The sequence below is a fragment of the Yeosuana aromativorans genome (assembly GCF_014646655.1).
GTDB lineage: Bacteria > Bacteroidota > Bacteroidia > Flavobacteriales > Flavobacteriaceae > Yeosuana > Yeosuana aromativorans.
On record NZ_BMNR01000002.1, the window covers coordinates 213,942 to 329,284 of the forward strand.

89 protein-coding genes and 1 CRISPR repeat array are annotated in these 115,343 nt (G+C 35.3%); of the genes, 41 read left to right on the forward strand and 48 right to left on the reverse strand.

The annotated features are described in order from the left end of the window. Positions 1-105: 105 nt before the first annotated feature. From mbpA to IEW94_RS04325, 3 genes are read left to right on the forward strand one after another with little or no spacing between them, the layout of a single operon-like run. Positions 106-621, forward strand: a complete 516-nt coding sequence (gene mbpA / locus IEW94_RS16885) for a mobilization protein MbpA (protein WP_229669445.1) — start codon at positions 106-108, stop codon at positions 619-621. 38 nt (positions 622-659) lie between these two features. Further along, positions 660-1,481: a relaxase/mobilization nuclease domain-containing protein gene (locus IEW94_RS04320; RefSeq protein ID WP_308423685.1), complete on the forward strand. Its 822-nt coding sequence runs from the start codon at positions 660-662 to the stop codon at positions 1,479-1,481. 16 nt (positions 1,482-1,497) lie between these two features. Beyond that, a complete protein-coding gene (locus IEW94_RS04325) occupies positions 1,498-1,821 on the forward strand; it encodes a DUF6730 family protein (protein WP_188650385.1) in 324 nt (107 codons plus the stop codon). Positions 1,822-1,851: 30 nt separating this feature from the next. On the opposite strand, the gene IEW94_RS04330 is transcribed toward IEW94_RS04325, so the two are convergent. Next, positions 1,852-2,796 carry a TerC family protein gene (locus tag IEW94_RS04330; protein ID WP_188650387.1) on the reverse strand — a complete coding sequence of 315 codons (945 nt, stop codon included), beginning with the start codon at positions 2,794-2,796 and terminating at the stop codon, positions 1,852-1,854. 780 nt (positions 2,797-3,576) lie between these two features. Here IEW94_RS04330 and IEW94_RS04335 point away from each other — a divergent pair. Beyond that, positions 3,577-4,065 (forward strand): hypothetical protein, encoded by a 489-nt coding sequence (locus IEW94_RS04335; protein ID WP_188650389.1) that lies wholly within the window; start codon positions 3,577-3,579, stop codon positions 4,063-4,065. Positions 4,066-4,154: 89 nt separating this feature from the next. Here IEW94_RS04335 and IEW94_RS04340 read toward each other — a convergent pair whose 3' ends face one another. From IEW94_RS04340 to IEW94_RS04370, 7 genes are all read right to left on the reverse strand, one after another. Next, a complete protein-coding gene (locus IEW94_RS04340; RefSeq protein WP_188650390.1) occupies positions 4,155-6,032 on the reverse strand; it encodes a potassium transporter Kup in 1,878 nt (625 codons plus the stop codon). Positions 6,033-6,082: 50 nt separating this feature from the next. Next, positions 6,083-6,439, reverse strand: a complete 357-nt coding sequence (locus tag IEW94_RS04345) for a hypothetical protein (protein ID WP_188650392.1) — start codon at positions 6,437-6,439, stop codon at positions 6,083-6,085. A 563-nt stretch (positions 6,440-7,002) separates the two neighbouring features. Next, positions 7,003-7,680, reverse strand: coding sequence for a response regulator (locus tag IEW94_RS04350; protein WP_188650394.1), 678 nt, complete (start codon positions 7,678-7,680; stop codon positions 7,003-7,005). Continuing rightward, on the reverse strand, positions 7,673-8,755 hold the full coding sequence (locus IEW94_RS04355) for a sensor histidine kinase (protein WP_229669446.1): 1,083 nt from the start codon (positions 8,753-8,755) through the stop codon (positions 7,673-7,675). Before IEW94_RS04355 ends, IEW94_RS04350 begins: the two co-directional genes overlap by 8 nt. Before the next feature lie 118 nt (positions 8,756-8,873). Then, on the reverse strand, positions 8,874-9,191 hold the full coding sequence (locus IEW94_RS04360) for a hypothetical protein (RefSeq protein ID WP_188650396.1): 318 nt from the start codon (positions 9,189-9,191) through the stop codon (positions 8,874-8,876). A gap of 19 nt (positions 9,192-9,210) precedes the next feature. Beyond that, entirely contained in the window at positions 9,211-9,561 is a 351-nt protein-coding gene (locus IEW94_RS04365) for a hypothetical protein (RefSeq protein WP_188650398.1), read from the reverse strand. After that, on the reverse strand, positions 9,545-10,726 hold the full coding sequence (locus IEW94_RS04370) for a HEPN domain-containing protein (RefSeq protein WP_188650400.1): 1,182 nt from the start codon (positions 10,724-10,726) through the stop codon (positions 9,545-9,547). Before IEW94_RS04370 ends, IEW94_RS04365 begins: the two co-directional genes overlap by 17 nt. A 161-nt stretch (positions 10,727-10,887) precedes the next feature. On the opposite strand from IEW94_RS04370, the gene IEW94_RS04375 reads away from it, so the two are divergent. The 5 genes from IEW94_RS04375 (at position 10,888) to cas2 (ending at position 18,275) form a co-directional block, all read left to right on the forward strand. Then, positions 10,888-11,106, forward strand: coding sequence for a helix-turn-helix domain-containing protein (locus IEW94_RS04375; protein ID WP_188650401.1), 219 nt, complete (start codon positions 10,888-10,890; stop codon positions 11,104-11,106). 91 nt (positions 11,107-11,197) lie between these two features. Further along, complete coding sequence (locus IEW94_RS04380; protein ID WP_188650404.1) at positions 11,198-12,307, forward strand: Fic family protein; 1,110 nt, start codon at positions 11,198-11,200, stop codon at positions 12,305-12,307. A gap of 342 nt (positions 12,308-12,649) precedes the next feature. Next, the gene (gene cas9 / locus IEW94_RS04385; RefSeq protein WP_188650406.1) at positions 12,650-16,996 is read left to right on the forward strand and encodes a type II CRISPR RNA-guided endonuclease Cas9; all 4,347 of its coding nucleotides are present in this window, start codon (positions 12,650-12,652) and stop codon (positions 16,994-16,996) included. Between the two features lie 12 nt (positions 16,997-17,008). Then, complete coding sequence (gene cas1, locus IEW94_RS04390) at positions 17,009-17,914, forward strand: type II CRISPR-associated endonuclease Cas1 (protein ID WP_188650408.1); 906 nt, start codon at positions 17,009-17,011, stop codon at positions 17,912-17,914. Positions 17,915-17,927: 13 nt separating this feature from the next. After that, entirely contained in the window at positions 17,928-18,275 is a 348-nt protein-coding gene (gene cas2 / locus IEW94_RS04395; RefSeq protein ID WP_188651343.1) for a CRISPR-associated endonuclease Cas2, read from the forward strand. Between the two features lie 153 nt (positions 18,276-18,428). Next, positions 18,429-21,806: a CRISPR direct-repeat array (repeat unit 46 nt; unit sequence CCTGTGAATTCTCCATAAATTTAAAGAACTGAAAGCAATTCACAAC). A gap of 23 nt (positions 21,807-21,829) precedes the next feature. Here the strand turns inward: cas2 and IEW94_RS04400 are convergent. The 5 genes from IEW94_RS04400 to IEW94_RS16890 all read right to left on the reverse strand — a co-directional run bounded on the left by IEW94_RS04400 (position 21,830) and on the right by IEW94_RS16890 (position 26,828). Then, positions 21,830-23,041: a site-specific integrase gene (locus tag IEW94_RS04400; RefSeq protein WP_188650409.1), complete on the reverse strand. Its 1,212-nt coding sequence runs from the start codon at positions 23,039-23,041 to the stop codon at positions 21,830-21,832. A 334-nt stretch (positions 23,042-23,375) separates the two neighbouring features. Then, the gene (locus IEW94_RS04405; RefSeq protein WP_188650411.1) at positions 23,376-24,095 is read right to left on the reverse strand and encodes a hypothetical protein; all 720 of its coding nucleotides are present in this window, start codon (positions 24,093-24,095) and stop codon (positions 23,376-23,378) included. A gap of 200 nt (positions 24,096-24,295) precedes the next feature. Further along, complete coding sequence (locus IEW94_RS04410) at positions 24,296-24,961, reverse strand: response regulator transcription factor (protein WP_188650413.1); 666 nt, start codon at positions 24,959-24,961, stop codon at positions 24,296-24,298. A 2-nt stretch (positions 24,962-24,963) separates the two neighbouring features. Next, positions 24,964-26,619, reverse strand: coding sequence for a tetratricopeptide repeat-containing sensor histidine kinase (locus IEW94_RS04415; RefSeq protein ID WP_188650415.1), 1,656 nt, complete (start codon positions 26,617-26,619; stop codon positions 24,964-24,966). A 41-nt stretch (positions 26,620-26,660) separates the two neighbouring features. Next, a complete protein-coding gene (locus tag IEW94_RS16890; protein ID WP_229669447.1) occupies positions 26,661-26,828 on the reverse strand; it encodes a hypothetical protein in 168 nt (55 codons plus the stop codon). Between the two features lie 369 nt (positions 26,829-27,197). Between IEW94_RS16890 and IEW94_RS04420 the strand changes: the two genes are divergently transcribed. Then, positions 27,198-27,497 (forward strand): hypothetical protein, encoded by a 300-nt coding sequence (locus IEW94_RS04420; RefSeq protein ID WP_188650417.1) that lies wholly within the window; start codon positions 27,198-27,200, stop codon positions 27,495-27,497. 669 nt (positions 27,498-28,166) lie between these two features. Next, entirely contained in the window at positions 28,167-29,213 is a 1,047-nt protein-coding gene (locus IEW94_RS04425; RefSeq protein WP_188650419.1) for a sugar-transfer associated ATP-grasp domain-containing protein, read from the forward strand. 53 nt (positions 29,214-29,266) lie between these two features. On the opposite strand, the gene IEW94_RS04430 is transcribed toward IEW94_RS04425, so the two are convergent. Then, positions 29,267-29,506 carry a hypothetical protein gene (locus tag IEW94_RS04430; protein WP_188650420.1) on the reverse strand — a complete coding sequence of 80 codons (240 nt, stop codon included), beginning with the start codon at positions 29,504-29,506 and terminating at the stop codon, positions 29,267-29,269. Between the two features lie 305 nt (positions 29,507-29,811). On the opposite strand from IEW94_RS04430, the gene IEW94_RS04435 reads away from it, so the two are divergent. From IEW94_RS04435 to IEW94_RS04445, 3 genes are all read left to right on the forward strand, one after another. Beyond that, on the forward strand, positions 29,812-33,006 hold the full coding sequence (locus IEW94_RS04435) for a M14 family zinc carboxypeptidase (RefSeq protein ID WP_188650422.1): 3,195 nt from the start codon (positions 29,812-29,814) through the stop codon (positions 33,004-33,006). Between the two features lie 174 nt (positions 33,007-33,180). Beyond that, complete coding sequence (locus IEW94_RS04440) at positions 33,181-39,297, forward strand: RemA C-terminal-like gliding motility protein (protein WP_188650425.1); 6,117 nt, start codon at positions 33,181-33,183, stop codon at positions 39,295-39,297. A 164-nt stretch (positions 39,298-39,461) separates the two neighbouring features. Then, on the forward strand, positions 39,462-44,885 hold the full coding sequence (locus tag IEW94_RS04445) for a DUF8693 domain-containing protein (protein WP_188650427.1): 5,424 nt from the start codon (positions 39,462-39,464) through the stop codon (positions 44,883-44,885). Positions 44,886-44,933: 48 nt separating this feature from the next. On the opposite strand, the gene hisS is transcribed toward IEW94_RS04445, so the two are convergent. Next, positions 44,934-46,601, reverse strand: coding sequence for a histidine--tRNA ligase (hisS, locus tag IEW94_RS04450; protein WP_188650429.1), 1,668 nt, complete (start codon positions 46,599-46,601; stop codon positions 44,934-44,936). A 127-nt stretch (positions 46,602-46,728) separates the two neighbouring features. On the opposite strand from hisS, the gene IEW94_RS04455 reads away from it, so the two are divergent. Next, positions 46,729-47,970: an ABC transporter permease gene (locus IEW94_RS04455; RefSeq protein ID WP_188650431.1), complete on the forward strand. Its 1,242-nt coding sequence runs from the start codon at positions 46,729-46,731 to the stop codon at positions 47,968-47,970. A gap of 3 nt (positions 47,971-47,973) precedes the next feature. Here the strand turns inward: IEW94_RS04455 and IEW94_RS04460 are convergent, their stop codons facing one another. The 4 genes from IEW94_RS04460 to rpsF form a co-directional block, all read right to left on the reverse strand. Continuing rightward, positions 47,974-48,441 (reverse strand): DUF6495 family protein, encoded by a 468-nt coding sequence (locus IEW94_RS04460; protein ID WP_188650433.1) that lies wholly within the window; start codon positions 48,439-48,441, stop codon positions 47,974-47,976. Positions 48,442-48,543: 102 nt separating this feature from the next. Continuing rightward, positions 48,544-49,005, reverse strand: a complete 462-nt coding sequence (gene rplI, locus IEW94_RS04465) for a 50S ribosomal protein L9 (protein WP_188650435.1) — start codon at positions 49,003-49,005, stop codon at positions 48,544-48,546. 13 nt (positions 49,006-49,018) lie between these two features. Continuing rightward, positions 49,019-49,315 (reverse strand): 30S ribosomal protein S18, encoded by a 297-nt coding sequence (gene rpsR, locus IEW94_RS04470; protein WP_188650437.1) that lies wholly within the window; start codon positions 49,313-49,315, stop codon positions 49,019-49,021. A gap of 2 nt (positions 49,316-49,317) precedes the next feature. Next, positions 49,318-49,656: a 30S ribosomal protein S6 gene (gene rpsF / locus IEW94_RS04475; protein WP_188650439.1), complete on the reverse strand. Its 339-nt coding sequence runs from the start codon at positions 49,654-49,656 to the stop codon at positions 49,318-49,320. Between the two features lie 195 nt (positions 49,657-49,851). On the opposite strand from rpsF, the gene IEW94_RS04480 reads away from it, so the two are divergent. Then, complete coding sequence (locus IEW94_RS04480; protein ID WP_188650441.1) at positions 49,852-50,547, forward strand: LytR/AlgR family response regulator transcription factor; 696 nt, start codon at positions 49,852-49,854, stop codon at positions 50,545-50,547. Positions 50,548-50,556: 9 nt separating this feature from the next. Here the strand turns inward: IEW94_RS04480 and priA are convergent, their stop codons facing one another. The 3 genes from priA to nadC all read right to left on the reverse strand — a co-directional run bounded on the left by priA (position 50,557) and on the right by nadC (position 54,910). After that, positions 50,557-53,010: a replication restart helicase PriA gene (priA, locus tag IEW94_RS04485; protein ID WP_188650443.1), complete on the reverse strand. Its 2,454-nt coding sequence runs from the start codon at positions 53,008-53,010 to the stop codon at positions 50,557-50,559. Positions 53,011-53,013: 3 nt separating this feature from the next. Next, positions 53,014-53,955 carry a YihY/virulence factor BrkB family protein gene (locus tag IEW94_RS04490; RefSeq protein WP_188650445.1) on the reverse strand — a complete coding sequence of 314 codons (942 nt, stop codon included), beginning with the start codon at positions 53,953-53,955 and terminating at the stop codon, positions 53,014-53,016. Between the two features lie 94 nt (positions 53,956-54,049). After that, positions 54,050-54,910 carry a carboxylating nicotinate-nucleotide diphosphorylase gene (nadC, locus tag IEW94_RS04495; RefSeq protein ID WP_188650447.1) on the reverse strand — a complete coding sequence of 287 codons (861 nt, stop codon included), beginning with the start codon at positions 54,908-54,910 and terminating at the stop codon, positions 54,050-54,052. Positions 54,911-55,035: 125 nt separating this feature from the next. On the opposite strand from nadC, the gene rlmH reads away from it, so the two are divergent. Continuing rightward, positions 55,036-55,509 carry a 23S rRNA (pseudouridine(1915)-N(3))-methyltransferase RlmH gene (gene rlmH, locus IEW94_RS04500; RefSeq protein WP_188650449.1) on the forward strand — a complete coding sequence of 158 codons (474 nt, stop codon included), beginning with the start codon at positions 55,036-55,038 and terminating at the stop codon, positions 55,507-55,509. Here rlmH and IEW94_RS04505 read toward each other — a convergent pair whose 3' ends face one another. The 4 genes from IEW94_RS04505 to IEW94_RS04520 form a co-directional block, all read right to left on the reverse strand. Beyond that, the gene (locus IEW94_RS04505) at positions 55,510-57,579 is read right to left on the reverse strand and encodes a M3 family metallopeptidase (RefSeq protein ID WP_188650451.1); all 2,070 of its coding nucleotides are present in this window, start codon (positions 57,577-57,579) and stop codon (positions 55,510-55,512) included. 47 nt (positions 57,580-57,626) lie between these two features. Beyond that, on the reverse strand, positions 57,627-58,181 hold the full coding sequence (locus IEW94_RS04510; protein WP_188650453.1) for a GDSL-type esterase/lipase family protein: 555 nt from the start codon (positions 58,179-58,181) through the stop codon (positions 57,627-57,629). A gap of 27 nt (positions 58,182-58,208) precedes the next feature. After that, positions 58,209-59,819 carry an AMP-binding protein gene (locus IEW94_RS04515; protein WP_188650455.1) on the reverse strand — a complete coding sequence of 537 codons (1,611 nt, stop codon included), beginning with the start codon at positions 59,817-59,819 and terminating at the stop codon, positions 58,209-58,211. Between the two features lie 86 nt (positions 59,820-59,905). Beyond that, positions 59,906-62,122, reverse strand: a complete 2,217-nt coding sequence (locus IEW94_RS04520) for a M1 family metallopeptidase (protein WP_188650457.1) — start codon at positions 62,120-62,122, stop codon at positions 59,906-59,908. 112 nt (positions 62,123-62,234) lie between these two features. Here IEW94_RS04520 and IEW94_RS04525 point away from each other — a divergent pair, with 112 nt between their 5' ends. From IEW94_RS04525 to IEW94_RS04580, 12 genes are all read left to right on the forward strand, one after another. Continuing rightward, on the forward strand, positions 62,235-62,807 hold the full coding sequence (locus tag IEW94_RS04525) for a non-canonical purine NTP diphosphatase (RefSeq protein ID WP_188650459.1): 573 nt from the start codon (positions 62,235-62,237) through the stop codon (positions 62,805-62,807). 69 nt (positions 62,808-62,876) lie between these two features. After that, on the forward strand, positions 62,877-65,096 hold the full coding sequence (locus tag IEW94_RS04530; protein ID WP_188650461.1) for a RelA/SpoT family protein: 2,220 nt from the start codon (positions 62,877-62,879) through the stop codon (positions 65,094-65,096). Between the two features lie 24 nt (positions 65,097-65,120). Next, positions 65,121-65,573, forward strand: coding sequence for a Fur family transcriptional regulator (locus IEW94_RS04535; protein WP_188650462.1), 453 nt, complete (start codon positions 65,121-65,123; stop codon positions 65,571-65,573). Positions 65,574-65,586: 13 nt separating this feature from the next. Then, the gene (locus IEW94_RS04540) at positions 65,587-66,864 is read left to right on the forward strand and encodes an adenylosuccinate synthase (RefSeq protein WP_188650465.1); all 1,278 of its coding nucleotides are present in this window, start codon (positions 65,587-65,589) and stop codon (positions 66,862-66,864) included. A 174-nt stretch (positions 66,865-67,038) separates the two neighbouring features. Next, positions 67,039-69,120: an OstA-like protein gene (locus IEW94_RS04545; RefSeq protein WP_188650467.1), complete on the forward strand. Its 2,082-nt coding sequence runs from the start codon at positions 67,039-67,041 to the stop codon at positions 69,118-69,120. Between the two features lie 10 nt (positions 69,121-69,130). Beyond that, positions 69,131-70,315 (forward strand): aspartate aminotransferase family protein, encoded by a 1,185-nt coding sequence (locus IEW94_RS04550; RefSeq protein WP_188650470.1) that lies wholly within the window; start codon positions 69,131-69,133, stop codon positions 70,313-70,315. 156 nt (positions 70,316-70,471) lie between these two features. Next, complete coding sequence (locus IEW94_RS04555; RefSeq protein WP_188650472.1) at positions 70,472-71,860, forward strand: tetratricopeptide repeat protein; 1,389 nt, start codon at positions 70,472-70,474, stop codon at positions 71,858-71,860. Positions 71,861-71,915: 55 nt separating this feature from the next. Beyond that, the gene (locus IEW94_RS04560; protein ID WP_188650474.1) at positions 71,916-72,836 is read left to right on the forward strand and encodes a polyprenyl-phosphate transporter; all 921 of its coding nucleotides are present in this window, start codon (positions 71,916-71,918) and stop codon (positions 72,834-72,836) included. Beyond that, entirely contained in the window at positions 72,836-73,855 is a 1,020-nt protein-coding gene (locus tag IEW94_RS04565) for a DUF368 domain-containing protein (protein ID WP_188650476.1), read from the forward strand. Before IEW94_RS04560 ends, IEW94_RS04565 begins: the two co-directional genes overlap by 1 nt. Then, positions 73,848-74,588: a shikimate dehydrogenase family protein gene (locus IEW94_RS04570; protein ID WP_188650478.1), complete on the forward strand. Its 741-nt coding sequence runs from the start codon at positions 73,848-73,850 to the stop codon at positions 74,586-74,588. The genes IEW94_RS04565 and IEW94_RS04570 overlap by 8 nt, the downstream gene beginning before the upstream one ends. A 104-nt stretch (positions 74,589-74,692) precedes the next feature. Further along, on the forward strand, positions 74,693-76,798 hold the full coding sequence (locus tag IEW94_RS04575; RefSeq protein WP_188650482.1) for a DUF349 domain-containing protein: 2,106 nt from the start codon (positions 74,693-74,695) through the stop codon (positions 76,796-76,798). 296 nt (positions 76,799-77,094) lie between these two features. Further along, on the forward strand, positions 77,095-77,898 hold the full coding sequence (locus IEW94_RS04580) for a Cof-type HAD-IIB family hydrolase (protein ID WP_188650484.1): 804 nt from the start codon (positions 77,095-77,097) through the stop codon (positions 77,896-77,898). On the opposite strand, the gene IEW94_RS04585 is transcribed toward IEW94_RS04580, so the two are convergent. The 7 genes from IEW94_RS04585 to IEW94_RS04615 form a co-directional block, all read right to left on the reverse strand. Further along, positions 77,899-81,210: an FIDD domain-containing protein gene (locus IEW94_RS04585; protein ID WP_188650487.1), complete on the reverse strand. Its 3,312-nt coding sequence runs from the start codon at positions 81,208-81,210 to the stop codon at positions 77,899-77,901. Positions 81,211-81,367: 157 nt separating this feature from the next. Beyond that, positions 81,368-82,141, reverse strand: a complete 774-nt coding sequence (mazG, locus tag IEW94_RS04590; protein ID WP_188650488.1) for a nucleoside triphosphate pyrophosphohydrolase — start codon at positions 82,139-82,141, stop codon at positions 81,368-81,370. Positions 82,142-82,246: 105 nt separating this feature from the next. Then, on the reverse strand, positions 82,247-84,511 hold the full coding sequence (locus tag IEW94_RS04595; protein WP_188650490.1) for an aconitate hydratase: 2,265 nt from the start codon (positions 84,509-84,511) through the stop codon (positions 82,247-82,249). Positions 84,512-84,710: 199 nt separating this feature from the next. Then, complete coding sequence (locus IEW94_RS04600) at positions 84,711-85,664, reverse strand: AAA family ATPase (RefSeq protein ID WP_188650492.1); 954 nt, start codon at positions 85,662-85,664, stop codon at positions 84,711-84,713. A gap of 3 nt (positions 85,665-85,667) precedes the next feature. Beyond that, the gene (locus tag IEW94_RS04605) at positions 85,668-87,155 is read right to left on the reverse strand and encodes a peptidylprolyl isomerase (protein WP_188650494.1); all 1,488 of its coding nucleotides are present in this window, start codon (positions 87,153-87,155) and stop codon (positions 85,668-85,670) included. Then, the gene (locus IEW94_RS04610; protein ID WP_229669448.1) at positions 87,118-87,972 is read right to left on the reverse strand and encodes a peptidyl-prolyl cis-trans isomerase; all 855 of its coding nucleotides are present in this window, start codon (positions 87,970-87,972) and stop codon (positions 87,118-87,120) included. The genes IEW94_RS04605 and IEW94_RS04610 overlap by 38 nt, the downstream gene beginning before the upstream one ends. Beyond that, complete coding sequence (locus IEW94_RS04615; RefSeq protein WP_188650496.1) at positions 87,973-89,931, reverse strand: peptidylprolyl isomerase; 1,959 nt, start codon at positions 89,929-89,931, stop codon at positions 87,973-87,975. A 127-nt stretch (positions 89,932-90,058) separates the two neighbouring features. Here IEW94_RS04615 and IEW94_RS04620 point away from each other — a divergent pair, with 127 nt between their 5' ends. The 5 genes from IEW94_RS04620 to IEW94_RS04640 all read left to right on the forward strand — a co-directional run bounded on the left by IEW94_RS04620 (position 90,059) and on the right by IEW94_RS04640 (position 94,772). Continuing rightward, positions 90,059-90,301 carry a hypothetical protein gene (locus IEW94_RS04620; protein WP_188650498.1) on the forward strand — a complete coding sequence of 81 codons (243 nt, stop codon included), beginning with the start codon at positions 90,059-90,061 and terminating at the stop codon, positions 90,299-90,301. A gap of 61 nt (positions 90,302-90,362) precedes the next feature. Next, positions 90,363-92,141: a glycoside hydrolase family 9 protein gene (locus IEW94_RS04625; protein WP_188650500.1), complete on the forward strand. Its 1,779-nt coding sequence runs from the start codon at positions 90,363-90,365 to the stop codon at positions 92,139-92,141. Next, positions 92,134-92,856 (forward strand): polysaccharide deacetylase family protein, encoded by a 723-nt coding sequence (locus IEW94_RS04630; RefSeq protein WP_188650502.1) that lies wholly within the window; start codon positions 92,134-92,136, stop codon positions 92,854-92,856. The genes IEW94_RS04625 and IEW94_RS04630 overlap by 8 nt, the downstream gene beginning before the upstream one ends. Before the next feature lie 334 nt (positions 92,857-93,190). After that, the gene (locus IEW94_RS04635; RefSeq protein WP_229669449.1) at positions 93,191-93,847 is read left to right on the forward strand and encodes a 3-keto-disaccharide hydrolase; all 657 of its coding nucleotides are present in this window, start codon (positions 93,191-93,193) and stop codon (positions 93,845-93,847) included. A 55-nt stretch (positions 93,848-93,902) separates the two neighbouring features. After that, on the forward strand, positions 93,903-94,772 hold the full coding sequence (locus tag IEW94_RS04640; protein WP_188650504.1) for a cation diffusion facilitator family transporter: 870 nt from the start codon (positions 93,903-93,905) through the stop codon (positions 94,770-94,772). Between the two features lie 62 nt (positions 94,773-94,834). Here the strand turns inward: IEW94_RS04640 and guaB are convergent, their stop codons facing one another. The 6 genes from guaB to IEW94_RS04670 form a co-directional block, all read right to left on the reverse strand. Further along, entirely contained in the window at positions 94,835-96,307 is a 1,473-nt protein-coding gene (guaB, locus tag IEW94_RS04645; protein ID WP_188650506.1) for an IMP dehydrogenase, read from the reverse strand. Between the two features lie 67 nt (positions 96,308-96,374). After that, positions 96,375-97,085, reverse strand: coding sequence for an Insecticidal toxin complex protein (locus tag IEW94_RS04650; protein ID WP_188650508.1), 711 nt, complete (start codon positions 97,083-97,085; stop codon positions 96,375-96,377). A gap of 25 nt (positions 97,086-97,110) precedes the next feature. Further along, complete coding sequence (locus IEW94_RS04655) at positions 97,111-97,605, reverse strand: Aq_1264-related membrane protein (protein ID WP_188650510.1); 495 nt, start codon at positions 97,603-97,605, stop codon at positions 97,111-97,113. Further along, positions 97,606-98,133 carry an FMN-binding protein gene (locus IEW94_RS04660; RefSeq protein ID WP_188650512.1) on the reverse strand — a complete coding sequence of 176 codons (528 nt, stop codon included), beginning with the start codon at positions 98,131-98,133 and terminating at the stop codon, positions 97,606-97,608. 128 nt (positions 98,134-98,261) lie between these two features. Further along, positions 98,262-99,440 (reverse strand): putative porin, encoded by a 1,179-nt coding sequence (locus tag IEW94_RS04665; protein WP_188650514.1) that lies wholly within the window; start codon positions 99,438-99,440, stop codon positions 98,262-98,264. Positions 99,441-99,548: 108 nt separating this feature from the next. Further along, on the reverse strand, positions 99,549-100,412 hold the full coding sequence (locus IEW94_RS04670) for a hydroxymethylglutaryl-CoA lyase (protein ID WP_188650516.1): 864 nt from the start codon (positions 100,410-100,412) through the stop codon (positions 99,549-99,551). A 186-nt stretch (positions 100,413-100,598) separates the two neighbouring features. On the opposite strand from IEW94_RS04670, the gene IEW94_RS04675 reads away from it, so the two are divergent. Continuing rightward, positions 100,599-101,771 carry a zinc-dependent metalloprotease gene (locus IEW94_RS04675; RefSeq protein ID WP_188650518.1) on the forward strand — a complete coding sequence of 391 codons (1,173 nt, stop codon included), beginning with the start codon at positions 100,599-100,601 and terminating at the stop codon, positions 101,769-101,771. Positions 101,772-101,774: 3 nt separating this feature from the next. On the opposite strand, the gene IEW94_RS04680 is transcribed toward IEW94_RS04675, so the two are convergent. Then, a complete protein-coding gene (locus IEW94_RS04680) occupies positions 101,775-102,809 on the reverse strand; it encodes a quinone-dependent dihydroorotate dehydrogenase (RefSeq protein WP_188650520.1) in 1,035 nt (344 codons plus the stop codon). Between the two features lie 137 nt (positions 102,810-102,946). Here IEW94_RS04680 and pepT point away from each other — a divergent pair, with 137 nt between their 5' ends. The 3 genes from pepT (at position 102,947) to IEW94_RS04695 (ending at position 105,510) form a co-directional block, all read left to right on the forward strand. Then, a complete protein-coding gene (pepT, locus tag IEW94_RS04685; protein WP_188650522.1) occupies positions 102,947-104,185 on the forward strand; it encodes a peptidase T in 1,239 nt (412 codons plus the stop codon). Positions 104,186-104,294: 109 nt separating this feature from the next. Beyond that, positions 104,295-104,762, forward strand: a complete 468-nt coding sequence (locus IEW94_RS04690; protein ID WP_188650523.1) for a hypothetical protein — start codon at positions 104,295-104,297, stop codon at positions 104,760-104,762. A gap of 154 nt (positions 104,763-104,916) precedes the next feature. After that, the gene (locus tag IEW94_RS04695; protein WP_188650525.1) at positions 104,917-105,510 is read left to right on the forward strand and encodes a YdeI/OmpD-associated family protein; all 594 of its coding nucleotides are present in this window, start codon (positions 104,917-104,919) and stop codon (positions 105,508-105,510) included. Positions 105,511-105,564: 54 nt separating this feature from the next. Here the strand turns inward: IEW94_RS04695 and yajC are convergent, their stop codons facing one another. The 3 genes from yajC to nusB all read right to left on the reverse strand — a co-directional run bounded on the left by yajC (position 105,565) and on the right by nusB (position 107,365). After that, positions 105,565-105,855, reverse strand: coding sequence for a preprotein translocase subunit YajC (gene yajC / locus IEW94_RS04700; protein ID WP_188650527.1), 291 nt, complete (start codon positions 105,853-105,855; stop codon positions 105,565-105,567). A gap of 9 nt (positions 105,856-105,864) precedes the next feature. Further along, a complete protein-coding gene (locus IEW94_RS04705; RefSeq protein WP_188650529.1) occupies positions 105,865-106,338 on the reverse strand; it encodes a DUF1573 domain-containing protein in 474 nt (157 codons plus the stop codon). Between the two features lie 82 nt (positions 106,339-106,420). After that, a complete protein-coding gene (gene nusB, locus IEW94_RS04710) occupies positions 106,421-107,365 on the reverse strand; it encodes a transcription antitermination factor NusB (RefSeq protein ID WP_229669450.1) in 945 nt (314 codons plus the stop codon). Positions 107,366-107,603: 238 nt separating this feature from the next. On the opposite strand from nusB, the gene IEW94_RS04715 reads away from it, so the two are divergent. Beyond that, entirely contained in the window at positions 107,604-109,370 is a 1,767-nt protein-coding gene (locus IEW94_RS04715; protein ID WP_188650531.1) for an ABC transporter ATP-binding protein, read from the forward strand. Between the two features lie 161 nt (positions 109,371-109,531). Further along, positions 109,532-109,915: a PUR family DNA/RNA-binding protein gene (locus IEW94_RS04720; protein WP_188650533.1), complete on the forward strand. Its 384-nt coding sequence runs from the start codon at positions 109,532-109,534 to the stop codon at positions 109,913-109,915. Positions 109,916-109,964: 49 nt separating this feature from the next. On the opposite strand, the gene IEW94_RS04725 is transcribed toward IEW94_RS04720, so the two are convergent. After that, entirely contained in the window at positions 109,965-110,300 is a 336-nt protein-coding gene (locus IEW94_RS04725; protein ID WP_188650535.1) for a tRNA-binding protein, read from the reverse strand. A 47-nt stretch (positions 110,301-110,347) separates the two neighbouring features. Here IEW94_RS04725 and IEW94_RS04730 point away from each other — a divergent pair, with 47 nt between their 5' ends. Next, positions 110,348-110,905 carry a thioredoxin family protein gene (locus tag IEW94_RS04730; protein ID WP_188650537.1) on the forward strand — a complete coding sequence of 186 codons (558 nt, stop codon included), beginning with the start codon at positions 110,348-110,350 and terminating at the stop codon, positions 110,903-110,905. On the opposite strand, the gene IEW94_RS04735 is transcribed toward IEW94_RS04730, so the two are convergent. From IEW94_RS04735 to IEW94_RS04750, 4 genes are all read right to left on the reverse strand, one after another. Then, a complete protein-coding gene (locus IEW94_RS04735) occupies positions 110,906-111,388 on the reverse strand; it encodes a GNAT family N-acetyltransferase (RefSeq protein WP_188650539.1) in 483 nt (160 codons plus the stop codon). Position 111,389: 1 nt separating this feature from the next. After that, the gene (locus IEW94_RS04740; RefSeq protein ID WP_188650541.1) at positions 111,390-111,935 is read right to left on the reverse strand and encodes a YfiT family bacillithiol transferase; all 546 of its coding nucleotides are present in this window, start codon (positions 111,933-111,935) and stop codon (positions 111,390-111,392) included. A 60-nt stretch (positions 111,936-111,995) separates the two neighbouring features. Beyond that, positions 111,996-112,928, reverse strand: a complete 933-nt coding sequence (locus IEW94_RS04745) for a peptidylprolyl isomerase (RefSeq protein ID WP_188650543.1) — start codon at positions 112,926-112,928, stop codon at positions 111,996-111,998. A 75-nt stretch (positions 112,929-113,003) separates the two neighbouring features. Then, positions 113,004-115,208 (reverse strand): ATP-dependent DNA helicase RecQ, encoded by a 2,205-nt coding sequence (locus tag IEW94_RS04750; protein WP_188650545.1) that lies wholly within the window; start codon positions 115,206-115,208, stop codon positions 113,004-113,006. Between the last annotated feature and the right edge of the window lie 135 nt (positions 115,209-115,343).

Below are 115,343 nucleotides of genomic sequence, written 5' to 3' on the forward strand. Positions count from 1 at the left end.
AGGCTGGACAACAAGCAACAAAGTATCTGATGGATAATTACAATCATGTAAAAGATCGAAGCAGCAGCTATAAAAACCATAAAGACATAAACGATATGATCTGTCATGAACAAAGAAAGCAAATATGATTTTGAAACCCTCAATGAACGGAACCAGGTACTAAAGATTCCTGCCGATGCGCTTAAGCATTCGGACGCCATGGACCTGGATCTGGAAATGAATTCTTCGGAAAAGAGCATGGTCCTGGGCAGGAATTCGAGATGTGTGGCTGTGGCCACAATCTCGTCTGCTCCCGAAGGTCGCAGAGAAAAAAGAGTGTTTAAGGGGAGAGGGGATCTCGTTAAGTTTAGATGTTCCATCTATGAAAAGAAGCTCCTTAAGGTAAAGGCCAAACGGAGCGGTCTCACCCTGAGCGAATACATTCGGCGCAGTCTTTTTGAACAGGAGATCACGGAACGTTTCACGGATGAACATATTCAGCTTTATAAAATGCTCATCAAGTACCATAACAATTTCAAGTCCATTGGGAACATGTTCAAAAAACGGAACCCCAAGCTCATGCAAACAGTCCATGACTTGGCAGATGAAATAAAAGCACATCTAAAGAGATTCCAACAATGATCGGCAAGGGGAAAAGCATATCGCATACCAGAGCTTCCATGTCCTATGGATGGAACCAGGAAAAGGATTCGGAAATCGTTCTCAAGGAATTTCTGCATGGCGACTCACCTGCAGAGATCACCAAAGAGTTCAAGATGCTCCAGGACCAAAACCATAACTGTACAAAAAACACCCTGTCATTTGTGATAAGCCCAACCATAGAAGATGGCAGGCATTTGGATAAAGATGAACTGCATGCCATTACCAAACGCTTTATGCATGAAATGAAACTTGGGGAACGGCAGGCCATAGCCTTTGTGCACCGGGACAAAGAGCATAAGCACATCCATTTGTATGCCAACCGGATCGATTTTAGGGGCGTGGCCTATAAAGACAGTTTTATAGGCAAGCGCAGCCAGCTGGCAGCGGAGAGAACGGCGGAGCATATGGGACTTACCACCGTCAAGCAGATCCAATTTGAAAAGGAATTCAACCTAAGGGAAATCCGGACTGAGATCAAGCGAAGGCATGACCTGACCATGGGACAGTTCAAGCCCAAATCCTTTGGCGCCTATGTAAAGGCGATGGAGGCCAATGGGGTCAAGGTCATTCCAACGATCAACAAACAGAACAAACTGCAGGGCTTTCGGTTTGGGTTCGATGGCCATAACCTGAAAGGGAGCGAGGTGCATCGGAACATGTCCATGGGCAACATCGGAAAGGAGATGTCCATGATCCATGGGAGAAGTATTTTAAGGGACAACAATGTAAGTATCAAACTGGCAGGAAAAACGGTTGACCTAACGCCAAACCTGGCCCTAAAGATCACCAAGTTCATCATTAAAAGGGCCGTCGATAGAGGAATGGGAATAGGATATTAAATTAAACATAACAATCATGACAAAACTTGAGGAACTGACAGCTCTTTTGGTCAATGAGATCAATGACTTTAAGAATGGGGTCGAGAAACTGGACAACATCAATGACCGATTAAAGGACACCAAGATCAAGATGGATGTATCGGTGTATAAATCCATTATCGAGGAACACCAGAAACAAATGGCATCTCACATAAAAGCTATTGAGGGCTTTGAAAGTCGATTTAATAATAAAATTAACAAAGCTAAGATCTATCCTAATTGGGCAATCGTGTTTTTTGTGATTTCTCTGGTGGTAACTATATTGATTGCCACTTTTTTGATATTTAATTTTTTACTTTGATTGAATAAATCGTAGTAATCTAATCAAATATTAATTTTCTTTTAAAACCGTTTTTTTCAAAGAAATAATAATTCCAATTGCTAAAGACAAAGCTATGAAACCCAAAGATACCCACTCAGGAAACTTATAATGGTGCACCAAAATCAATTTAATGCCAACAAAGCATAAAATGGCAACCAGGCTATATTTTAAAAAGCTAAAACGACCCAGCATGTTTGCCAGAAAAAAATACATAGAGCGTAAGCCCAAAATAGCAAAAATATTGGAGCTGAAAACTAAAAAGGGGTCAGAGGTTATGGCCAATATAGCCGGTACACTATCGAGTGCAAATAGGATATCCGTAAACTCAATAACGATTAAAGCAATAAGCAATGGGGTAGCGGCGGTAATATGCCGTAATCGCACAAAGAACTTTTGCCCCTCAATGTGACTTGTTATGGGTATAACTTTTCTTAAATTCCTATAAACAAAAGATTTTTTTGGATTGAATTTTTCTTCCTTTGAAAACAGCATTTTAAAGGCAGTAAATAGTAGGAAAGCGCCAAATATATAGGTGGTGAAACTAAATTTTTTAATCAATACCACACCAAAAAATATCATTAATGCCCTAAAAACAATAGCGCCCAAAATTCCCCAAAACAAAATCCGATGTTGATATTTCTGTGGAATGTTGAACGAACTGAAAATAACCGCAATCACAAAAATATTGTCGATACTTAAAGACAATTCGATCAAATACCCTGTAATATACTTAACTGAGGCATCCGTGGGGGTCAAGACGTCTACATTATCAATGTTTCCACTTCTGTAAAGCCAAAAAACAACACCCGAGAACAAAAAAGACAAAAAGACCCAAACACTTGTCCAGATAGAAGCTTCTTTAACGCTGATTATATGGGGGTTCTTGTTAAAAATCCCTAAATCCAAAGCTAAAAAAACAAGTATTCCCAATAAAAATAATCCCCAAACCAACATAAGAAAAGTACTTTTTAAGAAAACGAAAAGTAAGCAAACAGATTTACATAAAAAAAATGAATGTTCTAATAATAAAGGTATTTAATAAACCACCACTTCTTTAGAAATTTGTAAAATCAAGTTTTTTAAAATCCTATCCTTCCATTAATAATTATTACTCCAAATAGTTCCTGAATTTACGATTTAGGTGTTCTAATCATTCTGTTCAACATGTCCCATGACGCTTTTAAAACGATGTGCAAAACAATCAAATGAACACATATATAATAATTGAAAATAAGGTTATATTTGATTTGTGAAAAATAAAATCAAGATTTTAGGTAGAATTATTTTGACGACCATGTATTGCTTAATCGCAAGCGGTTTTGTCATTGATTTACCAATAAATTATGATTTTAAAGATGATCAGACCTCTGAACAAAACAGATGTTTTTCCTCTGCCTCAACCATTCTTTTTTGCAATATTCCGCAGCAGGAAAGTTTGATCAAAACTCCAGATAGCCTTCCAACTTTAAGCTTTAAAGATTCGTTTTATCCCCCCTTTGGGTTGAACAGGAGGCCCGAACAGTTCTTTAAGTTGGAAATTAAACGGTATGCTTACTTTTCATTACATTTTCCAATACAATACGGGAACACTGATATCATTTTCCCTTTCCATTATTTCTGGTAATTTTTTTTTCATGATGTGTCTTCAATCGAAGTACAATTGATTTGAATCTACCGGCTTTGTATCGTATAGAGCCTTAATTACTTGTTTATAAACTTTAGAAAAAATTTGAAATGGATATAGGAACCACAATTATAGGGGTTGTTCTTGCAGCAATTTGTTTGCTGCCTTTTTTTCTGATATCAAGAGGCAGAAAAAAAAGAGAAGAAAAGACAATAAAATCGCTAATGGATATTGCCAAACAGCAAGATTGTCAAATTAACCAATATGAACTTTGTAACAACTTGATAATAGGAATGGACAAAAACAAAAATGTCTTATTATTTAAGAAAGACTACGATGATATTCCGAGGGAACAGTTAATCTACTTATCAGAAATACAGAGTTGTAAAGTAGTTGAAATTAGTAGAACCATTAAAAACAAGAGTGCTACAATTAAATTAATCGATAGATTGGAACTAATGTTAATTCCTAACAACAAAAGTAAACCGGAAATTAAATTAGAGTTTTTCAATGTCGAAAAAGACTTTCAATTAAATGGGCAGCTTCAATTAATTAATAAATGGTCAAAAGAGATAAAAGATCAGTTGAAAAGTAATTGAATATTAAAAAAACCTGTTGTCCTTAACAGGTTTTTTTATTCTTAATGTATTACCGAAATAATTCTTTAAAATCTCATATGGATATGTAACTATATTTCGATATTGGTGCCTACTTCAAAAACTTTTTCTGCTGGTAATTTAAAATAACGAGTGGCACGTTGTGCATTTCTTGAAAGAATGGCGAAAATAGTTTCCCTCCATACTGGCATTCCCATCTTGCCGTTAACGATAAGTGTCTCCCTTCCCAAAAAGTATGACAACTGTGACGTTTCGATCTTAACGCCCTTATTCTTAATAAGGTCTATAGCTTGGGGTATATTGGTCCTGTCCATAAATCCATAATTTATTTGTGCAGAATAAAAGCCTGCACCAAGATTTGATAAAGTGAGCCTTTTTTCCATTGGGATGCGTGGGGTAGATTTAAATTGTACGGACAGTACAATAATCTGCTCATGAATGACCTTATTATGTTTTAAATTATGTATCAAGGCGGTTGGTACCCTGTCAAAAGTTCTGGTAAAATAAATAGCGGTTCCAGAAACTCTTTGGATGTCTTCTTCATTTATTTTTTTTATAAAGCTGTCAATTGGTTCCATAATTTTGGTAAGCTGGACATTTAAAATCCTTCTTCCTTTGTACCAAGTGGTCATAATGAGGTAAATGGAACCAGCGATGACCAATGGGAACCACCCACCATCCGGTATTTTGTCAATATTTGCAAAAAAGAAGGAAAAATCAATGACCAACAATATTAATGTTATGGCTATGGCTATTGAAAATCTCCAATGCCAGAGTTTCCTCATGGCAATGAATGCCAAAAGGGTTGTAATGACCATGGTAGTTGTAACTGCTACCCCATAGGCTGCTGCCAAATTACCAGAGGATTTGAACAAAAGGACTAAGCTGATGGTCCCTATAAAAAGAATCCAGTTAACCTGTGGCATATATATTTGCCCTTCTTCATTTTCTGATGTATGCGTAACCGTAAGCCTAGGCAAAAAGCCCAGTTGAAGTGCTTGCAGAGTAAGACTGTACGCCCCTGTTATAACCGCTTGGGAGGCTATTACGGATGCTATTGTGGCTATTATGACCAAAGGTATCAGTCCCCAAGAAGGAGCCAAATGGTAGAAAGGGTTCAGTGCCAGTTCAGGACTTCTCAACATTAAAGCCCCTTGGCCAAAATAGTTCATTACCAGACAGGGTAATACAACAGAGAACCACCCCAAACGGATCGGTTTCTTGCCAAAATGGCCTATGTCAGCATACAAAGCCTCTCCTCCCGTGACCACCAAGAAAACCGCTCCTAGAATAAAGATGCCATGAAAATGGTGCAGCTTGAAAAACTCAAAGGCGTAATAAGGATTTATTGCCCAAAGTATTCCAGGAGTCTTTAAAATTGAGTTTACTCCCAATAGGGCTATTGTTATGAACCATAACAGTATCAATGGGCCAAAAACGATCCCTACACCTTTGGTGCCTCTTTTTTGAAATAGAAATAGACCTAACAAAATGACGAGGGTTATCATTATGACATATGGCTCAAAAAGAGGTGTGACAATTTTGAGCCCTTCAACCGCACTTAAAACCGATATGGCCGGGGTTATCATACCGTCACCATAAAGCAAAGCGGCACCAAATAGTCCCATGGCAAGGATAACAAATCGTCTTTTGTTCTTTTTTTTATGGATAACCAACTCCATCAATGCCAAGATACCGCCCTCACCATCATTGTCCGCTCGTAAGATTATAATCAGGTATTTTATGCTTATGACCAAAATCAGTGCCCAAAAGATCAAGGAAAGCGCTCCCATGATGTTTAGTTCGGTTGGATCTACTCCAAACTCTCCAAAAAAGCATTCCCTGACAGCATAAAGTGGGCTGGTGCCAATATCACCAAACACTACTCCTATAGCGGTTAGACTCAATATAAACAATCGTTTTGAAGACCTGTTTTTTTTCTGTTCCATAATTGATTGGTTCTGGTTTATCTTTTAAATAATTTGATAATTATTTGGTTTTAATTTTTTTGGATGTCTTTCTTTAGATTCCATAATTTTGATTCGAGCCTGTAAAGCACAGATATTATATTGGATTTGTCCTTTATGTCGATTTGTACAGCCTTATAAAACGCAATAAGGCCTTCAACGTGAATTACTGCATTGTCCACATTTCTAATTAGCTCTTTGTTGCTAGTCGAACTTAAAATTTTGTCTATTGACTCATCAATATCTTCATCAGGGCAAATCACTTTTTTAATATTCTCATTTTGAAGAGTTGTTTTTTGATGCTTAAAGTCGTTGGCATCAAAACAAATCCGTATGATAGCGTTAACAATGTCATTATTTACCATTAAAGTTTTTTTTGAGTCTTTCATAAACAATTTTATTTAATTCAATCACTATTATTGATGAATTTGACATCAAGCTGAAGAATAAAAAAACTGGGCATGGGTCAAACAATAATAAAGCTCATATTGACACTGTTAAGGTTTTTGTTACAGTAAACAAACATCCGATAATATTCAATCTGCAAAGTTAAAGCCAATGGGGTGTTTAGAATATAAAGGTTATGTTTCGACCTATAAAGATTTTATAAAGAAAGTGAAGTGTGATTTTAATTGCAAAGATGCATTGCTTAACTTGAATGGGAATCTGTATGATTATGCTTGTTTAATATAATTTATGGGAGAATCGATTTTACATCAACCAGGATTACAGTAAATAAATGCATACAATCACTTGGGACCATTGTTTTTTCTGCTCAACACATCTTTAATTGAGGCATAGACCAGAAGTATGATTATCCCTGTAAGAATTATGATGCCAAAAAGATGCATAGTATAACAGTTGTGTTATTGGGTTTTTCATGTTAAAGTTAAGTCAATTACCATAAACATAAGATAAAAGAAATATGATGAACGTAAAAATTAAATAAAGATTATTGAAATCTGTAACCAACGCCGCTTTCTGTAATAATATAATTGGGATTGTTTGGATTGTCTTCAATCTTTTTTCTTAATGTTCCTACAAAAACCCTTAAATATTGGGTTTCTGTTTGATACCCATAGCCCCATATTTCTTTTAAGATGTATTGATGCGTTAACACTTTACCCTCATTTTTAGCAAATAATGCCAATAAATTATATTCTGTTGAAGTGAGCTTAATAACTTGATTAAGTTTTTTTACGGTCCTGGCGACCAAATCTATTTCAAGATCGTCACAGACAATTACAGCATTAGATTCAATATTCTGACTTCTTCTTATAGCTGAACGCAGTCGTGCCAGCAATTCTCCCGTTCTAAACGGTTTGGTCAAATAATCTGTTGCCCCATTATCAAGAGCTTTTATAATGTCAGCTTCATTATCCTGCACAGACAATATGATAATTGGCTTATTGTACCATTCACGTAATCCCTTTAGAACGTCATGACCATTTCTATCGGGAAGGCCAATATCCAACAATATGGCATCTGGCAAATAGCTTGCCGACAAGGCAACCCCTTCTTTTGCGTTGGAAGCCTGTACGACTCTATAATCATTACTTTCCAGGTTGATCTGTAGCAATTTTCTAATTTGGGGCTCGTCATCTATGATCAGTATCTGCGCTTTATTCATTGTCAGTGGCTTTTATGGAAGATGTCTCAACAGGGATTGTTATCCTGAATTGTGCTCCCTTGGGTTTTAGGTTCTTTAATTCAATAGAACCATTCAATACCTCAGTGAACCCTTTCACAATCGATAGGCCTAGTCCAGTGCCTCCCGTTGTGGCATTGTTCAGTTTGTAGAATTTGTAGAATAAACGCTCTTTTTCTTTTTCAGGAAACCCAAGACCTGTATCGGATACCTTTAAGACCAAATGGTTGGACGCTGTAGTTGCCACAATAGTTATGACTGTTGCTGGCGGTGTATGCTGTATGGCATTGTGCAAGAGGTTATGGAGCATGGTCTCTATTAGGCCTCCGTCCGTTTTCATTAATGGCAGTTCTTCGTCCGGGGAGAAGCTTATGATATGTCCCGTTGGGTTCTTTACATACTCTTTAATACAGTTGAAGACAAGTTCGTTGATGTCAAACCAATCATAGGTTATCTTGATTGTACCTGCCTCTAAACGGCTCATGCTCAATAGATTTTCAACTTGACGGTTCAAACGGTTTGATGCTACCTCTATTTCCTTATAAAGCTCTGACTTGTTTTCTTTTGATAGTTTGGTTTCATTATCTGTAATGGTATCTATGGCACCAATAATTGCGGCTATGGGTGTTCTCAATTCGTGGGACAATGAATTTAAAATAGTATTGTAAAGCTGTATGGTTTTATTGCTTTCCAATTCATTTTGTTTTTTGCGTTCATACTGCCTTATCTTAAAAGTTAGAACGGCATTGATAATGGCTACCACAAAATACATGCTAAACATAAGAACATCCTCTGCCGTGTCTATATGAAGTGTGAATGTAGGTGGGATAAAAAAGAAATTTAATATGATGGCACTTAAAAGTGCAGCTATTAGTACAGGCAGAATATCAAATAATATAGCTGATATAGATACGACCAAAAGCAACACCAATGCCACCACTCGATATCCAATGAACTCTTTGAAAGAGTATGATATCAATGATGCCAAAACAATCAATAAAACACTTATAAGGTATTGCTTGGCAATGCTAATGCTTCTTCTTGTTAAAACTCCCAATTTGATTTTTTTGTAAAATTAATGAAAGCTTTATAAAGATTTTATATAAAACATATGGTATAAGGAAATGTGTTACGGAGGACAATAAACGAATAAAAGATAATGATATATCACTTTCTTAATACATCTGCTTCAATATAGCATTTACATCATCCAAAAACTCACCTTCATCAAACGGCAATAGTTTATTTGCCAATTCCAACGTTTTTCTAATATCAATACCATTATCATCTGTTACGTTAGAGGAATCAATATGACTTGCCATGATACAAACGTTTATCAAGGATTCAATGGTTATAAATAAATCCAGGTAACCATCGAACTGTAAAAATGAGGCTCTAAATTTATCCTTCTGTACATTTGAGGGGTTCAAGGTTACTAATCGACACTTTGCTGATTTTATTAATTTATTGAGCTCTTTCTTTTTTGCACTCATAGCCAATGAAGTTTTAGTGTTAACTTTTTTTATCTTCTCCTTCGGAAATAATTTCGGTGATCTTGTCCAAGCAGAACATTTGGTCATGTGGCAAGAGGTCGATGACCATTTCCAATACCTTGGTCACACTGTTTATCGGGGTTTTATTGCTATGCTTGGGATAAACGAAAGTGCCATTCCCATCAAGTGCAAAATAACACACTTCCAAGAGTGCGGAAATACTGCTGGTGATGTCTTCATTATCAAAAACCTCGAACCCGATGGTCTTTCTGGTCCTGTTACCATAGGGTTCCATGCTTACTCCAGGGAAGTTTTTAATGTGTCTTTTTATTGTCTTTAATCTGTTTTTATGTTTATTTTTTTCTTTCATCAGCTATTGTTTCTGGTTCTAAAGCTAAATCCCTAATGACATCCAATAGCTCCATTTCGTTATGGGGTATCATATCCAAGATGTATCCCAAAACTTCCCTAATATTATGTTCCGGTTCAGGGATAGAGCGGGTTGGAAAGTATTCTACTTCCATGGCAAGTATACAGACCTTCAACAGATTTGAAATCATAAATGAAAGATCCAAATAGCCTTCGGCAACTAATCCAATCGTATAATATCCTTCTTTATAGGGATATGGTTTTAAAGCCGAAAAATCCTTTTTTGATAGCGATTTAATGAATTTAAATATCTCTTTGTCATTTGTGGAATTAGATTCAGTATTAGAGGTACTTATTTCCCTTGGTTGAACTGATGGCATTTTGCAAGCCTCTATTTTAGCTTTAGATAAAGCGGTAATAATAGATGCAATCTCATTAGCCTTCTCTAATATTTTATGGATTTGTTCCAAATTAATATGGTAGTTGTTATCATAGCGGGTAGTTATATACGCATCATCCAAAATTTTTAAAAGACTTTGCTCCTCCTCTACTTCACTGCTAAAAAGATTACTAAGTACTGGTGAAAATGCTGTTATATACATTTGAAGCTCCTTTATGCTATGGCTTTTGCGTTCCTTGCCCATAATAAGAAGAGCTGCATACCGAAACCACAGTTCAATATATTGGTGCAACATGTACGCCGCATGGGACAGATTGTTTTTTTCGATAAAAAATGTAGCGCCGTCTAAAAATGCCTCAATTTTATCATGTTCCTTTTCAAAAGCGGATTGTATGTTGGCAATTGTTTTTTCGGATATCTGGTATTCATAAAAACTGTCCAATTCTACATCTTGATTATGGTAAATGACGTTATCCCAGGTACAACCATTTACAAAAAACAAATTGCCTGTATTTAATTGTTGCTGTGCATATTCACAGGAAAATATCCGATATAGAAAATCAGTTTCGTTCTGAAATATTTTAGCGACCATTGACGATAACTCTTTGGTTAATGAAGTACAATTATCTTCTAAAATAACAATCAAAAGGGATTTGCTGTAATCTTCAAATTCAATGTTTGACTTGTAAATGTACTTTACCTCAAGAAGAGCCAGGAGCCTATTTATGACCTGTTCCCCATTTGTACTAGCCTTTTGAATCATCATTTTGATAGTTTAAGGTTATAAAAGTTTATATAATCAGATATTTATTTCTTATAATAAGAACTAATGTACATATATTATGATAAAATAACAAATTTAAGTTTAGAATATCGGAATAATTTATCTTAAAGATTAAATTTATGTACACAAAACAGGACAAAAACATGACTGAATTAGGACTTTATTTTGCTAAAAAATCTATTAATAGATCAGATGTTTCTCGAAAAACAGGTATTAGTAAAACACGATTAAGTGAACTTTCAAATAATTCTAAAACACAATTAAAAGTAAATGAACTTTACTTGATTGCTCTTGCTGTTGATGAAGACCCGGGTGAATTGTTAAAGGAAGTGTGTAAGAAACTTGAACTGCCGAAAGAGTAATAACCAAAATAAATGATTTTGAGCTAAATAAAATCACTATATAGCTCATAAAAATGTTATATTTGAGCTATAAAACTCTAAAATATAGCTCATGGAACGTAAGATTTGGAATTGGCAATCCAAAGAATGGCCAAACTTCTCCTATAATGAAAATGAATTAAAAGCACTGGAAATACAATTCTCTAAAAACAGTGGCACGGTTTCGGGCGCTTTTAAGCATGTTGGTGATAATGAAAAAGAGCATCTTATTATTGAGATGCTTTCTAGTGAAGCTTTAAAAACATCAGAAATAGAGGGAGAGTATTTAGATAGAGATAGCATCCAGTCTTCCATTAAAAAAAATCTGGGATTACATGTTGATAACAGAAAGATAGCTCCGGCAGAGTATGGCATTTCTGAAATGATGGTCGATTTATATCGCAATTATCAAAAACCCTTAACGCATGAACAATTGTTTGATTGGCACAAGATGCTAACCAATGGTAGACGTGACTTAACTGATGTTGGTAAATATCGAACACATGAAGACGCCATGCAGGTAGTTTCTGGACGGTTAGATAAACCTTCCGTTCATTTTGAAGCACCTCCATCTCGTGCCATGCAAAATGAAATGGAACAATTTATAACTTGGTTTAATAGTTGTCATTTACAAGAGACTACATTATTGCCCATGGCAAAAGCAGGTATCACGCATCTTTATTTTGTAAGCATACATCCCTTTGAAGATGGCAATGGACGGATTTCTCGTGCATTGGCTGAAAAGTCCATATCGCTTAGTATTGGTCAAGCTGCCTTAATTTCTTTATCTAAAACCATTGAAGCCAATAAAAAGTCCTATTACGATGCTTTGGAGAAAAATAATAAAACCTGTGATATTACTGACTGGTTGAGCTATTTTGGAAGAACCATTTTAAATGCACAAGAAGAAACCATTTCGCTAATTGATTTTATAATAGAGAAAGCAAAGTTTTTAGATCGTTACGCAAACCAAATAAATGAGCGACAATTAAAAGTTGTAAATAGATTATTCGCAGCGGGACCCCAAGGTTTTGTAGGAGGTTTAAGTGCTGAAAACTACATAAGAATTGCAAAGACATCAGCATCAACAGCCACCCGTGACTTAAAGGATTTGGTAGATAAGAAAGCGCTAATGAAAACAGGTGCATTGAAAGGAACTCGATATTGGTTGAATATTGGTTGACAAAATGTCTCTTTTGGGTAAAAAACAATTGTGCCTGAACGTCTATCTGTCAAATATTTTTGGAAGATTTTTCTTATTTAAAAATAAAAGAATATATTTAAAATCAATTGATTTTAATGAAAGTATAGGTTTCAAATTGATTCATATGGAAGTACACATAAAAAAGCCCCGAAGATAGTCGAGGCGCTAAATGTTTTCACAACGGAATAATCCTTATTGTGAATTGCTTTCAGTGATACAAATATAATAAAATAACTTAAAGTTGAAATACGGGTTTCCGTAAATATCTTTTGGCAGTTGTTTGTAATTTTTGATTTTTAAATTATTTAATAAATAAAGGAAATGAAACGAATTTTAGGACTGGATTTGGGAACAACCAGTATTGGTTTTGCATATATTAAAGAGGGTGAAAATGAAAAAGAACTCTCATCTATTGAAAAGATTGGTGTTCGGGTTAATCCATTAACTACAGATGAACAGACCAATTTTGAAAAAGGGAAACCATTAACCACCAATGCAGATAGAACATTAAAACGCGGAGCAAGACGCAATCTTGACCGTTACAAACAGCGCAGAGAAAACTTGATTGAGGTTTTAAAAAAATCTAATTTAATTTCTGATGATATTATTTTAACGGAAAATGGAAAAAACACAACTTTTGAAACATGGCATTTGCGAACAAAAGCTGTGAACGAAAAAATAGAAAAACACGAATTGACTCGTGTACTTTTGGCGATTAATAAAAAACGAGGTTACAAGAGCAGCCGAAAAACAAAAAACGAGGAAGATGGACAAGCTGTTGATGGAATGGGAATTGCAAAGCGTTTGTATGAAGAAAACATAACGCCCGGTCAATTGGCTTTTCAGTTTTTGCAAAAAGGAAAAACAATGCTTCCTGATTTTTACCGTTCCGATTTACAAGCTGAATTTGATACGGTTTGGAACTTTCAAAAGCAATTTTATTCTGAAATTTTTACTGATGAATTTTACAAAGAATTGCAAGGCAAAGGACAGCGGGCAACTTCTGCCTTGTTTTGGATAACGTGCAAATTCAATGTTGCCGAAATAAAAGATTTGGAAGATAGCCTAAAAACTGAAAAAACAATTAAATTCAACAAAAGGCAGCAAAAGAAATTACAAGCTTATAAATGGAGAAGTGATGCTATTTCTAAGCAACTGCCAAAGGAAGAAGTCGCTTTTGTATTAACTGAAATCAACAACGATTTAAATAAATCAAGTGGTTATCTCGGAGCTATTTCCGACAGAAGCAAGGAACTCTATTTCAACAAAGAAACCGTTGGGCAATATCTATACAAGCAATTACAACAAAATTCACATACACGCTTAAAAAACCAAGTGTTTTACCGTCAGGATTATTTGGACGAGTTTGAAGCGATATGGGAAACGCAAGCCAGATTTCATTCTGAATTGACGGAAGAACTGAAAGAAGAAATCCGGGATATTGTTATTTTCTACCAACGAAAACTAAAGTCACAAAAAGGACTCATCAGTTTTTGCGAGTTTGAAAGCGAAGAAAAACTTATTGACGGCAAAAAGAAAACCATAGGTCGTAGAGTTGCGCCAAAATCTTCGCCTTTGTTTCAGGAGTTTAAGATTTGGCAGAACCTGAACAATGTTTTGGTACGAAAAAAAGGAAGCCGAAAACGAATCGTTAAAAACAATAGCCAAACCACACTTTTTGAAGGCGAAGAAGAGATTTTTGAATTTGACCTTGAAACCAAAGAACTCCTTTTTGAAGAACTCAATCTAAAAGGCAAACTAAAGGCCAATGACATCATAAAACTGCTCGGTCATAAACCCACAGAATGGGAAATCAACTATTCGCAGTTGGAAGGCAACCATACCAATAAAGCCTTATATGAAGCCTATTTTAAAATTTTGGAAATAGAAGGCTATGATGTAAAAGACTTGCTGAAAGCAAAATCCACTAAAGATGAAGTAGAATTGGACGACTTGAACGTTCCCGCTTCAGAAATCAAAGAGATGGTAAAACAGATTTTCGAGACTTTGGAAATCAATATCGAAATATTGGATTTTGATGCGGATTTGGATGGAAAAGCCTTTGAAAAACAAGCCGCTTATCAACTGTGGCATTTGTTGTATTCTGTTGAAGACGACAGCAAAAAATTCAATGAAGATGATATCTTAATCTATGGAAACGACAACATTGGTCTAAAAAAACAGTTGTGTACCAAATTTGGTTTCAAGCCCGAACACTCTAAGGTTTTGGTAAATGTTGCTTTTCAAGATGACTACGGAAATCTTTCCACTAAAGCAATACGCAAAATTTACCCGTTCATTAAAGAACATAAATATTCTGATGCCAGCGAATTGGCGGGTTATCGTCATTCCAAACATTCACTTTCCAAAGATGAACTCAAATACCGGGATTTAAAACCCCACTTGGCATTGCTCAAAAAGAACAGTTTGCGCAATCCGGTGGTGGAGAAAATCCTGAACCAAATGGTGAATGTGGTAAACACGCTCATTGATACCGAAAGAACAAAAGACCCGAACTTCAAATTTGATGAAATCCGCATTGAACTTGCTCGTGAGTTAAAGAAAAATGCCAAAGAACGTGCTGAAATGACCACCAATATCAACACAGCCAAAACACGGCACGAGAAAATCGTAAAACTCTTGCAAAACGAATATGGCGTTGCCAATCCAACCAGAAACGACATTATTCGCTATAAACTTTACGAAGAACTGAAAAACAACGGTTACAAAGATTTATATACGAACAAGTATATCCCGAGAGGAAAATTGTTTACCAAAGAAATTGATATTGAGCATATCATTCCGCAATCCAAAGCCTTTGATGACAGTTTTTCCAATAAAACAATTTGTTACAGAGAGGAAAATTTAAAAAAGGGCAATAGAACTGCCATAGATTATATTGAAAGCGAATATGGAAGCGAAAAACTTGAAGAATACTTAAACAGAATTACTGTGCTGAACAAAAGTTGGGGTAAAGACAAACAAGAAGAAGGTATCAGCAAAGCCAAATTCCAAAAGTTGCAAAAACGGGAAAGCGAAATAGGTGAAGGTTTTGCCGAAAGAGATTTGCGGGATAGTCAGTACATTGCCAAAAAAGCAAAAAGTATGTTGTTTGAAATTACACCTTCGGTTGTTTCCACTTCTGGAAGTATTACGGACCGTTTGCGTGAAGATTGGGATTTAATCAACGTTATGAAAGAACTCAATTTGCCTAAATACAGGATGTTGGGGCTTACAGAAATACAAGAACGTAAGTTTGGCAAGCAAGTAGAAGTAATTACCGATTGGACTAAACGAAACGACCATCGTCACCACGCTATGGATGCGCTTACGGTCGCTTTTACCAAACATAATCACATTCAATACCTAAACTATTTGAATGCCAGAAAGGACGAAAACCACAAACTGCACGGAAACATAATTGCCATTGAAAAAAAAGAAACCGAATTGGTGGAAAATAGTAATGGCAGTAAAAAAAGATTGTTTAAAAAACCATTGCCAAATTTCCGCCAAATAGCCAAAGAGCATTTGGAAAACGTATTTGTTTCGCATAAAGCGAAAAATAAAGTAGTTACCAAAAACAAGAACAAAACCAAATGGGGAAAAGGGGAAAAGGTTAAAGTTGAACTCACGCCAAGGGGACAGCTGCACAAAGAAACCGTTTACGGAAAGTATCACTATTACACCAGTAAAGAAGAAAAAGTGGGGACAAAATTCGATAAGGAAATCATTCAAAAAGTAGCCAATCCGCTTTATAAGAAATTGTTGTTACAACGATTGGAAGAAAACAACAATGACCCGAAAAAAGCTTTTGGAGGGAAAAATATCTTGACTAAAAACCCTATATATCTGAATGAAAGTAAAACAGAAGTTTTGCCTGAAAAAGTAAAATTGGTTTGGTTGGAAGAGGATTTTTCCATCCGAAAGGATGTTACACCCGAAAATTTCAAAGATTTAAAAACAATTGAAAAAATATTGGACGAGGGCGTAAAAAGGATTTTGAAAAAACGTTTAAAAGACTTTGGTAACGACCCTAAAAAAGCCTTCTCCGATTTAGATAAAAACCCCATTTGGCTCAACGAAGAAAATGGAATTTCCATTAAGCGAGTTACCATTTCGGGAGTGAAAAATGCCGAACCTTTGCATTACAAAAAAGACCATCTCGGTAATTTTATTTTTGATAATGAAAGACACAAAATCCCTGTGGATTATGTAAGTACAGGGAATAACCACCACGTAGCAATTTATAGAGATGAAAAAGGAAACCTACAAGAAAATGTAGTTTCATTCTATGAAGCAGTAGAACGCATAAATCAAGAATTGCCAATTATAGACAAAACTTTTAATAAACATTTAGGGTGGGAATTTTTGTTTTCCATGAAGCAAAACGAATATTTCATATTCCCAAATGAGGAGGTAGGATTTGATATTAAGGATATTGATTTACTTGATCCGAAAAATAAAAAGCAAATAAGCCCAAATTTGTTTCGGGTGCAAAAGTTCACAATTAAGGATTATTTCTTTCGACATCATTTAGAAACTGATGTCGAAAATAATTCGAATACAAAAAATGTTGCTTGGAAGCGTGAAGGTTTGTCTGGGATTAATGGAATTTTAAAAGTTCGCCTTAACCACCTTGGTGATATTGTAAGTGTTGGGGAATATTAAAAAGAGGACAATATGATAAAACGCACTCTTTTCTTTGGTAGTCCAGCCTATTTAAGTACTCGAAATGAGCAACTCGTAGTTAATTTTCCGGAGGAAGATAAAGGAGAAAAAACCATTGCTATTGAAGATTTGGGTTATGTGGTGTTGGAAGACCCCCAGATTACCATTACCAATGGCTTGTTGATGAAACTGGTGCAAAACAAAACAGCGGTGATTACCTGCGATAGACAACATTTGCCCAACGGGTTTTTGCAACCACTGGTAGGGCATAGCGAACAGAGTGAACGCATACGCCATCAACTTAATGCCAGTGTGCCTTTAAAAAAGCAATTGTGGCAACAAACAGTAACGGCCAAAATAGACAATCAGGCCACCCATTTTTTACAAAGAGGTAAAAATGCCTTGCGTTTAAAACGATATGCCAAAGACGTGAAAAGTGGCGATTTTAATAATGAAGAAGCTTTGGCAGCAGCGTATTATTTCCAGCATTTATTTAAAGAACAAGTACCAGAATTCAGTCGTAACCAAAAAGGTATACCACCTAACAACTTGTTAAATTACGGCTATGCCATTTTGCGTGCTGTTGCAGCCAGGGCATTGGTAAGCAGTGGGCTGTTGCCATCTGTTGGGATTTTCCATAGCAATAAATACAATGCCTTTTGTTTGGCCGATGATGTGATGGAACCTTACAGGCCTTTTGTAGATGCCGTAGTGTATGATATGGTAGAAGATAACTTGGGATCTGTCGAAGAAATGACCACCAACCTAAAGTCTGTATTGTTGACCATTCCGGCAATGGATGTATTATTGGATGATAAGCTAAGTCCGCTCATGAACGCAATGAGCCGCACAACAGCCAGTTTATATGACTGTTTTGAAGGAAGCAGGCGTAAAATTTTATACCCAGGCTTTCCATAAATGGGAAGAAGATATGAACGAAAATCGTTTTTCTCGCTTAAACCAATACAGAAGTATGTGGATACTTGTGTTTTTTGATTTGCCAACTGAAACCGCTACCGAAAGAAAAGTAGCTACAAAGTTTCGTAAAAACTTACTGGACGATGGCTTTGCCATGTTTCAGTTTAGTATCTATATGCGGTTTTGCGCCAGTAGGGAAAACACCGATGTGCATGTAAAGCGTACAAAAAGAACTTTGCCCAAAAAAGGGAAAATAGGTATTTTGCAGATTACAGATAGGCAATTTGGAATGATTGAACTTTTTCATGGACAAAAAGAGATAGATCCCGAAACACCAAGCCAACAATTGGAGCTTTTTTAGAATTTCGTGATGCTGAATTTATTTCAGCATCACATAAAGCAATTGCATTTAAAAAATCAAGGTAAGTAAATTAGAAAATCCAAAGGTTAATGGATTTAGTGCATTCTAACAGATTTTTTAAAAAACAGGATACCAGTCTTTTACAACAAGTATCCTGTGAATTCTCCATAAATTTAAAGAACTGAAAGCAATTCACAACCGTCAAGCCCTACCATTGTTTTAATAGCCGCCTGTGAATTCTCCATAAATTTAAAGAACTGAAAGCAATTCACAACTTGAACTCAACGTCCGCGTCTACGGTTACTCCTGTGAATTCTCCATAAATTTAAAGAACTGAAAGCAATTCACAACAACAAATGCAGAAGGTGTTTCCCATGCTGACCTGTGAATTCTCCATAAATTTAAAGAACTGAAAGCAATTCACAACTACAGTGGAAAGAGCAACATAAAAATGAAGCCTGTGAATTCTCCATAAATTTAAAGAACTGAAAGCAATTCACAACTTTTGCCGAATATGGCACACTTCAACCAAACCTGTGAATTCTCCATAAATTTAAAGAACTGAAAGCAATTCACAACATGATATCATATAGTTTAAAAATTCTATATCCTGTGAATTCTCCATAAATTTAAAGAACTGAAAGCAATTCACAACTGCATAATCTTTCTACTTTACTACTTATTGCCTGTGAATTCTCCATAAATTTAAAGAACTGAAAGCAATTCACAACTTATGCCTAAAAGTGCTTATCAACAAGGTGCCTGTGAATTCTCCATAAATTTAAAGAACTGAAAGCAATTCACAACAAAATAGCATCCTTTAAAAAGTGTAGTTCCCCTGTGAATTCTCCATAAATTTAAAGAACTGAAAGCAATTCACAACAACAGGGCTATCATCTACATCACCAACAGACCTGTGAATTCTCCATAAATTTAAAGAACTGAAAGCAATTCACAACTATAGACCATGTAGGCCTTGGTCTGCTTTTCCTGTGAATTCTCCATAAATTTAAAGAACTGAAAGCAATTCACAACTAGTGATAGACGTTTGGTATTATGCCCACGCCTGTGAATTCTCCATAAATTTAAAGAACTGAAAGCAATTCACAACTATAGATGAGTTTTTAGAGAACTTGCCTTCCCTGTGAATTCTCCATAAATTTAAAGAACTGAAAGCAATTCACAACACCTTAGATGTGCTTAAACAGTCAAGGACTCCTGTGAATTCTCCATAAATTTAAAGAACTGAAAGCAATTCACAACAATTAAAATATTGACACCTTTTGAAACACCCTGTGAATTCTCCATAAATTTAAAGAACTGAAAGCAATTCACAACAGTATTAAGTTCAGGCAATACATCACCATCCCTGTGAATTCTCCATAAATTTAAAGAACTGAAAGCAATTCACAACTTGTGCCTTAACGATCTCCTCTACTTTTTTCCTGTGAATTCTCCATAAATTTAAAGAACTGAAAGCAATTCACAACAACTTGGTATCAACTATGTCTGATACTTCTCCTGTGAATTCTCCATAAATTTAAAGAACTGAAAGCAATTCACAACTGATAAAATACAGAGCCTTACGGCTGATGACCTGTGAATTCTCCATAAATTTAAAGAACTGAAAGCAATTCACAACAATCGTTTCCATATATAGATACCAGCACTTCCTGTGAATTCTCCATAAATTTAAAGAACTGAAAGCAATTCACAACTGTTCCTCAAAAATCAAGGCTTCTAGCAAACCTGTGAATTCTCCATAAATTTAAAGAACTGAAAGCAATTCACAACCTGCTGATGGACTTGTAAAGTCAGCCGCAGCCTGTGAATTCTCCATAAATTTAAAGAACTGAAAGCAATTCACAACCTGTGGCATTGTGCCTTTCTTGTGATTTCGCCTGTGAATTCTCCATAAATTTAAAGAACTGAAAGCAATTCACAACAGGCTTGGCAATTTGCCTTTTTTACAATCTCCTGTGAATTCTCCATAAATTTAAAGAACTGAAAGCAATTCACAACATGAATTTAAAGCATTGACCACTTCTTTCACTTGTGAATTCTCCATAAATTTAAAGAACTGAAAGCAATTCACAACCTAGCTTACTTTTTTCTGATTCAAGCATATCCTGTGAATTCTCCATAAATTTAAAGAACTGAAAGCAATTCACAACATGTGCAACTTTCCAAACGTGGTAAATCAACCTGTGAATTCTCCATAAATTTAAAGAACTGAAAGCAATTCACAACTAGGGTTTTATTATCAAAAATACCTTTACCCTGTGAATTCTCCATAAATTTAAAGAACTGAAAGCAATTCACAACAAATTGAGGTACCCTATAGCATTGGACGGATACCTGTGAATTCTCCATAAATTTAAAGAACTGAAAGCAATTCACAACTAAGTATAAAAATATCAAAACTACCATTAACCTGTGAATTCTCCATAAATTTAAAGAACTGAAAGCAATTCACAACTAAACATGACCAAATCACCATCTTTATTTACCTGTGAATTCTCCATAAATTTAAAGAACTGAAAGCAATTCACAACTGATTTGTTACGATTTGATTCCTGTGAATTCTCCATAAATTTAAAGAACTGAAAGCAATTCACAACATTCCATTCGTCACTCAAAAAAGGGTCATACCTGTGAATTCTCCATAAATTTAAAGAACTGAAAGCAATTCACAACAATGGACTGGAGTGTCTTACCAAGGCCTTGCCTGTGAATTCTCCATAAATTTAAAGAACTGAAAGCAATTCACAACGGGGTCTGGTCATTTTGGTACATGGGCAAACCTGTGAATTCTCCATAAATTTAAAGAACTGAAAGCAATTCACAACTTATTTGATCAATTAAGGATCTTGATTTTCCCTGTGAATTCTCCATAAATTTAAAGAACTGAAAGCAATTCACAACTACAGCCACAAAGCTTAAAAGCAACGCCTCCTGTGAATTCTCCATAAATTTAAAGAACTGAAAGCAATTCACAACCTGGTGTAATCGTCATTAAAAACATGTGGCCCTGTGAATTCTCCATAAATTTAAAGAACTGAAAGCAATTCACAACTATCTTAATTATTTAATGTAAACTTCAAGACCTGTGAATTCTCCATAAATTTAAAGAACTGAAAGCAATTCACAACACCAATAAATTTGTAACAGCCACTGATGTCCTGTGAATTCTCCATAAATTTAAAGAACTGAAAGCAATTCACAACGCGTTTGGTCTTTAATATTGGTTTATATTCCCTGTGAATTCTCCATAAATTTAAAGAACTGAAAGCAATTCACAACTAAGCCCTCTACGTCTATCTTCACCGTTAACCTGTGAATTCTCCATAAATTTAAAGAACTGAAAGCAATTCACAACAAAAAAGCCGTTCAAGAGTTCATTGATTTACCTGTGAATTCTCCATAAATTTAAAGAACTGAAAGCAATTCACAACATACTGTTAATACTTTGTATGTACATTTGTCCTGTGAATTCTCCATAAATTTAAAGAACTGAAAGTATAAAAAAGTAAATTTCAACCTTCACCGCCTTATTAAAAGTTAATTACCCTATCTAAAGCATCATCCGTATCTTTTTTCATAAAACTAGACTGATAGGCAATCGTAGTTGTAATAGATGAATGGCGATATAACTTTTGCAACATTTGAATTGGAATTTTATCTCCAGAAATATTTCCAAAACTATGTCGCGCTATGTGCATACTTAACTTCTTATCAATTTTCAATTTTTTAGCCACCAATTCTAACCTTCTATTAAGAGTTCTTGTTACTGTCTTTATCCTAGTTAATAACTCCTTAGAATCATTGAAGTTCGTTCCTCTTAAATATGAAAAAATTAAGTCATTATTGGCAAGACTAGGCCCATCATTATAAAGTTTTAGTAAAGTCTCGGCCTTTTCGGGCACTTTTAAAGAGACTACTTTTTGATTTTTATTCATCCTATACAATAGCCTACCGTCATTAAAGTCAGACTTTTTTAATTGTAAAACATCACTTACCCTTATCCCTGCAAAATAAAAACTAATCAGCCAAACATTAACGGCATTCTGCTGTGCAACAGTTAAATCTTTAGCGTTTTCTAGCATTTTTACCTCTTCTATGGATAAACCTACTTTGTCTGATTCTGGAATTCGAATTTGAATCTTTCCTTTTCCAAATGGATAATTATTATGCTCTGCCAAACCTTCAGAAATAGCAAGATTATAGATTTTACGAATTAATATCATGTAGTTTACAGCTGTCCTTGGTTTTCTTTTCTCTTGATTAAGAATATAACCTTCAAAATTTTTTAATAGGAAAATTGTTATTTCCTTAAAGTGTAGCTTATCCTTACCAACAAAATTTTTAAACTTAGCAATCCTCCCCTTCTGCGTTAGGTACTGCGAGTGTTTTTCAGCACTCTTTAAATTTTCAAGATGTAAATCTGCTAAACTAAAAAAATCAATTTTATTCTTTCCTTTAACACTTTCACTTACCTGAGATGCTGAAATAAAATCTTCACTGATTTCTGCATCCAATAACTTATCATTTGCCTCAGCAAGTTTTTTCAATATCAAACGATTTATTCTTGAAGCATTAGGATGAGACTTCTTAACCTTCTTATTTTGGTCATCCCAAAATTTTTGAGCAATATATTGACCCGTAGAAATAAATGAAGTTTTTCTGTCCTTAGTTATCCGAATTGTAATGGGGTATAAATTTTGAGAATTCCCTTTTTTCCTTAAAACTGTCTGAACTGTTGCCATACTTTTTGTATTATTTCTAAATATACAAAAAAGTGGGTACAACATAGGTACAACATTTATTGATTTTAATCGATATTAATTGATTTTAATCGATATTTAAAAACTCATAACTAATTCATTTTCAATTGTTTTGTGTTGTTTTGATGTTCAATTGTAGATTTTCATAACCCGGAGGTCGCGGGATCGTGCCCCGCTCTCGCTACAAAACATAAAGTATTTAAAAACAGCGGTTTGGTTTTCTCTAAACCGTTTTTTATAAATCAAAGCCAAAATCAAGCCTCTTTCGGCTTGATATAATTTTCATTTTATTATAAATCTTAATAAAGCAACATTTTTATTTTCTCATTTCTTTTACAAGTTTAATAGTAGCACTTTTAATAAAATCTTCAAGAACATCTTTTTCAACACCTTCATAAGGTTTTGTGCCATTCTTTTTGAAGAGTTTTAATTCTTTCTTAATGTCCTTGTAAGATTTAGAAATCACACAACCATCTACACATGGGGTATAATTAAACCTATAAACCCCTGCAAATTCATTTGAATTAATTAAAACTAATTTAAACTCTACAGATGCCCCGTATTTCTTTCTGTTACCATATTTCTCAACCTTTTCATTATTATTTTTATCATAATATTTATTAGTTTGATATAATACCTGAGAATCTAATTTTGTTAACTCAATAATCAGATCTGTATCAGATTTTTCTTTTAATTTTTGATAATTAATATTATTTCCATCATTAGCGATTATTTGATTAAAAAGTTGTCTATCTTTAACAATAAATCCACTTGCAAGCAATTGGTTTTCTATAGCATTATATAAATAATCAAAGTTTTCAGATTGAAGGTCTTTTTTATCAGTTTCTGTTACTGAGTAACTTGTTTGGGGTATTCTTAAAACAACTTTTGGGCTTTTATTGTTATTTAAAAATTGTTTTAAAGATTCTGTTTTTACTATATCATCTGGTTTTTGATAAAATTTTAGTGTTTTAGTTGATGAACAACTGAAATTAAAAGCAGCAAAAATGTATGGTATAAAAATTGATCGTTTCATGGGTCTTAAATTTAAATTACAAACAAACATACTTTTAAATTAAAAAGTACCCTTACGGCTTATCGTAAAGCAAAAAACTCTGCACCAGAACGATGCAGAGTTCAGAATAAATCTCCCTAAGATTTAACTAATTAATAGCTTAACAAGATTACAAGAAGTTTGTGAAAAATTTTTACTGTTTTCCGTAAAGTGGACAAACTTTAAATAAGCCCTAAATCTTTAGCTGTTGCAACCAAATGAATAGCATTATTGGCCTTAAAATCTATACGTAGTTTATTTAGCCTCTTTTCAATGGAGCTCAAACTACTGGGCTTAATATTGTTTTTTGAAAAATACAGGCTAATATCGTCCTGGGAAAGTCCTTTTGACAGTTGTTCAAGCAATAGAATATCATAATCATTGATTTCTAAATCATTTGTTGGATTTAGTGCATGAGAAACTTCTGGAGATAAATACGGTATGTTTTCAAACACACTGGAAATAGCATTGGTCAGTTCAACAAGACCTCTTCTGGTCTTGCACACATATCCGTTTATTCCATAACTTGTAATTAATGATCGAACCTTTTGTATCCTGTCCTCAATGGAATAAGCTATTATCTTCATTTCAGGGAATTCATTTCTAATGGTTCTAATGAGCTCCTCGCCTGATCTAATCTTTTGTTCTCTCCAATCTCTCTTAAAGGAAAGATCAGTTATCAACAATTCATATGGCACTCCATCCAACTCTGCTTTTTTAATTTTAAGGTAAGCATCATCACAATATTGCACCTGATGGATTTCTTTAATACCCAATTCACAAAGAGCGGCATGGATACCTTTGTTGATATCCTGCATATCTTCAGCTATTAAGGTTTTTGTAAACATGATTAAACAATTATATGGGCACTAAAGCCTTCATTTGCCTTAGAATCAAAAGTAATGGTTCCTTTTACAGATTCCATACGGTTTTCCGTATTATGGAGCCCATTGTTCTTGACCAAGTTGCAACCAATACCATTATCCTTGTAGGAAACTGAAATTTTGCGATTTTCTTGATTAAACTTGAGAACAACTAGTGTTGCTTTACTGTGTTTCCGCATATTGGTCATAAGTTCTTGCAAGACCCTGTATAAAGCAAACTTCTTTGTTTCATGAAGTTGATTCCAATTTATTTTATCAATATCCCTGGTTATGATGTTTACCTTATCAGATTTGTAACTCAGCAGTAAATCTTTTAAATGGTTTCCATAGTCTTCGTGAATATCAATAATATTGTTCTCCTTGGAAATATCTCTTGTCTTGTTGTAAATCCCCTCTAAATCGTCCAAAACATCGTTAGCCACTTTTTTATTTTGTTCCAACTTGGTCATGATATTGTAGACATCATTAGCCACTTCGTCATGTACTTTTTTTGATATGCGAACCTCTGTGTTGTAGACTTGCTGGATTTTGTCTTTTTTGTGCTTGGATTTTAGAAATATCATTGTGAAAATAAAAGCCAATGTTATTAGACCTCCTAGAGACAAATAAAATAATTTTAAATTTTTCTGTTTCTCTCTTTCCAGTTCAGCAATTTGCAATTTATGTTCCTTTTCGGTATAATCATATTTGATCTTGGCATATTTATTCTCTTGTACTTGTCTTGCCTTAAAAATACTGTCAGTTATTTTTTTATATTCCAAGAAATGAGTGCTATCCCCAATATCCACTAAACGAGAAAGAGCATCTTGTAAAAATGAAGCACTATTTATTGACTTAGCAATATTATACGATTTATCACCATAATACTTTGAAGATTTAAAATCATCCCTGTCCTTATAATATTCCATTAAGTGTTTGTAACTAGCGTACATACCTTCATAATCATTATTAGTTTTCCTTATTTGCAAGGCAAGAAGCATATTCTCCAATGCTTTTGGCCTATTCAATTTAGATTCTATAAACCCTAAGTTATCAATGGCTCTGGAAGTTTGCCTTATATCATTCTTGTTAAAACTATTTCTATAAACTTTTAAAAATTCCTCTTCAGCCAATTCATATTTGTTTTGAGAAATGTAAATTAATGCCTTATTATTATTAATTATATTTATTTCGCTTTCATTGTCGGTAAATGACAAAGCTGTATCAAAATTCTTGATCGCAGTTTCATAATCTGATAGTTCCATATAAATACGGCCCAACTGATTATATAAACCTACCTTATGTTCATTAATACTGGGGGATTCTTTATCTTTTGACAAATATTTAAGTGTTTCGACAACCGAAACCTCACTTCCATGATAATCACCAAGTTTATACTGTATGATCGCTATTTGTCTTAAAAAGTAAATTATTGATAAGGTATCATTAGCCTTTAAACTCTCTTTTTTCTTTAAATTAAAAAATCTAAACGCATCCGATAAGTTGGAACTGTTCTTAGGATTATTGGCCACTTGATAATAATATGACAAACTATCTTTTACCTGATAACTTCTGTTAATGTTTGCGTAGCAAAAATCAGTTTTAACAATAAAAAAGAGGAATGAAATTAAGGCTATTTTCATTCCTCTAAAATACTAACTATTTTTATTTCTTAGAGATATTATTATCCACCAGTTGTAGGAGGATGTGGAGGTGGTATATCTCCTCCATCACCGCAACAGTTACCATCATCTGTGGCCACCGGTATATTAACTGAAATTCCTTGAGGCGTACATGAATGTAAAGCGATATTAAGGAAAACAGTAATTATAATTAAAACTATTTTTTTCATTTTGTTTATTATTTTAAATTGGACAATAGTGTTGCAGGCCGAGTTTATTCGGATACTTTTGGTGCATTGCAACACCTGCTTAAATCTGTAGAGACGTCTCTCTTTTTGTGAAGTATGGAGGACAGCTGTAGAGAAGTTTAATTACTTCCCAGAGACTAGACAACTCTACATTGCCACTCCTGTTTAGAATCAATAATCATAAATCATATTACAGATAATATGGTTGTTAATTCTGAAACAAATGAACTAAGAATTCAATGGCCAACAAGGAAATGTAATGGAAGAGTTCTGGAAAGTTTTTGGAAAAATTATTCCTTAAATAAACCAGAGAAAATGACTAAATTAAAGCAGTAATCAAACAAGATTTTAATGCATAAAAGACTAATAATAGAAGCCTTTAAAAAAGGAGAGTCAATTCGAAAAAAACTGGGGGAAAAGAAGCTTTCCTTAGTGAGCATTGCTGAAGATTTATCTAATTACATCCTTACAGAAGAAGGGTTTTTATTAGGAGAGCGTAGTTTTCGTGATTACAAAAATGAAGCTGAAAAACTAATGGATGATGAAGTTGATATCAATATTAAACAATATAAAGTTATCGTTGGACTGTGTCGATATTTAGGATATGACAGTTTTAAGGATTTTAATTCACTAAATGATTTAGAAAAATGATATAGAAATCAATGTATCTAACAAGAAATCCAAGTTTCGTAATTTTCTCAAGGAGCATAAAATCACTTTAATTGTTTGTGGTTTCTTGCTCATTGGATTTGTAGTTTTTCAGTCGATAAACAGGCAGCGTTGGATGGTTTGGCAAGATGATCATTATTTAGAAGTAAGCTTTGATGCAAAAAAATACAATTTGAGACAACTCAAACTATATAATAGCGATTGCATAAAAAACTTTAAAAAAATCACACCAAACTGTGATACGAAATTTTTTAATGAAGGTGGAACTGAAAATTTATGGTATGGAAAAAACAACAATTGAGAATTAGAATATTTAAGTGCGTTGGACAAACATCCAGAAACAGGTAAAACATTAAAACCCATTACATATTACATGATAAGGACACATATTTGCGATTCTTATTAGTTTCCTTTTTGATTTAACATTTCCTTGATAACTCCAACTGGGTTAATATACCTGGAGCTTCTAAGGCAAGTTAATGAGCAATTGGGAGGGTGTCATTTTTGACTGTTGATATTTACAGAACGATTTTATAGTTGGTTATTATTTAATTTTTATTCTGATGTTAAATTTTTACGGAAATCCATAAAACAATTAAAAAAATTATTCTGAAATTATGTGCTGAACTAATCAACTAACAAAACTTAAAAATGGGAAAGTTAAAAGATACTTTAAGGAACACTATAAACTCTTTGAATGACTTTAGGTACCATGACATACATAGAAAAACAGCAATGGGACTTCTTGAAAAGATTGAAAAAGAGCGAGGTAAAACCAATACCAAGTATATTAAATCAGCAAAAGATTATGCAAAGGAGGTTTTGGGCAGCAAAAAATATGCTCCTTGGTTATACGTCTACAGTGCGATTGCAGGTAAGTTTAAAGAAGGTTGGATTCCTGATAATTACTATGGAAAGATTGTGATTCCCAAAATGACAGGGGATTATAACCTAAGTGAAAGGAATAAAATAACCGATTTGCTCTTGAATCCCTCCAAATCAATTGATTTAGCCTATTATATCAATAACTTGTTTTGGGACACCAATAACAAATCTATTGATGAAAAACATATCATTGAACAGTTATTCAAAAAAAATCAAACTATTGTATACAAAATTGAAAACTCTCTACAAGGAGGTGGTGTGTTTTTTTTCGATCGAGAAAATTTCAAGATCGATAAAATAAAAGCCTTGGGCAATGGTGTATTCCAAAGTTTCATTAAACAACATAACTTTTTCTCTGAATTTTCTGAGCGTTCTGTGGCCACCTTACGCCTAACTTCCATTTGTAACAACTCTGGTAACATTGAAGTCAAAGCTTCATTTCTGAGATTGGGCAGAAACAATGATACACATGTAAAATCAATTTCAGCCATAAAAATACCAGTTGACATTAAAAATGGAGAACTTTCCAAATATGGCTATTATACTGATTGGACCACTACAGAACTCCATCCTGACAGCAAAATCACTTTTGCCAATAAAAAAATACCCTTTTTTGAACAATGTCTTTCAGAAGTAACCAGAATGCACAATCGCATCCCCTATGTAAGAAGTATTGGCTGGGATGTGATTGTGGATGAAACCAACAATTTTCAACTAATTGAATGGAACGCAGGACACAACGACATCAAGTTCACCGAAGCCACCCAAGGACCTTGTTTCAAAGACTTACATTGGGAAAAGTTGAGATTTTAAATTATGCTCAAAAAGGAAGAAAGCAATCAAAATCATTGGATTGTTGTGAGCATTTAAAATATATCCGTTATTTCACATTCAGTAAATTGAATGTAAATATCGTATTTATGTCCTGAATTAATACCTGTCAACTCTAAGACCAGTAAGATATTAGCGGAAAATTTTAATTGTGTATAAGCTTTTTTCTTGAACTTTTTAAATAGTAGCATTTTTCGATAAATAAAGGCTGTTTTTTTCATGTTCTCATAATACGTTTCTTCATCCAACAAGTCATTTAACCTATTGTAATCCATATGTTGGAGTGCCTCTAATTAATGCAATAAAATGATTTTTCCTTTTTTGTTCTCGAAGTCTTTTGAACTAATTCTTGGGCTACCATAAATTCTAAATTTTATATATCATAAATTAAAACAAAACCATGCCATAAAGTGAGAAAAAAACACACCCATTTATTCATTTTTTTAAAGTCATAAATATTCTTCTGAAAAGAATTTTAAGATAAAAATTACAACAAAGTATGCATTTCGTCGATTTTTTTTGCATTTAATAGATTTTTTGTATTATATTCGGCACCTTAATTGCTTATAAATCCACTCTCATGAAAAAAATTACCTATTTAAGTTTAGTTGTTATTTTAATTACTCAATTTGCTTTTTCACAAAACACGGAAAAAGAAAAAGCAGAAAAATACATTGCAACTAAAGGAGAATTAACATTTACTTTTAAAGTAAACAATCCTTCAGAACTAGAAAATTATTCCAAAAACTTGTCAATCATAAATTATGACCCAAAAACAAAAACAGTTATTGCTTGGGCCAATGAACAAGAATTCAGAATCTTTGAGTCCTTAAACATTACTTACAAAGTTCCTAAAGGCGAAAATGAAGTTGATGAATCTTTCATTTATGATAATAAAACATCCTTATCAAAAACAAATCAAATTGGTAAGACTTCAGCTAATACACTATCATTTCCTGTTGCCAATTATCCAACATATGCTCAATATGCGCAACAAATGCAAGATTTTGAAAACAATTACCCTTCTTTAGTAAAAAAAATAAGTCTCGGGACAACCACAGAAAATGATGGAAAAGAGTTGTTGTTTGTAAAAATTTCAGATAATGTAAATACTGATGAACAAGAGCCAAAACTCTTGCTGACCTCATCAATGCATGGCGATGAAATTGCTGGTTACCCAATGATGCTGAGTCTAATTAATTATATTTTAACCGTTTACTCAAATCCTTCAGACCCTGATTATGCCAGAATTAAAAACTTGGTAGAGAATGCTGAGATTTGGATTAACCCAAGTGCTAACCCAGATGGAACGTATTATGGAAGTGCAACTAATACATCCGTCGCAGGTTCCAGAAGAGCGAATTTTAATAGTATTGACTTAAACAGAAACTATCCAGACAATGTAGCTGGAGCTCATTACGATGGAAATGCTTACCAAAAAGAAACCCTAGCATTCATGAATCTTGCCGATACATATCACTTTGTAATTGCTGCCAACTTTCATGGAGGAACTGAAGTATTCAATTATCCTTTTGATAATGCTTATTATAACGAAGCCCTGCATCCTGATAATAATTGGTTTGAATATGTTGGTATTGAATATACAACGCATGCTCAAAATGATAGTGATCCATTTGGTGACACAACCTATATGACGGTTGATTATGACAGTTCTTTATACCCAAGTCCTGGAGTAACAAGAGGTGCAGAGTGGTATAAGGTTTTTGGTGGCAGACAAGATTACATGAATTTTTACAAACAATGTAAAGAAGTGACCATTGAACTTTCTGATACCAAAATATTACCCGAAAGCCAATTAGCCAATTATTGGTACTATAACAAGAACGCTTTATTAGATTTTCTTACCGAAGGAACCTATGGTTTTAGAGGTGTTGTTAAAGACGCCACAACAGGATATCCTATTGATGCAACTGTAAAAATTGTTGGCCATGATAATTATGGTTCCCATACATTTACAGATATTACTCATGGAGATTATTACAGACCAATCAAGTCTGGTACTTATGATATCATTTATGAATCCGATTGCTACCAATCCTATACGCTAACCAACCAAACCATAGCAGATCATGAAACCAAAGTGTTACCAGATTTGTTGTTAACCCCAGTAGCTTCTGCTGTTCCAACAAGCTTGACAGCCTCAAGTATTACAACAAATTCCGCATCACTATCATGGAACTCTTCATCAGGAAACACCTTTGATTTACGATATAGACAAGTTGGCAGTTCAACTTGGACCGATGTTCCAGGACTTACAACCTCTCCCTATGCATTGACCGGATTGAGCGTTTCAACCAATTATGAATTTCAAGTAAGGAGTGTATGTTCCAGTTCAACATCTTCGTATTCTAGCTCCAAAAACTTCACCACCACAGCAGTAAGCTATTGTTCAGCAAATGGAAACAGTACTGCCGATGAATACATTGGAAAAGTAACTTTTGGAAGCATTAGCAATACTACTGGCGCTGGATCAGGTGGTTATTCAGACTTTACCTCTATATCAACAGATGTAGTATTGAATTCTACTTATCCAATTTCAATAACCAAAACTTGGACAGGAACACAATATAGTGAAGCCATCCGTGTTTGGATAGATTATAACCAAGATGGAGATTTTCTTGATAGTGGAGAACAAGTAGTAAATAGTACTGCTTCTACAACAACTCCTATAACAGCAAACATAACTATCCCTAATGGAGCTTCATTAGGAACAACTAGAATGCGAGTTGCTCTCAGATACAATACCTCACCTTCATCCTGTGGATCATTCAACTATGGCGAAGTTGAAGATTACACCATCAACATAACCAGTAATTTAAGCACATGGTATGCAGACACCGATAATGATACTTATGGAGATCCTAATGTCAGTCAACAAGCTGCAACACAACCTAGCGGTTATGTGAGCGATAATACGGATTGCGACGATACCGATGCCAACATCAACCCAGGTACCGTATGGTACGCAGGCGTGGACAACGATAACGATGGTTTCTTCGGTAGCACCACTTCCGTGACGCAATGTGCCTCACCAGGTGCCGGATATTCAACAACACCGCAGGCCACTGACGACTGTGACGACAACGATGCCAACATCAACCCAGGTACCGTTTGGTACGCCGGTGTGGACAACGATAGCGATGGTTTCTTCGGTAGCACAACCTCTGTGACGCAATGTGCCTCACCAGGTGCCGGATATTCAACAACACCGCAGGCCACTGACGACTGTGACGACAACGATGCCAACATCAACCCAGGTACCGTTTGGTACGCCGGTGTGGACAACGATAGCGATGGTTTCTTCGGTAGCACAACCTCTGTGACGCAATGTGCCTCACCAGGTGCCGGATATTCAACAACACCGCAGGCCACTGACGACTGTGACGACAACGATGCCAACATCAACCCAGGAGCTGTTGAGATTATTGGTAATTCAATAGACGAAGATTGTGATGGAATTGCACAAATGCCTTTGGATAATAGTGATTTTAACTTTAAAAATGTAAGTATAACTCCTAACCCTTTTAATAGTCATATTACTATAACAGTTCCTTTGAGTTTTAATTCTAAATTATTGAATATTGTAATATATGATATAAATGGAAGATATATTTTAAATCAAAATATGTCTGTGAACAGTAGTAAAATAAATATCAACCATGGATTAAACAGATTAAATGAAGGTGCGTATTTTATTAAAATTACTGATTTGGAGTCTAAAAACACATTGATTAAACAATTAATTAAATATTAGTTGAACTTTAATTTATAGAAAAACAGCGAGATTTTAATAAATCTCGCTGTTTTTACATAACTCTGAAAATTAATTATTTAAAATCAAATTATACACTTTATCGATTTTATTTGCATTTCATGGATTTTATATATAGTTTTGAAACTGTTTAATTGCTATTAAAATAATGCCCTTATGAATCTCTCTCAAACCTACACAAGGTACACCAACTTTGTTATCTTATTAATATTTGTAATATTATCAAAAGTTACATATTCACAAACCTGTAGCACAACTATAAGTTCATTTCCTTACTCTCAAAGTTTCGAGACAGGAACAAGTGGTTGGACACAGCCAAATACTGATAATTTTGATTGGACTAGAGATAGTGCAGGAACACCATCAAGTGGTACTGGCCCATCTACTGGACATAGTAGTACATACTATATGTATACAGAGGCTTCCAGCCCAAGAACAGCTGGAGACACAGCAAACCTTGAAAGCCCATGTTTTGATTTAACAATTGCAACAGCAGCAACATTTTCATTTTGGTATCATATGTATGGAAGCGGGATGGGAAATTTATATGTAGAACTTAGCACAGACAATGGGGCTAGCTATCCAAATTTATTATGGTCCCATTCTGGTCAAGTACAAACATCAAATGGTCAGGCATACGGTAATGTAAGCATAAATTTATCAGCTTATGTTGGCCAAACTGTGAAAATAAGATTTAGAGGGGTAATTGGATCATCTTACCAAAGTGATATGGCTATTGATGATGTGGCTTTGACAGCCACCATAGCATCTGTACCCGAAATAAATATCAAAGGAAATGGAACTTCTATTGTTGATGGTGACACCACTCCAACTGTTACAGATGATACCGACTTTGGTTCTGTTGATGTGTCATCTGGCACAACAGTACACACATTTACCATTCAAAACGTAGGAACCACCTCATTGTCTGTTGGGGCAATTTCAATAACAGGTGCTAATGCAGGGGACTTTTCCGTAACTGCTTTACCTTCATCTTCAGTTTCTGGTTCAGGAAGCACTACCTTTAATATCACTTTTAATCCAAGTGCCACTGGGTTGAGAACAGCATCGGTAAGTATAGTTAACGGGGATTCTGACGAAAATCCTTATAATTTTGATATTAAAGGAACAGGTATCATCCCAACTTATTCAGAAGTTATTGTGAGTGTTAACTGGCCAAACTGGTCATCAGAAAATAGAGTAAATGTTTATGATCCATCAGGAACACTCTTAACAACTATTGAAAATGGTTATACAGGTTGCTGTAATGACTCCTACTCTACTACATTAAACTTAGGCTGTTTATTAGATGCTTCAAACTATTATATAGTTATGTATGACAGATACGGTGATGGATGGAATGGGTCAGGATCAAATGTGACCGTCACTTCTGGAGGCAGTAGTGTTTTATCCAATTCTGGTGCTGGCACAAGTTCAGTTGGCACCACTGTATACTTTAATGTTTCTGGTGGTGGTGCATGCGCTTCCTCTCCAGAAATAGATATTCAAGGAAATAGTAATTCTATTAATTCTGGAGATACATCCCCTTCTCTAACCGATGATACTGATTTTGGAAATACAAATGTTACCTTAGGAACCGTAGTAAATACATTCACCATTGAAAATACCGGATCTTCAGCTTTAACAATTGGTGCCATTACATTTTCTGGATTAAATGCTTCAGATTTTACAATAACCAGTAGCCCAGCTGCTTCTGTTGCTGCTGGAAGCACAACAACTTTCAATGTGACCTTTAACCCAAGCGCATCTGGTATAAGAACCGCTACCATCAGTATTGTAAATAATGACAGTGATGAAAATCCATATACGTTTGATATAAAAGGAACTGGAACTACTACCTTGCAAGAGATTGAGATTACGGGTTTAGGAAATACAATCTTAAACGGAGATGTAACACCTTCCGTCACAGATGATACAGATTTTGGAAATGTACTCGCCTCTAGCGGAACAAATGTTAATACTTTTACCATTCAAAATTTAGGGACACTTTCAAGCTTAAACTTAACTGGTGCATCACCTTACGTTGTAATCTCTGGGGCTAATGCATCAGATTTTATGGTTACAACAATACCTTCTTCAACAATTTCAGCAAGCAGTAGCACTACCTTTGCAATTACTTTTGACCCTAGTGCTCTAGGATTAAGAACCGCTACAGTATCAATTGCAAATAATGATAGTGATGAAAATCCATACACTTTTAACATACAAGGTACTGGAACAGATGTTAAAGCCCCAGGAGGCGTTATTACAGATTTGCAATTATGGTTAAAAAGTACAGAAGGATTAAGTTACACAGATGGTCAATTGGTTAGCCTCTGGCAAGACCAGGGTAATGGTGCAGATGCAACTGTTCCTGCTCCTGGGTTGGAGCCAACCTACAGAGATGACCCTGCCTATAATGTTAATTTTAATCCTGTTATTGATTTTGACAATGATTATAACACAGCATCGGAAGATTATGGATATACAGATACCAATAGAACAACTCTTGTTGGACCATCAGGATTTTATACTCAAGATATATTTTTAGTTACCATCCCTGATGTCACTGTTAACTCTACTTTATCAAGTATGGATGTTTTTTGTGGAGACAAAGATCCATTAACAGATGAAAGAGATGGAACCGGTATAGGCTTTGGGGCCTATTCAGTTAGATTTGACAATGAAATATTATCTTATGCCGTAGGAACCAGTCCAACAGGTGGAAGTACACCTGTTGATTCAAGGGGTTATGGTATAGCCCATACTGGAACCACTGATAGTTACTCAAATGCGGGTATTATAAATTCAAAAAACAATGATGCAACTACACCAACTGCAAACATCCTTTTTTACAATGGAAATGACGTTGGTAATACAGAAGTAGGTCTACCCCAATTTTCAAATGTCAGCAATTCAAGATATTTTTTAGGTAGAAGTGAAGCTTATAAAGGAAGTTTTGATGGAAGAATTTGTGAGGTTATTACGTATTCTTCTAAAAAATCTGATGCCGACCTGACACAGGAACGAAATAGAATACAATCATATTTAGCAATAAAATACGGAATCACATTAGGAACCAACGGAACTTCTCAAGATTATGTGGATAGTTCTGGAAATGTTATTTGGGATCAATCTGCCAATAATGGTTATAATTATGATATTGCCGGCATAGGTCGTGATGACGCCTCAGATTTAAATCAAAAACAATCCAGTAGCATTAATAATGCCACAGATGGAACTGGACCTATTGAAGGTATTCTAACCATAGGTTTATCAGATATATATAATACTAATAATTTAAATAAATCCAGTAACCCAACGTCATTCAACGATAAAGAATTTTTAGTTTGGGGAAACAATGGAGCCGATTTAAACTTGGCAGCCTCTACCATCACTGTAAACATGAGTGCGGGAATAAGTCCAGCCTTAAACACTGATGTAACTTTTACAAGCATGCAACGGGTATGGAAAGTAGTTGAAAACGGTGGTGATATTCCAGCCTGCAAAGTTAGGATACCACAAAACGCCATTAGAAACATTTCGCCTCCGGGAAGCTATTTGATGTTCATTTCTGATACAGGTGTGTTTGACCCAACCGCCGATTACAGGGTTTTAACACCAGACGGTAACGGAAACCTTGAAACAACCTATGATTTTGACGGCACTAAATACATCACATTTGGGTATGCTCCACAAGTCATTGCACAACGTTCTATATATTTTGACGGAGCAGTTGATTATGTTGACATGGAAGATAATTTAGACCTAAATCCTACTGCTTTTACAATCTCAGCCTGGATCAAAAGAGATACCGGATCTGTTAATGCATCTATCTTGTCTAAAAGGGATGCGGTGTATACTGAAGGATATGATTTTAGAATCAACGGCTCAGGGCAATTTGAATTTGCACTAAATGGTGGCGCAGCAACCTTAACATCATCTGTGTCCATCCCTGAAAACGAATGGCACCAACTAGCTGTTATTTATGACAATGGAAATGCAACACTTTATATAGACGGAGTGGCAGACACAAGCGCATCTTCATTACCTGCCCCTGTAGCAACTTCGCAATCATTTTATATAGCAGCAGCTGGAAAAAACTCTCCTACAGACTTTTTTGCCGGTAATATTGATGAAGTAAGAATTTGGAATTCTGCTCTTTCTGAAGCTCAGTTGCATTATATCATGAACCAAGAAATAGAAAATACGTCTTCTTCAGTTGATGGAAAATCCATACCAACAAGTATCACTAAAAATGAGGTTCAACCTATTCCTTGGTCAGATTTAGCAGGTTATTACCCAATGTCAATTTACACTTATACAAATACCAATGATGAATCAGGAAACAACCATCAAGGGGCTCTAAGAAATTTAGATACTGTTGACAGACAAACGGCACCACTTCCATATCAATCGCAAGCAGATGGAGATTGGATGACAGATGCCACTTGGTTGAATAATGCAGTACAAACATTACCTAATGATGTATCTATCATTGATGGAACAACGCCTATAAATTGGAATATTGTTGAAACAAATCACAATATAAACATTGATACCTACTCAAATATGGGTCGTGTGCGTCAACTAGAAGCCCTAAAAGTAAATAGTGGAACTTTACGTGTAAATGGAAATATCGCTTCTAAAACAGGTAACGGATTGATAATCACGCACTATTTAAAACTTGATGGCACCATTGATTTAGAAGGTGAATCACAATTGATACAAACCTCTGGTAGTGATCTTGACAAAACCAGTTCTGGTACTTTGCAAAGAGATCAGCAAGGAACCGCTGATACCTATACATATAATTATTGGTCATCTCCTGTGGGACTTTCCAACAATACAACAAATAATAATTCCTATAAATTGCCAGATGTCATGACAGGAGTTAACTTTATAACATCCGGTTATAATGGAACTGCTTCGCCTCTTGGAATTGCAGATTACTGGATTTGGAAATTTGACAACAAACTCAGTGATGATTATTCTTCATGGCAGCATGTAAGAAGTACAGGAACATTATTAGTAGGTGAAGGATTTACTATGAAAGGACCAGGTACCGGTTCAATTTCAACAGACCAAAATTATGTGTTTCAAGGAAAACCCAATAATGGTGATGTTAATTTAACAATTAGTTCTGGCAATGACTATTTAGTTGGTAACCCTTACCCTTCTGCACTGGATGCAAACCAATTTATACTAGATAATGGTTCTACAATAGCTGGTCCCGGTTCAACCACTGGTACACTATATTTCTGGGAGCATTGGGGAGGTGGATCACACGTACTAGCAGAATATCAAGGCGGATATGCCACCTATTCATTGGCAGGTGGTGTACCAGCCGCATCATTAGGAACCAATGATCCTGATGTGGCCACTGGAGGCACTCCAACTAAAATACCAGGCCGCTATATTCCTGTGGCTCAAGGATTTTTTGTTACTGCTGAAACTGGAGGAACCGTAAAATTCAATAATGGACAACGTATATTCGCACCAGAAGATGGCACAAATAGTATCTTTACTAAATCGTCTGGAGGAAAAAACACAAATACATCTTATAACTATCCTGCAAAGATTGACTCAAGATTAAAACTTAGACTAGGTTTTAACTCTTCAAACAAATTACACAGACAACTTTTGCTAACTGTAGATCCCAATACAAGCAAAGGTTATGATTGGGGATATGATGCGCCTTTCAATGATGATCAAAAAGATGATATGTATTGGATGATAGAAAACGGACGATATGTTATTCAAGGAATAGATGCTATTGATAATCAAACTATTATACCTCTGGGGGTTAAAGCAAAAAATAGTGGCTTAAACACTATCACAATTGACAAAATAGAAAATGCACCAAATGATATCAAAATATATCTTCATGACACAGAATTAGGTTTATACCATGACCTAAATGAAAGTGACTATGGAGTATATTTAACTCCAGGTGAATATTTAGACAGATTTGAAATAGTCTTTAATAATAACCAATCAAAAGCATTAAGTACATCTGATATTGAAGACAATATGCTAAACGTTTATTATTCAAATGAAAAAAACAGCGTCATTTTAATGAATTCAAGTTTAAAAGAAATTGATTCAGCAGAATTGTTTAACATCCTTGGACAATCTGTTTATAAATTTGATAAAGAAATTGAAACAAAAAGTTATCAAGAGTTAAAGACAAATAAACTTAATTCAGGAACGTACATCTTAAAACTTAATGCACCTGAAGGTATAATTTCCAAAAAAGTTCTAATTGAGTAACGTTGAAACATTAATCCCTAAACATTAATTAATGTAATTAAAAACCTGAACTAATCATTCAGGTTTTTATTTTTATGTATTTTATCGATTTTTTTTGCATTTCATAGATTTTTTATATATGTTTGTTTATTAGTTTAAATAGCCCCAAACTATCTTAACTACTTATGAAACATTATATTAATAATTTTAAGTTATATTGTTTTATTGCGTGTGTTTTTATTTCATATAAATCTATCTCACAAACATGCACAACAACAGTAAGTACATTTCCTTATTCTGAAGGATTTGAATCTGGTATTGGGGGCTGGATACAAGATTCAGGTGATAATTTTGATTGGATTAGAGACAGTGGAGGAACACCATCGAGTAATACTGGGCCTAGCACAGGACATAGCAGTACTTGGTACATGTATACTGAGGCTTCATCAAACAACAATAACACTGGAAACCTCATAAGTCCTTGTTTTGATTTAACTAGTGCAAGTGCAGCCACATTTTCTTTTTGGTATCATATGTATGGATCAGACATGGGTACTTTAAATGTTGAATTAAGTACAGACAATGGATCCACATATCCATTTAACCTTTGGTCTCAAACGGGACAAGTTCAAACATCAAATGGTCAAGCCTATAACCAAGTGAGCTTGGATTTATCTTCATATGTAGGGCAAATTATAAAAATACGTTTTAGAGGTGTTACCGGTAACAATTATAGAAGTGATATGGCCATAGATGATGTAGCTGTAACCGCTACAATTATTCCAATGCCAGAAATCAATATTACTGGTTCAGGGAATTCTATTGTAAGTGGAGATATAACACCTTCTGCAAGTGATGATACTGATTTTGGAAATGTTGATATTACTATCGGAACCAACGCCAATACCTTTACCATTCAAAATACAGGCACAGCAACACTTAATTTAACAGGTAGTTCGCCTTACGTAGCTATTTCTGGCACGAATGCCGCAGATTTCACAGTTACGGGCATCCCTTCTACATCCATAGCAACAGGCAGTAGTACAACTTTCACCATAACATTCAACCCAAGTGCTATTGGATTAAGATCAGCTACCGTAACCATTGCAAATAATGATGGCAATGAAAACCCATATACATTCACTGTTCAAGGAAATGGTACGAGTGCTGTTCAGGAAATTAACGTTTTAGGCAATTCCAATTCAATTGTCAATGGCGATTCATCTCCAACCACTTTAGATGATACTGATTTTGGAAATACTGATATTACGGTTGGAAGTGTAGTGCACACCTTCACAATTGAAAATTTAGGAACGGTCACAAATTTAAATTTAACCAGTGGCTCTCCTTATGTTGTAGTCTCAGGTGTTGACGCCTCAGATTTTACTGTTACAACAATACCTACAACACCTATAACTGCAAGCAGTAGCACAACTTTTAACATTACTTTTAACCCTTCATCAACTGGCTTAAAATCAGCAACATTAACTATAGCCAATGATGATTTAGATGAAAGTATTTATAGTTTTGACATTCAAGGAACAGGTGTTATCATTAAAGCCCCTGGAGGTGTAGATACTAACTTAGAATTATGGTTAAAAGGTAATGCAGGTTTAGGTTATACAAATGGACAACCTGTAACCACATGGCAAGACCAAACAAGCAACGCATATAATGCCACTGCACCCGTAGCGGGAGTTGAACCAACCTATAGGGACGACCCTGCTTATAATATTAATTTTAATCCAGTTGTTGATTTTGATAATAGCTATTCTACATTTACTCTTGATACTGATTTTTCATTTGATAATACTTCTACTGAATTTTTGCAAGGTTCAGGCGGTTTTTATTCAGAAGACATATTTGTTGTCTTGATTCCTGATACAACAATAAACTCCTCTTTTGGTAGTATGGACGTGTTTTGTGGTGATGAAAACATTGCTGCTAACGAAACAGATGCAACGGGCATTGGTTTAGGTGCATATTCCGTGCGTTTTTCTGGTGAGATAATTTCTTATGCCCATGGTACAACAAGTGGTGGCCTTGGCTATGGAGTTGCTGAAACTGGAACAGGAAGCACTTACAGTAATGCCGGTATAATCAATGTTAGAAATAATACCGCAGTCACACAACAGGAATTATATTACAATGCAAAAAACATTGAAACCATTCAAAATGATGTGCCCGATTTTGCCAATGTAAACAATACGCGGTACTGGATTGGACGTAGCGAAGGCTGGGAAGCAACTACAGATGCTCGGATTGCAGAAATAATCACCTACTCTTCTCGAAAAAACGATACCGATTTAACACAGGAACGAAATAGAATACAATCATATTTAGCAATAAAATACGGAATCACATTAGGAACCAACGGAACTTCCCAGGACTATGTTGATAGTTCAGGAAATGTTATTTGGGATCAATCTGCCAATAGTGGATTTAACTATGATATTGCTGGCATTGGTCGTGATGATATATCAGAATTAAATCAAAAACAATCCAGTAGTATTAATAATGCCACAGATGGAACTGGTCCAATACAGGGAATATTAACCATTGGATTAACAGATATTTACAATACAAATAATGAAAACATAAGCACAAATCCAACAACCCTTAATAATAAAGAGTTTTTGGTTTGGGGTGATAATGGAGCCGATTTAAATTTAGCTGCCATGGGAGTATCTGTAAACATGAGTGCTGGTATTACTCCTGCTTTGAGTACGCCAGTTTCTTTTGTTGCCATGCAACGCATTTGGAAAGTAGTTGAAAACGGAGGAGACATTCCTTCCTGTAAAGTCAGAATTCCACAAAATGCAGTGAGAAATATTAGTCCTCCTGGTAGTTACTTAATGTTCATATCTGATACTGGAATTTTTGATCCAACTTCAGATTATAGAGTCATGACATCTGATGGGAATGGAAATTTAGAAGCAAATTACGATTTTGATGGCACTAAATATATCACTTTTGGTTATGCTCCACAGGTTGTAGCGGAACGCTCTATTAATTTTGATGGTGTGGCGGATTATATTGATATGGAAAATAATTTAGACCTAAATCCTAGTGCTTTTACCATTTCAGCTTGGGTCAAAAGAGATACAGGAACTGTTAATGCATCTATTTTGTCTAAAAGAGATGCTACATATACTGAAGGTTATGACTTTAAGATCAATGGTTCAGGGCAATTTGAATTTGATTTAAATGGCGGTGCGGCAACATTAACATCGTCTGTTGCAATTCCAGAAAACGAATGGCACCAACTGTCAGTAATTTATAATGCGGGAACAGCAACCCTTTACATTGACGGTGTAGCAGATACAAGCGCATCTTCATTACCTGCCCCTATAGCAACATCACAATCATTTTATATAGCAGCTGCGGGAAAAAACACACCAACAGACTTCTTTGCTGGTAACATTGATGAAGTAAGAGTTTGGGATACTGCATTAACAGAAGCCCAACTAAGATATATCATGAACCAGGAAATCATTGATAATTCCTTGGCTCTGGTTTATGGTAATGTTCTTCCCACTAGCATTACTAAAAATGAAATAAGCTCAATTCCTTGGTCAGATTTAGCCGGCTATTACCCAATGTCCGTTTACACCTACACAAACACCAATGACATGTCTGGCAATGGACATCAAGGCGCTTTAAGAAATTTAGATACCGTTGACAGACAAACGGCGCCACTACCATATCAAACCCAAGCATCTGGCCCTTGGGATACTGATGCAACATGGTTAAACAACTCTGTTCAGTCGTTACCAAATGATGTATCAATTATTGATGGCACAACACCTATAGATTGGAATATTGTTGAAATTAACCATGATGTTAGCATAAAAACCAAAAGTTCTCTGGGACGCGAACGAAGTGTTCAAGGTTTAATAATCAACAGTGGAAATTTATTGGTTGATGGTGACACAGCTTGTGGTTGCGGTAATGGTTTAACCATAACCCATTATTTAAAATTAAATGGCACCATTGATTTAGAAGGTGAATCACAATTGATACAAACCACGGGAAGTGATTTAGACCCAACTAGTTCAGGTACATTACAAAGAGACCAACAAGGCACAAAGGATTTATACACTTACAATTATTGGTCGTCACCCGTTGGAATTAGCAATACTACAACCAACAACAATAGTTATAAACTTCCAGATGTATTAAAAGATGGATCTGTACCAACTAATCCACTGCCAATTACCTTTTTAACTTCTGGCTATGATGGTAGCCCGGGAACTCCGGGAGTGACACCAATAAGCATTGCTGATTATTGGATATGGAAATATGCCAACAAAACCAGTGACAGCTATCCGTTGTGGCAACATGTTAGAAGTACCGGAACCATATTAGCTGGCGAAGGATTCACTATGAAAGGTGTTCAAAATACAGGTGGTGCCATTTCTTTAGAACAAAATTATGTCTTCAAAGGCAAACCAAACAATGGTGATATTTCCTTAACATTATCGCCAGGAAATGATTACTTAATTGGGAACCCTTATGCTTCTGCCTTAGATGCTGATGAGTTCATTTTAGATAACATTAACAGTTCAGGTGGTAGAGCAACCTCTGATATTTTTGATGGAGCTTTATATTTTTGGGAACATTTTGCATCATCAACTCATATTTTAAGAGAATACCAAGGTGGATATGGAACATATAACTTAATGGGAGCAACCAAAGCTATTTCCAATGACGCAAGAATAAATGCTACTGGAACAACTGGTACCAAAACACCTCAAAGATACATTCCCGTAAGTCAAGGCTTTTTTGTTACAGCTGATACTGGTGGCACTTTAACTTTTAAAAACAGCCAACGTATATTTAAAACCGAAGCCAGTGACCCTTCCCTTTTTATTAAACCAATTGGAAACATAAAAGGCAGTCAACCAAATTCAAAAAAAGGAGACACAAGAGAAAAAATCAAGCTTTTATTTGATTCTCCAAAAGGTTATCACAGACAATTGCTCACCGGTATAGATAACCATGCAAGCAACGGCATAGATGTTGGTTATGATGCGCCATTAATTGAGGACAATGTTGAGGACATTTACTGGACCGTTAATGATAAAAAATTTATCATTCAAGCTGTCAACAATTTTAACGATGATCAAATTTTGCCACTAGGTATGAAAATCAATAAAAAAGGATTGGCTACCATAAAAATTGATACGCTTGAAAACATTCCTGCTAACCTCAGTATTTTTATTAAAGATAAAGAGTTGAACCTTATTCACGATTTAAAGGAAAGCAACTACCAAGTTTATTTAAATCCAGGTGTAATAACCGATAGATTTGAAATTGTTTTTAACACTAAACAAGATACTACTTTAAGTACTGATGAAAAGGCCAAAGACTTATTGAATGTCTTTTATTCCAATGAAGAATCAAGTTTGATTTTGCAAAATCCAAATTTAAAACAAATACAATCTGCTGAATTATTGAATATCTTGGGACAATCAATAATTAAATTCAAAACTATTGAGCAAGTGAGTTATCAGAAACTAAAAACAAAACACCTTGTTACTGGAACATATATCATAGAACTTAAAACCATTGATGGTTCCATCACTAAAAAAGTTATAATACAGTAGAAAAAAGACAATCAAAATAAAAGCACCATAAGTTGAATTATGGTGCTTTTATTTTTTAAGATTTTTTAATTCGTCTAATGACACGGTTTTCTGCTCACCAGAAACCATGTTTTTCAGCGTGTAGGTATTTGAATTCATCTCCTGCTCGCCAACCAAAACCACAAACGGGATGTTTCGCCTATTGGCATGGGTCATTTGTTTTTTCATTTTGGCAGCTTCAGGATATAATTCCGCATTAATACCATTTGCGCGCAATGCCTTAATGGCTTTTAAACTGAACAAAGCTTCTTTATCACCAAAATTGATAAACAGCACATCAATGGATTTTGTAACGGTTTCAGGAAACAAGCCTAATTCTTCCAAGACCAAGTAAATCCTATCCAATCCAAAGCTAATGCCTACACCACTCATATCATCAAGCCCAAAAATACCGGTTAAATCATCGTATCGGCCTCCACCACCAATGGAACCCATTTGCACGCTTTTTGGCGCAGCAACTTCAAAAATGGCGCCCGTATAATAGTTCAATCCGCGAGCCAAGGTCACGTCAAGTTGCAAAGTTGCCGTTGATAGGCCTAATTCAGTAATAGCTGCATGTACAAACTCCAATTCCTGGATACCTTTTGTGCCTTCTTTAGAAGTTGATAATATTGCTTTTAAGGATTCTATTTGAGATCCAAACGAACCGGACAAGTTAAATAAGGGCTGTAGTTTTGAAATGCCTGCTTCTGAAATACCTTTTGAAAGCATTTCTTCCTTCACCTTCTCCTCACCTATTTTATCCAGCTTATCCAAAGCCACCGTGAAATCAATTAATTTATCTGAAGCTCCAATGATTTCAGCAATACCGGACAATATCTTACGGTTGTTTATTTTGATGGTAACACCTTCCAGTTTTAGTTTTGAAAATACCGCGTCATACAATTGCACAAACTCCACTTCCTGCCACAGGGAGTTACTTCCCACTACATCGGCATCACATTGGTAAAATTCCCTAAACCGGCCTTTTTGGGGTCTATCGGCACGCCAAACGGGTTGCATTTGGTAACGTTTAAACGGAAACTCAATCTCGTTTTGGTGTTGTACCACATAACGTGCGAACGGGACTGTTAAATCATAACGGAGGGCTTTTTCAGTTATATAATCACTAACATGAACCGAGGAAAAGTTAAAATAGAAACTACCAAAAACTCTTGTTGCAAAATCATCTATTCTACTATCACCTTCATCAATGAACTGATTTAATTTTTCCTGTGTTTTTAAAAAACCATCATAGATAATAAACCATAAGGTTTCTGCTAATTGATTATAATTTAATTTTTCCTCTGTTAATTGAATATTCTTATTAGACTTAATATGATTAGGAATAAAATTTAAATAAACTTCCTTATAAGTCAACCAGTTAATGTTTTCTGAACCTGTCTTTTTAATAAATATTAAAATATTATGTAAAGAGTCTTTTATCACTTCAACCAAAGATTTATTCAGCTTATCAAAATAATCTCCAGAATTCAAAATCTTAAAAATCAGTCTATCCCCTTCATCACCATATTTTCCCATTAAGGTCTCAGAATTCTCAAAACTAGGTGTTTCAATGGGTTGAAATCCAAATGTTTCAAACACACTTTGTATGGTTTGAAAAATATAATTGCGTTTTGCTACCTGTTCTGGGTTAAAATCTCGTGTGCCTTTAGGAATACTTGGTTTTTGCGCCATAATTATCTATTAAAGCACAAATATCTTAATTTTTAATGTGACTTAATACCTTTTTTAAAATTTATAGTAACTTTATTCTCCTTAACGAGTCTAACATAAAAAGTCTCATAACCATTAATACCACTCTATGTTTTCACTAGTGCGCGAAAATATCAGGATTGCCTTTGATTCCATAAAAAGTCAATTGCTGCGAACCGTTTTGACAATCTTGATCATAGCTATTGGTATAACCGCTCTTGTGGGCATTTTAAGTTCTATTTCTGCCCTTGAAAACACCATTTCGGGTAATTTCTCGTCCATGGGCTCTAACACCTTTAACATTCAGCGTGAAGAGTTTGCCATAGAGCGTCATGGCGGTGGCCAAAGACAAAAGCAAAACCCCATTATCACCTATGCTGAGGCCAAAGACTTTATGGACACCTACAAGTACCCATTGACCAAAATATCATTGATGTTCAATGGCACTAGTTCTGCTGAAATTAAATATGAAAACAAAAAAACAGATCCTGACGTTTTGGTTGTTGGAGCAAACGAGAACTTTATTCAAAACTCTGGGCTTAAAATTGCTAAAGGACGTGAGTTTAATGTGTTTGATGTTGATAACAATAACAATGTTTGTGTGATAGGAAGCGATTTGGAGAAAGAATTTTTCAGTACGCTTAACCCCATCAATCAAACCATAAGTATAAGAGGCCATAAATTTAAGGTTATTGGCACATTGGAATCCCAAAAAACAGGTTTTAACAGTAAGGAAAATTACCGTGTTATCATTCCTATAAAATTAGCGCGTTCTATATTTACCAATGCCAACATCAATTATGGCTTGAGCGTTATGGTAGAAAAAAAGGAATTACTGGACAATGCCAAGGATGAAGCGGTTTATACCTTTAGGAACATTAGAAAACTAAAACCTATTGAAGACAACGATTTTGCTGTTGAAAGCAGTGAGGATTTGATTAACAAAGTTGCTTCCATAACAGAATATCTTTATATGGCTGCCTGGGTGATTAGCATCATTACTATTTTTGGTTCGTCAATAGCCTTGATGAACATCATGTTTGTTAGTGTTACGGAACGCACACGTGAAATTGGTGTTAGAAAGGCACTGGGCGCCAAACGTAAAACCATTGCCTCTCAATTTTTTATTGAGACCATTATAGTAAGCCAATTAGGTGGTATTTTGGGAATTATTTTAGGCCTTCTTGTCGGTTTAGGATTATCCGCCGCTGCGGGGTTTAACTTCACAACGCCTTGGTTGGCCATGATTAGTGCCTTTTCAATTGCGTTTGTTGTAGCCTTGATTTCTGGTTCTTTGCCAGCTATTAAGGCCTCAAAACTAGACCCTATTGAATCGCTGCGTTATGAATAAGGATTAGTTAATCAGCTTATCAAAAAATTTAAACAAATCCCCTTTTGTGATAACGGCCCCTTGCTCAATCAATTTGAATTTATCCAGATTTTTATCATCTGAATAGTCCTTTTTAGCCTGCAAAAATTCCACATGATCATCCATGAGGTTTTCACGCAACCAATTATAACCCTCTGTGGTTGTCAAGTCTTGGTCGTTTTTAAGCGTTACGGCTATAACGTGCATGTTATCATCATTCAAACTGAACAGATGCATTTGTTTTGGTGAAATGTGTTCTAAATACTTGGCCGCACTCAAGGCGCCTTCCCAAATTAAATCACTGAATACATCCAACTCTATTTCAGCAAGTTCTGGTTTGTTTTCTTTTAAGTTCTTCCACTCGTCTGCCGTAATGGATTGGGTTGCCAAAAAATTAATGAACTCTTTTTCCAGTTCTTCAAATTGCTCTTTGGTAAGTCTTGAATATTTCATAAGCCCTCTTAATCTCCCCAAAGGAGAAACATTAATTAGTAAAAAACCAAAAGCCTCATTCCAATAAAGGATTGAGGCTTTTATAAAATTCTATCTTGAAAATTATGCTTGTGCTATAACTTCAAAAGGAACATCAAAAACCACTTCTCTGTGCAAACGTACTACGGCATTGTACTGTCCTAAGCGTTTGATGTTTCCACCGGTTATTGTAATATATTTTTTATCAACAGAGATACCTTCTTTTTCAAAAATCTCAACTAAATCTGCTTTGGTCACAGAACCAAATAATTTATCTCCAGCTGAAGCACCTTCTGTAGCTTTAGCGGTAATTTTAATATCCAATGCTTTGATAGCTTCTGCTAATTTATTGGCATCTTCAATTAATTTTTTATCCTTAAAAGCTCTTTGTTTTAATGTTTCTGCCAATACTTTTTTAGCTGAAATAGTAGCTAAAATAGCCTGTCCTTGAGGAATCAAAAAATTTCTACCATAACCGTTCTTAACTGTTACAATATCGTCTTTAAATCCTAAATTTTCAACGTCTTGTTTTAATATAAGTTCCATAGTTATGCTATTATTATTTTAACAAATCAGCCACGTATGGCATTAATGCTAAGTGACGGGCTCTTTTTACGGCCACTGATACTTTTCTTTGATACTTTAATGAAGTTCCTGTTAAACGTCTTGGTAAGATTTTACCTTGTTCGTTCACAAATTTCAATAAGAAATCTGGGTCTTTGTAATCAATATATTTAATTCCAGACTTTTTGAAACGACAATACTTTTTGGTTTTGTTTGTTTCGATGTTCAACGGGGTTAAATACCTGATTTCCCCGTCTTTTTTTCCTTTGGATTGTTGTTCTATACTTGACATAATTACGCTTTAGCTTTAAGTTTTTCTCTTCTTCTTTCTGCCCAAGCAACAGCGTGCTTGTCTAGTTTTACAGTTAAGTAACGCATAAAACGCTCGTCACGTCTAAATTCCAATTCTAATGCACCAATGGCTTCGCCATCTACAGTGTATTCAAATAAGTGATAAAAACCACTTTTCTTGTTTTGGATTGGGTAAGCTAATTTCTTTAGGCCCCAGTCTTCTTTTGATATCATCTTAGCTCCTCTAGAAACAAGAAAATCTTCGTATTTCTTTACTGTTTCCTTTATCTGGTCTTCAGATAAAACGGGATTTAAGATGAAAACAGTTTCATAATGATTCATAAAAATCTATTTTATTGTTAAAAATGGGTGCAAAAATAACGTATTTATTTATATATTGCAAGCATAATCCTTCCATATTTATGACATTTTACAAATGTTAAATTTTTGTTAAAATAAACAGTTTACCGATGTTTTTTGGTTTTTAACCGAATTTTTTGTAATATTGTCGATATCTTAACCGAAATAATAAATGTTATGACTTTAAACTGTGTAGTAGTAGACGATTCAGCGATACAGCGTCTCTCTATTGTAAAGCTTGTAGAGAATCACCCCGCTCTCAACTTAATTGCAGAGTACAGTAGTGCTTTAGAAACCAAAAATGGTTTAAACAACAATCAAGTTGACCTTATCTTTCTAGATATAGAAATGCCTGTTTTAAACGGGTTTGAACTATTGGATGTTTTAAACAACAAACCTCAAATTATCTTTGTAACCGGTAAAACAGAATATGCTTTTAAAGCATTTAACTATGACGCCACCGATTACTTACACAAACCAATTACCAGAGAACGTTTTAATGTGTCAGTTGAAAAAGCACTTGAGCAGCATAAACTGACTATGGACTTTAATGAAGAAGAGGGTGAACACATCTTTGTAAAGAGCAATCTTAAAAAACGTAAAGTTTACATCAAGGATATAAAATGGATTGAAGCACTTGGTGACTATGTAAAACTAGTAACCGAAGAAAATAGCTTAGTGGTTTTATCTACCATGAAATCATTTGAAAAAGAATTACCTGAGAACAAGTTCTTAAGAATTCACAAATCTTATATTGTTAATCTGGATAAAATAGACAGGTTTAACAGTAAAAACGTTGAAGTTGGTGCGTATGAAATTCCTTTGAGCAGGAACAAAAAAACCCAACTTGTTGATGCTTTAAATAATATTTAATTTAAAACACTAAAAGTTATCGACGTTTAATATTACCTTAACTGACCTAAATTCCTTTATACTCAAGAAGCTGTTATTAACTTTAATAACGGCTTCTTTCGTTTTTGATAACGATTGTTTTTTCGGGATTTTAATCAATATGTTTTTATGGAACTGATTTCTAATCCTGCCAATTGGGGGCGACTCTGGCCCTAAAATAGCATCACCAAAAATCTGCCGTAATGATTTAGCGTACCAAATAGAACCCATATCTACTTTATTATAATCCTTATGTTTTAAGGTGATTTTTATTTGTTTGTAAATAGGTGGGTATTTATAATTATACCTTTCATTCATTTGCTCTTTGTACATACCCATATAGTCATTGGTGGAGACTTGCTGTAAAATAGTGTGATATGGATTGTAGGTTTGAATCAACACTTTGCCCCTATCATCTGTTCTACCCGCTCGACCCGATACTTGCAGCAATAGTTGGAAACTTCGCTCATGAGCCCTAAAGTCAGGAAAATTAAGCATGTTATCAGCATTCAAAACACCTACTAATTTTACATTCCTAAAATCCAACCCTTTAGTCAGCATTTGGGTACCGACCAAAATATCAACTTCTTGTTGCTCAAAAGCCGTGATTATTTTTTCATACCCATATTTTCCCCGTGTGGTATCCAAATCCATACGAGCCACCTTATAATCTGGAAATAGAATTTTGACTTCCTCCTCAATCTGTTCGGTACCAAACCCTTTGCTATCCAGTTCTACACTGCCACAAGCAGAGCAGTTTTTTAGCATGACCGTGTGATAACCACAATAATGACAACGCAACTGGTCTCTGTATTGATGATAGGTCAAACTCACATCACAATTGGGACACTGTGGTGAATGCCCACAGGTGTTGCACTCCACAATGGGTGAAAATCCTCGTCTGTTTTGAAACAATATAATTTGTTGGCCTTCACTTAAAGCCTCTGTCATATCGTCGATAAGTCTATCGCTAAAATGGCCTTTCATAAGCTTTCGCTTATGCTTGTCCTTGATATCAACCAATTCAATGTCTGGCATCAACACATTGTTATAGCGCATATTGATTTCAACCAAACCATATTTGTTTTGTTGTGCATTAAAATAGCTTTCCAAACTTGGTGTTGCCGATCCTAAAAGCGTTTTGGAATGGTGTATGTTTGCAAGCACAATAGCCGTATCACGCGCATGATATCTTGGTGCGGGATCAAATTGCTTAAAGGATTGTTCATGTTCCTCATCCACAATAATTAGCCCTAAATTATCAAATGGTAAAAAAATAGATGAACGGGCCCCTAATACTATTTGCGCTTTGGAGTTGTTTTCAAGAACATGGTTCCAGACCTCAACCCGCTCTTGCGATGAATATTTTGAATGGTATATGGCAACCTGTTCTCCAAAATAATTTTGCAATCGGGTTACTAATTGTGTTGTCAATGCTATTTCAGGTAATAAATACAGCACTTGTTTTCCTAACGCCAAGGTGTCTTCTATTAATTTCACATACACCTCTGTCTTGCCTGACGATGTGACACCATGAAGCAAGGCTATATTTTGGTTTTTAAATGATTCCTTGATTTCTTGTAAAGCTATTGTCTGAAACTCATTCAAGACTTTTGAGACCTCATTATCGTCTCCAGAATACTGTACCCTATCGGTTTGAATGTAATATTCTTCAAGAATACTTTTGTCTATGAGCGTTTTTACAATGGCATGGGATGCGTCACTTTCGTCAATTAAATCTGAAACCTTGACCGGCTTTTTGGTTTTGGCCGAAACCGAAAACAAGGTCAAAACCACTTGGCTTTGTTTAGGTGCTCTTTTTAAATCATTCAATAAAGTTTGAAGTGCTTTTTCTGAAGCAAACCGACTGTGAAGCTTGACGTATCTGACCAGTTTTGGTTTATACTTTTCATATATCTCCTCTTCAACAAAAACAGCATCTTTATCCAACAATCGTTTAATGACCGGTAAGACGTTTTTTTTATCAAGAATATTGGCAATATCATGAATTTTTAAAGACGATTGATGGTGTAGTGCTTCATAAACCAAAAAGTCATCATCCTTTAGTTCAGAGTCATTCAGTGTTTTATTGGTATTTAAAATAATAACCGTTTCGCTTTCCAAAATAAATGCATTGGGCAAAGCTGCTCGCATAACATCACCCATGGTGCACAGGTAATAACTGGCAATCCATTCCCAAAGTTGTATTTGCTTTGCGTTGACTATGGGCTGTTCATCCAAAATTTGATGAATGTCCTTAGCCTCATAAACTTGAGGCGCATTGGTATGTATTCTATAAACAATCCCTGTGTAAATTTTTGACTTCCCAAAGGGAACCGAAACCCGTGAGCCCACTTTCAAAAAATCAGCTTCTGATGCTGTTATGCTATATGTGAATAATTTTTCAAGAGGAATAGGAAGTATGATATCTATAAAATAGTTCATGATCTAAACCCGTTTTCTAAGTTTGTTCAGAGAGGCATTCAATTCATATCCCAATAGCAAAATATTGGAATTAAGCCATAGGTAAAACAATAAGATCAAGAGCGCCCCTATGGAGCCGTATAGTTTATTGTATTGGGCAAAATTTTCAATGTAAATTCCAAACAAATACGATGTTAAAATAATAAGCAAGGTGGTAAACAAGGCCCCTACCGAAAAGAATTTGGAATACCTACCCTCCTTGGTTCCAAAATAATACAAAGTGGCCGTTGCCAAATAAACCATAATCACAAAGAAGAAATATTTAGCAACATCAAACCAAAACACACTTTGCGATTGTACTTCATAGCCTTTATCGGCAAGTGTGTCCAATAATTTTTGGATGAAGAAGATTTGAAAATATCCCAAAACAACAATTGTAAAAATCAAAAGAAAGGCTAAAATCAATGCCACGCCCAAAGCATATAAATACTGCCTGAACACATTGCGCGACAATTGCTGGTGATAGGAGTTTTCAAATCCTGAAAACACGGCATTGACACCATTTCCCATTAAAAAAATAGATAACAAAAAAACGGTTGAAACCAAACCGCCTCGTTGGGATTGATCGATGTTCTCAAAAATGTTTTGAATGAAAAAATCTGAGGTATTTGGTGGCAAAAATGAATTCAAGAACTGTAAAAACTCTATTTTGAAATCGTCAATGGGCACATAAGGAATAACAATAAGTACAAATAATAAAAAAGGAAATAATGCCATAAAAAAACTAAAAGCAATAGCACTGGCACGTGTAGTTAAAGCACCTTTGACTATTCCAATAACATAAAGCTCCATTAAATCATAAAAAGAGAGCCCTTCAAGACCAGGGAGTTTTATTTTTTTTAAAAATCTGACTAGAAAATTGACAATGGGTATGGTATCTAGCTTGTCTTCAATGGGCTTTGTCATTAATAATTGTATCTGTTATTTTAGGTAAAGTTATTAAATTAAAAAATTAATTTACTTACTACCTTAACAAATTCAAAAACTGATAATGTATCTTCTATTTAATGGCCTTCAAGCTCAAGTCCATATTGTGGACAGAGTGTGTTAACGCACCACATGAAATGTAGTTAACACCACACTCAGCATAATGCCTAATAGTTGCTTCATTGATATTACCCGATGATTCAATCAAACATTTATTGCCAATTAACTTTACGGCCTTTTTGGTGTCTTCGTAGTCAAAATTATCCAACAGGATTCTGTAAACACCATCACTTCTTAAAATCTCATTGACTTCAGCCAGGTCCCTAGCTTCAACCATGATGTCCAAATCTCTATCGGTGTCCTTTAGATATTGCTTGGCCATTTCTATAGCTTTGGTAATGCCTCCAGCAAAATCAATATGATTATCCTTGAGCATAATCATATCATATAAGGCAAACCTGTGGTTTTCACCACCACCAATCTTAACGGCCCATTTTTCAAGCGCCCTAATGCCTGGCGTTGTTTTTCGGGTGTCCAATATTTTGGTTCTGGTGCCCCGCAATAAATCCACAAACATTTTGGTCTTGGTTGCTATGGCACTCATACGCTGCATGGCATTCAAAACAGTACGCTCAGCTTTTAAAATTGACTGCGGCGAGCCATCAATATACATCACAACATCACCAAAAGAGACTTCTGCACCATCTTCTATGAGTGTTTCTACACGTAACGTTTTATCAACATAAGCAAATACTTTTTTGGCAAAAGAAACACCAGCAATAATACCTTTATCCTTTACTAAAAGTTTGGCTCTACCCCTTGCTCCATCAGGAATACAAGCTAGTGAACTATGATCACCATCACCAACATCTTCTCGAATAGCATTTGCTATGATGAGCTCGATCTCTTTATCAAATTGTTCTTTAGTTATCATTAGTTAGAGAATTTAACGCTAAAATAATAAATTGATTTGCTTTATTTGATTTTAGAATTATGAATTTTATAAAATTTAGGTATATAAATCCATTATTGATAATTTTCAAATTGTAATTTTGTGGTATGACCATAAAACTCCTAGCCATTGGCAAAACAGACAATGCGTCGCTTATAGCTTTAATTGATGATTACCAAAAGCGCTTAAACTTCTATATTAAGTTTAATTTGGAAATTATTCCTGATATCAAAAAAGCCAAAAACCTAAGCGAAGCACAACAAAAGCAAAAGGAAGGCGAACTAATTTTGAGTTCAATAAGTACATCTGATATTTTGATTTTATTGGATGAAAATGGCAAACAAATGGATTCCGTTGCGTTTTCAAACTACTTACAAAAACACATGAACTCAGGTATCAAACAATTGGTGTTTGCTATAGGCGGCCCCTATGGTTTTTCAGAAGATGTATATAAACAAGCACAAGGAAAACTATCCCTTTCAAAAATGACCTTTTCGCACCAAATGGTTCGCTTATTTTTTATTGAACAATTGTATAGAGGGTTCACTATTTTAAGGAATGAACCCTATCACCACAGATAGCTATTCCAATCCCAAACTTTTTAGATACGCTTTGTTGTTTGAAGGTCTTCCTAAAAATTCCTCAACTTGTTTGACAATGTCATGCTGGCTGCCATTGGCCAGTATTAATTTTCGGTATCTTATCCCTGTTTTTGTATCTTCCAATCCGTTTTTTTCAAAAACTGTAAACATGTCCTGTGCATAAACTTCACTCCACAAATAGCCATACATATAAACTGGATGGGTGTTGATGTGTATCCAGCAAGATTGAGGATGGGTTCCTTCTACATATAATGGCAAGACCCCTAATTCATCATCTATTTTAACCCACAGTGAATCTGTATTTATTGGATGTTCAGGATTGTACTTGTCATATAAATTCATATCATAAATACAGTATCGTAAAGATCGTTGCAAGCCCAAACCAGAAGACAGGTTTTTGGCATTTTTTAAGTTATCAAACATTGTTTTAGGCAGAACCTCTCCGGTTTTGTAATGCTTCGCAAAACTACTCACAACACTGTAGTCCCTAATCCAGTTTTCAAACATTTGCGACATGGCCTCGGCAAAATCGCGTTTAGAACTCTGTTGCAAACTATACTCCCCTTCATATGAAACGCCTTCCATAATATGTCCAAACTCATGAAACAAAGTGTTCAATTCTCCATAACTTAATAGTGAAGGCAGGTCCTTCGTAGGTTTTGTGAAATTTCCCAACAACATTCTCACAGGAATCTGATAACCCTCTTGGGTGCTTTTTCCATTGGACAAACTCATCCCATAAAACCAAGATTCTTTGTTAGGTCTTGGATATAAATCCAAGTAGAAACGTCCTTTAAGTTTATCTCCTTCATAAACATCATACAATTCTACATCTGGACTCCAAACTGAGGCATTTTCAATTTTTTTGAACTGTAATCCCAACAATTTTTCATAAATGGCCATCATCCCTTTTAAACACGCATCCATAGGTAAGTACTCACGCAACTTTTCACCATCAACATCATACTTTGTCTTTAAAATTTGATTGTTATAGTAACTTATATTCCACGGTTTTACGGGATTATCACTTACCTCATGTTGCTCTTTGTTCCTCATGGCATCCAGGACTTCAACATCATGTATAGCTTTATCCTTGGATTTATCCACAAGGTCATTTAAAAAATTCCAGACATTTTTAGGGTTCTTAGCCATTTTAGGCACTAAATTATAAGCGGCATACGTGTCATACCCCATGATTTTTGCCAACTGATAGCGCTTACTTATCAATGAATCCAGTATAGTCAAATTTTTACTGGCACCTCTATTATTAAACTTGACATAGAACTCCTTTCTGGTTTGCTCACTTTTGGCATTGCTCATAATTGGTCCAGAAGTAGCATTTATAACAGGTATTTCATAATTATTTTCAGAAACCTTATAGGTGTTTTTAATTGTTTCTGGCAATCCTTCTGCGCCTTTAGAATCCAATTTCAAAGTATCATCTGCTGTATTCATGTTTATAGAATACCGAGATGTCAAATCTGATATTTCAGCTTTCAACTTTTTAAAAGCTTCAAGTTTATCATTTTCCAAATTGACTCCAGAGAGCTTAAAGTTTTCTATGATGTCATCAACAAAACGTTTTCTGTGTCCTTGCAATGATGTATATCCTGTTGAATTTGAAAATTTTTCAAACTGATTGTAGAGTTCCTTATCAGAATTGATGACCGTGTTGACTGAGTCAATTTTTTTTGAATACTCCAATCCTTTTGCTCTTGTCAAAGAATCTGTAGATGCCCAATATAGCATAAATGCATTATTATTTGCAATGCTTAGACTGTTTTGCACATCATCAAATGCTACAAAAGTATTATCTAAATTAGGTTCTCCAATTTTTTTTATTTCTTCTATATCCAAAGCTGCATTTTTAATGACAACATTGGCATATTCAACAACATCATCACTGGTAACATTAGCATAGTCAATAGGTTGATTTAATTGTGTGTTAAAAGGATTGTTGTCTGACATTTTTGCCTTTTCAACCTTTTTGTCTTTTGAACAAGCAATCAATGAAATAGAAATAATAAGGGCGTAAAGTGTGGTTTTCATGTGAAAAAATTTAAAAAATCATATAAATATAACACTAAAAACCATACTTAAATGATGGTTTCAAGTTTATCTTGAACAAGGCTGGCCATCACTTGATGTCCATGTGCATTGTAATGAATACCATCATCCATAAAACAATCTTGAGTCATGCTTTTTGAGAAATGGATGTAATGTGTGTCTTTGTTTATGCAATGATTGATTAAAATCTGCTGAAAACTCCTGATGCATTCTGAATAATCTTCGCCAACAAAATTGAGTTCATTGAGATTAAACGAGGGTGTTGGAATGCCAATAATAGGAATACTATTAGCATAAACCGCTTGCTTGGTCATGGCATAAATATTTGAAATAATGTGCTCGTCCTTCAAACCAAACCAAAGGTCATTGGTACCCCCAAAAATCAACGTATGGGTTGGTTTAACCTCTATTAATTTATTCATAAATCTACTTAACATTCCAGAAGCAGTATCTCCATTTATTCCGTAGTTAAAAACCTTAATATCTAAACTTTTTTCAAGCAAATTGGTCCAACGTTTTGATGGCTCCATTTCATATCCGTAGGTTAAGCTATCGCCTATACACAGAAGTTTTGTGGTATTCATTATTCAAAAATTATTTTATCATGGCTTTCAAACCATTGTTTGTAATAAGGTTAGTATTTTCTCAATACTATTGCGCTTTACTTTTAGCGTTGGCGTAGTCAAGCCATTATCAACATTCCAATCCTCTTTCATGATCACTACCTTTTCAATTTTTTCATGCTTTTCATAATTTGGACTGATTTGTTCAAGGGTATTTATTAATCCTGAACATAAATCGGCTTTTGATTTTGATTTACCCAACTCAGACAACGTGATTAATGCAATAGGCTGCGGAATACCCGTCCCTACCACACATATTTGTTCAATATCGGTGTTTTTTGACATATCCAGCTCTATGGGCCCAGGAGAAATGTATTTTCCTTTATCGGTTTTAAATTGATCCTTAATACGACCTGTAATAGTTAAAAAACCTTCATGGTCATATTCGCCAATATCACCTGTTTTAAAATAGCCGTCATCATCAAAAACAGAAGCTGTGATGTCTGGCGCTTTAAAATACCCAAGCATCAAGCAATTATTCTTTATTAAAATTTCGCCTTCTTGAGACAGCTTTATTTGAACATGATTCAGTTTTCTCCCAACCGTACCTATTTTATTAAAGCCCGGAAGGTTGAAATGCGACACACAACAATCTTCTGTCATGCCATATCCCTGATAAATAGTAATATCTAAACGGTTATACCACTTACAAAGACTTGACGATAGAGGCGCTGCAGCCGATGCTATATACTTAGCATGCTTCAATCCTAATTTTTGCTTTATTTTATTTTTAATAATTGTATTCAAAAGAGGAATTTTCAATAACACATTCAACTTATTCTGCGGCATGTTCTCTAAAATTTTCTCCTGGAATTTTGTCCATATTCTAGGTACCGCAAAAAACACATGAGGTTGGGTGCTTTCTAAATCCTTGGCAAAGGTTTCCAAAGATTCAGAAAATGATATCTGTGACCCTAACATGATACCGCCTGTAATAAATACGCGTTCCGCAACATGAGCCAAAGGCAGATAAGAAAACAAAGTTGAATGATTGGAAAGATTGAAAGACGTAGCCAGTGTTGAAATACTTTCTACAAAATTGCCAACCGTATGCATCACGCCTTTTGGATTGCCCGTTGTACCAGACGTGTAAATAATGGTATGTAAATTATCAGGTTTGGGTAATTTTATCTCTTGCAAAGTGTTTTGATTGTTTAATAACTCCTCCCAAGTCATACTTTCTTTCACGCCATAAAGACTGACAGAGATTTTTGGTATATTGGGAATACCTGATTTTTGCAACTCAAAATTATCCAGTTTTCCAATAATGATAGCTTTTGATTCGCTATGCTCAAGTATTTGATGAATACTGTCTGCATGTAATGTAGGGTAAATTGGAATCGACACATAACCGGCCATCATAATAGCCAAATCTGCCATGACCCAATGGGCACAGTTTTTTGACAACAACGCTATATGGCTTTGCTCAGGTAATTGAAGCTCTTTTAAGGCCAAAGCTATCTTACGAGCTTCTTCCCCAACCTTGGAAAACGAATATGAAACCACTTTTCCATCAACGGGCTGTTTTAAAAACACAGCATTGGGTGTTTGTGTTTCCCAATATAGAAAAGCCTCTAATGGTGAATTAAATTTTAACATCAATTTTTGGCTGGTTAGATATTAAATATAAGTAAAAGTTCAAACCAAAAAAAAACAATACTAAAAATACCTATTATTACCAGATACTAACTCTTTTCTTTAAACTTATCAAAATCTGATTTTTCATCTACTTTCGGAAAACTATTGTTGTTCCTTTCTGTATCAGCAAATTCAAAATTAGGATCTAAATTGACTTTAACCACTTCTTTATCTTTCACAAACGTTCTTTTAACTTCAGATTCATTTAATCGCCATACTTGGGCTGGAAGTTTGTCTATTTCAGTTGTTCCATCCTTAAAGACCCATTCTATGGTTACGGGCATAACCAATCCTCCTAAATTTTTTATGGTTACTTCATAGATATTTTTCCCTGAAAGTTGTTTACGCAATTCTGGCTCATTGAGTCGTGATAAAAATCCACCATAACTACTATCTGGTGTAGAATTCATTTTTATAATTTCTGATCCACTGGAAAAATCCATTGCTTTTTCTCCTGAATTATTGCCTTCAATCTTGCCTCTGGTTGTTTTCTTTTGGTCTTCAATATTCAAAGATTCTTCATAAACCTTAAACCACTTAACATCAGACAAATCCATATCAACATGATCAGTAGTGAAAAACCACCCTCTAAAGAACCAATCCAAATCCACCGCCGTAGCATCTTCCAAAGTTCTAAATAAATCACCTGGATTGGGATGTTTATATTTCCAACGGTTGCAATATTCCTTAAACGCCTGATCAAAAAGCTCTTTGCCAACAACCGAGTTTCTTAATATTTGAAACCCAACGGTTGGTTTAATATAAAAATTGTTTCCAAATTGCTTGAGCAATTCATTGTCTGAAGTAGTCATGATAGGTCTCATAATACTGGTATCACCACTCATAAAAGGCACAATACTTTCTGGTGTGGTTTGATCAAAATCCGGATACCGTTCAGCAATGGTCCGTTTATGGATAAACGTATTCAAACCTTCATCCATCCACATCCATTTACGCTCGTCGGAACTAATCATCATGGGAAACCAGTTATGTCCTACTTCATGAACAATAGTACCTATCATTCCTTCTTTTGCTCTTTGCGTCATCTTACCGTTTTGTGGCCGACCGCCATTAAAACTAATCATGGGAAATTCCATACCTATATTGGAGGTGTTGACTGAAATAGCCACTGGGTATGGATATTCAAAGGTAGATTCAGAATATACCTGTAACGCATTAACAACTGCTTTTGTTGATTCTTCCTGCCAAACAGGCAAACCCTCTTTTGGGTAAAAAGACATGGCCAATGTGGTATGATCTGAAAATTTCACGGCCTGTGCATCCCACATAAACTTACGGGAGGAAGCAAACGAAAAATCCCTCACATTGGTTGCCTTAAATTTCCAGGTTTTAAGTTTAGTTGATTTAGCTTTTTCATTAGCCACAGCCTCATCCTTGGTAACAATCAAAACAGGCTTATCAAAAGATGTTCTAGCTTCGGCCAACCGCTCTTGTTCTGATTTTGTAAGCACCTCTGATGGATTTTGCAACGCTCCGGTAGAAGCTACCACGTGATCGGCCGGTACAGTGATATTCACATCATAATTACCAAATTCCAAAGCGAACTCACCTAACCTTTGAAACTGTTGGTTTTGCCAACCCTCGGTGTCATTATAAACAGCCATTCTTGGAAACCAATGCGCAATCAAATACACTGTATTATCATCGTCAGGGAAATACTCATAGCCTTCACGTGAAAGCATAAACATGCTCCTATCGGTTATGGGATAAGACCATCCTATTGAAAAACTCAATGTTGAACCCGATTTAAGTGGCTCGTTAAGCAGCACTTTCATCATGGTATTATTAACCAAAGACTTGATAGCATTGCCATTGGAATCTTTTATGTATTTTATGGAATATCCCGCAGGAAAATCAATCGCCCTGGTTAAAAACTGCATCTGGCGTGTATTGATGCCATCTTTCAAATCATTCAATGAACCAAAGTCTTCACTTCCTTTTTTATTGACATTCTGTTCAAGCTGAATCCATAAATAGCTCAAATCGTCAGGAGAATTGTTATAATACGTAATGGTTTCTTCTCCAGAAATAGTATTATTTTGCTCATTTAAAAGTACATTGATTTTGTAATCTGCACGTTGTTGCCAATAATCTTTTCCGGGTGCACCACTGGCGGCACGATAGGTATTTGGTTGATCCACTAAACGGTCAATAGGTTCAAATTTACCTTGCCATGGTTTGTCTTGTGCATTAAGACCTTGAAACAACAAAGCTGAAAAGACAAAAGGAATTATAAATTTCATATTTATTTTTTTTATTGAAGGCTAAAAGTATAAAAAGTTTTGCTTGTTTTATATTTAATGGGTTTCAAGTCTTTTATTTATATTAAAATAAAAGTACTTTTATCATAAAAAAATGCAGCTTGTATTTGCCACCAATAATCTTAATAAACTTAAAGAAGTTCAGTTACTTATTCCAAAGCATATCAAACTATTAAGCTTGAATGATATTGGTTGCCTTGAGGATATTCCCGAAACACAAGACGCTATAGAAGGCAATGCCATTCAAAAAGCAAATTATATAAAGGAGCATTACGGTTATGATTGTTTTGCTGATGATACAGGGCTGGAAGTGGATATCCTAAATGGTGAGCCAGGCGTTTATTCTGCCCGATATGCTGGTCCACAACGCAATCCTGAAGACAATATAAATAAATTGCTTAATGCCTTACAAAACCAAACCAATAGAAACGCTCAGTTTAAGACCGTTATCGCCTTAAATATAGACCACAAAACGCAGACATTTACAGGTGTGTGCAAAGGCGAAATTACTAGTACTAAGCATGGCCAAAACGGGTTTGGTTATGACCCCATATTTAAACCTACCGGCTATAATGAAACCTTTGCAGAAATGGATTTATCGCTAAAAAACACCATTGGACATAGGGGAAAAGCCGTCTCTTTATTAGTTGATTTCCTAAATTCTTAATCTTTTTTTTATTAAATAGTAAACCATTAAAGTGTTGCTTGTTAATATTCTTTATAGTATTTTTAAATCATGACAGACGTAGAAATAGAAAAAGAAAATACCGCCATTACCAAAGCGTACAAAGAGCTTTTAAAGGTTAGTTACAGAACGCTTACCGATGAAGATAAAAAACTCATCAGAAGTGCTTTTGACGTGGCGCTTGAAGGCCATAAAAACCAACGTAGACGCTCTGGTGAAGCCTATATTTTCCATCCGCTTGCCGTGGCCAGAATTGTGGCCAAAGAAATAGGTTTGGATGCGACCTCTATTGCGGCTGCCTTATTGCATGATGTGGTTGAGGATTGTGACGATTATTCTATTGACGATATTGAACGCCTTTTTGGTAAAACAGTGGCTAAAATCGTTGATGGACTTACCAAGATTTCCTCTTTGAGCAAAGAACAGGATATGGATGTGTCCTTACAGGCCGAGAATTTCCGGAAAATGCTTCTTACACTAAATGACGATGTGCGGGTTATTATCATTAAAATTGCTGACCGACTTCACAACATGCAAACCATGGACGCCATGCGCCCTGATAAACAAGTGAAGATTGCATCAGAAACACTCTATATCTACGCACCTCTAGCCCATAGAATTGGCTTGTACAATATTAAAACTGAACTAGAAGATTTAGGTTTAAAATATACTGAACCAGAAGTTTACAATGATATTCTATATAAAATAAAGGAAAGCAAGGAGGAACAAGATCAATATATTAAGGAATTCAGTCAGGTTATTCAAACGTCTTTGGATAAAGAACACTTAAACTATTCCATAAAAGGAAGGCCAAAATCCATTTTCTCCATCCGAAGGAAAATGCTCAAGCAAGGTGTGTCTTTTGATGAAGTCTATGACAAGTTTGCCATTAGAATCATTTATAAAAGTGATTATGAAAACGAAAAGTTCTTGGCTTGGAAAATCTACTCCATCGTTACCGATCATTTCAGGCCCAATCCCGTCAGGCTTCGCGATTGGATTTCGTCACCAAAATCAACGGGCTACGAAGCGCTTCATATAACTGTGATGGGGCCAAAAGGCCGATGGGTTGAAGTGCAAATACGCAGTGAGCGCATGAATGAAATTGCCGAAAAAGGATATGCAGCCCATTACAAATACAAACAAGGCAACGAGAAAGAGGACAATCTGGAAAGTTGGATTAACAAATTACAGGAAGCCCTTGAAAATCCTGATATTAATGCAGTGGATTTTGTTGAACAATTTAAACTGAACCTATACTCTAAGGAAATCTTTGTATTTACTCCAAAAGGCGAACTAAAATCCTTGCCAAAAGGTGCTACGGCTTTAGACTTCGCATTCAATATTCACTCAGAAGTCGGTATGAAAACCCGCGGTGCCAAAGTTAATGGAAAACTGGTACCATTGAGTCATGAGCTACAAAGTGGGGACCAAGTGGATATCTTAACATCAGAAAGTGCCAAACCCAATGCCAACTGGTTGGATTATGCTACAACTGCTAGAGCTAGAAGCAAGATAAAATCGGCTTTAAAAGAGGACAAAAAACGCATTGGTGAAGACGGCAAGGAAATTTTGAGGCGAAAATTAAAACAGCTTAAAATCACGCTAAACGAGTCCAGTATTAATGAGTTGGTCAATTTTTTCAAGCTCAAAACCAGTCTGGACTTGTTTTACAGAGTCGGCATTGGTACCATTGATAATGCCATGTTAAAGGATTTTGCTTCAAAACGAAGCAACGCCTTGATGAGTTTTATCAAAAATAAGATAACCAGAAAGGCCAACATCAATAAAGAAGACTTAGAAAAAGAAGAAGTCACGGCTAACTATGATTCTCTTGTTTTTGGTAAAGAAGAAGAAAAACTGGACTATAAATTGGCCAATTGCTGCAACCCCATTCCGGGTGATGAGGTATTTGGCTTTTTAACAGTTGCAGAAGGTATTAAGGTTCATAAAAAAAACTGCCCCAATGCGGTTAGTTTACAATCAAATTACGCTTATAGAATCATGTCTGCCAAATGGATAGATTCCACACAACAAGAATTTTTAGTTCAAATCTTGGTGTCTGGCATTGACCACATGGGGCTTGTCAATGACATCACCAAAGAGATTTCTTCCAATATGCACGTCAATATGAAAAGCTTAAGTTTTGAGAGTGATGATGGTTTGTTCAGCGGTAAAATCAATGTAATTGTAAAGAACAACACACTTGTTAAAAAATTGTTAGAAAAACTTAAAAAAATTAATGGTATTGATAAAGTGACTAGAGTTTAAAAAGTGTAAATTTGCAATGAGCTTATGAATGTGAAAGCAGATACAAAGAACCAAGAGATTGTTAAGAGTGTTTTTACAAACTTCTTAGAAACCAACGGGCACCGCAAAACTCCTGAACGCTACGCTATACTTCAAGAAATTTACAATAAAAGTGAACACTTTGATATAGAATCGCTATATCTAAGCATGAAAAATAAAAAATATCGGGTATCGCGCGCTACACTTTACAATACTATTGAATTGCTTCTGGAATGTGGGTTGGTTAGAAAACACCAGTTTGGACAAAACCAAGCACATTACGAGAAATCATACTTTGATAGGCAACATGACCACGTGATTCTTACTGATACCGGTGAGGTCATTGAGTTTTGTGACCCACGAATACAATCCATCAAAAAAACAATTGAAGAGGTTTTTGATATTGAAATCAATAACCATTCACTCTACTTTTACGGAAACAGAAAAACAAACAAATAATTAAATTTTTACAATGGCAGTAGATTTACTACTAGGTTTACAATGGGGAGACGAGGGCAAAGGAAAAATTGTTGACGTACTAACCTCCAAATACAATATTATTGCACGTTTTCAAGGTGGCCCCAATGCAGGCCATACTTTAGTTTTTAACGGAAGAAAACATGTGCTTCACACCATTCCTTCAGGGATTTTTCATGATAACACCACCAATCTAGTTGGTAACGGTGTGGTCATTGACCCGGTTATATTTAAAAAAGAATTGGATAAACTTGAGGAACAAGATGTTGATTACAGAAAATCACTATTAATTTCTCGCAAAGCACATATTATCCTGCCTACGCATCGGTTATTGGATGCAGCCAGTGAAGCCTCAAAAGGGAAAGCTAAAATTGGCTCAACCCTCAAAGGTATTGGTCCAACCTATATGGATAAGACCGGTAGAAACGGCATTCGTGTAGGTGATTTAGAATTAAACGATTGGAAAGAACGCTATAGAGCATTAGCAGACAAACATGAGTCTATGATTGCTTTTTACGATGTTGACATCCAATATGATTTGTGCGAATTGGAAAAAGAATTTTTTGAAGCTGTTAAGGTTTTAAAATCCATAACCTTTATTGATTCTGAAGAATACATCTATCAAGCGCAAAAAGAAGGAAGAACCATTTTGGCTGAAGGTGCTCAAGGTTCGTTGCTTGATATTGATTTTGGGACCTACCCGTTTGTAACATCCAGTAACACAACAGCTGCTGGAGCTTGTACCGGTCTAGGTGTATCACCAGGACAAATTGGTGATGTGTTTGGCATATTTAAAGCCTATACAACCCGTGTGGGTTCAGGTCCATTCCCTACCGAGTTGTTTGATGAAGATGGCGCTACCATGAGTAAAGTCGGTAACGAATTTGGAGCAACCACAGGTAGACCAAGACGTTGTGGTTGGTTGGATTTGGTAGCCTTACGTTATGCTTGCCAAGTAAATGGTGTGACCCAATTAATGATGATGAAAGGTGATGTACTGTCGGGTTTTAAAACCTTAAAAGTTTGTACCGCATACAATTATAAAGGTGACATAATTAAGCATTTCCCGTATAATATTGACCCTGAAAATGTAGAACCTATTTATACGGAGTTTAAAGGTTGGAATGAAGATTTAACAGGCATGTCCGAAGCCAGTCAGCTTCCAAAAGCATTGAACGACTATATTGCGTTTTTAGAAAAAGAACTGGAAATCCCAATCACGATTGTATCGGTTGGACCCGATAGAAAACAAACTATTTTTAGACACCAATAGGTTTTCAAAATATACTGATATTCACAAAAACGCTTCAAAAAATTTTGAAGCGTTTTTTGATTCGTTATACTTAAGCATGATAATTATCGTTATTTTTGCCCAAACATTTCTAATTTGAACAGATTAAAATCTACATACATTTTATTTCTTCTTTTTGTCTTATCTACATGCAATATGCTAGCACAAGAACAAAAAAAAATAGATATTGAATATTCTGGTTTTTTGAATTTTGATGAAGCCAATTATCCGGGTGCGAAAATCTTAACGCGAGACGATTCGCAACAAATCCATATTATCCATGAAAGCATCAATGTATGGTGTGACAAAGCCTACTACTATGGCAACGAGAATTTCATTGAAGCTTACGGCCATGTAAAAATGATACAGGGAGATACCATTAATATGAGTTCAAAATATGTTGAATATAGTGGCAAAACCCAATTGGCATTTGCTAGTGGCGATGTGGTGTTGACCGACCCAACTTCAACAATTAAAACAGATACCTTATACTTCGACCGTGTTAAGCAACAAGCCTTTTACAGAGATGGCGGTACCGTTGTAAAAGATACCTCTGGAACCATTACCAGTAAGATTGGTCGGTATTACATGAACGAAAAAAAATACCAATTTGTAACTGATGTGGTTTTGGTAAATCCTGATGCGACCATCAAATCTAATTTTTTCGACTTTTATTCAGAAACCGGTCAGGCTTATTTGTATGGCCCCTCAACCATCACAACAGACGAAAGTACGACCTATTGTGAAAAAGGGTATTATGACACCAAGGCCAAGATTGGCTATGCCATGAAACACGCTAAAATAAACTATGATAACAGAATTATTGAAGGGGACAGTTTATATTTTGATAACAACAAAAGTTTTGCATCGGCAACCAATCATATAAAAGTAACGGATACCTTAAATCACAGTATTGTGAAAGGTCATTATGCTGAGGTTTATAAAGCAAAGGATTCAGTTTTCATAACAAAACGCGCATTGGCAATCACTGTACAAGAAAACGATTCCATTTATATGCATGCTGACACTTTGATGGTTACGGGAAAGCCAGAAAATCGCATTACCAGAGCCTTTAGAAATGTACGCCTTTATAAATCTGATATGAGCGGCAAAGCGGATTCTGTTCATGTAGACCACGCCAAAGGGCTTACCCAACTTATCAATATCTCAAAGTTATCAAGTACCGATGCCTTTGCTACCAAAAGACGGCCTATTTTGTGGAACATTGGCAATCAAATGACAGGTGATACCATCTATTTGATTTCCAATCCTGAAACCGAAAAACTGGATTCCCTCATCGTATTCAAAAATGCTTTTTTAATAAGCAAAGACACGCTTGGCGCTGGTTTCAACCAAATTTCAGGACAACGGTTAGTGGGATTATTTAATGAAGACAATGACTTAGAAACGGTTGATATTATTAAAAATGCCGAATCTATTTATTATTTCAGAAATGATAAAAACGAATTGGTTGGTATAGACAAAGCCAAGTCTGGAACCATTAAGATTTTTTTGGAGAACAAAGAAATTGAGGAGGTTAGAAAAATCAATCAAATTGACGGTAAAATTTATCCCGAATCTGATTTTCCCGAAAAAGAGAAAATACTAAAAGGATTTGACTGGCGCGAAGAAGAGCGTTTGACCAGTATAGAGGATTTATTTAAAGACGACCCTCCCTTGGTCTTACCCAAAATAAAAGGTTTGGATGATTATGTGCCGCAAGAGGACTTTTTTGATGATGCTATGATGGAACGCATTAAAGAGGCTGGTAAAAATGATACTATTAATAGAGCGGCAAGAAATATCCCTAAAAAAGAACCTAAACTTACTAATTTATTAAAATCAAATACAGATTTTTTATCATCTGATTGGTTTAAAAAAGATGTTATAGTTAGTTCTAACTCGTCAATATCATTTGACAAAACTAAAACAGCCAATGAATTATCAGGCGTGGCTTCAAAAAATGGTTATCTATTGCAAAAGGTTGCAAAAACACAAGGAAATTTTAAATTTTCAATATGGCTAAAAGGCAAAGGGCTCATTAGGATTGCATTACAAGAAGCCAGTAATGATTATACAAATTATGCCATAAAAGATATTAAACTAACTAAGGAATGGACTAGATATGAGATAAATTGTATAAAGGAAAATGACGGAAACAATTTAAGAGCTGTATTAAGTGATATTCATTCATCAGATTTTGTTAAAGCTTGGGGTCCTGAATTAATAGAATTATAAAAAAGAATACGTGAACCAAGATTTCTTTAAATATCAAGCACAAACCACTCCACATCCGTTGGCAATGGAAGTTTCCCATGCCAACGGATCGTATATTTATGATTCAAACAAAAAAGCTTATCTAGATTTTGTGGCTGGCGTTTCGGCATGCACACTAGGTCACAGCCACCCAAAAGTCATCCAAACTATTAAAGAGCAATTGGATAAGTACATGCACGTAATGGTTTATGGTGAGTACATTCAAAAACCAGCGGTTGAACTTACCAAACTATTAGCTAAAAATCTTCCCTACCCTTTAGAGAAAACCTATTTGACGAATTCAGGGACAGAAGCTATCGAAGGTGCTTTAAAACTGGCTAAACGAGCAACGGGCAGAAGCGAAATCATCGCGGCTAACAAAGCCTACCATGGCAACACGATGGGATCCATGAGTGTCATGGGCTATGAAGAACGCAAGCAAGCTTTTAGACCTTTAATTCCTGATGTTCGATTTATAACCTTTAATGATGAAGCAGATTTATCATTGATAACCACAAAAACAGCCTGCGTTATTTTAGAGACCATACAAGGTGGTGCGGGTTTTATTGAACCAAAAAACGGCTACTTAAAAAAAGTTCGTGAACGTTGTAATGCTGTCGGGGCTCTATTGATTTTAGATGAAATACAACCAGGAGTAGGTCGAACAGGAAGACTGTTTGGTTTTGAGCATTATGATTGTATCCCTGATATTTTGGTGACCGGCAAAGGTCTAGGTGGCGGTATGCCCATAGGTGCATTTACAGCTTCTGGTGAATTAATGGATTTGCTTCAAGACAATCCTAAGTTAGGACACATCACGACCTTTGGTGGGCACCCTGTTATTGCCGCATCGGCATTAGCTACTTTACACGAAGTTATTGAGAGTGATTTAATGCCTCAAGCGTTGGAAAAAGAGCAGCTTTTTAGAAAGCTTTTAGTTCATCCGTTAATTACCGAAATACGCGGAAAAGGCCTTATGCTGGCTATTATGTTGCCCTCAAAAGACATTGTAGATACGGTTGTTCTTAAATGCCAAGAGCAAGGTTTGATCCTTTTTTGGCTGTTATTTGAGCCAAAAGCAGTCAGAATAACGCCGCCTTTAACCATTTCAAAAGAAGAAATCATAAAAGGCTGTACTATAATTATAGATATTTTGAATAGTATTCACATAAAATAGATATACAATAACCTTTTGAATATCAATCATAAACAACTCTTTTTCTACATAAAAGGTTAACCTGTTCATTACTTTGTTAAAAACATTTGACACATTTTTCCTGAAAAAACAATTAGAACCTTAAATTTATTCGTGTAGAATCTTACAAACGTGCTTATGGAGTATAGCTCTAACGACAACAATAGTTTGCCTCTTACTAAATTTGAATCCATGTTAAAAACAAACAATGTGTTGTTTTTTGATTCAGAAGAGTTTGAAAACATTATCCACCATTACCTCAATCAAGGAAAAATGTCTTTAGCAAAAAAAGCTATTAAATTGGGGTTAGACCAGCATCCTACATCAACCAACTTAAAACTGTTCAAGGTTGAGGTTTATGTGTTTGAAAACAAACTTGTTCAAGCTGATTCGCTTTTAAATGAGCTCTATCAATTAGAGCCTATGAACGAGGAAATCTATATTCAAAAAGCCAATATCCTCTCTAAAAAAGATGAACACTTACAAGCTATTGATGTGCTTAAAAAAGCTCTGGAATTAACCGATGATGTGGTAGACCTTTATTCTTTAATAGGCATGGAATATCTGTTTCTGGACCAATTTGAAAACGCCAAGACTTACTTTATGAAGTGTTTGGAAGAGGACATTGAAGATTATTCAGCACTTTACAACATTATCTATTGCTTTGATTTTTTGGATCAAAACACCGAAGCCATTGAATACCTTAATCTGTTTCTGGATGAAAACCCGTATTGTGAAGTCGCTTGGCATCAATTAGGCAAGCAATATTTTACTTTAAAAGATTATAAAAAGGCTCTGGCTGCTTTTGATTTCGCTATCATTTCAGATGATACCTTTGTAGGTGCTTATCTGGAAAAAGGAAAGGTACTTGAAAAATTAAAGCGCTATGAAGAAGCCATTGAATTTTACAGCATCACACTAAAACTGGATGACCCTACCTCCTTTGCTTTGCTGCGTATAGGCAATTGTTACGAAAAATTAAAAAAGGATGATTTAGCGGTTCAATATTATTACAAAACCGTACATGAAGATCCATTATTGGATAAAGGTTGGATTGCCATTACCAGGTTTTACAACAGACGAAAAAACTACCAAAAAGCCTTATATTATATCAACAAAGCCATTAATATTGATAGCCAAAATGTGATTTATTGGAAATTATATGCTCAAATAAACATGCGCTTGAATTTATATGAAGAAGCTGAACGCGGTTTCAAAAAAACCTTGGAATTAGGTAATTATGAATTGTCCACATGGATTTCGCGTGGCGATTTGCTCTTAAAATTAGGCGAGCCAGAAGCAGCCGTTTATAATTTTGAACAAGCTGTTGAATTTTATCCAGAAAACGCCGAACTGGAATACCGCTTGGCTGGTTTGTACTTTATATTAAATGAAACCGATAAAGGCTCGTTCCACTTAAAAAACGGCTTAAAATACAATTCAGAATACACCTTTATACTAGATGAACTATTCCCTGAAGTATGCCATAAAACCCAAGTTAAAAACTTACTAAAAACCAAACTATAAACAAGGCTCTAATAAAAAAATGTATACCTTTGGTTTTAGCATTTAAAATCAACTTATGCAAAGACGTTTTATAGAGTATGTGGTAATTTCACTAAAAGGAATCGCTATGGGAGCAGCCGATGCCGTTCCTGGTGTTTCGGGCGGTACCATTGCATTTATTTCCGGTATTTACGAAGAATTAATCAACACCATTAGCAATGTCAATGTTGGTCTATTTAAAACACTTTTCAACAAAGGTTTCAAAGCCTTTTGGAATGAGTTAAACGGTAATTTTATTCTAGCACTTTTAAGTGGTATTATAGTCAGCTACGTGTCTTTTATGCGGCTTGCCAAATACTTGTTGGAAAACCACCCCGTTTTGATTTGGTCCTTCTTTTTTGGTTTGATTATCGCTAGTATCTATTTTGTTGGCAAACAAATCACTAAATGGAATGTCATTACCTGTTTAGGTTTATTTCTTGGCGCAGTAATAGCATATTATATTTCAACGTTATCATCAATGGCCAATAATGACAATGACTTATTTCTGTTTTTTGCTGGTGCTTTGGCCATCTGTGCCATGATTTTACCTGGTATTTCCGGGTCTTTTATTTTGGTCATTTTAGGGGCTTACAAAACATTAAGTGATGCGCTGCATGATTTTGATTTGAAGAAAATTGCCGTATTTGCCTGTGGAGCCATTATCGGACTATTAAGTTTTAGCCATTTATTGAAATGGTTGTTTAAACACTATCACAACCTTACATTGGCCATTCTCACCGGTTTTATATTTGGTTCATTGAACAAAGTATGGCCTTGGAAAGAAACACTCACTTGGCATATCAACTCAAAAGGTATTGAAGAACCCTTGCTAGAAAAAAGCATATCTCCATTTTCGTATGCTGGAGACAATCATTTAGTATTTGCAACTGTCCTGATGATTATTGGCTTTTTTACTATTTTTATTCTTGAAAGATTAGGTTCAAAAAAAGATTAATGGAAAGTACCCGAACTCTTAGCGATAAAATATTCCTAATCCTTAAAGGTTTAGGAATGGGTGCTGCCAATAAGGTTCCTGGTATTTCTGGCGGCGTGGTTGCTTTTGTTGCCGGTTTTTATGAAGAGTTTATTTATTCCTTACGAAAAATCAATGCCAAAGCCTTTAAATTGCTCATTAATGGGAGATTTAAAAGCTTTTACAAATATGTTAACGGACGTTTTTTGGGTCTTTTGTTCTTTGGAATGATTGTCAGTTATTTTAGTATTTCCAAGGCGCTGGATTATCTTATAAAATACTACGAATTGTATGTTTGGAGCGTTTTCTTTGGAATGATTATCGGCTCCATATACTACATCAACAAAGATTTTAAGGATTGGAATTATAAAACCTATCTGTCACTGTTTATCGGCATTGTATTGGGCATGAGTGTAAGCTTTTTAAGCCCTGCAAAAGAAAATGACAACTTATGGTTTGTATTTTTCTGTGGCATCATCAGTGTTTCCGGTATGACACTTCCAGGCTTTTCCGGATCCTTTATTCTTATTCTACTGGGAAATTATGTGTTGCTTTTGGTAGAATCGGTCAATGCACTATTTGATACGTTTTTTGATATTTTTGAATGGGATTTTAGCTTTATACACAATTTTGAACGCATCCGCATGCTTAAAGTCCTGCTAGTATTTACATTGGGCTCATTAACAGGATTAATCACATTTTCCCACTTGTTGAGTTATATTCTAAAGCATTATAAAAGCATAACCATTTCAACAATTATCGGTTTCATTATTGGGTCACTGGGTGTAGTATGGCCATGGAAAAAAACCATTTACAAACTCAATGAAACTGGTCAGTTTATATTTGACTCCCGAGGTGAAAAAGTGATTGCTAACTACAAACGCTATATTCCTGAATTAGGTTCAGAAACGTATTACGCCATTGCATTTATTGTATTAGGCATTGCCATTGTACTGGCACTTGAAATATACGGTCAAAAAACAAGAAAATCACATGCATAAACTAGGGCTTTTAGGAAAAAACATTTCATATTCGTTTTCCAAAGCATATTTTAAAAAAAAGTTTGAAGACGAACAGATTGATGATGTATCATACGAAAACTTTGATATAGATGATATTAACGCATTTCCCGCTCTAATTAAAAACACTATAGGTCTAAAAGGCATGAATATAACCATTCCATATAAGGAAGCTGTTCTTCCGTTTTTAGACAAACTCAATAAAAAAGCCGAAGAAATTGGTGCCGTTAATACCATTAAAATAACAAAAGAGAACAAGCTTATTGGTTATAATACCGATTGCTATGGTTTTAAAAAATCACTTAAACCTTTTTTGAAACCACATCATAAAAGTGCCTTGATTTTGGGCACTGGAGGTGCCAGCAAAGCTGTTGCCTATAGTTTGAAAAAATTGAACATCAAACATTTATATGTGTCTAGACATGCAAGAAAAGGGGTTGATCTTACTTACGATACATTAACTAGAGATATTATAAAACAGCATCTGCTTATTATCAATTGTACCCCTTTAGGAACATTCCCAAATATTGAAGACTGTCCCAACATTCCTTATGAAGCCATAACCAATGACCATATTCTATACGATTTAATATATAATCCCGAAGAAACTACTTTTTTAAAACAGGGCAAACAGCAGCATGCCACTACCATAAATGGGCTTAATATGCTTAAATTTCAAGCAGAAAAAGCTTGGAGTATTTGGAATTTATCTTAAAATCAATAATTTAAGCATTAAAATTCATTCTCTCTTTTGTAAATACTGCAGTTGTTACTATATTTAAACAATAAAGAGATTAAAGAACCTAAAACATTTATAAAATGTCAGAGCTAGATAACCTGCAAGAAGCAGATGGAACAAAAGAAACTAAAGCATCAACCAGTAAGGTCAAGAAACAGGTAATTGCTAATGAGCCATCATTAGAAAACACTGCTGAAAAACCTGTTAATGAAATAGACGAAAAGACTGTTGAGGAACCTAAGGCAGATGCAAAAAAAACAGAAGACAAGACGACAGCATCTTCAAAAGATAAGGATATAACAGATACGCCTAGTGACACTTCTGTTGTTTCAACGGAAACTACTAAAACAATTGAGTCCAAGAAAGATCAATCTGATAAGCAAGATGATAACGATGAAGTCATGAATGAGATTGACGACTCCAATGCTGAGGACGCAGAAGATGAAGGTCATAAAGATAGACACACCATAGCATTTAAGGACTATGACACCATGTCGCTGGATGCGCTTACAATTGAGTTGGAAAAACTGGTTAAAAACGAAAAAGTACAAGCAATAAAAAACCACGTTAACCAAATTAACAGTGAGTTCAAAACCAAATTCAATGCGCTATTAGAAGAGAAAAAAGAAGAGTTTTTATCAGATGGCGGCAATGAAATTGATTTTTATTATTCAAGTCCGGTACAGAAACGTTTTAAAACCGTTTACAAGGAGTACAAGACCAAACTTCACGAGCATTACAAAAGCATTGAGCAAAATCTTAAGCAAAATCTAGCAGACAAGCTTGAAATTATTGAGGAGTTGAAAGGTTTGATTAATGTTGAGGAAAACATAAACACAACCTACAAACACTTTAAAGACCTACAGGAACGCTGGAGAAATACTGGCCCTATTCCAAGAGATAAATACAATAATGCATGGAACAGTTACCATCACCATGTTGAAATGTTTTATGACTTTTTGCATCTCAACAGGGATTTAAGGGATTTGGATTTCAAGCATAATTTAGAAAAGAAATTAAAAATCATTGAGCGAGCCGAAGAATTGGCCAAAGACGACAATGTAACAAGAGCTTTCAGGGAATTGCAAGAACTCCACAAAATGTGGAAAGAAGAGCTTGGTCCGGTTGCCAGAGAGCATAGAGAAGAGATTTGGGAACGCTTTAAAGCATCTACAAAAATCATCAATGAAAAGCGTCAGAAATACTTTAGTGAAATAGATAAGGTTTATGAAAAAAACCTTGAAAAGAAACTGGAAATTGTTTCAAAAATTGAAGCTATTGGTCAAGAAGACACCAATACACATAGCACTTGGCAAAAGAAAATCAAAGAAGTAGAAACATTAAGAGAAGCATTTTTTAATGCGGGAAAAGTGCCTTTAAAAGACAACGAAGAAACGTGGTCTAAATTTAAGGATGCCGTAAGAACATTCAACAAAAAGAAAAATGCGTTTTACAAAGGTCTCAAAAAAGAACAGTACAAAAATCTTCAAAAAAAGCTAGAGCTTATCCAAATTGCTGAAGACAATAAAGACAATGAAGATATTCCAACCACGATAGCCTTAATGAAAAAGATACAAAGTGATTGGAAAAAAATTGGCCATGTTCCCAGAAAGGACAGTGATAAAATATGGAAACAATTCAAAACAGCCTGTAATCATTTTTTTGATAAACTCCACGCCTCTAAAAATGCAGCTAACAAAGTTGAAATTGAAGCGTTTAACAAGAAAAATGAATTGTTAGAATCCATTAAGGACCTAAAATTGTCTGGCGATAAAGACAAAGACCTGCCCGTGATAAATGACTTGATCTCCAACTGGAAAAGCATTGGGAGAGTTCCAAATGATAAGCGCTATATAGAAAGTAAGTTCAATAAGGGACTAGATGAACTGTTCTCAAAATTAAAAATGAACAGAAACGAAATTGAGCTTATAAAATTTGAGAATAAACTGGAGATCTTAAGTAATGAAGATGACAACCAAAATCTTGATAATGAACGGTCTTTTATTCGCAAAAAAATAGATGAAGTCAAGAGCCAAATCAATCAGTTAGAAAACAATCTGCAGTTTTTTACCAATGTTGATGATGATAACCCGTTGGTCAAAGAAGTTCATAACAACATCAAAAGCCACAAGGAATCATTAAAACTTTGGAAAACAAAACTCAGCAAAATAAAGGAACTCTACTAATCCATTGAAAAAACTAAATCCTACTTGTATGGTCTATGAAACATAACAAGTAGGATTTTAGCCCCTAACTAACTTATTGTTCATTTCCAAAAAAGGAAAGAAAATGATGTGATCTTAATATAAGAAGTATTGTATTGCTATTAACCGGTTTATAAAGAACCATCATCAATTTATATACGAACAAAAACCTATTTTGGATTATTTTGAATAAAACAACTGACAATTACTATTACTTATTCATTTTAATACAAGGTATTCTTTCTTACTTTTGCGACCAGGTTTATTAAAAACAAAATATGAATTTGAGCTTAATTTGTAGTGATATAGATGGTACCTTACTCAATAAGGACCGGGAATTATCGCTGTCAACCATAAAAGAAATTAACCGTCTGTCACACATTCCTTTTATCTTAATTTCTTCAAGAATGCCAAAAGCTATGCGGCATTTACAAGAAAAAATAGGTAATACAAACACGCCAATAATTGCATACAATGGGGGTTTGATTTTAGATAATAATGCGGTTATTGAAAGTACAGTTATCAAGAACAGTGTTTTAGAATCTACAATAGAGACATGTGTTGGAACCAGTATTCATTTAAGTTTATACCATCATGATGAATGGTACGTACCATCGTTGGATTATTGGGCGAATAGGGAAATTTACAACACAAAGGTAGAACCTATTGTGAGATCCAACCATGAGGTTTTAAAAGCTTGGAAGCAAGAAGGAAAAGAGGCCCATAAAATTATGTGCATGGGAGAAGAACATGAGATTGATGTTTTATATGAATTTCTTGAAGGAAACCATTCAAATGAGATAATTCTATATAGGTCAAAACCTACCTATATAGAAATTTCACATCGTTCCATATCGAAAAAAACAGCTATAGAAACATTAATAAACCACTGTTATCCAGATATAACAATTGATAATGTTGTCGCTTTTGGCGACAATTATAATGACATTGAAATGCTTAAAGCCGTAGGATTGGGAATTGCGGTTGCAAACGCCAACGACCATGTTTTGAAAATAGCAAAACAGATAACGGATACCAATAAAAATGATGGGGTTGCTAAAGCGTTGAGTGACCTGTTTTGATTACCTCACCAAGCTAAAATGCCCCCTAAACAATCGCACTTCGCCAGTCATTTTAACCAGTTGAGCTACAAACCAATAATCTGACGCAGCTAATTTTTGACCATTAAACGTACCATCCCAAGCTCCATTCTTTGCATTCAACTGTTTGATTAATTTTCCATACCTATCATAGATACTAACAACAGACGTATTGGCATAATCAGAACCCAGTCCTTTTATCTGCCAGGTATCATTACTGCCATCATTATTAGGTGTGAAAAATTTTGGGAATCCAAGGATAAAAACTTGCAATTCAGCTATTCCACATAGATTTTTATCTTTAACATAAATCATATGGCTTCCGGCTCCTACTCTATCAAAATAAGGTTGATCTTGATAGGGCCCATTGATGTTATCCAAAGCAAATTCATAATCTCCTATCCCAAGATTATTATTATCATTATTAATGGTAATGCTGTTGTTATTTGATAATTCCACAATGGTAACATCGTCTAGACCTATATTTGCAATGGCAGATTCTACCACAGTAAAAGACACAGGAAAGGACTCACAACCAAAACCAGAGGTGGCTACAACCGTATAATTTCCCCCAGAAACCACTTCAGCATACGGCAAATCACTAACAATTTGACCGTTATCATCTTCCCATTCATAGGTATAGCTACCATTAGGATTAAATGTAGTCAATGTAATAGGATTGTTATCCAAACAATAAATGGCGGAATTATCTACCTCAAATTCTGGTCTTGGGTGTACCGTTAACAGCAAATGAGGTCCCAATCCAAAACAAGTGCCATTGTCGTCACTTTCAACACGTACATACAGGATTTGTGAAAAACTTGTTTCGTTTATATATGCAGATTGATTTAAAATTTCATTTTGTTCCAGCTGGGCGTCACTTAAATTTCTAAAATAATGAACACTTAAATTTTGTCCCAAAGGAAACAGGGATATAAACGCATTAGAAGCTTGAGTTAAATCAAACTCATGAAATCCGTCTATTGTATCATCATCATCACAAGTATCCAGTTCCTCAACAAAACCATTGGGGATTTTTGTAGTGGACACCTGTAAATTAACTGTGGCAATCCGGTAGCAGCCATTTACATTTTCAACTCTTGCAAAAACGGTATTGCCTGAAGCGTTATTATATATACTACTAATAGCATTTATACCAGCGTCAGCATTGCTATATGTTGCATAGTAAGAGAATGTTAAACCCGCTGAATTATTATTGGAAAGGACATCATTGGCTTCATCTAAATTATAATCAGTAAAACCGTCTGGAACACCATCTTCATCACAGTTTTTAAACACGATACTGGATTGAATAACAGGAAGCTCGTTTACTTTAATATCCATTTGGGTATCTGTGTAACAAGCATTATGGCTGTTGTTTACAATCCTAACGTAAATGGTTTGGCCATTTTGTACAGTGTTAATAAAAGCTGATGGATTTGAAATTGGATCACTATAAGCTGCATCGGTGAAATATTCAAATGAAAAATCTGTAGCTGCCATTCCGTTTAAAAGTACAGTTTCGTTAGATGTTAAATCAAATGTGGTAAAACCATTGGTATCATCACCATCCAAAATGTCATCACACTCTTCCAGTACAGGTATTTCCGAAGCATTTAGTGGAACAACCGTTTCATCAATTATCACATTAACAGGTAACCGTATAGGGCTTTCGCATGTATTAATAGTCTGTGAGGCATAATAGGTTGCAGTAACCAATTGATCGGTTTGATTTAACGGGGTTCCTCCTGAAGCCAAATCATACCAAAGAACATTTGAACCTGTTATTTGTAAATCTGCAACCGTTGCATTATCAATATCACAAAAACGCTGTGTAGCATTTGCAGTGCTGGGGATTGGCGTTTTCTGAACCGTAAGTGTAACGGCCGTTTTACTTGCTGTTGTACAGCCGTTTGATGTAGCATCCACATAATAGGTGGTTGTGTTTGTCAAAGATGGTGTGGTGAATGAATTTCCCGTTGAAACCAAATTTCCTCCTGTCAAGCTATCATACCAATTAACTACACCTGCAGATGCTGTTGCAGATAAGGTAGCTGAACCTGATTCACAAACCAGATTTTCAGTTATTGATAGGATTGTTGGAATAGTATTGATTGTAGCGACAACTGGTGTCCTATAACCGTCTGTGCAACCATTAGCTGACGGCAGCGCATAGTAAGTTGTTGTTGATTTTAAATTGGGCGTTATATAGCTTGAACCACTTCCAACTTGGTTACCACCAGTAGGAGCATCAAACCACAGAACTGTTCCATATAATGACGTTGCTTGTAAAGTAACTGAACCAGGACCACATCTCGTTGCATCTGTGTAATCATCAATAGTATTTACATAAATTTGTGTACTAGCTGAAATATTTAGAACTGGATCACCAGGCATACCCCCATATTCAACAATATATCCCTTTGGCTGGTAATCACCAGAAGTAGCCCCAGTATTAGATAAATCGTTCCAAGAGCCTGGAATTCCAACTCCAGGTGCTGTAACATGTGCATAATCTTCATCACCTGCTTGATTTGGTTCAAAATTATTTGTATTCCAAAATGAAAAAGCATTATTTGGAGCATAGCCGTTTGTTCCTGTACCAATCCAAAAAATATCTCCATTTTCAGGACCCGTTACCCATTTCCATGTTCCTTCTGTTTGTGCATCACTCCCCCCTATCCAACCAGCTCCAGCTGCCTGTTCACCAGACAATTGTGCTTCTTCTGGTGATGTTATAGTAGCCAAATAACCTTGCAAGCCGAAATAGGTTCTAATCTCTGCTGCTGCTTTAGCGGCAGTCCAAGTAATTCCTAATGCTGGCACATATTGATAATAATGGCCAGTTGTTGGTAAATAATTAGCGTCTCCTATGGTAAAAGAAAACGACTTATCAGTAGGATTTGGGTTAGTGCTTTTAAAAATAACATCTTTTACTGCCGCGATTAAATCAACATATTGAGCTTGAGCCCCACCTAATCCTTTCAAGGTTAACTTTCCTTCTATTGAACTCCAAGATGTTGTAATGTTTGGATGATTTCCTGTTAAGGTCAATACATCATATCCTAAATCATATCCTGTTGATATTTGGATATAAACAGCCGCTATTGAAGTATCATCAGGATCAACAATATCAAAATCGGTTACCACATTGATTTGGCTTAACGGACAGTACATTTTATTTCCTGTGGCAGTTAATACCGGTGGTTCATTACTTGTTTGAGCCTTTGTATTATTACATAAAATAAGTCCTGCAATAATAAGCGTCAGAAATATAAATTTTTTGCCTAACATTAAATATTCAAGAAAATGGAATTTTGCTAAAATTAGTTATTTAAACTATCACTAAGATTAATTCTGCATAACAATCAAAAATAGTCGATGAAATAGTATTTATAGGTTATTATAGTATTTATTTAAGGGCTTATATGTCTTTTAATAGAAGAGAATATTAAATCTTTTTGGCTTCTTCCCAAAACACATCCATTTCAGCTAAAGTCATCTCTTTTAAAGGCTTTTTTATTGCTTGTGCTTTTTCTTCTAGGTATTGAAAGCGTTTTGAAAATTTTTTATTGGTTCGTTCCAGAGCATTTTCTGGATTTATTTTTAAAAACCTAGCATAGTTTACCATTGAAAACAACACATCTCCAAACTCGCTTTCCATGGCATCCTTATTACCTTTATCTACTTCTGCCTTAAACTCATTGAGTTCCTCAACGACTTTCTCCCAGACCTGATTGGGCTCTTCCCAATCAAAACCAATTCCTGCTACCTTCTCTTGAATTCTATTGGCTTTTACCAGAGCAGGCAAACTGTTGGGAACACCTTCCAATACACTTTTTTTACCTTCCTTTAGCTTTAAATTTTCCCAATTGCGCTTGACATCGTCTTCATTTTCAACCTTAACGTCTCCATAGATATGTGGATGTCTGCTAATTAATTTTTCACAAATACCATTACACACATCAGCAATATCAAAATCGTTGGTCTCACTTCCTATTTTTGAATAGAAAACAATGTGCAACAAAACATCGCCCAATTCCTTTTTAACTTCTTCTAAATCATTATCCAAAATAGCATCACCTAGCTCATATGTTTCTTCTATAGTTAAATGTCTCAAGGTTTCCATGGTTTGCTTTTTATCCCACGGACATTGCGCACGCAAGTCATCCATAATGGTCAATAATCTATCAAAAGCTTTTAGTTGGTTGTCTCTGGAATTCATATTACGTGTTTTTGTAAAAATACAATTATAAAAGTTTTTATTGTTGCCCTTAAAACAAAAAATCCAGCCTGGAAGCTGGATTTTTTTAATATCTAAAATGACTATTTACGATGCATTTTGCTTTTTAATTAAATTTAAAGCAGACCCCTCATTATACCAAGCTATTTGTGCATCATTGTAAGTATGATTAAGCTTGATTAAATCTTTACTTCCATCTGCATGAATTGCTTCTAGGGTTAATGGTTTGTCTGGAGCAAATTCATTCAAATCAATAAAGTTAAACATATCGTCTTCTTGTATTAAATCATAATCATTTTCATTGGCGAAAGTTAAGGCCAACATACCTTGTTTTTTAAGGTTAGTTTCATGAATACGTGCAAATGATTTTACAATAACAGCTGCCACACCTAAATGTCTTGGTTCCATAGCGGCATGTTCTCTTGAAGACCCTTCTCCATAGTTATGGTCACCAACAACAATCGTTTTGATTCCTTTGGCTTTATACTGACGTTGTACATCAGGCACACCACCATATTCACCAGTTAATTGGTTTTTTACAAAATTTGTTTTTTGGTTGAATGCATTAACAGCTCCAATTAAACAGTTATTTGATATATTATCCAAATGACCGCGGAAACGCAACCAAGGTCCAGCCATGGAAATATGATCCGTAGTACATTTTCCAAAAGCTTTAATCAATAGTTTAGCACTTTCAATTTTTGATCCAATTGGTTCAAAAGGCTCCAATAATTGCAAACGTTCTGATGTTGGACTAACAGATACTTTTACACCACTACCATCTTCCATAGGTTTTACATAACCAGCGTCTTCAACAGCAAATCCAGTTGGTGGTAATTCAATTCCTTTTGGCTCGTCCAATTTAACTTCAACACCTTCTTCATTGATAAGCGTATCTGTCATAGGATTAAAATCCAATCGTCCCGAAATGGCGATTGCCGCAACCATCTCCGGTGATCCTACAAAGGCATGTGTATTTGGATTGCCATCTGCACGTTTTGAAAAGTTTCTGTTAAAAGAATGTACAATGGTATTTTTTTCATCACCTTTTACATCACTTCTATCCCATTGACCAATACATGGTCCACAAGCATTGGTAAATATCGTGGCATCCAAATCTTCAAAAATCTTTAGAATACCATCACGTTCTGCCGTATATCTAATTTGTTCAGACCCTGGATTGATTCCAAAGTCAGATTTTGGTTTTATTTTTTTGTCAACAGCTTGTTTAGCTATGGAAGAGGCACGCGTTAAATCTTCATAAGAAGAATTGGTACAAGACCCTATCAATCCCCAATCCACTTTAATAGGCCAACCATTAGCTCTTGCTTTTTCTCCAAGCTCACCAACAGGTGTTGCTAAATCTGGAGTAAAAGGACCATTTAGATGTGGTTTTAAAGTATCTAAATCCAATTCAATTACTTGATCGAAATATTGCTCAGGATTGGCATATACTTCTGGGTCGGCAGTTAAATACTCTTTTACTTTGTTTGCAGCATCTGCTACATCAGCTCTGTCTGTAGCGCGTAAATAACGCTCCATAGACTCATCATATCCAAAAGTTGATGTGGTAGCACCTATTTCTGCGCCCATATTACAAATGGTTCCTTTTCCTGTGCAGGACATGGATTTTGCTCCAGGTCCAAAATATTCAACAATAGCACCAGTTCCTCCTTTTACAGTAAGAATACCTGCTACTTTAAGAATCACATCCTTGGCTGATGTCCAACCATTAAGCTTTCCTATTAACTTAACCCCAATGAGTTTTGGAAATTTTAATTCCCAAGCCATCCCGGCCATTACATCAACTGCATCTGCTCCACCTACACCAATGGCCACCATACCTAATCCGCCGGCATTAACCGTATGAGAGTCTGTTCCAATCATCATACCGCCTGGAAACGCATAGTTTTCCAATACGACTTGATGAATAATTCCTGCTCCTGGTTTCCAAAATCCAATACCATATTTGTTTGATACTGAAGCAAGAAAATCAAAAACTTCATTGCTGGTTTCATTGGCGCGTTTCAAATCTAATGCAGCACCTTGTTTGGCTTGAATCAAATGATCACAATGTACTGTAGTTGGCACGGCTACCTTAGGTTTTCCTGCTTGCATAAATTGTAATAAAGCCATTTGGGCAGTAGCATCTTGACACGCAATCCTATCTGGTGCAAAATCAACATAATCCTTGCCTCTTACAAAGGCTTTTGTAGGACTTCCATCCCAAAGATGTGAATACAAAATCTTTTCAGAAAGGGTCAATGGTTTACCTACTATTTCACGAGCTTTATCAACGTGTTCAGCCATTTTGCTGTATACGCCCTTAATCATGTCGATGTCAAATGCCATAAGTTCTATTAAATTTATTTTGGTTTATAAAAAGTGTTGCAAATTTATGAAATTAATGCAAAGTTTTAAAAATAATAGACGTAATACGTCAATACTTTATATTAATTTATAATAAAACTATAATAAAATAGTATGATTGTATTTTTTTCATCTTTTTGAGAAAAAAATACCAATTTAGCAACCGTAATGATTTAGTTATTTAAAACAAACTCCTTATTATCTGGTCGTCGGTTATACCTTCAGCTTCTGCTTTGTAGTTTTTAATGATCCGATGCCTAAGAATGCTGCTTGCAACGGCTTGGACATCTTCAATGTCTGGAGAAAATTTACCGTGAATGGCCGCATGCGTTTTGGCAGCCAAAATTAAGTTTTGTGAAGCACGAGGACCAGCTCCCCAATCCAAATAGTTTTTAACCAAGTCACTCGCCGATTGACTGTTTGGTCTTGTTTTGCCTACCATGGATACCGCGTACTCAATGACGTTATCAGCAACAGGGATACGACGTATGAGATGTTGAAACTCTATAATATCATCTGCTGTAAACAATGCATTGACTTTTTGTTTATCATCAGTCGTTGTGGATTTGACCACCTGTACTTCTTCTTCAAATGAAGGGTAATCTAAATTTACAGCAAACATGAAGCGGTCTAATTGAGCTTCTGGCAGTGGATACGTGCCTTCTTGTTCTATTGGGTTTTGGGTGGCTAGCACAAAATAAGGCAAACTCAACTCATAATGATGGCCAGCAACAGTTACGGCGCGCTCTTGCATGGCTTCCAATAGAGCTGCTTGCGTTTTTGGTGGCGTTCTATTGATTTCGTCTGCTAAAATAATATTGGAAAAAATAGGACCTTTTACAAAATGGAAATGCCTGTTTTCATCTAAGATTTCACTTCCAAGGATATCACTGGGCATCAAATCTGGTGTAAATTGAATCCGTTTAAAATCCAGTCCAAGAGCCTGTGCAATAGTATTGACCATTAAGGTTTTTGCCAATCCGGGAACACCAATAAGCAAGGAATGACCACCAGAAAAAATAGAAATCAATATTTGATTTACAACATCATCTTGACCAACTATAATCTTGGCAATTTCAGTTTTTAAATCTTGATATTTTTTTACAAATTGTTTAATGGCAGCTACATCAGACATATATTATTTTTTTAACCAATTACTTGCAAAATCACAATCTTTATAGGCGTCCGCTATTTTTATATAGGTATCCATAATCTTATCATTTTGCCATTTTTCTATAGCTTTAAGTTTTTTCTCGTTAAGCGCCTGTTCTTTGATTTTCAAATAATCTCGGGCATAATCGGCTACGTGCTCATCTATTCTGTCTGTAACCATTAATATTTTAAACTTAACTTTTCCGGTCCTATCCGTTTCTGTTTGCACCAAACTAACTTCACCGTCTTTTAAGTTCTGAATTTGCGAATATAACTCTGGATCCATTTTTGTCAATTCAAAATTATAATCTTGGGTCTGTGGATTTATCAATTGTCCGCCGTCATTCCTTGTCTCTTTTTCATCACTTGATTCCCGTGCTGCATCTGCGAACGAAATATCACCATCAACAATACGCTGTCTTATTTTTTCAATACGCTCACGCGCTTCTTTGATGGCCTCATCAGACACTTTTGGAATCAACAAAATATGTCTTATATCATACTCTTGCCCTCTGATTTTTTCACAATAGATAATATGATATCCAAAATCGGTTTCAAACGGTTCTGATATTTCACCTTCTTGAAGTGAAAAAGCTACTTGCCTGAACTCCTTGACCATTCTTGGTTTTTTCCTGTCCAAAGTATATTTTCCACCTGTACTTATGGATGCCTTATCATCTGAATACAATACTACTTTTGAACGAAAACTGGCACCGTTTTCAAGTACATCGGCTTTAAATTGTTTTAACTGGTTGATAACGCGCTGCTTCTCTTCTTCGGTGACTTTTGGCTCTACAACAATTTGTGCCACCTTAAGTTCGGTTCCAAATGTAGGACGCTCGTCTTTTGGTATTTTATTGAAAAACTCCCTGACTTCCTCTGGTGTTACCTCAACATCCTCAACTATTTTAGCCTGCATTTTTCTGGCCAATTCATTGTTTTTGTTGATTTCAAACATTTCCTCTCTCAAGCTTTTTTCGTCTTCCTTATTATAAATCTCCAATAGCTTCTCCATGGAACCGTTGGTTGATTGCAAAAATTGCTCGATTTGATAATCTATATTTTGACGAATTTCTGCATCTGATACTGGCAAACTATCCTGTATTGCATGGTGAGCATATAATTTATCTTCCAGTAACTTACCAAACAATTGGCATCTTGGTATTTCTTTGGTATTTACACCTTGTGCTTGCAATTGAAGGTATGCCTTATCGATATCAGAATCCAAAATGATAAAATCGCCCACAACGGCGGCAACGCCATCAACTTTTACTGGTTTAAAGGTGTTTGTGGTATCTTTTACTTGAGGGGTTGCAATGGTTTTTACAGAGTCTATTGCCTTGATGGTGTCTTTTACTTCATCATTGATAATCTCTTGAGCTGATGTAACGTGAATTGCAAACAACGTTACGGTTAAAGCTAATATGTGTTTCAAATTAATTGTAAATTTCGAATTGATTGTTCTTAATGGCATCCTTTGTGATATCTTTTTCTAATTCTTTAATGAGTTCCAATTTTCTCTTATTGATAACAATTTGATCTATGGTTGGCTTAACGTATTCCAACGGTGCTGTATCGTTACGCAATAAGACATCATTTATCTGCATCAAATATACTCCTAATGAATCTTTGAGCTGTACAAAATTAGATTTTTTTAACAGTTCATTTTTGTTTTCAGCATTTATGACCGGAATTTTATTTATTACTTGGCTTACCTTGATCCAAATGGAGTCATTCAATGAATAGGATTTAAACTGAATGGATATGGAATCCAGTTGTTTTTTGTCCTCACTATTGAACCGTTTGAACTTTTGTTCTATGTTTTTAAAATCTATGATGTTTTGATTAACATGTATATAACGAAACTTGATAAGTTCTTCATTTAACTTAAACACATCCTTGTTGGCGTTGTAATATTCTTCTGCTTCTTCTTGGGTCACCGTGCTATCAATGTTTCTTTCTACCAATGCTTCAACATATGCTTTGGTATATAAATCATTTTTGTACTGCACAACCAGTTTATCAAACGCATCTTGTTGGCTTTGGCTTAAGTTTAATTTGGCACCATCAACCAGCAATTGTTGCGTTGCCCAACGCTTAATAAAGTTTTGAACCAACAGTGTACTGTCTTCCTTGGAAGTACCCTCGGTCACTAAATCTTTTATATCATCATAATATAGGTACGTATCATTTACTCGAGCCACACGAATCCTGTCGTCCGTTTCCTTAAAGAATTTACAGGACGTAACTGCTACTAACAGCAACAATATGATGTATAACCTAGATTTCACTTAATTCTTGTTGTTTAATTCTGACCTAACTTTATCCAGAACTTGTTGATTAATGGACACATTATATTTATGGCGTAGATCGTCAATCCATTTATTTTCTTTATATGTTTGATAATCACTGATGATGGCTCCCTTGGCTTCATCAAAAGACTTCAACGTACTTGGAAAGATATCCTTTACTTGAACGATGACATAGGAGTCATTGTGTTTGTAAATTTTTGAAATTCCTTTTTTAAATTTAAAATGGGGAGGCAATGCCTGATTTTGAGCATCCATAACAGACATCGTAAAAATAACCTGCACTTTGCCGTTTGTATTAAACTTAGCTTTAATCGTGTCAAGATCGGTGCCTTTTTGTAATAATTTTGCAACGCTTTTTAAAACATCTTGGTCAGTTGATGATGCCACAACAGCATCAATTCTATCTGGCCAAACATAAGCGTCTTTATGAGCCTTATAATAATTTTCTATTTCCGTTGTATCAGTTTTAGAAGCATTCCATATTGTTGAATCCATAAGGTCAAATAACAATAGTCCATCACGGTATTCATTTACTATATTTGCAAAATCCTTGTTTTCAAATTCTAGATGGTCTTCTTGATATTGCATTAAGTTTTGAAACAAAAAATCGTGATACAGTTTTGAAATAAGGTCTTTAAATGATGATTTAGCTTGACCTGTTCTTTGGCTGTCAACCAAATAATCCCCAAAATCCTGAAATGTCAATTGCTTTTCGCCAATTGTAACCAACGGTTGCTTTTTCTCAAAATTGTTAGGAAGTTTCCAAGTTCTTTTAAAATAGTCATCATTTAAAATAGACTCAAAATAATCTAATACAGGTTGCTTATCTGTTATATGGTACTTCAATTTTAACTTGTCAAACAAGGCATCATCAATTAAATGAGACCTATCGTCACGTTTCACCTTCATTTCCAGTTCTGGTTTCATATCCAAAAAAGGTTGAACCGGTTTTTTATCATATAACTTGATGATATGCCAACCAAATTTTGATTGGACTGGTTTTGAAATGTCACCAATGTTTTTCAAACCAAATGCAGCCTCTTCAAATACTTGTGAACTTAATTGACCGGCCGAAAACGGCGAAAGCATCCCGCCTTTATTGGCAGAACTAGGATCTTCAGAAAACTGTTTGGCCAAAGCCTCAAAATCCTCACCTTGCTGTAATTTTTTATAAATGTCATTGATGCGTGTTTCTGCCGCATTGGAAATGGAATCACCTTGTTTATTGGCTACCATGATATGTGCAACGGTAACTTCTCCGCGGGATTTTCGCTTTTCATACACCTTTAAAATGTGATACCCAAAACGAGTCCTAAACGGCATTGAAATCTCACCAACTTTGGCGTTGTAAGCAGCACTTTCAAAAGGATATACCATTCTGAAGGCAGAAAAATAACCCAAATCCTCGCCAAAAATGGTTTGCCCGTTATGGACTTCCTTTCTTACCTTATCAAACCCTTCCTTGATTGCCCTGTCACGTAATTTCATGATGTTGTTGTAGGCCACCAAAGTATCTTGTGGACTGGCATTCTCTGGAAGCCTAACCAATATATGGCTCACTTTTACTTCATTTAAAATTCTGTCATAAGCTTCCTTGACCAAGGATTCCGTTATGGTTGTGTCGGTTACAAAATTTTGTGCGAGTTGTTTTTTATAGCTATCCAGCTCTCTTTTATAAGATGTTTTATTTTGAAGACCTAATGATTCTGCTTCTTTCAACTTAAGTTTATAATTAGTGAAAAGCGTTAAATACTCATCAATATTTTTTTGGGATTCATCTTGAACAAGATCCAAGTTTTTATTGTAAACCCTAATGAATTCTGAAGCATAAACTGGCTCGTCATCAATGGTAAAAAGAACATCTTTTGAATTGGATTGCGACTGAACTTTTGAAAACAGCAAAACCGCTGCTAAGAGCGTGACATGTCGTAAGGTCATTTAAGGATAAATTAAAACTATTGGTACAAAAATAGCAATATAAACCTATATTACAAGTTGTTTAACAAACGGATGTAAGTCATCTTTAGTATCTTTGTTTTTTTTAAAATTTTAAAGCCGATATCTCTTGCGTAAATTAAAACTCATTTGGGATTTTCGTGGTCCTGATGCCAGCAAAATTGCACAGCACCATGAAATCCATTTAAAACAATTTATTAAACTTGAAAAATCACCGGTCACCATTACTGGTGTTGAACATATAAACGACAACCATTCCACAGTGTTTTTGGTAGTTGATGAACAGCATATGATTGCTATACGAGATGCCTTAAAACCGCATAGGGGTGTTGTTTATAAAGATATTGTTTAGTCTTGCATTGTAGGCAATAGCAAATTCCCTATTTTTAAATACAATTAAATCATCATAAAATATGGTAAAAGGTTTTAAAATAACCATGCTCATCATCCTGTTTTGCATTTCTTGTATCGTGAAAGCAGAAGTTGATGTTGAAATTAGAGTCAATTTAGCTGGATATCTTCCAAACATGCCCAAAAAGGCTCTTATATTGAGCAAAGAAGCCTTGACAGCTCCCATTCTGCTTTTAAAAAACAAAAGTGGCGACCTATTAAAAACATATGCAGCCATCCCAAGCAAAGATCCTTGGCCGCCCTTTTCTTATTACTATATGGTTGATTTTACCGATTTAATTGACAAAGGAACGTATTACTTTGAACTTCAAAACACTGCGATTGTAAGCAAACCCTTCAATATTGGCTCATATCCTGCCTGGCAAGAGGATGTTATTGGTTTTATACGAACTCAACGCTGTGGATTTAATCCCCACATTAAAGCATATTGTCACCAAAAGGATGGTTTAAGCTTCTTTGGCATTAGACCAGACTCCACCCAAATCGATGCTACTGGAGGTTGGCATGATGCCGGCGATCAACTAAAATATCTTATCACTGGGAGCAACACAACAGCAAGAATGCTTATGGCCTATCAAATAAACCCTAAACACTTTAAGGACGAATTTAATGATAGGGGGCTAAAAGGTGCTAATGGGCTTCCCGATATTTTGGATGAAGCCAAATGGGGTCTTGAATGGATTTTAAAACTGCATCCCAAGCCCAATGAGTTGTACCATCAAGTTGCTGATGATAGGGATCACAGAGGTTTTAAGCTCCCAAACGAAGACAATGCAGATTACGGTTGGGGTCCCAACAGTTTTCGACCTGTTTATTTTGCCACGGGCAAGCCCCAAGGACTTTCCAAATACAAAAGCCAAGCAATGGGTGTTTCCAATATAGCAGGACGCTCATCTGCAACCCTCGCATTGGGATATGAGATTTTTAGTAACCTAAAAGGTTACGAAACATTTGCAAAAACCTGCTTAAAAGCGGCCAAGGAACTTTACAAAATGGGACAGGAAAAGGAAGGCTATCAACAAGGGAACAGTTTTGGAGCGCCTTACCGTTATGAGGAAAACACGTGGGCCGATGATATGGAATGGGCCGCTGCACAATTGTATAAGATTTCAAGAAAAAAGAACCTTCTTAAGGATGCACGTAACTATGCCACGATTATTGGAACATGGTCTTGGATGGAACGTGATACAACCAATCACTACGAAATGTATCCTTTTGTTAATATGGGGCATTATGCCCTATGGCAAGTGGGAAGTGACCAAGACAAAAAGCAGATGATTGCTTATTACAAGCATAACCTAGACCGTATCCAGAAGAAAGCAGATGAAAACCCATATGGTGTTGGACAACTGTTTGTGTGGTGTTCAAATAATCTTGCTGCTGCCGTAGCCACGCAATGCATGCTCTTTGAAGCCATGACCGGTTCTAAGGAATATCGGCCCCTAATGCAAGATCATGTCAATTGGTTATTAGGGCTCAATCCATGGGGTTCGAGTATGATAACTGGTATTCCAGAACATGCCGACACACCAACGGATGTGCATATGCCATTTTGGAGAATCAATAAAGACACAATTAAGGGGAGTTTGGTAGATGGCCCTATTTGGTCCACCATCCTTAAAAAAATGATTGCCATTGAACTCTCGGAACCAGATGAATATTTACAGCTACAACCAGAACATATCAAATATAGGGATGATTGGATGGATTATAGCACGAATGAACCCACCTTGGATGGCTCTGCGGAATTATTACTTATTTTGACCTATCTTAATGAATAAATATCTCCTCTTTCTGCTTATTCTTCCATTTAATATTATACAAGCCCAAGGTATTGTAGATGCACAAGGCGCCTTGGTTCGATCAGACACCCTTAAAAAGACTATTTATCTTTGCTTTAGTGGACACAACACATATGATGGCTTTCCACATGTTCTTCATGTATTGAAAAAACAGAACGTTAAGGCTTCGTTTTTTCTAACGGGTGACTTTATTCGTGAACAAACTGCTCTAACAAAACGCATCATAAACGCAGGACACTATGTTGGTGCGCATTCCAACAACCATCTTCTATATTGTGATTGGACAAAACGAGATAGCTTGCTTCAATCGCCTAATACCATAAAACAAGATATCTCAAAAAATATTAGTGCCCTGAAAACCTTTGGTGTAACTCCCCGATATTTTATGCCACCCTACGAGTGGTACAACAAAAAAGTTGTGGCTCTTGCAAAAGAACTAAACCAAATAACCATTAATTTTTCAACTGGCACACTATCCAATGCTGATTACACCACCCCAGATATGCCCAATTATCGCTCTAGTAAAACCATTTTAAAAAGTATCTTCAACTATGAAAAAAACCATGGCATGAATGGTTTTCATCTGCTTATCCATCCTGGCACAAGTCCATTACGAAAGGACAAACTATACCTGTGTCTTAATAGTCTCATCACCAAGCTAAAGAAAAGAGGTTATCAATTTAAACGTTTCTGATGGTCGTTGACCTAGAGTGAATCTTTATAAAGTTAAAGTGGACATTCACAGTAATTTTAGTAATTGGAACAACTGCTAACCTTTTAACACAACACCATAAAATTCATTTAAAAACAATTTATTAAACTTGAAAAATCACCGTCACCATCACAATGTCGATAATTTAAACGACAACCTTTACATTGCTTTTTTGGTTGTTGATGAACAGCATATGATTGCCATACGAGATGCTTTAAAAAAACATCGGGCTTAAAGTATATACCTATTAGTTTCTTATTGATTTTGCTTACTTTTATCCTCAACTAATAATCTTTACATGAATTTCCCTTTGAAAATGATGGTCTGTATTTTTTTAATACTTCCTCAGTTGATTGAAGCCCAATCAACTATTAACCTTTTTAACAAGAAAAATTTAGATGGCTGGTATGCTTACCAAGTAGAATCCGGTAAACACAAGCATGCTTCTGATCTTTTTAATGTTGAACATCATATAATTAGACTTTACGGCAAGAATGCAGGTTATTTAATGTCTGAGCAATCATTCAGTAATTTTAAATTGACCGTAACATTTAGATGGAATATTGACCCTTCAGTTATTAGAAAAAGTGATAAAAAAAATAGCGGTGTGATGTATTTGGTTCCGTTTGAAGCACCAGATATGTTATGGCCCAAAGGCATACAGTTCCAAATTAAGGAAGGTGCAACCGGAGATTTTATTTTGCTTCAAGATACTACCTTAAAAATCAACGGGACCAGGACTGAGCCTGGCAGAAGTGTTGTTTCCAAACGTTTTGAAGATGCAAGCAAACCCATTGGAAAATGGAACACTATGGTCGTTACGGTTAGCAATGGAATTGTTACGCAAGAGTTAAATGGCAAATTGGTTAACAAAGGAGTTGAACCTTCAATTACTGAAGGTAGAATTTTATTGCAGTATGAAGGGTATCCAATTGACTTTAAAAAAGTCGTTGTAAGACGACTAAAACCCTAAAGGAACTTGTTGAATTTTTATTTCGTAAAAAAATATAAACCTTTGCTTAACAAAAATGAGTAACGAACAAACTGCCATACGAACCACTTATTTCAGCATCATAGGAAATACCTGTTTGGCAATTATTAAAGGTATGGCGGGTTTCTTTGGTAATTCTTATGCCCTCATTGCAGATGCCATTGAATCAACTACCGATATTTTTGCATCACTCATAGTTTTATTGGGATTTAAATATGCCAAACGGCCGGCTGATGAAAACCATCCTTACGGTCACGGTAGAATTGAGCCCTTGATAACATTTTTGGTTGTTGCGTTTCTTGTCACTTCTGCTACAATTATTGCTTATGAAAGCATTTTAAACATTCAAACACCACACAAAACACCAAAACCTTGGACATTACTTGTTTTAGGCTGTATCATTTTGTGGAAAGAAATTTCGTTTCGTATTGTAATCAAAAAAAGCAAGGAAACCAATAGCTCCTCACTTAAAGCCGATGCTTGGCATCATAGAAGTGATGCTATTACGTCTGTCATGGCATTTATTGGAATTTCAATAGCAATAGCATTTGGAAAAGGCTATGAAAACGCTGATGATTGGGCGGCCTTGTTTGCCTCAGGATTTATTTTGTACAACAGCTATTTGATTTTTAGACCTGCTTTGGGTGAGATTATGGATGAGCACTTATATGATGATCTTTTAGAAGATATTCGCAAAGAATCTATTGAAGTTAATGGCATATTAGGGACTGAAAAATGCTTTATCCGAAAGGCAGGAATGAAATATCACGTAGACTTACACGCCATTGTTGATGGTGAAATTCCAGTAAAAGAAGGACACGAGATTGCCCATAGGTTAAAAGACCATTTGAGATCTGAAATATCCAATTTAGGACATGTTCTGATTCATATTGAACCAAATGAATAAAATCAGTTGTAGTAAAAACAACTTTATAACAAAATGGTTTTTATCACTTCAGAATACCAAAACTATCTAGAATAATTAGGAGACTCATTGGTAATGGTCACATCATGCGGATGGCTTTCATTAATTCCGCTAGCGGTTATTTTTATAAAGCGTCCGTTTTCCTTTAAGGTTGCAATGTCTTTGGCGCCACAATAACCCATACCGGCACGAAGCCCACCAATAAACTGATGAATGCTTTCGTATAAATCACCTTTATACGGTACACGTCCTACAATTCCCTCTGGAACCAATTTTTTAATATCATCTTCTACATCCTGAAAATAACGATCTTTACTGCCTTGTTTCATAGCTTCCACAGAACCCATACCACGATAGGATTTAAATTTTCGACCTTCATAAATAATGGTTTCTCCCGGTGATTCTTTGGTTCCTGCCAATAATGATCCTAACATAACACTATCGGCTCCGGCAGCTATAGCTTTAGGAATATCGCCCGTGTAACGAATACCTCCATCGGCAATTACAGGAACACCCGTACCTTTAATAGCTGCAGCAACTTCCAATACAGCTGAAAACTGAGGAAATCCAACACCTGCAATAACACGTGTAGTACAGATAGAGCCTGGACCAATACCCACTTTTACAGCATCGGCTCCAGCTTCAACTAAATATTTGGCCGCATCAGCAGTGGCTATGTTCCCTACAATAACTTCAAGTTGCGGAAATTTTGATTTGATTTCTTTTAAAACCGATACTACACCCTTGGTATGACCATGAGCTGTATCAATAACCACAGCATCAACACCTGCATGTACCAATGCTTCAGCACGTTCTACTGCATCAGCTGTAACACCAATAGCCGCCGCCACACGTAACCGACCATATTCATCTTTGTTGGCATTAGGCTTTTGACTTAGTTTTGTAATATCCCTAAATGTTATCAAGCCCGATAGTTTGTAATTATCATCAACAATGAGCAGTTTTTCAATTTTATGCTGTTGGAGAATAATCTCGGCATCTTTTAAAGACGTCCCTACGGCGGCTGTTACCAAGTTTTTGCTTGTCATTACCTCAACAATAGGGCGTTTCTTATCATGTTCAAAACGTAAATCACGGTTGGTAACAATTCCCTTTAATGTTCCATCTTCATCAATAATCGGAATTCCACCAATACTGTGCTCTGCCATATTTTGCTTTGCATCTTTAACAGTAGCTGTTAATGGTAAGGTAACAGGGTCGATGATCATACCGCTTTCAGCCCGTTTTACTTTTCTAACTTTTAAAGCCTGAGCTTCAATAGTCATGTTTTTGTGCAGCACACCAATACCACCCTCTTGTGCCATGGCAATAGCCATTTTGCTTTCGGTAACCGTATCCATAGCAGCCGAAATAATCGGTACATTAATGGTAATGTTTCTTGTAAATTTTGTTTGGATATTGACTTCGCGCGGAAGAACTTCTGAAAATGCTGGGACTAATAGTACGTCATCGTAGGTTAATCCTTCTCCTAAGATTTTATTTTGATGTGCGGTCATGATGCAATTACGTTATAATTGCGTGCAAAAATACGCATTTTTTTCATTTGGATTAAAATGAAACCTGTTAATCTTTATATAAGACTTTACAATAATCCCTAAGTGGCCCTGTAGCATAATTATAGCGGTCTTTTGGATTGGATATATCACCTTTGAAACGAATTGCTTTTGGAACTGCCAAACCATACAAAAACTTACCTTTTGCCATGTGCTCAATGGTTTTTAAACTTTTCGAATCAATCGTTTTGTACAAACTATCCAACCATATATATTGTTCCTTATAAGACATTTTTTGGTCCCATTGAATTGCAGAATCCCCTTTTAATACGTTTTTTGAGTTAAATAGCTCCTTCAATTCCTTAAATGCATTGTTAAAAACCGCTTGACTACCTTCATTGGCATACACAACAATTTTTTTATGAATGAATAATGCACAGGGAAAGGTTTCGAGCAAACGCATTTTTTTGGAAATAAAATGGGCCATTTCTATCCAAACAATTTCATGTCCTCGGCTATTTAATGTATCATATAACCACTCATAAAAATCTCTTCGCTCTTGTATTCTTCTGTATTCTTTAGGCAGATTATTAAGCAGGTTGTATATGTTGGCCTGTTGCCAAATCGCAGTATTATGGGTTCTATCTGTTTTAAGCCAATCAGATGGTGTTAGTATTTTGTGGTGTGTCGTGTTTTGATAAGCTTTTAAACTTTTCCATTCCTTAGCAGAAATGTTATTGGACAAACTAAAAAGAAATATAAAGGATATCCATTTCACCATTAGCTGCAATTACAATGTATTACTTTCAAATATATTGTTCTTTAAGCAATTGTTTTAAGATAATAATTACCGAAAGGGTAAATGACACTGTCATCAACAGTCCTGAAAACATGACGATGTATTTCATCCAAAGAAAACCTTTCCAGAGTAAGTATAAGCCTCCAAAGGTTAGAAATACTGAAAGCAATGGTTCAACCATTAAAAACAATTTGACTTTTTTAGGGAGTTGTGTGATGGACACCAAAAGACCCAACAAAAAGAAAATAACGGACATGGACAAGATATGATTATGAACCAGTGTCAACATTTCATTGTCACTTTTTTTAAAGCGCATAACTTCGGCATTTTCATCTTGTTCATTGCCCAAATATTGTTCTTCAATACCATGTGGATTTGCTGAAGATGTTTTCTCCACAAATAATAAGCCAGTATAAAAACCAATACTTAACACTATTATAAAAGCACCGATCAGTAGCTTAAGTTCTTTTGGCAATGTATATATGAGACCATTGAGTTGCATTTATAAGAGCTGTTTTGAATGTAGTATTTTAAGTGACTTCAATAAATTATTGATAGCTTCAGTAAAGGATTTAACAGAAATGGTTGCTCCAGATATTACCACAACATTATCACCATACCGCAAATCATCATCTTTGGTCTTACCTATAAATTGTTTGAGCCAACGTTTACTGCCTATTTCACCCCCATAGTCTTCTCGGTATACCAAAACTTTAGTCTTAATGATTACAAGTTTGGGGTCCAACAACACCAAATAGTCAAAATTATCGGTCTTACTAGGCGCTTTGGACACATAGGCATATCCTAACAAGCTGTTTTCTTTTTCAATTTTAAAAAAATGATCGCTTCCAAAGCTAGAAGGTAATGTTGCAGTTACTTCTACTGGAAAGTTTACTTCGGTAAATTCAAATTTTTCTATATGGAATGTTTCTGTAATTTCAGCATCCACTTTCTTTTGAATAGTTTTTGGAAGGCTAAAAGAAAGTAATGTTAATGATAAAATCAGAAAAAATAAATTTTTTAAACCCATTGAGTAAAAGTAAATTTTTAATTTTAAAATGTAATATCATTACAACCATTTTTTACTACATTCAATCTTAGCTTTTTTTAAATAGTTGAGATTGTAATGATATTACAAGTATTTATATTGGTGTGATTTTAAAACCAGACACCCAAGCCAAAGTTTAATTGGTTAGGAACCATAACAGAAGATGCATTGTCCTTAACTTGATAATCTGCCTTCACCACAGCTCCAGGAGCTATTTTGTAACTTAATCCTAAGGTCCAATCATTTCTGTCATATGCATTGTTTTTTACTAAACCTCCTTCTACACCAGCATGGGTATTATAATCTTCATACCGTGCAAAGGCAAAAAGTTGTTGTTGTTTTTCTATTGGCAGCAGATTATAGGCCGCTTCTAGATACCATCCTTGCAATTGACTGCCCAAGTTTGTTCCATTTAAATTATTATAAGCCTCTGTATCAGAAATACTTGCGTTAACAAACTGGCCTCTAGCTGTAAACCGTTGATAGGCGTAACGCGCATCAACGCCTATCATAGAAATACCAACATCAGCTCCAGTAATTGCATCCACATCATCTCCAGCTTGTGTACGGCCAAAATAGCCAGACAGTCCTAAACGCAAACCTGGTAAACCATAATAATCTAACTTGGCAGAAAATGTTGGCTTGTTTACGGTAGATTCAATCCCTTTTTGCCTACCTCCGCGTAAGCCATTACTTCCACCCAATAAACCTGAAGTAATGTTTCCATTTCCATCAGAATTTACCGATTTAAAACCATTAAATACATACGCTTGATATCCTAATGAAACTTCATTAAATCTACCGGATACTCCAAATCCTATTTCTCTCCAAGTAGAAGGTACAATACTTTTATCAACATTAGGCCTATCAACACCATTAAATGTTGTTGGTTCATGATATTCATTAATAATACCCATAGGCACTAACATTAAACCACCTCGCAAATTGATATGATCGTTTAGGCTATATTGTAAAAAGGCTTGTTCAACATAAACCTCTTCAACATGTTCTAACTCAACTTCTGTGACAAATTGTACTTTGTCATTAAATTTATATCCAAAAAGTAATACCATTCTATGAACATCCAAAGTACCATTATCGCCTTCGGGTTGGTTATATGTAATTTCTCCATATCCACCAACAGTGACACCACTGCTTACATTACCAGACAAAATCCGTTGCGCCGCATTTTGTTGACTTTGGGGATTGATTTGTAATGAATCTGGTGCTGTTTGTGCAAATGCAACTGCACTCATTAAAACTGTTAAAAATGTTGATAGTGTCTTCATGTGTTTTTATTTAGACTAATTATAAATAAGGTTAATTTTCGACAGCAAATATACAGCTGAAAATCATTTTAAACAAACTTATTTAGAATAATTTTAAATAAACATGAATTAATGGTATACCGAAAAGATTTTGGTGGCCTCATTGTGAGCGCTTTCAAAACTTAACGCATCTAAGGCATTACATTTTTTAGAAGTAAAATAGGATAATAATTTTTCAGTAGGCATATTCCCGGTAAGTTCATCCTTGGCCATGGGACAACCTCCAAATCCTTGGATAGCCCCATCAAAACGCATACATCCTGCCTGATAAGCCGCATCAATTTTTTCAAACCAACTACTAGCCACAGTATGCAAATGAGCTCCAAATTCAATATTGGGATACAAAGGAATTAAATTTGAAAACAAATACTGGATATTGTCTGGATTGGAACTTCCTATAGTATCGCTTAAAGAAACTATCCTCACTCCCATTTCACTTAAACGCTCTGTCCACTGCCCTACTATATCAACATTCCATGGGTCGCCATAAGGGTTTCCAAATCCCATGGAAATATATACAACCACTTCTTTACCGCTTTTATTGGCTATGTTTAAAATATGCTCCAAAGTGATAACAGACTGTGCAATGGTTTTATGGGTGTTACGCATTTGGAAATTCTCAGAAATAGAAAACGGATAACCCAAATAATCAATTGCCTTGTGTTTTGAGGCATCCTCTGCTCCACGTTCATTAGCTACAATGGCAAGCAATTTACTGGTTGTTTTGCTTAAATCAAGTTGCGATAAAACTTCTGCTGTATCAACCATCTGCGGAATGGCCTTGGGCGAAACAAAACTTCCAAAATCAATGGTATCAAATCCCACACGAAGCAATGACTGGATATACTGTACTTTTTGCTTTGTTGGAATAAAATCCTTGATGCCTTGCATGGCATCCCTTGGGCATTCAATGATCTTGACTTGATTTGGCATTTACTATAAAAATAGGATGATAAAAATAATATTATTGAAACAGAAAACATAACAACCTTTGATTATTTAATTTTTTAATGGTTGTAGCTTCAATTTGTTTATAAAACGATTAAAACAGCAACTTACCGTTTTTTTTATTTCATTGCCTGATTATCAAATACATTTGATTAACGTTTTTCGCCCCACATGAAAATCTTTAATATCAAATACAACGTCATAATCTGTTCGATACTCGTATCGATTTCTTCTCATCTGTATTCTCAAATTCCCAAGGAAATTGGTTGTGGTACCATTACAACAGCAAAAACATTGCAATATTTTAATGCTTTAAAACCTGAATTAAAAAAATACGAAGCTACATTTTCAACATCAAAAGGTTCACAATCAAAATCATCTGTAGTTAAAAGTTCTATACCAATCAAGGCCCATATTATAAGAACATCCAACGGAACCGGCGGCCTAAGTGTTTCAGAACTTGAAGATGCCATTGCCAATGTAAACACGCTGTTTGCTGATGCTTTGATGACGTTTGTTTTGGCTGAAGACATAGAGTATATTGATGATAACCGTTTATATCACTTTCACTCAAAGGATGAAACTGCTATGCTTGACGCTCACAATGTTTCAGGTGTAGTCAATATTTATTTTACAGACCATATTGAGAATGATGCTGATGAAAGCATTTGCGGTTATACACAAATTGAAAAACGTTCTGATGCTATCATCATGCGAAATAGTTGTTCAACAAATGATTCATCGTTAGCACATGAATTAGGGCATTTCTTTTCGTTAATTCATACACATGGCATAAGTGCTGATCAGCTCACTGGTGAACTAGTGGATGGTTCCAATTGCTCATCTGAAGGTGATCAAATTTGCGATACGCCTGCCGATCCTGGATTAACTTATAATAATGTCAATAATTTTTGCAGATACACAGGTACCGTAACAGATGCCAATGGGGAGTTGTATCATCCAGATACCCACAACATCATGTCGTACTCCATGAAAGGTTGCAGGGATCATTTTTCAAAACAGCAACTGGCTCGTATGTATGCCTACTTTCAAACTACAAAAAGCAAGTATTCGGACAGCCCAACAAATACCAATGTATCTAAGACTGCCTCTAGTATAAGTATTAAAGCGTACCCTAACCCTATTACAGATGGTTTGATTTTTGTCAAGTCCAATAATTCTGATGAAGCTATGACTTATACTATTTCAAATACTATGGGTCAAGTTTTTCTTAATGGAAGTGTTACTAATCAGCCCATTGATGTCAGTCGTTTAAATTCTGGAACTTATTTGATGACTTTAAAAAATAAGACTTCAATACTTGTAAAAAAACTTGTGAAATAGATTTTAGTTTTGATTTAGCAAGGCTTTATTGATATCTTTGACCAGTTTTGGTCCTTCATATATAAAGCCTGTATATATTTGGATTAAATCAGCTCCAGCATGAATCTTTTCCAAAGCATCTTTTGCAGAATGAATACCACCTACTCCAATAATGGGGAATGCTTTTTTGCTATTTTCTGAAAGATATTTAATAACCTGTGTGCTTTTGTCTTTAATAGGTTGGCCACTCAATCCGCCATTACCAATAGCTTGTAATCGCTCTTGTGATACGTTTAACTCGCTTCTGTTAACGGAGGTATTGCTAGCAATTACACCATCCAATTTGGTTTTAATTACCAATTCAATGATTTCATCCAACTGATGGGTATTTAAGTCTGGAGCTATCTTTAAAAGTATCGGTTTTTGTTTACTGAATGTTCTATTGGCACTTTGTACAGCACCAATAAGTTCTTCCAAATAGTCCTTATCGTTTAATTTGGCATGACTATCCACATTGGGGCAACTAACATTCAATACAAAATAATCCACGTACGGATGCAGGGCATTAAAACAGTCTAAATAATCCTTAGTATAATCCTCAGGCTTGGTGTTGGTGTTTTTACCAATATTTCCACCAATAATAAGGTTTCCTTTATTTTTTTTAAGCTGTAGAATAGCCGCTTCAACACCTAGGTTATTAAAACCCATCCTATTGATAATGCCTTGGTCATCTTTTAAACGGAACAATCGTTTTTTAGGATTCCCTGGTTGTCCCTTTGGTGTAACGGTACCAATTTCAATAAACCCAAATCCAAAGTTTGATAGCTCATTATATAACACGGCATTTTTGTCAAATCCGGCCGCCAATCCTACTGGGTTTTTAAAGGTCAAACCAAACACTTTACGCTCCAATCTTTTGTCTTCAATAGCATAGAGTCGCTTTATCAATTGTGGAACACCTGGAATTTTGTTTATGAAAGCAATCAGTGAAAATGTAAAATGATGTACTTGTTCAGGATCAAAGCAAAATAAAATAGGTCGGATTATCGATTTGTACATCAGGTATAATTTGTGCAAAAATAGTTTTAAATAAAAAATCAGGCAATTCAAAAGACAAAAAAATTAATAATTGTATTTTTGGTGTTACTGTAAACTTATAAATCTAACCAAATACTCACAAAAAACTAAAAACTCCTATGATTTCAAAAGACCACATTATAAAACGATTTGTTAGTTATGTAACGGTAGATACACAATCTGATCCAAACTCAAAAAGTACCCCAAGTACCAAAAAACAATGGGATTTAGCCAACAAGCTTGCTGATGAACTCAAAACTATTGGTATGCAAGACGTTTCTATTGATGAAAACGCATACATCATGGCTACTTTACCAAGCAATGTGGATCATAAGGTGCCAACCATTGGGTTTATAGCACATTTTGACACGTCGCCAGATTTTACGGCAACCAATGTAAAACCGCAAATTATTGAGTATTATGATGGCAAGGATATTGTTCTGAATGCCGAACAAGACATTGTTTTATCACCTGATTATTTTGAAGATTTACACCTCTACAAAGGGCAAACCCTCATCACTACTGACGGAACCACCCTTTTAGGTGCTGATGACAAAGCAGGTATCTGTGAAATCGTTTCAGCTATGGAATATTTAATCCTGCATCCAGAAATTAAACACGGAACCATCCGTGTTGGCTTTACGCCCGATGAGGAAATTGGCCGCGGTGCCCATAAGTTTGACGTTAAAAAGTTTGGGGCAGACTGGGCCTATACCATGGATGGTAGCCAGATAGGTGAATTGGAATATGAAAATTTTAATGCGGCAGGTGTCGTTGTTAAGGTAAAAGGTAAAATTGTTCATCCAGGATATGCCAAAGGCAAAATGATTAACTCCATGTACATTGCCCAAGAATTCATCAATTCATTGCCACGTATGGAAACCCCCGAGCACACTGAAGGGTATGAAGGCTTTTTCCATTTATGTTCCATAAAAGGTGAAGTGGATGAAACTCAACTTGAATATATTATTCGGGACCACGATCGCGGGCATTTTGAAGCCAGAAAAGAAGTTATGAAAAAATTGACCGAAGAGCTGAATGCTCAATATGACAGAGAAGTGATTACAACCGAAATAAAGGACCAATACTACAACATGAAAGAAAAGGTAGAACCCGTGATGCATATTGTTGATATTGCCGAAGAGGCCATGAAACAGCTCCACATAAAACCCTTGATAAAAGCCATTCGTGGCGGAACAGATGGTTCCCAACTCAGTTATATGGGCTTGCCTTGTCCCAATATTTTTGCAGGTGGCCATAACTTTCATGGGCGTTATGAGTATGTGCCAGTTGAAAGTATGATTAAAGCTACCGAGGTGATTTGTAAGATTGCAGAATTGACGGCTAAAAAAGCCTAACTTGAATTTATAAAATAAATCAGCTACCTTAGTTTACCTGTACTGAACTTGTAACATCTGATATTAAACATTAAAAAACGATTTCATATCATAATAGTTGCCTACAACTATGAAAAACACCTTTCTAATAATATTTATTTTCGGATTTTTATGTTGTTATGCTCAGAAAAAATCTGAACTGATTATTGGAACATGGAAATATGAAAAAGGAATTGACTTAAGAACCCTTGAGGAGAAAATGTCCGACGAGAATAAAGAACCTCTAATTATTGAATCCGACGAAAAAAGCGATACGTTTCTGACTTTTAACAAAGAGTATATCTATTATAATAAAAAAGAATTCGGACAGTGGAAAATCATAAAAGATTCTTTATTAGTTTATCGAAAAATTTCTAAAGACAAAGAACATCTTGACAAAAAAATAAGAGATGAATATTTAAAAGATGAATTTCTTGTTCTCAAAAAAGACGGAATTTATCTATCCAAACCATATTATTTAAAAATAAAAAAGCTAGTGAAAGAAACTTTAGAATTTGGAAACGAAAAAAGGTACTCAATATACAAACGATTTAAATAATTGTAGGCAACAAAATACTGTGGTAAAAACCAAGTAAAACCATATTAATTTTTCACTAAAGTGCTTCTATGGGAATCATCATAAATTAGTCCTGATTTTTCTTCGGAAAACCTAGTAGATTTTAATACATAACGTTAAACTAAACCTCAAAAAAATGCCAAAAATAAACTCTGTAGACGACTATATTGAATCGCATCATCATTTTAGTGACGGGCTCAATCTGCTACGTTCCATTATTGAAAAAACGGAGTTGGTTGAGACCATTAAATGGAACTCGCCAGTTTATACCATTGATGGCAAAAACGTGGTTGGCATGGGTGCCTTTAAGCATCATTTTGGTATTTGGTTTTTTAACGGCGTGTTTTTAAAAGACGAGAAAAACCTGTTGGTAACCGCTCAAGAAAAAACAAAAGGGCTTCGCCAAATGCGGTTTGAATCTGTTGATGACATAAATACAAATGCGGTTCTGGCTTATATAAAAGAAGCCATCCAAAATCAAAAGCTAGGAAAGGAAATCAAACCAGAAAAAACCAAAACCATAGTTATTCCTGAAGCGTTAAAACAGGAGTTTAAAAATAATGAGGCGCTGTATTCCTGTTTTAAATCACTCCCTCCCTATAAGCAAAAGGACTATTGTGAATATATTGACACGGCCAAACGTGAGGCAACCGTTACATCGCGCTTAGAAAAAATTGTGCCCATGATTCTGGCTGGAATTGGATTGAATGACAAATACAAAAACTGCTAAACAAAAAAGCTTCCAAAAATTGGAAGCTTTTAAAATTTTGATGTATTTGTTTGACTATTTGGCCTTGGCAGGAGCGTTTAACGCATTGCTCATTTCCATGGAAATGGCAGAACGTTCAAACTTAATTTTTCCTGACATGGTTTCAATAATACAGGTATTATCTTTTTCACCTAATTCTAAAATTTTACCGTGCAGTCCGCTTTTGGTAACTATTTTGTCACCACGCTTTAATTCGGCAGCAAATTTCTTTTCTTTTTTAGCGCGTTTCATTTGTGGTGCTATCATAAAAAAATAGATCACAACAAACATTAGAATAAACGGCAAAAATTGTCCCATATTTTCCATATTTTAAGTTTAGTGTCCTGTTGTATTGGTTGTATTTGGATCTGGTTTGACAAAAGCCATGATCTTAACCACTTCTTTTCCTTTTTCTGTATTGGCAGTAACCGTTATGGTTTTTGTTATTTTGTTAGCACCACTACCATTATATCTTACAGTGAATTTTCCTGATTCTCCTGGTGCCAAAGGCTCTCTTGACCAATCTTTTGGAACCGTACAGCCGCATGAACTTTTAATATCGGTAATAACCAATGGGGCATCGCCGACATTTTTGTAATTAAAAACCGTTTCAACAGGTTTTCTGGCTTCAATTTCACCAAAATCGTGTTCGGTTTCTTCAAATTGAAGAATTGGGAATTTTGATGAGTTGGCATCTCTTTCTGCAGCTACAGCAACATTTTTTTCATCAACTTTTTTAGCAGCATTATCTTTACATGATGTAAAGGCTATCAAGCATAAGGCTCCTAATCCTAATATTAATTTTTTCATAATAAACAGTTTACTATTTGGGTTGTAAAAATAGCAATTATTTAATCTATTAAAAACTTTTAAAGGTTTCTTTAACAGAAAATCACATCAATCCTCGCCCTATTTTTGTCAATTTTCCATCTGCTTCATATTCCTTGACCAGCTTGTCCAAAATACCATTTATGAATATGCTGCTTTTGGGAGTAGAGTATTCCTTGGCTATTTCCAGATATTCATTCATGGTCACCTTTACGGGTATTGATGAAAAATTTTGCAGCTCGCAAATAGCCATTTGCAACAAAACAAAATCCACAGTGGCTATTCTATCAGAATCCCAGTTTTGGGTTTTCTGTTCAATCTCTCCATTAAGGGCCGTTTTATTGAGAATGGTTTTTTTAAATAAATCTATTGCAAATTGCTTATCTTCTTGATCTTTATACAATTTTGGTGTAAAATGGCTGTCTGAAGCACTTGGTTTTGTTTTTCTGAGCAGTTTTAAAATAGTTGTGTTTACGGTAGGTAAATCATCAAGCCATGTTAAATTTTTATCTTCAATGTAGTCATAAAGTTTATCGTTTGGCGCAATGATCTCTTTGTAAATATCAACAATAAATTCTTTGTCTTCCTTGAAATCAGACACACGGGTCTTCATATAATCTTTATACAAATCGCTGCCCATAATGGCTCTAAAAATAATGTCAACATACTCACTGTCCAGTTCCCAATTGTTTATTTTGTGAATCTCAAGTTGGTACTTTAGGGCGTTGTTTTCTTTGATAAGTTGCAACACTTGATTGTTTACAAATTTTCTGTTTGGGTCTTTATCTTCTCTGGTTGCCAAGTGCGCCTGTTGCTTTTTTTGGAGATGGTCTTCCGCTCTTTTTTGAACTTCAATCAAAAGGGATATCAACAAGAGATAAAGATTGTACATATTATCAATGCTAAACAACAAAAACTTCTGGTTTTTACTAAAATCGTCACTTTCATTCCCTTTGAAAGCATAAATGGTCTGCATAACTTTTACCCTAATATGTCTTCTGTTTAGCATATGTACAAAGAACTTTATTTAATTTTTTTAAGACTACGGAATTTAACTTTTCCACGGCAAAAATAATACTATTTTAAAAAGAACATGCCCTTATTTGGTGTTTTATTGTCAAAAAATATTTTGGCTTATTTTTAACACGTATCATGGCCAATCCGCCATTCTTATTGATTTTATTGCTGTATCTTTGTGCTGTAAACTTATTGTTTCAAAATAAAACAAATAAACGTTTCTCCTGTAAATGAAAGAATTACAGCATCTAAATAAATATTTATTAAAGTACAAATTACATCTTATTGTTGGTGTTATCATAACAATCATAGCTCGAATTTTTCTGCTCTTTACACCTAGATATGTCAAAAAGATTTTTTCGGTTGTTGACAAATATAAAAATGGGTTAGAGTCTGGAAACAGTACGTTTCAAGCAGAACTTTTTGAAATTATCCTCTACATTATTGGAGCCGCGCTTATTGCCGGTCTTTTTACGTTTTTAATGCGGCAGACTATCATTAATGTATCTCGTTACATTGAGTTTGACTTAAAAAACGAAGTGTATGAACACTATCAAAAACTCTCTTTGAACTTTTACAAAAAAAACCGAACAGGGGATTTAATGAACCGGATAAGTGAGGATGTGAGCAGGGTTCGTATGTATGTAGGGCCAGCCCTTATGTACAGTATCAATACCGTAACACTGTTTGTTATTGCTTTAATCTACATGTTTAATGAAGCGCCAACTTTAACGCTTTACACAATCATTCCCTTGCCCATTCTATCAATAGCTATTTATAATTTGAGTAGGGAAATACACAAACGCAGTACGGTTGTACAACAATATTTATCAAAATTGTCTGCTTTTACCCAAGAATCATTCAGTGGTATTTCTGTTATCAAAGCATATGGTATTGAACCTAAAACATCCCGTAACTTTGATGACCTATCGGCCACTAGCAAGCAAAAACAATTAGACTTGGTCAAGGTTCAAGCACTTTTCTTCCCTTTAATGGTTTTACTTATTGGAATTAGTAACCTAGTGGTTATCTACATTGGTGGCAGGCAATATGTAAATGGACAAATAGACAGTTTAGGAACCATTGCAGAATTCATCATTTATGTCAATATGCTCACTTGGCCGGTTGCTACGGTTGGTTGGGTCACCTCCATTGTGCAACAAGCAGAGGCTTCGCAAAAGCGTATTAATGAATTTTTAAAAACGGAGCCTGAAATAAAAAACACGGTTTTAGAACACACAGACATTACAGGAGACATCACGTTTGATAATGTATCCTTTACGTATGATGACACCAATATCAATGCTTTAAAAGGGATTAGTTTTACCATTAAGGATGGTGAGACTTTAGCCATTCTTGGCAAAACCGGATCTGGAAAATCCACAATATTGGATTTAATCGGCCGCCTCTACGATATTGACAGCGGTTCCATTAAAATCAACAACATTGAAATTAACAAGCATAATTTAAATGATTTAAGAAATCATATTGGCTATGTGCCGCAAGATGCCTTTTTGTTTTCTGATACCATAAAGAACAATATCAAATTTGGAAAAGAAGATGCCTCTGATGAGGAGGTGATACAAGTAGCTAAATTAGCGCAAGTGCACAAAAATATTACCAAGTTCAATAAAGGCTATGATACTATATTAGGTGAACGCGGCATCACGCTCTCTGGTGGACAAAAACAACGTATATCCATTGCAAGAGCGCTTATTAAATATCCAAAAATATTACTGTTTGATGACTGCCTCTCTGCCGTTGATACTGAAACAGAAGAAAAAATATTGAAAAATATCAACACTATTTCAAAAGGAAAAACCAACATTATTGTTGGGCACAGAGTCTCTTCTGCTAAAAATGCGGATAAAATCATTGTGCTTGATGATGGCAAGATAGTAGAAGAAGGCACCCATGAAACCCTGTTGCAAATTGATGGCTATTATAAACACCTGTTTTTAAAGCAATCAAGTGAAACATCCAGCAGCAAGCCATAATCCTCCAATTAATGATTATTCATATTATTTCTGATTTCATTTTAAAAATCGACGAAAACAAACAGAATATAAAAGAATATTAATTATTTGTTGGTTGGTAACGGTTTTTTTTAGATTTTTGATAAACATAAATGATAACTCAAATTAATTTTAATACAACTATGAATACAAATGACATGATGGAGAAAGAGGATATTTTTTCTAAAGTATTAAGAGCCGGAAGACGTACATATTTCTTTGACGTAAGATCAACAAAAGCTGAAGATTATTACCTGACAATCACTGAAAGCAAAAAGTTTACTAATGACGATGGTTCTTTTCACTATAAAAAGCATAAAATATACATTTATAAAGAAGATTTTGAGGAGTTTAAGGATATTTTAGCTGAAATGACCGACTATATCATCAAAGAAAAAGGTGATGAAGTAATCAGTGAGCGTCACCAAAAAGATTTTAAAAAAGAATACGAAACGGACACAAATGTTGAGGAAGAAGTCGCAAAATCTCCTGAAAGTTTCACCGATATCGATTTTGATGATATTTAAGAAATTTGAAATAAAAAAACCGCTTAAAAGCGGTTTTTTTATTTCTTAGTTAAGAAACTACAGTCCCATTTTTAACTTTGGTTTCTGGGTTTAAAAGTATCACATCATTCCCATTCACAGCACCCAACACCAAACACTCACTCATAAATTTGGCTATTTGTTTTTTAGGAAAATTAACCACGGCTACAATTTGCCTGTTTAATAGGTCATTCTTTTTGTAAAGCGTAGTAATTTGAGCTGATGATTTTTTAATGCCCAAATCGCCAAAATCTATTGTAAGTTGATACGCTGGTTGTCGAGCTTCAGGAAAATCATGGACTTCAATAATAGTACCCACTCGCAAATCGACTTTGGTAAAATCCTCAAAAGTTATGGTGTCGTTCATTTTTTAAAAATACAAATAATCCCGAACTTAGCACAAAACTTTATAATATGGCCAATACACCTTCAAACATGATTCCTTTAGGCTCAAAAGCACCTCATTTTTCGCTTTTGGATACCGTTTCTGGAAACACGCTAAATCTCAATGACATTAAAGGTAAATTAGGAACCGTAGTCATGTTTATATGCAACCATTGTCCATTCGTCATTCACGTTAATACCGAATTGGTCAACATAGCTCATACCTACTCAAAACAAGGCATAGGGTTTGTGGCTATTTCAAGTAATGATGTGGCTAACTATCCGCAAGACGGTCCGGATAAGATGAAAACACATGCCGAAAAAGAGCAGTATCCTTTTCCGTATTTGTATGACGAAACCCAAACAGTTGCTAAAGCGTATGACGCAGCTTGCACACCTGATTTATATGTGTTTGATTCTGGTTTAAAGTTAATCTACAGAGGTCAACTGGATGACTCTCGTCCAGGAAACGGCATTCCCGTTACCGGACATGATTTACGGCATGCATTGGATTGCTTGATTGCAGGTAAGGAAAACACATCCATTCAAAAACCAAGCATAGGTTGTAACATTAAATGGAAACAGTAGTTAAAGCGTTAATTGCCAGATACCAACGTCTTGCCATGTTCCAAACTTCAGGCCTACTTCCTTTAAATGGGCCACTTGTTTAAACCCAAATTTTTCATGAAGTTTCACACTGTTTTCATTGGGCAAGGTCAATACGCCCAGTACTACGTGATAGTTATCCAACTTTAGCAGTCTAAGCAATTCAGCATATAACCTTGTGCCTATCTGCTTGCCGTGCTCGCCTTGTTTCACATAAACCGTTGATTCTACTGTCTGGTTATAAGCAGGTTTGGGTCTAAACTTACTGCAATAAGCATAGCCTAAAATTTCATTGTTTTCCTCATAAACCAAAAACGGATATTGTGGAACTATACTATTTATTTTTGCCTTAAAATCATTAAGTGATAATACCTCTAAATCAAACGTAACAACCGTATTTAAAACATAATGATTATAAATGTCAAGGATGCTTTGAGCATCAGAAATTTTTACGGAACGAATCATTTTAAATCCATTGGTTACGTTTTAACAAATTTTCAATGTGTGTATAGTGATGATTACAATGCCAAGCATATATGCCTATGTTCTGTTTCAACAACACTTCTTTATTTGTTTCAGGATGTATGAAGGTTTTGTTTAAATCTGCATCGGACAAGCCTTTTAGCAAATACACCAATTTAAAATGAATGGCTTTAAGATGCAGAATGGACATGTCTATTGGTGCTGTTCTTGAGTCAAATAATTCGGCCCAACGATCTTCATAATAGGCTTTAATTACAGGCTTGTCTTCTGTTAAGGCCCATTTAAAACGCGCATAACTATGATGGTGACTGTCTGAAACATGGTGAACAACCTGTCTAACCGTCCAACCGCCAGGTCTGTAAACCGTATCCAATTGTTCTGCGTTTAAATCTTTTACCAACTGTTCCAATCGGTTTGGAAAATGTTCCAATATGGAGATCCATCCCTCAATATGTCCACTGTTTATGTTTTGGGGACAATCAAATTTACCAATAGGATATTTTAATAATTCTAGTTCTGAATTTGTCATGTATAAATATAAAAAAAGCACTTCATTTGAAGTGCTTCAATATTTAAAATAAATTTTAAATTATTTAATATCCATAAGTTCTACATCAAATATCAAAGTGGCATTTGGTGGAATAACACCTCCAGCTCCTCTACTGCCGTACCCTAAATCACTTGGTATGACAAAACGGGCTTTATCGCCAACGTGCAACAACATGATGCCTTCATCCCAACCAGGTATTACTTGTCCGACGCCGACTTGAAAATCTATGGGTTGCTTTCTTTTATAAGACGAATCAAACACAGTTCCATCTGCTAATTGTCCTTTGTAATGAACCGATACCATATTGCCTTTTTCTGCTTTTTTACCAGTTCCTTTTTGAATAATTTGGTAACGCAATCCGCTTTTGGTTTCTTCAAAACCTTTGGCCAACTTATCCAATTCGGCTTGGGCTGCTTTTTTGGCTTCGGCTAGCTTTTTCTCTCTAGCGCCTTCAAACGTTCTGAAGGCTTCAACAGAATTATAGGCTTTGGCGGCTTCACCAACTCTAATAATTTCCAAACGTTCTATTTTATCACCTTGAACAATAGCATCCACGACATCCTGTCCTTCAACCACTTTTCCAAAAACGGTATGATTGTTATCTAACCATGGTGTAGCAACATGCGTGATAAAAAATTGGCTTCCATTGGTTCCCGGACCTGCATTGGCCATGGATAACACGCCAGGACCATCATGCTTGAGGTCTACATGAAATTCATCATCAAACTGATAACCTGGGTTTCCGGTTCCGGTTCCTTGTGGGCAACCACCTTGAATCATAAAATCAGGAATGACCCTATGGAATGTCAAGCCATCATAATAAGGAGTCCCTTGGGGTTTTACAGCGTTTTCTAAATTACCTTCAGCCAAGGACACGAAATTACCAACTGTTCCTGGTGTTTTTTTATATTCTAAAGCGACTAAAATTTCACCTTTGGTGGTGTTGAATTTTGCGTATAATCCGTCTTGCATAGTTCTATATTTTATTGAAGTTGCAAATATAGAAAACTAAGTTCTAAGTAAGAAGGTTTAAATAGAGGAATGAATTTAATTGGCTACTTCACTGATAAATTTAATACGATACAGCCTCAGTTCTTCATCATCATACTCACCATCAAATTCCTTAATGGCCGTATCAATATTATCGGTTTTTGATTCCATAAAATAATCATGGATTTCTTCTTGTTGATCTTCATCAAGCACTTCATCAATCCAATAATTGATATTGAGCTTGGTTCCTGAATACACAATGGCTTCCATCTCTTTAATAAACTCACTCATGGTCATACCTTTTGAAGATGCTATATCATCAAGTGGTAATTTCCTATCAATATTTTGAATGATGTATAATTTTATGGCAGAATTGCTTCCTGTGGTCTTTACCACTAAATCATCAGGACGAATAATATCGTTCTCTTCAACATATTTTGAAATTAATTCGATAAAATCCTTTCCATATTTTTTGGCCTTTCCGTCACCTACACCATGTACATTGGCAAGTTCGGACATGCTCATCGGATATTTTAAAGCCATATCTTCCAATGAAGGATCCTGGAAAATAACAAATGGCGGTACACCAAGTTTTTTGGCATTGGCTCTACGTAAATCCTTGAGCATTCCCAACAACACTTCATCAGCTGAAGCACCACCACCTTTTGAGGCAGTTATAATATTAGTTTCATCTTGGTCACTGTCAAAAATATGATCCTCGGTCATCATAAAAGACGTTGGGTTTTTAATAAAAGCCTTACCTGAGTCATTTAATTTTATAACACCATAGGTTTCAATGTCTTTTTTAAGGTATCCGGCAACCAAAAGTTGTCTAAGCAACGCCATCCAATACTTATTGTCGTGGGAGCTTCCTTTTCCAAAAAAGGGCTGTTCGTTGGTTTTGTGCGATTTTATTAAGGCATTTTCTTTTCCAACAATAACATTCACCAAATCCTTGGATTTATATTTTTCATTGGTGTTTTGTATGGTTTCTATTAGAAGTTTGGCGTCGTCTTTGGCTTCATGCTGCTTTTTGGGGAAGCGCACATTATCGTCCATATCACCACCTTCTCCGGTTTCATTATCAAATTCCTCTCCAAAATAATGTAAAATGAACTTACGTCTAGATATAGATGTTTCAGCAAACGCCACAACCTCTTGTAACAACGCTTGACCTATCTCTTGCTCGGCAACAGGTTTACCTGACATGAATTTTTCCAGCTTCTCAATATCCTTATAAGAATAGAACGCCAAACAGTGACCTTCACCGCCATCACGTCCTGCCCTACCCGTTTCTTGATAGTAGCTTTCAATACTTTTTGGAATATCATGGTGGATTACAAATCGGACATCTGGTTTGTCAATTCCCATACCAAAGGCAATGGTAGCCACAACTACGTCCACATCTTCCATAAGAAACTTGTCTTGATGGCTGGTTCTGGTTTTGGCATCCAATCCTGCATGATACGGCACGGCATTGATACCGTTAACCTGTAGCACTTGAGCCAATTCCTCAACGCGTTTTCTACTCAAACAATAAACAATTCCTGATTTGCCTTGATTTTGCTTGATAAAACGAATAATATCCGCATCAACCGATTTGGTTTTCGGGCGAACTTCATAATACAAATTTGGCCTGTTAAAAGATGCTTTAAACGTATTGGCGCCCGTAATACCTAGGTTTTTGATAACATCTTCCTGCACTTTTGGGGTGGCCGTTGCGGTTAAAGCTATAATGGGAATATTATCCCCTATACGGGAAATTATATGTCTTAAGTTTCTGTATTCTGGTCTAAAATCATGTCCCCACTCACTAATACAATGGGCTTCGTCAATAGCCATAAACGATACTTTTACTGAGCGCAAAAAGTCTACATTTTCTTCTTTTGTGAGCGATTCAGGAGCTACATACAACAGCTTGGTAATACCATTAACAATGTCTTCTTTTACGCGTTTAATTTCCGTTTTGTTTAATGACGAATTCAACACATGTGCTACACCTTCCTCATTTGAAATACCACGAATGGCATCCACTTGGTTTTTCATTAAAGCGATTAATGGAGATACTACAATGGCCGTTCCTTCTTGCATGAGTGCAGGAAGCTGGTAACAGAGGGATTTCCCTCCGCCAGTTGGCATAATTACGAATGTGTGATTTCCTGATAAGATACTGTCTACAACACCTTCTTGTAGACCCATAAATTTATTAAACCCAAAGTATTTTTTTAGTGCTGAATGCAAGTCACTTTTTGTTGTCAACATGAAATGTATTAAAAAATTAAATTACACAAATAAAAACACACCAAACATTCTATTACTATCAATTAATTTAGTTGTGAATTTAGAGAACCCTCGTTTTTTTCGTTAGTTTTGTAACCGAAAAATCAAATTAAAATA

Coding starts and splice junctions, on each gene's coding strand:
- IEW94_RS04410 (WP_188650413.1), bottom strand. CDS start 24,961: ATGTTTACAAAAACCTTAATAGCTGAAGATATGCAGGATATCAACAAA.
- IEW94_RS04525 (WP_188650459.1), top strand. CDS start 62,235: ATGCAGCTTGTATTTGCCACCAATAATCTTAATAAACTTAAAGAAGTT.
- IEW94_RS04595 (WP_188650490.1), bottom strand. CDS start 84,511: ATGGCATTTGACATCGACATGATTAAGGGCGTATACAGCAAAATGGCT.
- IEW94_RS04425 (WP_188650419.1), top strand. CDS start 28,167: ATGGGAAAGTTAAAAGATACTTTAAGGAACACTATAAACTCTTTGAAT.
- IEW94_RS04705 (WP_188650529.1), bottom strand. CDS start 106,338: ATGAAAAAATTAATATTAGGATTAGGAGCCTTATGCTTGATAGCCTTT.
- IEW94_RS04600 (WP_188650492.1), bottom strand. CDS start 85,664: ATGTCTGATGTAGCTGCCATTAAACAATTTGTAAAAAAATATCAAGAT.
- IEW94_RS04575 (WP_188650482.1), top strand. CDS start 74,693: ATGTCAGAGCTAGATAACCTGCAAGAAGCAGATGGAACAAAAGAAACT.
- IEW94_RS04740 (WP_188650541.1), bottom strand. CDS start 111,935: ATGACAAATTCAGAACTAGAATTATTAAAATATCCTATTGGTAAATTT.
- IEW94_RS04435 (WP_188650422.1), top strand. CDS start 29,812: ATGAAAAAAATTACCTATTTAAGTTTAGTTGTTATTTTAATTACTCAA.
- IEW94_RS04490 (WP_188650445.1), bottom strand. CDS start 53,955: ATGACAAAGCCCATTGAAGACAAGCTAGATACCATACCCATTGTCAAT.
- IEW94_RS04655 (WP_188650510.1), bottom strand. CDS start 97,605: ATGCAACTCAATGGTCTCATATATACATTGCCAAAAGAACTTAAGCTA.
- IEW94_RS04640 (WP_188650504.1), top strand. CDS start 93,903: ATGAGTAACGAACAAACTGCCATACGAACCACTTATTTCAGCATCATA.
- IEW94_RS04615 (WP_188650496.1), bottom strand. CDS start 89,931: ATGACCTTACGACATGTCACGCTCTTAGCAGCGGTTTTGCTGTTTTCA.
- IEW94_RS04730 (WP_188650537.1), top strand. CDS start 110,348: ATGGCCAATACACCTTCAAACATGATTCCTTTAGGCTCAAAAGCACCT.
- rpsF (WP_188650439.1), bottom strand. CDS start 49,656: ATGAATCATTATGAAACTGTTTTCATCTTAAATCCCGTTTTATCTGAA.
- IEW94_RS04460 (WP_188650433.1), bottom strand. CDS start 48,441: ATGAAATATTCAAGACTTACCAAAGAGCAATTTGAAGAACTGGAAAAA.
- IEW94_RS04335 (WP_188650389.1), top strand. CDS start 3,577: ATGGATATAGGAACCACAATTATAGGGGTTGTTCTTGCAGCAATTTGT.
- IEW94_RS04650 (WP_188650508.1), bottom strand. CDS start 97,085: ATGGTGAAATGGATATCCTTTATATTTCTTTTTAGTTTGTCCAATAAC.
- IEW94_RS04420 (WP_188650417.1), top strand. CDS start 27,198: ATGCATAAAAGACTAATAATAGAAGCCTTTAAAAAAGGAGAGTCAATT.
- IEW94_RS04745 (WP_188650543.1), bottom strand. CDS start 112,928: ATGCAAGACGGATTATACGCAAAATTCAACACCACCAAAGGTGAAATT.
- IEW94_RS04380 (WP_188650404.1), top strand. CDS start 11,198: ATGGAACGTAAGATTTGGAATTGGCAATCCAAAGAATGGCCAAACTTC.
- yajC (WP_188650527.1), bottom strand. CDS start 105,855: ATGGAAAATATGGGACAATTTTTGCCGTTTATTCTAATGTTTGTTGTG.
- IEW94_RS04415 (WP_188650415.1), bottom strand. CDS start 26,619: ATGAAAATAGCCTTAATTTCATTCCTCTTTTTTATTGTTAAAACTGAT.
- IEW94_RS04325 (WP_188650385.1), top strand. CDS start 1,498: ATGACAAAACTTGAGGAACTGACAGCTCTTTTGGTCAATGAGATCAAT.
- IEW94_RS04555 (WP_188650472.1), top strand. CDS start 70,472: ATGGAGTATAGCTCTAACGACAACAATAGTTTGCCTCTTACTAAATTT.
- IEW94_RS04635 (WP_229669449.1), top strand. CDS start 93,191: ATGATGGTCTGTATTTTTTTAATACTTCCTCAGTTGATTGAAGCCCAA.
- IEW94_RS04540 (WP_188650465.1), top strand. CDS start 65,587: ATGGCAGTAGATTTACTACTAGGTTTACAATGGGGAGACGAGGGCAAA.
- mbpA (WP_229669445.1), top strand. CDS start 106: ATGAACAAAGAAAGCAAATATGATTTTGAAACCCTCAATGAACGGAAC.
- hisS (WP_188650429.1), bottom strand. CDS start 46,601: ATGGCGCAAAAACCAAGTATTCCTAAAGGCACACGAGATTTTAACCCA.
- IEW94_RS04360 (WP_188650396.1), bottom strand. CDS start 9,191: ATGAGTGCAAAAAAGAAAGAGCTCAATAAATTAATAAAATCAGCAAAG.
- IEW94_RS04515 (WP_188650455.1), bottom strand. CDS start 59,819: ATGTTAAAATTTAATTCACCATTAGAGGCTTTTCTATATTGGGAAACA.
- rplI (WP_188650435.1), bottom strand. CDS start 49,005: ATGGAACTTATATTAAAACAAGACGTTGAAAATTTAGGATTTAAAGAC.
- IEW94_RS04370 (WP_188650400.1), bottom strand. CDS start 10,726: ATGATGATTCAAAAGGCTAGTACAAATGGGGAACAGGTCATAAATAGG.
- IEW94_RS16890 (WP_229669447.1), bottom strand. CDS start 26,828: ATGAAAAAAATAGTTTTAATTATAATTACTGTTTTCCTTAATATCGCT.
- IEW94_RS04350 (WP_188650394.1), bottom strand. CDS start 7,680: ATGAATAAAGCGCAGATACTGATCATAGATGACGAGCCCCAAATTAGA.
- IEW94_RS04580 (WP_188650484.1), top strand. CDS start 77,095: ATGAATTTGAGCTTAATTTGTAGTGATATAGATGGTACCTTACTCAAT.
- IEW94_RS04480 (WP_188650441.1), top strand. CDS start 49,852: ATGACTTTAAACTGTGTAGTAGTAGACGATTCAGCGATACAGCGTCTC.
- IEW94_RS04340 (WP_188650390.1), bottom strand. CDS start 6,032: ATGGAACAGAAAAAAAACAGGTCTTCAAAACGATTGTTTATATTGAGT.
- nusB (WP_229669450.1), bottom strand. CDS start 107,365: ATGCTAAACAGAAGACATATTAGGGTAAAAGTTATGCAGACCATTTAT.
- IEW94_RS04365 (WP_188650398.1), bottom strand. CDS start 9,561: ATGAAAGAAAAAAATAAACATAAAAACAGATTAAAGACAATAAAAAGA.
- IEW94_RS04400 (WP_188650409.1), bottom strand. CDS start 23,041: ATGGCAACAGTTCAGACAGTTTTAAGGAAAAAAGGGAATTCTCAAAAT.
- priA (WP_188650443.1), bottom strand. CDS start 53,010: ATGAACTATTTTATAGATATCATACTTCCTATTCCTCTTGAAAAATTA.
- rlmH (WP_188650449.1), top strand. CDS start 55,036: ATGACCATAAAACTCCTAGCCATTGGCAAAACAGACAATGCGTCGCTT.
- IEW94_RS04505 (WP_188650451.1), bottom strand. CDS start 57,579: ATGAAAACCACACTTTACGCCCTTATTATTTCTATTTCATTGATTGCT.
- IEW94_RS04625 (WP_188650500.1), top strand. CDS start 90,363: ATGGTAAAAGGTTTTAAAATAACCATGCTCATCATCCTGTTTTGCATT.
- IEW94_RS04680 (WP_188650520.1), bottom strand. CDS start 102,809: ATGTACAAATCGATAATCCGACCTATTTTATTTTGCTTTGATCCTGAA.
- IEW94_RS04735 (WP_188650539.1), bottom strand. CDS start 111,388: ATGATTCGTTCCGTAAAAATTTCTGATGCTCAAAGCATCCTTGACATT.
- IEW94_RS04665 (WP_188650514.1), bottom strand. CDS start 99,440: ATGAAGACACTATCAACATTTTTAACAGTTTTAATGAGTGCAGTTGCA.
- nadC (WP_188650447.1), bottom strand. CDS start 54,910: ATGATAACTAAAGAACAATTTGATAAAGAGATCGAGCTCATCATAGCA.
- IEW94_RS04570 (WP_188650478.1), top strand. CDS start 73,848: ATGCATAAACTAGGGCTTTTAGGAAAAAACATTTCATATTCGTTTTCC.
- IEW94_RS04675 (WP_188650518.1), top strand. CDS start 100,599: ATGAAAATCTTTAATATCAAATACAACGTCATAATCTGTTCGATACTC.
- cas2 (WP_188651343.1), top strand. CDS start 17,928: ATGAACGAAAATCGTTTTTCTCGCTTAAACCAATACAGAAGTATGTGG.
- cas1 (WP_188650408.1), top strand. CDS start 17,009: ATGATAAAACGCACTCTTTTCTTTGGTAGTCCAGCCTATTTAAGTACT.
- IEW94_RS04695 (WP_188650525.1), top strand. CDS start 104,917: ATGCCAAAAATAAACTCTGTAGACGACTATATTGAATCGCATCATCAT.
- IEW94_RS04405 (WP_188650411.1), bottom strand. CDS start 24,095: ATGAAACGATCAATTTTTATACCATACATTTTTGCTGCTTTTAATTTC.
- cas9 (WP_188650406.1), top strand. CDS start 12,650: ATGAAACGAATTTTAGGACTGGATTTGGGAACAACCAGTATTGGTTTT.
- IEW94_RS04375 (WP_188650401.1), top strand. CDS start 10,888: ATGACTGAATTAGGACTTTATTTTGCTAAAAAATCTATTAATAGATCA.
- IEW94_RS04605 (WP_188650494.1), bottom strand. CDS start 87,155: ATGCCATTAAGAACAATCAATTCGAAATTTACAATTAATTTGAAACAC.
- guaB (WP_188650506.1), bottom strand. CDS start 96,307: ATGACCGCACATCAAAATAAAATCTTAGGAGAAGGATTAACCTACGAT.
- IEW94_RS04560 (WP_188650474.1), top strand. CDS start 71,916: ATGCAAAGACGTTTTATAGAGTATGTGGTAATTTCACTAAAAGGAATC.
- IEW94_RS04535 (WP_188650462.1), top strand. CDS start 65,121: ATGAATGTGAAAGCAGATACAAAGAACCAAGAGATTGTTAAGAGTGTT.
- IEW94_RS04330 (WP_188650387.1), bottom strand. CDS start 2,796: ATGTTGGTTTGGGGATTATTTTTATTGGGAATACTTGTTTTTTTAGCT.
- IEW94_RS04530 (WP_188650461.1), top strand. CDS start 62,877: ATGACAGACGTAGAAATAGAAAAAGAAAATACCGCCATTACCAAAGCG.
- IEW94_RS04445 (WP_188650427.1), top strand. CDS start 39,462: ATGAAACATTATATTAATAATTTTAAGTTATATTGTTTTATTGCGTGT.
- rpsR (WP_188650437.1), bottom strand. CDS start 49,315: ATGTCAAGTATAGAACAACAATCCAAAGGAAAAAAAGACGGGGAAATC.
- IEW94_RS04430 (WP_188650420.1), bottom strand. CDS start 29,506: ATGGATTACAATAGGTTAAATGACTTGTTGGATGAAGAAACGTATTAT.
- IEW94_RS04660 (WP_188650512.1), bottom strand. CDS start 98,133: ATGGGTTTAAAAAATTTATTTTTTCTGATTTTATCATTAACATTACTT.
- IEW94_RS04630 (WP_188650502.1), top strand. CDS start 92,134: ATGAATAAATATCTCCTCTTTCTGCTTATTCTTCCATTTAATATTATA.
- IEW94_RS04320 (WP_308423685.1), top strand. CDS start 660: ATGTCCTATGGATGGAACCAGGAAAAGGATTCGGAAATCGTTCTCAAG.
- IEW94_RS04545 (WP_188650467.1), top strand. CDS start 67,039: ATGCTAGCACAAGAACAAAAAAAAATAGATATTGAATATTCTGGTTTT.
- IEW94_RS04720 (WP_188650533.1), top strand. CDS start 109,532: ATGAATACAAATGACATGATGGAGAAAGAGGATATTTTTTCTAAAGTA.
- mazG (WP_188650488.1), bottom strand. CDS start 82,141: ATGAATTCCAGAGACAACCAACTAAAAGCTTTTGATAGATTATTGACC.
- IEW94_RS04440 (WP_188650425.1), top strand. CDS start 33,181: ATGAATCTCTCTCAAACCTACACAAGGTACACCAACTTTGTTATCTTA.
- IEW94_RS04715 (WP_188650531.1), top strand. CDS start 107,604: ATGAAAGAATTACAGCATCTAAATAAATATTTATTAAAGTACAAATTA.
- IEW94_RS04725 (WP_188650535.1), bottom strand. CDS start 110,300: ATGAACGACACCATAACTTTTGAGGATTTTACCAAAGTCGATTTGCGA.
- IEW94_RS04345 (WP_188650392.1), bottom strand. CDS start 6,439: ATGAAAGACTCAAAAAAAACTTTAATGGTAAATAATGACATTGTTAAC.
- IEW94_RS04585 (WP_188650487.1), bottom strand. CDS start 81,210: ATGTTAGGCAAAAAATTTATATTTCTGACGCTTATTATTGCAGGACTT.
- IEW94_RS04670 (WP_188650516.1), bottom strand. CDS start 100,412: ATGCCAAATCAAGTCAAGATCATTGAATGCCCAAGGGATGCCATGCAA.
- pepT (WP_188650522.1), top strand. CDS start 102,947: ATGATTTCAAAAGACCACATTATAAAACGATTTGTTAGTTATGTAACG.
- IEW94_RS04520 (WP_188650457.1), bottom strand. CDS start 62,122: ATGAAATTTATAATTCCTTTTGTCTTTTCAGCTTTGTTGTTTCAAGGT.
- IEW94_RS04565 (WP_188650476.1), top strand. CDS start 72,836: ATGGAAAGTACCCGAACTCTTAGCGATAAAATATTCCTAATCCTTAAA.
- IEW94_RS04455 (WP_188650431.1), top strand. CDS start 46,729: ATGTTTTCACTAGTGCGCGAAAATATCAGGATTGCCTTTGATTCCATA.
- IEW94_RS04690 (WP_188650523.1), top strand. CDS start 104,295: ATGAAAAACACCTTTCTAATAATATTTATTTTCGGATTTTTATGTTGT.
- IEW94_RS04750 (WP_188650545.1), bottom strand. CDS start 115,208: ATGTTGACAACAAAAAGTGACTTGCATTCAGCACTAAAAAAATACTTT.
- IEW94_RS04510 (WP_188650453.1), bottom strand. CDS start 58,181: ATGAATACCACAAAACTTCTGTGTATAGGCGATAGCTTAACCTACGGA.